This is a genomic window from Subtercola vilae (assembly GCF_004923255.1).
GTDB lineage: Bacteria > Actinomycetota > Actinomycetes > Actinomycetales > Microbacteriaceae > Subtercola > Subtercola vilae.
In genome coordinates this window covers 55,664-170,276 of record NZ_QYRT01000002.1, presented here as the reverse complement: position 1 = coordinate 170,276, position 114,613 = coordinate 55,664, and the positions used below count along the sequence as shown (strand labels likewise).

Here is a 114,613-nt window from a genome sequence, read left to right as displayed (position 1 = left end):
CCCAGGAATACGAGAAGGCTGCCCGTTTTCGCGACCAGCTGCACGCACTCGACGCCGTTCTCGAGAAGAGCGCCGTTGTGCTCGCCGACAGCGTCGACACCGATCTGTTCGGCATCGAACACGATGAACTCGCCGCCGCCGTGCAGCAGTTCATCGTGCGGGGCGGCCGCATTCGCGGTGTGCGGGCCTGGATGGTCGACAAAGAGCTCGACCTCACGACGGCCGAGCTTGTCGATTCGATTCTGCAGACGGCCTACGAAGGCCAGGTTCCGCCGCGCGAGATCATCGTGCCCGACCTGCCGGGCGACGCCCAGGAGCTCGAGCAGTGGCTCTCAGAGCGGCGGGGCACCTCGAAGGTGGCCCTGAAGACGGCCCAGCGCGGCGAGAAGGCGGCGCTCATGCAGACCGCCACGATGAACGCGAAAAACGCCCTGATGCTCTACAAAATGCGGCGCAGCACCGACTTCGTTGCACGAACAGAAGCCCTCACCGACATTCAGAACGGGCTCGGGATGCCCGACGCACCGCTGCGCATGGAATGTTTTGACGTGTCACACCTCGGCGGCACCAACGTGGTGGCGTCGATGGTGGTCTTCGAAGACGGGCTCGCCCGCAAAGACCAGTACCGGCGCTTCACGATTCCCGAGACCACCGACGACACCGACTCGATCTACCAGGTCATCTCCCGACGCCTCGCGTACCTCGACGAGGGCTCCGAGCGCGCGGAGTCTGATACCGCGACCAAGAAGTTCTCGTACCCGCCGAACCTGCTCATCGTCGACGGCGGGCAGCCGCAGGTACAGGCTGCCGCCCGGGCGCTGAAGGAGTCGGGCGTCACGGGTATCTTTCTCTGCGGCCTCGCGAAGCGGCTCGAAGAGATCTGGCTGCCCGACGACGACTACCCGGTCATTCTGCCGCGCGGCAGCGAGGCGCTCTTTCTGCTGCAGCGCATCCGCGACGAGGCCCACCGCTTCGCCATCACGCACCAGCGCGCCCGGCGCAAACGCGACATCACCAGCGTGCTCTCCGAGATCCCGGGCCTCGGCCCCACCCGCGTGAAGGTGCTGCTCAAAGAGTTCGGTTCGGTGGCGAAACTCAAACAGGCCACCGCGGCCGAGATCGGCGAGGTCAAGGGCATCGGCGAGCAGCTGGCCACCACCATCTTCCAGCAGCTGCGTTCGTAGGCCCGGGGTCTGTGCGGGCGAGCGACACGCAGAGGCCGATAGTCTTAGACGACACGCACCGACGAGGCGAAAGCACACGAAAACGATGACACTCGAAACTGCCCAGCAGCAGGAAGTGCTCATTGTGACCGGAATGTCGGGCGCCGGGCGATCGACGGTGGCGAACGCCCTCGAAGATCTCGGCTGGTACGTGGTCGACAACCTGCCGCCGCAGATGCTGCGCCCGCTGGTCGACCTGGCCGAGCACGCCGGCTCCACGCTGCCGCGCCTGGCCGCGGTGGTCGACGTTCGCGGCCGCGATTTCTTCTCAGATCTGCAGGAGATCATCCAGGCTCTCCGCAGCGGCATTCAGGTTCGCGTCGTGTTCCTCGAGGCCACTGATGCGGCGCTGGTCAGGCGTTTCGAGCAGGTCAGGCGACCGCATCCGCTGCAGGGCAACGGAACCCTGCTCGACGGCATCGGTGCAGAACGCGCCCGCATGACCGCCATTCGCGAGTCGAGCGACATCATCATCGACACCTCAGACCTGAACGTACATCAGCTTGCAACGGCGGTCGCAGACCGGTTCTCGGCCGTCGGCACAGCGGGAGTGCAAGTCACCATCATGAGTTTCGGCTTCAAGTACGGCGCGCCGTCCGACGCCGACGCCATGGCCGACTGCCGGTTCATTCCGAACCCATTCTGGATTCCCGAACTGCGAGACAAAACCGGCCTCGACGCCGAGGTCAGCGACTATGTTCTCGCCCAGGAAGGTGCTGAAGATTTCATTGAGAATTACGCCAAGGCGCTCTCACCTGTTTTGGCCGGCTATCAGCGTGAGAACAAACGCCACGCCACAATTGCCATAGGCTGCACGGGCGGCAAACACCGATCGGTTGCTGTCGCACGCAGACTCGCCGAGTTGATCAGCACGAATCCCGGCGTCGTCGTCAGCGTCAAACACCGCGACCTGGGTCGCGAATAACGGTAGTCGACCGGCCCTGTGACCCAGGAGCCGGCCAGACACCGCACGAAGGAGATGGAAGAGATTGGCTCTTACTGCCGATGTCAAAAACGAACTGACGGCTGTCGCTGTCACGAAGACGGCGGCCCGCGCGGCCGAAGTCGCCACCATTCTGCGCTTCGCCGGCGGCCTGCACCTGATTTCGGGCCGCATCGCCATCGAGGCTGAACTCGATACGCAAGAGCTCGTCAAACGCGTGCGCAAAGACCTGGCCGAACTCTACGGGGTTCGGGGTGACGTCTCGCTCGTGCCCGCCTCTGGCGTACGCCGCAGCAGCTACTATCTCGTTCGTGTGCTCGACGGCGGTGAGACCCTCGCCCGCCAGACTGGGCTTCTGGATGCTCGCCGCCGGCCCATCCGCGGCCTTCCGAACCGTCTCACCACGGGTTCAGCAGACGAACTGGCCGCCGTCTGGCGGGGGGCCTTCCTCGCCCAGGGCTCGCTCACCGATCCGGGTCGCTCTGCGGCCCTCGAAATCGTCTGCCCGGGCAATGAATCTGCTATGGCTCTCGTCGGTGCAGCGGCTCGGCTGCACGTCGGCTCGAAGGCACGTGAGGTGCGCGGAGTGCATCGCGTGGTCATCCGCGACGGCGAAGCCATTGCCTCGATGCTCAGCCTGATGGGCGCGAAAGAGTCGGTCAGCCGCTGGGAGGAGATGCGCCAGCGCCGGGAAGTTCGCGCCACCGCCAACCGGCTCGTCAACTTCGACGATGCCAACCTGCGCCGCTCGGCACAGGCCGCCGTTGCCGCGTGTTCACGGGTCGAACGAGCTCTCGAAATCATTGGCGACGAGGTTCCCGACCACCTGAAGTACGCGGGGGCGTTGCGGCTGAACTTTCGAGACGCAAGCCTCGACGAGCTCGGCCACCACGCCGACCCGCCCATGACGAAAGACGCGATCGCGGGCCGCATCCGGCGCCTTCTCGCCATGGCCGACAAAAAGGCCAGCGACCTCGGCATCCCCGGAACCGACGCGAATCTGCCCCCCGATCTCGACGACTGAAGTTCGGGAAGCATTCAGAAGCCGTGCGGCTTACATCAATAGACTGATCAGGTCGCACAATCGCAACACCAAGTACAAGGAGACACAATGGCTGAATACACACTTCCAGATCTTCCCTACGACTACGCCGCTCTCGAGCCGCACATCAGTGCGACCATCATGCAGCTGCACCACGACAAGCACCACGCGACCTATGTCGCCGGGGCGAACACGGCACTGGCCCAGCTCGCCGACGCTCGCGACTCCGAGAACCTCGCCGCGGTCAACAAGCTCGAGAAAGACCTGGCTTTCAACCTCGGCGGCCACGTCAACCACTCCATCTTCTGGACCAACCTCTCTCCCAAAGGCGGAGAGCCCACGGGTGAGCTTTCGAGCGCCATCGATGAGAACTTCGGTTCGTTCGACAAGTTCAAGGCTCACTTCACTGCAGTCGCGCTCGGCGTGCAGGGCTCCGGATGGTCGGTGCTGGCCTACGACGTCATCGGCAAGAAGATCAGCATCTTCCAGCTCTTCGATCAGCAGGGCAACGTTCCGTTCGGACTCGTTCCGCTGCTCATGCTCGATGTGTGGGAGCACGCCTACTACATCGACTACAAGAACGTTCGCGCCGACTACGTGAAGGCATTCTGGAACATCGTGAACTGGGAGAACGTCGCCGCCCGCTACGCCGCAGCCGCATCGAAGACCGACGGCCTGCTGGTACTCTGAAGCGATGCTTTTGCCGGGCCCCGCGAAGGGGCCCGGCACCATTTTGATGCACGGTAACCACCATCTTGCCCCTCGGGGCCCCAGTCACAGGAGCACTACGTGTCCGTAAAGATCGGTATCAACGGCTTTGGCCGTATCGGCCGCAACTACTTCCGAGCGGCCCTCGCCAAGGGCAGCGACATCGAGATCGTCGCAGTCAACGACCTCACCGACAACAAGGCGCTTGCGCACCTGCTCAAGTACGACACCATCGGTGGCCGTCTCGACGCCACGGTTGAGCTCGACGGCGACAATATCATCGTGAACGGCAAGCCCATCCTGGTGCTGGCCGAGCGTGACCCTGCCAACCTCCCGTGGGGCGAGCTGGGTGTCGACATCGTCATCGAGTCGACCGGCCGCTTCACCAAGGCCGAAGACGCTCGCAAGCACATCCAGGGCGGCGCCAAGAAGGTCATCGTGTCGGCTCCCGCAACGGGCGACGGCGTGGCAACTCTGGTTCTCGGCGTCAACGAGGGCACCTACGACCCGGCCATTCACGACATCATCTCGAACGCGTCGTGCACCACGAACTGCCTCGCGCCGCTCGCCAAGGTGTTCATGGACAACTTCGGCATCGAGCGTGGCCTCATGACCACGGTTCACGCCTACACCGCCGACCAAAACCTGCAAGACGGCCCGCACAGCGACCTGCGCCGCGCCCGTGCCGCCGCAGCGAACATCATCCCGACGTCGACCGGTGCCGCCAAGGCCCTTGGCCTCGTCATTCCCGAGCTCGTCGGCAAGCTCGACGGCTACGCACTACGCGTACCCGTGCCCACCGGTTCGATCACCGACCTCACGGTCGAGTCGTCGCGCATCGTGACGGTCGACGAGGTCAACGCGGCCTACAAGGCTGCTGCTGAGGGCCCCCTCAAAGGAATCCTGAAGTACACCGAAGACGAGATCGTGTCGAGCGACATCGTCGGAGACCCGCACTCCTCGATCTTCGACGCCGGCCTGACGAAGGTCATCGGCAACCAGGTCAAGGTTGCTTCGTGGTACGACAACGAGTGGGGCTACTCCAACCGTCTCGTCGACATCACCGAGTACGTCGCAGACAAGCTCTGAGCCTACGGTTTCGCCGGCCCGGCCGGCAGAACAAATACATCTGCGAGATAGGTAAGACGAGAAGTGACGATACGAACCCTTGAGTCCCTCGGGTCGCTGGCTGGCAAGACTGTTCTTGTTCGCTGCGACCTGAACGTGCCGTTGAAAGACGGCATCATCACCGACGACGGGCGAGTACGCGCGTCACTTCCCACACTGAAGGCGCTTGCCTCCCAGGGTGCCCGGGTGGTCATTGTGAGCCACCTCGGGCGCCCTGAGGGCACGCCCGAAGCGAAGTACAGCCTGGCACCGGTTGCGGCCCGGCTGGCTGAGCTCCTCGAAACACCCGTCGCCTTCGCAGGCGACACCGTCGGAGCCGAGGCGGCTGCGGCTGTCTCCGGTCTTTCCGACGGCGGTTACGCACTGCTCGAGAACCTGCGTTTCAACGCGGGGGAGACGAGTAAGTCGGCCGACGAACGACGTGCCTTCGCCGAAGAGCTGGTGAGTGCATCCGGAGCTGACGCGTTCGTGTCAGACGGCTTCGGGGTCGTGCACCGCAAGCAGGCGAGCGTGTTCGAGCTGGCAGAAATTCTTCCGAGCGCGGCGGGCCTGCTCATTCAGGCTGAGCTCGAGGTTCTCGACAAGCTCACCGAGACACCGACCCGACCGTACACGGTCGTTCTGGGTGGCTCGAAGGTGAGCGACAAGCTCGGCGTTATCGGGCACCTGCTGCCCAAGGTCGACTCGCTGCTCATCGGCGGCGGCATGCTCTTCACGTTCCTTGCGGCGCAGGGTTTTCAGGTGGGCGCGAGCCTGCTCGAGAAAGACCAGATCGAGACCGTGAAGGGCTACCTCGAGAAGGCGGCCGAGCTCGGTGTCAGCATCGTTCTGCCCACCGACGTGGTCGTGGCTTCGAAGTTCGGCGCCGACGCCGAACACACCGTGACGTCGGCCGAACGCATCGAAGAGACGCCGTTCGGTCAGAATGGGCTCGGTCTCGACATCGGGCCCGACACCGCCGCTACCTTCGCTAGCATCATCGCCGCGTCGCACACCGTGTTCTGGAACGGCCCGATGGGCGTCTTCGAACTCGCACCCTTCGCCGAAGGCACCCGCGTGGTTGCCGCGGCACTCACGACCGTTGACGGCCTCGCCGTCGTCGGTGGCGGTGACTCGGCGTCGGCCGTGCGCGCCCTCGGTTTCACAGATGACCAGTTCGGTCACATTTCTACGGGCGGCGGTGCCAGCCTCGAATTCTTGGAGGGCAAACGCCTCCCCGGCCTGGAGGTACTCGGATGGTAAGCAGCACTCAGCCCGGCGGTCGCATTCCGCTCATCGCCGGCAACTGGAAGATGAACCTCGACCACCTGCAGTCGATCGCGTTCGTACAGAAGCTCGCGTGGAACCTCAAAGACGCCAGCCACAGCTATTCCGACGTCGAGGTTGCCATCTTCCCGCCGTTCACCGACCTGCGTTCAGTGCAGACGCTCATCTCAGCCGACAAGCTCGAGCTCGCCTACGGTGGCCAAGACCTGTCGGCCGCTGACTCGGGTGCCTACACCGGCGAGATCTCAGGTCAATTCCTGGCCAAGCTCGATTGCGCCTACGTCATCATCGGGCACTCCGAGCGCCGCACCATGCACAACGAGACCGATGAGGTCGTCGCGGCCAAGGTGGCTGCAGCCCTCAAGCACGGCCTCGTTCCCGTGCTGTGTGTTGGCGAGACGGCTGAAGACCTTGAGAAGTTCGGCCCGAGTGCGGTTCCCGTCGCCCAGCTGAAGGCCGCCCTTGTCGGCGTGCCGTCGACCGCGAACATCGTCGTCGCCTACGAGCCCGTCTGGGCCATCGGCTCGGGCCAGGCGGCCACGCCTGAGCAGGCCGAAAACGTCTGTGCGGCACTCCGCACGGTTCTCGCCGAGACACTGAGCGACGAGGCCGCCGCGGCCACACGCATCCTGTACGGCGGTTCGGTGAAGTCGGGCAACATCGCCGGCTTCATGCGTGAGCCGAACGTCGATGGCGCACTGGTGGGCGGCGCGAGCCTCGACCTCGACGAGTTCAGCGCCATCGTGCGGTTCAAGAAGCACGTCGGCGTGTAACGCACGGTATACTTGCCCTTGGTCTGCGGGGGGCCACCGTCTCCCGTTTTGTGTGAAAGGTTATCTGTTGCAAATCCTCCAGGTTGTCTTGCAGGTTCTGCTCGGCATAACCAGTCTGTTGCTGACTCTGCTCATTCTGCTTCACCGCGGTCGCGGTGGAGGCCTGTCTGACATGTTCGGCGGCGGCGTCACATCCAACCTCGGTGCATCAGGCGTCGCAGAACGCAACCTGAACCGCATCACGGTGATTCTCGGGCTGGTGTGGGTTTCCTGCATCGTCGTGCTCGGTCTCATCACCAAGTTCGACACCGGAAACTAGGGGAAATTCCATGGCATCAGGCGGCAGCGCAATTAGAGGTTCACGTGTCGGCGCGGGCCCCATGGGGGAGCAAGACCGCGGCTACCACGCCGACCGCATCAAGGTCTCCTACTGGGACGCCTTGGGCAACGAGACCGTACGCTACTTCGCGGCGAATCTCCCCATAGACGAGATCCCCGAGACCATCGACTCTCCCCAGTCGGGTCTTCCTGCTGGTCGCGACCAGCTGAACCCGCCCTCGGTCGCAAAGCTCGAGCCCTACAAGACGCACCTCGCGTATGTCAAAGAGCGCCGCACCGAAGAAGAGGCCGCCCAGCTTCTCGAAGATGCCCTCGCGCAGCTTCGTGCCCGTCGCGGCACCGCGGCTCCGGTCGCCAAGTAGTTCTCAGCACTTAACGTAAGAAGCCGCCCGGTTCACGCCGGGCGGCTTCTTACGTTAGACGGGCACAGGGCACCGGCCGACGTCTGGCAATCAGTTGGTGTCGTGTTCTGTATCTGCCGACGCCGGGTCGCAACCGTCGTCACCCGAGTAGTCGGCTGTGACGACGTGTGTGCCACGCGTGCTGAAGATCCACGAAGCAAGCGCGTTGCCCGACGCATCGATGTTCGCCGAACCGATCAGCACGCCATTCTCATGAAACAACACGACGCCGGTGTGAGTGCCGGGTGACGCGCAGTAGACGTTCGCGGAGAACGTGACCGTGGCCCCTGCTCTTGATGTTCCCGGGTGGTTCACCACGTCGAGGTACGACGGGTTGGTCACCTTCACCGTGGCGGTGGCCGAGGTTCCCGAACACGAGGTGGTCGGCGAACTCGTCGCGGTTATCAGATGCGGTCCCGGCTGCAGACTGCTTGTTTCGAACACAGCCGTGCCCGACGCATCGAGCTTGAGCGTCGACAGGGGTGAACCTCGATCATCCAGCACCACCGTCGTGCCGAGCACGGGCGCCGCGCAGGTGAGATGCACAGAGAAATCGACGCGGTCGCCCTCGTGGGAATGCACTGGTGAGGAGCTCATCGAGAGAGACGCCGTGAATCGTTGCGCCGCAAGAACCAGGCCGCCGTCATCGTATGCCGTCACCAGTGTCGCCACATTGGTGGGGCCGAACCCCGGCACTGGCTTCGGGGTACCGATGATTGCCGTCGTAGGGCAGTCGGCCTGTTCACAGTAGACATCTGTGCCCCACGAGAGTACCGACCCGTCGCTCCGCAACGCCAGAGCGAAATCTTCGCCTAGCGAGACTGACACAATACCGCTGCCCGCGGCGAGTGGCGCCGGCATAGCGAGGGGGTTTGGATGAGTTGCATTGTCTGCCACGCCCGAACCGAACTGGCCGCAGGCATTCGACCCCCAGGCCCACAGAGAGCCGTCACTTCTCAGCGCCATTGAGGTCTCGTCGTCACCCCCGCGTGATTTGCACCCGGATCCAGCGATGCCCGACTTGTGGTTATAGTGATTCGTACCGTCAATCGAGACGACCCCGCTACCACTACCGAAGGCTGTCGTAACGGGCGCGAACCGATTGCTGATGGATCCGTCGCCCAGCTGCCCATTCTCGTTGTCTCCCCAGGCCCAGACCGACCCATCAGACTTCAGCGCGAGCGAATACTCCTGGGCAGCAACGATCTGCACCACTCCACTACCAGCACCGAACGGGAGCTGGACTGGAACGAGCACATTTCCTGATCCCGTACCAATTCCGACGTCACCGTAGTCGTTGTCACCCCAGCCCCACACAGACCCATCAGACTTCAACGCGAGAGCGTGGTTAGCCCCGGCGGAAATTGCGATGACGCCCGAACCGGCGCCAAGTGTGGGCACCTGGGTCGGCACCACGTGTATGACTCCAGATCCGTCACCTTGCTGCCCCTGGTCGGCTTGACCCCATGCCCACACAGAACCATCGCTCTTCAACGCGAGCGAGAACGACCCACCAGCCTTCACCGAGACCACACCACTTCCGGCGCTTAAGCCAACGACTGAAACAGGGCTCACAGACGGGGTCATGCCCCCGTCACCCAGTTCGCCCCAGTATCCATAGCCGGAAGCGAGCACCGATCCGTCACGCTTCAGCGCAAGGGTGTGATATCTCGAACTCGACACATCGAGAACGTCAGTGCCCCAGAGACTCAGTGCTTCTGGCGTGCCACGCTGCGCGTTGGTTCCATCGCCCATAACGCCAATGGTGGTTGGATGCGCGCCCCAGGAATTGCCGTTGTCACCCCACCCCCAAAAGCCTGAAACCCCCGGGGTCGTCGTCGCCAAGGCAGGTGACACTCCACCCGACAACAGCGCAACGGCCACAATGCCAACCAAACCCATGCTTCGAAACTTCATACCCACGCTCACTCACGCGACATCGAGCGTTCGCTTACACAATCGCTCGCGAGCGAAGACGTTCTCCACCCATATGAGAGAGTCGGGATGGGCCTGTCTATTACGCCGCTTTCGCCCGAACAGACTCAGTACGAAGGCGCGATGAGGCTTTCGGGCACCTCGGCGGCAGCGTCTTTGTCGACGAAGAAGACAGTGCGCTTGCGGCCCTGGGCACCGGCAGCTGGCACCTCTTCGATGGATGCACCGGCGAGGGCGAGCCCGAGAGGTGACGCCTTGTCGGCGCCGGCCATGACCAGCCAGATGCGGTCGGCCGACTGGATGACCGGGAGGGTGAGGCTGAGCCGCAGCGGCGGCGGCTTGGGGGAGTTCAGCACCGAGACGACGGTCTTCTCGGTCTCGCGAATTCCAGCGAGGCCGGGGAACAGCGACGCGATGTGACCGTCGGGGCCAACTCCGAGAAACATGATGTCGAAGCGCGGGTACCGTGCGCCATCCGGAGCCGCCTCGTCGAGCTGGCGGGCATAGTCGGCCGCTGCCTCGTCGATATCGGCGATCTGGTCGGTGGAGGCGAAGGCGTGAATCTTCGCCTCATCGACCGGGATGTGGTTCAGCAGAGCCTCGCGGGCCTGCAGGTCGTTGCGATCGGCGCTGGACGCCTCGACGAAACGCTCGTCGCCCCACCAGAAACTGATGCGATGCCAGTCGACGTTGTTTTGCGCCGGCGAGTTCTTGATGGCTGCCAGAACGGCGGTATTCACGCTACCGCCGCTCAGCACGACATGAGCTTCGTCGTACTCGTCAAGGATGTCGATGATCTTTGTGATGAACCGGGCGGCTACAGCCCCGGCCAAAGAGTCTTTATCGGGATGAACGAGAACACGACGGTCTGTTGTCATTGATTCCAGCCTTCACAGCTACTTAGGAACGGCTTTGGAAGCCTACTTCAGTCGATTCGAAGAGCTCAGCGAGCCCAACGGAGATCACTTCACCATACAGGTCGTCAGGGTCGAGCCTGCGCAGTTCTTCGGCCAGGCAGTCACGGAGGTTGCGACGTGGTAGGGCGAGGTCGTGTGTGGGCTGATTGGGCTGAATGAGCGTCGCCACGTTGGGAATCTCGCGCGTCAGGTCGATGGTGCCCGACTCGCGAACGAGCTTGACACTGTGAATGCCGCTCGACCCGTTCGCCCGCTGGGTGAGGCCGTACGTGACCGGCACCTTCAGCTGGTGACCGAGCCAGGCCGCGAGCAGCAGAGTGGAGGGAGAATCGGATGCTCCCTGAACCTCGACCGCGGTGACCGGCTCATACGGGGGCTGGTCGAGCACAGCTGCGAGCTGCGCCCTCCACAGGGTGAGGCGAGTCCACGCGAAGTCGGTGTCGCCGGGCGCATACGTCTCTGAGAGACGGATCAGCGACTCGACCGGGTTCGGGTGGTTCGACGCGTCGGTGATGCGGCGCTGGGCGATGCGGCCGAGGCTCGACGTCGACGCCTTCTCGGGGCTCTCGCCGGGCCACCAGACCACGACGGGTGCATCGGGCAGAAGCAGACCGGTGACGAGGCCTTCTTCGTCTGAGGCGGCTGCGCCGTAGGCCTTGAGTAACACGACCTCGCTGGCGCCTGCGTCGCCACCGACGCGGATCTGGGCATCCAGTCGCGCACCGCGACCACTGCGGGCACCGTCGGTCTCGCTGTCGGTCGACACGACGATGACGCGCATCGGATGCTCGCGCGAGGCGTCGTTGGCGGCCTCGATGGCCTCCTCTTCGTGCCCCAGGCTCGTGCGGATGACCAGCGTCAGAACACGCCCGAGGGCGACAGCGCCACCCTCTTCACGAATCTTGACGAGGGCTTTCGAGATCTTGCTGGTATTGGTGTCGGGAAAGTCGACGATCACGGGCGTCTCCAGGTTCTGCCGTCGCGGGAAAGAAGTTCATCGGCCGAGTCGGGGCCCCAAGTTCCGGGGCGGTACTGGTCGGGCTGGCCCTGCGTCGCCCAGTACTCCTCGATGGGGTCGAGGATCTTCCACGACAGCTCCACCTCCTGGTGGCGTGGGAAGAGGGGCGGGTCACCGAGCAGAACGTCGAGGATCAGGCGTTCGTAGGCCTCGGGGGAGGCCTCGGTGAACGCGTGGCCATAACCGAAGTCCATGGTCACGTCGCGCACCTGAACACCGGCACCGGGCACCTTCGAGCCGAACCGGATGGTCACACCCTCGTCGGGCTGAACCCTGATGACGAGGGCATTCGAGCCGAGCTCAGACGTCTGAGCCTCAGCGAAGAGGTGCTGGGGCGCACGCTTGAACACCACGGCGATCTCAGTGACGCGGCGGCCGAGGCGCTTGCCCGCACGCAGATAGAACGGCACGCCGTTCCAGCGACGGGTGGCGATGTCGAGGCGCACCGCGGCATAGGTCTCGGTGGTCGAGTCGGGGTTCATACCGTCTTCTTCGAGGAAGCCGGGCACGTACTCACCGCCCTGCCAGCCGCTCGAATACTGGCCTCGAGCCGTGGAATGGCTGAGGTCTTCGGGAAGCTTGACAGCCGCCAGCACCTTCTCCTTCTCGGCACGCAGGTCTGCGGCGTTGAACGAGATGGGCTCTTCCATTGCGGTGAGGGCCATGAGCTGAAGCAGGTGGTTCTGGATGACGTCGCGTGCCGCGCCGATGCCATCGTAGTAGCCGGCCCGGCCGCCAACGCCGATGTCTTCGGCCATCGTGATCTGCACGTGGTCGACGTAGTTTGCGTTCCAGATGGGCTCGTAGAGCTGGTTCGCGAAGCGCAGAGCGAGGATGTTCTGCACGGTCTCTTTGCCGAGATAGTGGTCGATGCGAAAGACGTCGTCAGGTGCGAACACCGATTCGACCACATCGTTCAGCTCACGAGCCGTCTTCAGGTCGCTGCCGAACGGCTTCTCGATGACCACGCGGCGCCACTGGCCGGGCTCCGGGTGAGCGAGGCCAGAACGTCGAAGCTGCTCGGTGACCAGCGGGAACGCCTTCGGGGGGATAGAGAGGTAGAACGCGTGGTTGCCCATGGTGCCCCGGTGGGCGTCCAGCTCGGCGATGGTCTCTTTCAGGTGCACGAACGCCTGGTCATCGTCGAATTCGCCCGAGACGAAACGGATACCCTCCGACAGCTGGCGCCACACGTCTTCATCGAAGGGCGTGCGCGCGTACTCTTTGACGGCGTCGTGAACGACGCGCTCGAAGTCTTGGTCTTCCCAGTCGCGGCGGGCGAACCCGACGAGCGAGAAGCCTGGAGGCAAGAGCCCCCGGCTGGCCAGATCGTAAACCGCTGGCATCAGTTTCTTGCGGGAGAGGTCGCCGGTCACACCGAAGATCACGAGGGCGCTGGGCCCCGCGATGCGGTTGAGTCGGCGGTCTTTCGCAAGTCTGAGCGGATTGTAATCCGGAGTGATTTCTACCGGGGGCATCTTGCTCCTTGTACTAGTACAGTGACGCTTCGGGTGAGCGCTGGATCGTTATTTGACGGCGTCGAACAACGTCGAGACGTTGACGGCGGGGTCGGTCAGGTTGAGCCGCAGAACCGGGCGGCCGTGCTGTTCGAGAACAGCCGCGTCACCCGCTGCCTGGGCCTTTATGAGCTGGCCGAAGGTGAACGGCCGCTCGGGAATGGTGAGATCGCTGGGCGCGTTCTCGGTGATCTGCAGGAACACGCCGACGGCGGGGCCGCCCTTGTGGAACTGACCGGTCGAGTGCAGAAACCGAGGGCCCCAGCCGAACGTCACTGGGCGAGCGATCTTCGACGCGAGGGCATCTCGCAGCTCAACGAGCTGGGGGAGCGAGAGCCGGTCGACATATGCCTGGATCGACACATACCCGTCGGTCGGCGTCTCGGCCAACAGGGCTGACACAGCGGCTGCGATGGAGTCGACACCGGAGACGACCGATGCGGTACCCCGAACCTCGATGCCGCCGGCTGTGAACGCCGGGGCTTCGGGCGCAGGCTGCGCGTCGAGCAGGCCGCGCGTGGCGACCTTAGCCGACTCCACGTCGGGCTGGTCGAACGGGTTGATGCCGAGCAGGCGCCCGGCGACAGCCACGGCGTACTCCCACGCGAGAATCATTCCGCCGAGCGAACCGCTCATGAGAATCTCGCCCTCGTGGCGGTTCTGCGGGAACAGGTGGAACTGGTCGGCATCTTTCACCAGGCGCACGATCTGCACGTCGTCGAGCTTCTCGGTGAGCTCGGGCGACGTCGTGTCGAGAACGACCGGCAGCAGACCGCGGCCGATCTTTCCCGTCGACTCGGCGATCAGCTGTTCGACCCAGTCACCGAAGCCCACGATGTGGGTTCCGTCGGCCACGATGCCCAGCTTGTTCTTCAGGGGAGAAGTGCCGGCGATGGCAGCCCCGAGGATGAGCCCGGGGTTGTCGGCGTCGTCAGTGGCCAGGTACAGCTCGATTGCCTCGGCTTCGTCGAGCAGCTCGCCTATGTCGGCACCTGCGAGCCCCGACGGCACGAGGCCGAACGCGGTCAGCGCGGAGAACCGGCCGCCCACGGTGGGGTCTGCGGTGAACACGCGGTAGCCGTCGGCACGAGCGGATGCCTCGAGAGGCGAACCGGGGTCGGTCACGACGATGATGCGCTCTTTCGGGTCGATTCCGATGTCTCGGAACGCCTTCTCGTACGAGCGCTTCTGGCTGTCGGTCTCGACGGTCGAACCCGACTTCGACGAGACCACGAGCACGGTCGTGGCGAGGCGGTCGGCGAGGGCCGCCTCGACCTGCGTGGGGGCTGTCGAATCGAGCACAGTCAGCTCGACGCCGGCCGTGCGGGTGATGACCTCGGGAGCGAGCGACGAACCACCCATCCCCGCGAGAACGATGTGGTTCACGCCTGTGGCGATCAGCTCAGCGCGAAGCGCCTCGATCTCGGCGACAAGCGGCCGCGAGATCGAGACCGCTTCGGTCCAGCCGAGACGCTGCGACGCCTCTGCCTCGGCCTCGGGGCCCCAGAGCGCCGGGTCGAGCCCGGTGATGCTCGAGGCCACGAGGTCACTGACCAGCTGCCCGACGTGTGTCTCGACAGCTACCGCAGCAGCGCCCGTGACATGGACGCGAACGCTCATGCGTTGTCGGCGCTCTTGGCGCCGTCGAGTGCCGTCTGAACGGTTTCGAGCAGTTCGTTCCACGACACGATGAACTTCTCGACGCCTTCCTTCTCGAGCAACTCGGTGACCTCGGCGTACGAGATGCCCTGCGCCGCGATGGCGTCGAGAACCTTGTTGGCCGTGGCGTAGCTGCCGGAGATGGTGTTGCCGGCGACGACGCCGTGATCGAACGTGGCGTCGAGGGTCTTCTCGGGCATGGTGTTGACAACCTCGGGCGCCGCGAGCTCGACCACGTAGGTCGTGTCGAGAACATCGGGGTCCTTCACACCGGTGGAGGCCCAGAGGGGGCGCTGCTTGTTGGCACCGGCAGCGAGGAGAACCTTCGCGCGCTCGGTGGTGAAGGTCTGCTCGTAGACCTCGTAGGCCAGCTGTGCGTTGGCGACGCCGGCCTTGCTCTTCAACGCGAGGGCGTCTTCGGTACCAATGGCGACGAGACGCTTGTCGATCTCGGTGTCGACGCGCGACACGAAGAACGAAGCGACCGAGTGGATCTTCGAGAGGTCGATGCCGGCGGCCTGGGCCTGCTCGAGGCCCGCCAGGTACGCATTGATGACGTCGCGGTACCGATCGAGGCTGAAGATCAGCGTCACGTTCACGCTGATGCCGGCCGCAATGGTGGCCGTGATGGCCTCGAGACCCTCGATCGTCGCAGGAATCTTGATGAGCACGTTCTCTTTGTTCACCTTGTCGAACAGCTCTTTGGCCTGCGTGATGGTGGCGGCGGCATCGTTGGCGAAGCCGGGCTCGACCTCGATCGACACACGGCCGTCGAAGCCGTTCGTGGCGTCGTAGATCGGGCGGAAGATGTCGCAACCCTGCGCCACATCGCTCGTGGTGATCTCGAATACAGCGTCGGTGACGGTGAAGTTCTTGGCGGCGAGCTCGCGAACCTGCTCGTCGTAGGCCTCACCCTTGGCCAGGGCCGAAGCGAAGATCGACGGGTTGGTGGTGACGCCCACGACGTTCTTCTCGGCGATGAGCTTCTGCAGGTTGTCGGTGCGCAGACGCTCGCGCGAGAGGTCGTCGAGCCAGATACTGACACCGACGGCTGACAGCTGAGCGGTGGGAGTGGTGGTTTCTGTATCAGTCATTTGTTTTTCTCCTTGAAATCGAAAATCAGAGTGAAAGGCCGGCGAGCGACGTCTTGGCGGCTTCGATGGCGGCGCCGGTGGTCATGCCGAATTCGCGGAACAGGGTCTTGTAGTCAGCGGATGCACCGAAGTGCTCGATCGAGACGCTCTTGCCGGCGTCACCGACGTATGAACGCCAGGTCAGTGACAGGCCGGCCTCGATAGAGACGCGGGCCTTGACGGCCTTCGGCAGAACGCTCTCTCTGTACTCCGCGCTCTGCTCCTCGAACCACTCCAGCGACGGAGCGGAAACAACGCGGGCGTTGATCCCGTCTGCCTTCAGCAGTTCGCGCGCTTCGACGGCGATCTGAACCTCGGAACCCGTCGCGATGAAGATCACGTCGGGCGTGCCGTTCGGCGCCTCGGCGAGCACATACGCACCCTTCGAGACGTTCTTCGCCGACGCGAAGGTCTCGCCTTCGGCGTCGCCCTCACCGCGTGCATAGACGGGGATGTTCTGGCGGGTCAGTGCGATGCCAGCGGGGCCTTTACGGCGTTCGAGGATCGTCTTCCATGCCCAGGCGACCTCATTCGCGTCACCGGGACGAACCACGTCGAGTCCCGGGATCGCACGAAGCGTCGAGAGCTGCTCGATGGGCTGGTGGGTGGGGCCGTCTTCACCGAGCGCGACGGAGTCATGCGTCCAGACGAAGATCGACGGTGCCTTCATGAGCGCAGCGAGGCGTACGGCGGGGCGCATGTAGTCAGAGAAGATCAGGAATGTGCCACCGAACGGGCGCGTGTTGCCGTGCAGCACGATACCGTTCAGGATCGACGCCATCGCGTGCTCACGAATACCGAAGTGCAGTACGCGACCGTACTTGTTGCCCGTCCACTCGTGGGTCGAGTGCTCGGCCGGTACGAACGAGGCGCCCGACTCGATGGTCGTGTTGTTCGACTCGGCGAGGTCGGCAGACCCACCCCAGAACTCGGGCATGATGCCCGCGATGGCGTTGATGACCTTGCCGGAGGCGGCTCGAGTCGAAACCTCTTTGCCGGCCTCGAACACGGGCAGAACGTCATCGAAGCCCTCGGGCAGATCGCCCGTGAGAACGCGGTCGAGAAGCACCTTCTTCTCGGGGTTCGCTGCGGCCCAGGCATCGAACCCGACCTGCCACTCCTCGTGGGCGGCGGTGCCGCGAGTCAGTGCCTCACGAGTGTGGCTGATGACCTCATCGGCCACCTCGAACGTTTCGTCGGGGTTGAAGCCGAGAACCTCCTTGAGGCCCTTGAGTTCGTCTGCGCCGAGAGCCGAACCGTGGATTTTACCCGTGTTCTGCTTCTTCGGGCTCGGCCAGCCGATGATGGTCTTCAAGATGATCAGGCTGGGCTTCGACGTCTCGGCCTTAGCCACCTCGATGGCGTCGAACAGCGCGGCGACGTCTTCGACGTACACGCCGGTCTTCTTCCAGTCGACGACCTGCACGTGCCAGTGCAGCGCCTCGAAGCGCGCGTGCACGTCTTCGGTGAACGCGATATTGGTGTCGTCTTCGATCGAGATCTGGTTCGAGTCGTAGAACGCAATCAGGTTGCCGAGCTGCTGGTGACCGGCGAGAGAAGACGACTCGTTGGTGACGCCCTCCTCCATGTCACCGTCGCCGGCGATCGTGTAGACGAAGTGATCGAACGGGCTCGTGCCGGGTGCGGCATCCGGGTCGAACAGGCCACGCTCGAAACGCGAGGCGTAGGCGAAACCCACGGCGGAGGCGAGCCCCTGGCCGAGCGGGCCGGTGGTGATCTCCACGCCGTCGGTGTGGCCATACTCGGGGTGACCCGGTGTGAGCGAGCCCCACGTGCGCAGCTTCTTCAGGTCGTCGAGCTCGAGGCCGTAGCCGCCGAGGTACAGCTGGATGTACTGGGTCAGCGAGCTGTGGCCCACCGAGAGAATGAAGCGGTCGCGGCCGATCCACTCATTGTCGCTGGGGTCGCGTCGCATGACCTTCTGGAAGAGCAGGTACGCGGCCGGAGCGAGGCTGATCGCCGTTCCGGGGTGACCGTTGCCCACCTTTTCAACCGCGTCAGCAGCCAGAACTTTCGCTGTGCTTACGGCCTTGTCGTCAATAGATTCCCACTGCAGTGATGCCACGAGGTGTTGAGCCCTTCTTCAATTGCGGACGAGGGGAAGGGAGCCCCGGGGCACCATTGAGCCGCAGGTGATTCCCACCCTTCATCCAGTATAGAGATTGCCGGGGTACCGAACCCTGACACTTGACATCGCTTCAACAAGCGTTCGCCTAGACTGCTAGAGGTATGTCAAACGCAGTTAGAGGAGCAATGGACGTAGCTGTAGAGGGTCGACTCGGGCGTCCGCGAATTTCTGCGGGGCAGAAAGTCAGGGCCTACATAGCGCTCACCAAGCCGCGGGTCATGGAACTGCTGCTCGTGACCACTGCTCCCGTCATGATTCTGGCCCAAGGGGGCATCCCGAACCTGTGGCTCGTTCTGGCGACGCTCATCGGTGGTGCGCTCAGCGCCGGCAGCGCCGGGGCGTTCAACTGCTACGTCGACCGCGACATCGACCGCGTCATGAACCGCACCCAGGGTCGCCCGCTCGTCACCGGTGAGCTCACCGACCGACAGGCACTGGTGTTCGCGTGGGTTCTGGCCGTGGTGTCGACGCTGTGGTTCGGGTTGCTCGTCAACTGGTTCGCCGCGCTGCTGTCGGTCATCGCAATCTTCTTGTACGCGGTCGTCTACACGATCATCCTGAAACGGCACACGGCGCAGAACATCATCTGGGGTGGCACCGCGGGCTGTATGCCGGTGCTCATCGGCTGGGCTGCCGTCACGAACTCGCTCGACTGGCCGGCCTGGATTCTGTTCGGCGTGATCTTTCTCTGGACCCCGCCGCACTACTGGCCGCTGTCGATGCGGTACCGCGACGACTACAAGTCGGTCGGCGTGCCCATGCTGGCCGTCATCCGTGGCCGCGCGGTCGTCGGGCTGCAGACCATTCTGTACGCGTGGGCGACGGTGGCGTGCTCGCTACTGCTCGTGCCGGTGGCGTCGATGGGCATCGTCTATTCGGTCGCGGCGGTGGCAGCTGGTGGCTGGTTCATCTACGAAACGCACCGGCTCTACAACACCGCGATTCACCACACCGAGGTTCGGCCGATGCGCGTGTTCCACGCGTCGATCACGTACCTGACCATCCTCTTTCTGGCCATCGCCATCGACCCGCTGCTGCGTATCTTCCCGTTCTCGTTCTGAGCAGCTTCTTCTTCTGAACACTTTCGCGCTCCCTTTTCCCGAGCGTGAGAGTCGGGTTTCCCCAGATCGTCGGTTCTGACACCTCGTAGCGACGTTGTTGGGAAAGTGGATGCTCGGGGAGCGCGTGCGCGCTGTGGATAGCTTTTTCGGGGTCGCGCCTCGCCTGGCTCGGGCTGCCGGGGTCGGCGTCGAGCGGTTACGCCGAGGTGACCTCGCGGCCCCGCACTACAGCGTTCGCGAGCGGCGCGTGCCTAATGAGGTGTCGGGCGCATCCGACGAAGTGCTTCATCGACATGCAGTGGGGGACTACTTCGCACACCAGCCCGTGTACGCCACCCGGGGCGAGGTGAGGCCCTACGCGACGCTCGAGGAGCTGGCCTCGCACGTGCAGACGTTTCGTGGCCGCGGCAAGAGCCGGGCATCCGGAGCCCCAGAGCACATCTGCACGGGGTCGGAGCCGAGATCGGTCGTGCCGACTTGGTCTACCGTCGATGGAAGGTCATCGTCGAGTACGACGGCGACCACCACCGAACCGACGACACTCAGTACGACAGGGACATGCTGAGGCTCGAGCGTTTTCACCTCGACGGCTGGAGTCTGCTGCGCTTTCGCAAACACGCACTCTTCGTCACACCGACTCTCACCGTCGCCCGCATCGAGCTCGCCCTCAGGCGTGCGGGCTGGACCCCCACTCCCGCGGGCCGACACACCCGCCCCCTGGCGCCCACGCAACCCATTTGACGCAGGTCGAGTTTGCCCAGAATGTCGGGCGGGGGAGGGTCAGGCGACGTTCTGGGGAAAGTCGATCGACTTTCCTGAGGTCGAGGCGAACGGGGCGGCCGAATCCGCGGAAGTAAAGGGGGCCGTGGCGCGGGAGCGTTGGGCGAGGAGGGTGGCGGTCATGGCGGCCACGAGGGTGGCAGCGAGGATCATGTGCGCCACGACGAGGGCAGGCGGCAGGCCGAGGCGCGACTGGGTGAGCCCCACGGCGATTTGCACGACCTCGATGATCAGCAGGGTGACAGGCCAGCGGCGGGGGAGCCGCAGGGCGAGGGCGACGATGACGAGAACGAGGGTGAGCGCGAAGGTGGCGTAGGCCGGGTAGCTGTGGATGTGTTCCATGACGTCGGTGTTGAGGCCGTTGCGCGGGGTGTTCGCGTCGCCAGCGTGCGGGCCTGACCCGGTCGTGAGGATGCCCATGATGACGGTGAGGCCCACGAAGACGGCCGTGACCTGCGAGATGCGCAGGTACCAGATGGGAACGACGAGGGAGAGACCTGCGCCTTCGGCAGCCACCGCTGTGCCAACACCAGTGCGGGAGGCCGAGGCACGGTCGCGGCCGGAAGGCAACAGCGACGCGACGAGCGCACTCGAACGCGCGTCGACGGCGCCGGCCTCGGCACGGGCGATGCCGAGTGCGCTGCGCGGGCCGAAGTAGACGCGGTAGACGAGCATGGTGGTGACGACGACGAGCCCGATCGAGATGACGAAGTGCACGCCCACGATGTACGGGTTCAGCCCGGTGAGAACGGTGATGCCACCGATGACCGCCTGCAGCGGGATCGAGAGGCCCTGCAGCAGAGTCAGAACGAACAGATCGCGACGTTCGCGGCGCATCCGGAGCACGGCGACGAAGACGAGAATCGCGATGATCACAATGACGAACGTCAGCAGTCGGTTGGTGAACTCGATGATTCCGTGCACACCCATCTCCGGTGTCGACACGAAGGAGCCCGCGGTGCACTGGGGCCAGGTGGGGCATCCGAGGCCGGAACCGGTCAGGCGAACCGCACCGCCCGTGCCCACCAGGATGATCTGCACCACGAGCGACGCCCACGCCAACAGACGAACACGACCGTCGATGCGGGCAGGGAGCACGGCGGCTAACCGGGAGAGCAAGCGGTTCACGACGGGTTGAGCCCTTCATTCTGATGCGATTGCATAACACATGGCCGCGAATTGCTGCGAAAGACCCGGGGTCTCTTCATCGCGGCCTCGGGTGCCGATAGAGTTGAGAGGTCGAGAATCCGCGCCACGAGGCGTAAGGGTTTCACACGAGGCGGCGACGAAGCTGCAGTTTCTCGGTTTCATTCTAAGTACAGAGCCTGCGAGTTCTACGCTTCGTGGAATTCCCGCACAACTCGACGTGTTGACAGAGTGAGAGGAAGGGAGAAGTCATGACAGACGTACTCATCGACCGGCCAGAACTGCAGAACCTGGGGGTGTACGAGTTCGGGTGGTCCGACTCCGATGCCGCGGGCGCTATCGCGAAACGCGGCATCTCGCCCGAAGTGGTCACCGGTATCTCAACGCTGAAGAGCGAACCTGAGTGGATGCTCAAGAACCGCCTGAAGGCATTGCAGATCTTCGAGCGGAAGCCCATGCCGACGTGGGGAGCTGACCTTTCCGGCATCGACTTCGACAACATCAAGTACTTCGTACGATCGACCGAGAAGCAAGCCCAGAGCTGGGAAGACCTGCCCGACGACATCAAGAACACGTACGAGAAGCTCGGCATCCCCGAGGCGGAGCGCCAGCGCCTCGTCTCCGGTGTCGCTGCACAGTACGAGTCCGAGGTGGTCTACCACACCATTCGTGAAGACCTCGAGGCCCAGGGCGTCATCTTCATGGACACCGACACGGCACTTCGCGAACACCCCGAGTTCTTCGACGAGTACTTCGGTACGGTCATCCCGAGCGGTGACAACAAGTTCGCAGCGCTCAACACGGCCGTCTGGTCGGGTGGATCATTCGTCTACGTTCCGAAGAACGTGCACGTCGAGATTCCGCTGCAGGCCTACTTCCGTATCAACACCGAGAACATGGGCCAGTTCGAGCGCACGTTGATCATCGCCGACGAAGGCTCGTACGTTCACTACATCGAGGGCTGCACCGCCCCCATCTACAAGAGCGACTCGCTGCACTCGGCCGTGGTCGAGATCATCGTGAAGAAGAACGCCCGCGTTCGGTACACGACGATCCAGAACTGGTCGAACAACGTCTACAACCTGGTCACCAAGCGCGCTATTGCGCACGAGGGCGCGACCATGGAGTGGATCGACGGCAACATCGGCTCGAAGGTCACCATGAAGTACCCGTCGATCTACCTGGTCGGCGAACACGCCAAGGGTGAGACCCTCTCGGTCGCGTTCGCGGGCCCCGGCCAGCACCAAGACGCCGGCGCGAAGATGATCCACATGGCACCGTACACGCAGTCGTCGATCGTCTCGAAGTCGATCGCCCGTGGCGGCGGTCGTGCGGGGTACCGCGGTGAAGTGAGGGTCGCTGAGAATGCGCACCACTCGGCGAACACGGTTCGCTGCGACGCGCTGTTGGTCGACACTCAATCTCGGTCTGACACGTACCCCGCCATCGACATCCGGGTGGATGATGTACAGCTCGGCCACGAGGCAACGGTCTCCCGGGTCAGTGAGGAGCAGCTCTTCTACCTGATGAGCCGCGGCCTGCCCGAAGACGAAGCCATGGCCATGATCGTGCGCGGGTTCATCGAACCCATCGCGCGCGAGCTGCCCATGGAGTATGCCCTCGAACTGAACAAGCTCATCGAAATGGGAATGGAAGGCAGCGTCGGATGACCTGTCTCGTTCCGCCGAAAGGACCTGTCGGCTAAATGTCTGCAGTCGCACCATCCAATACGACCGCGCCCGAAAGCGGAAGCGGAACCGAGCGCATCTCGACACCCGGTGGTCACCGCGGTGAACCGATGGGGTCGAAGTCGCACACCGACGGCGCCTGGTCGGAGAGGCCCGTTCAGACCCGTTCTGAGCGCTACACCTCGCCGAACGTGGTCGACTTCGACGAGCCAACGGGCCACGAGGTCGACTGGAAGCTCACCCCGATCAAGCGCATCACCGGCCTGATCTCGGGCGAGCTCGACGGCTCGCCGTTCGAGCCCGCGCTCGAGCAGCCCGTCGACGGCTTCGAGCTGCTGTGGATCGACCGCACCGACCCTCGCGTCGGCAGCGCGGGCCTGCCCGAAGACAAGGCCAGCGCAAACGCGTGGTCGGGCTTCGAGAAGGCTCTCGCCATCGAGGTCACCGGCGAAGAACCGACGGCCCCGTTCGTGCTCACCCGCGACGGTCTCGGTGAGACGGCACGCGCCGCGCACACGGTGATCACCGCTCGGCCGAACAGTCGCGGCCTGGTCATCCTGCAGAACAGCGGCGACGCCCAGCTCACCGAGAACGTCGAGATCGTGGTGAAGGAGGGCGCCCACCTCACGGTGGTGTCTGTGCAGCAGTGGAACGATTCCGCCCTGCACGTGGCAAGCCACTTCGCCCAGGTGGGTCGCGACGCGAGCCTGCGCCACATCGTGGTGTCACTGGGCGGGGCTGTGGTGCGGGTGAATCCGAGCATCCACCTGTCTGAACAGGGCAGCTCAACGGAGGCGTACGGGCTGTACTTCGCCGACGCCGGCCAACACCTCGAGCAGCGCGTGTACATCGACCACGAAGCCGAGAACTCGCGTTCGCGCGTCAAGTACAAGGGCGCGCTGCAGGGCGAGGGCGCGCACTCGGTCTGGGTCGGCGACGTGCTGATTCGCCAGAGCGCCAACGGCACCGACAGCTACGAGGAGAACCGCAACCTCGTGTTGAGCGAAGGCACCCGCGCCGACTCGATTCCGAACCTCGAGATCGAGACCGGCAACATCATCGGAGCTGGCCACGCCAGCTCGACCGGCCGCTTCGACGATGAGCAGCTGTTCTACCTGCAGTCGCGGGGCATCAGCGAAGAAGAGGCACGCAGGCTCGTTGTTCGCGGGTTCCTGGCCGAGATCATCCAGCAGATCGGCGCAGAGAGCGTCGAAGCACGCCTCAGCGCAGCCGTCGAAGCCGAACTGACTCTCACGGTCGGTGCCGTCTGATGGCCGCTGTGAAGATCTGTTCGGTCGACGAACTGAACATGAACGAGGCGCTCCGCGTTGAAATCGACGGCGTGGCCATCGCGCTCGTCAAAGACAGCTCGGGCCAGTGCTTCGCCATCGGCGACACCTGCACGCACGGCGACATCTCGCTGGCCGAAGGTTTCGTCGAGGGCGACACGCTCGAATGCTGGGCGCACGGCTCGAAATTCTCGCTCACCACGGGCAAGCCCCTCACTCTGCCGGCCTACGAGCCGGTACCCGTCTACGAACTCACCATCGTCGACGGAGACATCTACATCGACCCCTCAACTACCAAAGAAATCTCATAATGTCAGTACTAGAAATTCGCGACCTGCACGTCAGCGTCGAGACCGAACAGGGCCCCAAGCAGATTCTGCGCGGGGTGAACCTCACCATCAACCAGGGTGAGACACACGCCATCATGGGGCCGAATGGCTCGGGCAAGTCGACGCTCGCGTATGCGATCGCCGGGCATCCCAAGTACCAGATCACGAGCGGTTCGATTCTGCTCGACGGCGTCGAGATGACAACCCTGACCGTGGATGCTCGCGCGCGGGCCGGTCTTTTTCTGGCCATGCAGTACCCGGTGGAGATTCCCGGTGTCACGGTGACCAACTTCTTGCGCACCGCGAAGACCGCAATCGACGGCGTCGCCCCGCCCATCCGCACCTGGGTGAAAGACGTTCGGAGCTCGATGGAGGCGCTCCGCATGGATCGCACGTTCGCCGAGCGCAACGTGAACGAGGGCTTCTCGGGCGGCGAGAAGAAGCGCAACGAGATTCTGCAGCTCGAACTGCTGAAGCCGAAGTTCGCCGTTCTCGACGAGACCGACTCCGGCCTCGACGTCGACGCGCTGAAGATCGTCTCAGAGGGTGTGAACCGCGCGAAGGAGAACACCGATCTGGGTGTGCTGCTCATCACTCACTACAACCGCATCCTGAAGTACATCACCCCTGACTTCGTGCACGTGTTCGTCGCGGGCAAGGTTGTCGAGTCGGGCGGGCCTGAACTGGCCGTTCAGCTCGAGAACGAGGGCTACGACGTGTATGTTGCGGCCAACGCCGAAGCGATCGCGGCCTCAGCCGCCGTCGACGCCTAGAGTCGGCGTAGAATTTTCGTATGGTCACCACACTGGAACCCGCGAAGTTCGACCAGGTCGAAGAGGCGCTCAAAGACGTCATGGATCCGGAGCTCGGCATCAACGTTGTCGACCTCGGCCTCATCTACGACCTCGGCTGGGATGAGGAGAACACCGCTCTCGTCATCTCGATGACCCTGACGAGTGCCGGATGCCCGCTCACCGACGTGCTCGAAGAGCAGACCGCCGAGGCGCTCGACGGCGTCGTTGACGCATTTCGCATCAACTGGGTGTGGATGCCGCCGTGGGGCCCCGACAAGATCACTGACGACGGCCGCGACATGATGCGGGCGCTCGGGTTCAGTATTTAGGCTTCAGCCAGCTATTCAGACAACGAGAAAGCCCCCGCTACCGGATGACCGGGCGGGGGCTTTTTCGTGCGCTGGGCGCTGGGCGCCGGGCGCGCTACTTCTTGGCGAAGCGGGTGACGAACTTCCACGCGAGAGGAATGAGCGCCGCCGCGATGACGGCCTTGACGATGCCGCCCACAATGAAGGGGTACAGCCCGCCGTTCAGCGTCTGCTGCAGGTTGAGGCCGAGAACGGCTGCGAGCCAGGCCATGCCGATGGCGAAGGTGACGATGGTGCCGCCGGCGAAGGAGATGAAGGCCCCGACGAACTTGTGGTCCCACGCGCGCTGTGCCACCCAGCCGGTGAGGGCTGCGGCGGCGATGAAGCCGATGATGTACCCGCCGGTCGGCCCGGCGATGATGTGCACGCCCGAACTGCCCTCGCTGAACCACGGCACGCCGATGATGCCGATGACCGCGTAGACCACCATCGCGAGAGCGCCGCGCAGCATGCCGAGCGAACTGCCCACGAGCAGAACCGCGAGCGTCTGACCGGTGATCGGCACGGGCCAGAGCGGAATGGCGAGCTGAGCGAGGATACCGGTGAAGGCCGCCCCTCCGAGAACCAGTGCGGCGTCGGTGACGAGCGAACGCGGAATGACCCGGTCTGCCAGGGTGGGGCGGGTGTGGGCCAGTGTCGAATTCGACATGTGTCTCCTCTGTGAGATCCCGTACGAGCGGGGTGAGTGGGGCATCCGAAAGCCGTGAAAGGAATAAGAGACAGGGCTCACGTTTTATACTAGGGTGACATCCCCCCACCCCTGTCATAGAGATGTGACGAAAGAATTGGACTACTCCTGTGCTCAGTGTGCATGACCTTGAGCTACGTGTTGGCGCCCGGGTTCTGATGGAAGACGTGAATTTTCGCATTTCTGCCGGCGACAAGGTGGGGCTGGTGGGGCGAAACGGTGCCGGTAAGACCACTCTCACGAAGACCCTCGCGGGCGAGCTGAAGCCCGACGGCGGCCGCATCGAGATGACCGGCCAGATCGGCTATCTGCCGCAAGACCCCCGCTCGGGCAACCCCGAAGACCTCGCCCGCACGCGCATTCTGGATGCCCGCGACCTCGGCCAGATCGTGCTGCAGATGCAGCAGTCGCAGCTCGACATGGCCTCGAGCGACCCGGCGGTCGTTGCCAAGGCCATGAAGAAGTACGGCAGCCTCGACGACCGTTTCAACGCGCTCGGCGGGTACTCGGCCGAGGCCGAAGCCGCCTCCATCGCGTCGAACCTCAGCCTGCCCGACCATATCCTCGACCAGCCGCTCTCAACCCTCTCGGGTGGCCAGCGGCGCCGTATCGAGCTCGCTCGCATCCTCTTCTCGGGCGCAGACACGATGCTGCTCGACGAACCGACAAACCACCTCGACGCCGACTCGGTGGTGTGGCTGCGGGAGTTTCTGAAGAACTTCCAGGGCGGCCTCATCGTGATCAGCCACGACGTGGCACTCGTCGAAGAGACCGTCAACCGCGTGTTCTACCTAGATGCGAACCGCACGGTCATCGATATCTACAACATGAACTGGAAGAACTACCTGCGCCAGCGCGCCTCCGATGAGGAGCGCCGCAAGAAAGAGCGCGTCAACGTCGAAAAGAAGGCCGGCGTGCTGCAGATGCAGGCCGCCCGCTTCGGGGCCAAGGCCTCGAAGGCCGCCGCCGCCCACCAGATGGTGCGTCGCGCCGAGAAGATGCTGTCGGGGCTCGACGAGACCCGCGTGGTGGAGCGCGTTGCCAAACTGCGTTTTCCCGACCCGGTGGCCTGTGGGCGTACGCCCCTGATGGCCTCTGATCTGTCGAAGAGCTACGGTTCGCTCGAGATCTTCACGGCGGTCGACCTCGCGATCGACCGCGGGTCGAAGGTGGTCATCCTCGGCTTCAACGGTGCCGGCAAGACCACCATGCTGCGCATTCTCGCGGGCATCGACAAGCCCGACACAGGCAAGGTCGAGCCCGGGTTCGGCCTGCGCATCGGGTACTACGCGCAGGAGCACGAGACCATCGATGTGAAGCGCAGCGTGCTGCAGAACATGGTGTCGTCGTCGCCGAACCTCACCGAGATGGAGGCGCGGCGCGTGCTCGGCTCGTTCCTGTTCACCGGTGACGACTCGCACAAGCTCGCCGGCGTGCTCTCAGGCGGCGAGAAGACGCGGCTGGCCCTCGCCATGATCGTGGTCTCTGGCGCGAACGTGCTGCTGCTCGACGAGCCCACAAACAACCTCGACCCCGCGTCTCGTGAAGAGATTCTGGATGCCCTGGCCAACTACGCCGGAGCCGTGGTCTTGGTCTCGCACGACGAGGGCGCTGTCATGGCGCTGAACCCCGAGCGGGTGCTGATTCTGCCCGACGGCGTCGAAGACCACTGGAACAAGGAGTATCAGGATCTGATCGAGCTCGCGTAGCGGTTGCCCTGCTGCCCGGCTGACGGCCCGTTCTGTGCTTTGTGCGCAGAGCGGGCCGTTGTGCGGTGGCGGGGCGTCAGTTGACCGGGGTGTGTTCTACGCCGTCAGCCGTGGTGAACGACAGCGTCGGCGGGCCGGCGGGAATGGGCGCGTCCGTTGGTGCCGGGGTCGAGGTCGGGGCGGGCGCGGGCTTCGCGGTGATCGTGGTGCCGTCTACGACCGCGCCGTTGAGGGCGGCTGTTTCGTCTTCGGGCCACCAGGCCATCCAGCTGCCGTTCGCAACCGTGGCCTGAACGTCGTGTCCGGCGGCGAGGTGCAGTGTGACCGCGGTGACGCCGGGGTCGGCGGTGCCGAGGGCCGTGGAGATGCGTGTCCCGGGAACCACTCCGTCAACGCTCTCGTCCATGACGAGGGCGGCGGTCGGAGCATCCGGCGCAGGGGATGAGCCGGTTGGCGGGTCGATCGTGGGCATGGTTCCCAATTCTCGCGACCAGGTGACGGCACCCGCGGTGAGAACGCAGTACGCACGATCACCGTCTTTGTCGAGCAACAGCGACTCGAAACCGCCGCGTGTCTCAGCCAAGACGACGCTCGCCGAGCCCGTAGGCCAGCCTGCAGCCGATGCTGCGCAGGTGTTGACGTCAGCCGGGGTTGGTGTCAGCGCTGCAGCGCCGGCTGCCCAGCCCGGGAGTGCGCCGAGGGCGGGCGGGTTGTCGGTCAAGTTCGACGTACTATCGTCAGAGCCGGTGTCTGAGGCATTCGTGGAGACATGAGTGGTGCCGTCGATGAGGGTGTACGAAATAGAAATGCCGTCGGCGTAACCGCCCGCAGTCGGCCCCCAGGCACGAGACCCTTCGCCCACGGGCCACCACGCAGACCACACACCCTTCGCCAGGGCAGCTGTGACAGCGGCTCCGGTGTCGGGGTTGGTCACCGTGAGCGAAGTCACATTAGCACCGGCGCGACCGGAGACCACGTACATCCATTCGGCGCCCTGTGTGACGCTGATGCTCGCCGAGTTCGGGTCGGTCAGCGGGTGTGCTTTCAGACCCGCGAAGTTGACCGAGTTCTCGACGGTGCCACCCGAGAGCACGCAGTAGCCGTCTGAAGCGCCCTGCTCGATGAAGAGCGAGGTGAAGTCGCCGCGCTTCTCGCTGGTGAGGGCGGTTGCCGGATGCCCGGGGCTCGAGTCGAAGCCGAGCGCCGAGGCGCATGCCTGGACATCGGCCGGGTTCGCGTCGGTGTGTTGAGGCGATGAGGTCCAGCTCGCGAGCGAACCGTGCGCTGGGAGCGCGAACGAGGCGGCCGGAGGGTTCGTGGCGCCGGGCAGCGCCGTGATCGCGATGGCGGTGACGAGGGCGAGCGCGGCAGCGGCGCTGACCGCGGTGAAGATGGTGCGGCGGGGGTGGCGTGCCCAGCGGGGGCGGTCTGCGGTGGGAATGGACGAAGCGGTTTCGACGAGCGAGGCCAGAAGGGCGTCGCGGTGGCTGCGTTCGGCCGGGGTGAGGTCGAGCGTCTCACGAGCGGGGTCGAGAGCGCGGAGAAGCTCGGTGTGGGGGGTGGGAGAGTTCACGAGAGAGGGTCCTGACGGGAGAGCTGAAGTGTGGAATTCGGTGGGCGCACCGGTGGCGTCGGTGGCGCGGGTGCGAGCAGCGGAGCCGGGTTACCTCGAGGCGGCTCGAGCAACACCGCGAGACGGCGGCGGGCGCGGGTGAGGCGCCTCGCGTAGGAGGCGCGCGAGCATCCGAGCACCGCGGCGGCCGAGCGGGTATCGAGGTCTTCCCACACGTCGAGCGCCAGAACCTCTTGGTCAGCCACGCGCAACGTGCTGAACGCGGCCCGCACGTCGAGCCGACGTTCGAGGTGATCGACCTCGTCGAGGGGCGCGGCGGCGAACGAAGCCATGCGCACAGCGAGGGCGCGCTGCCGACCTGTGCCGCGGGCGGAGTTGAGCATCACGTTTCGGGCCGTCGTGTAGAGCCACGGCAGCGGCGTCGACGGCACGGATGCCCGGCGAACCCATGCGGCCGTGAACGTCTCGCTCACAATATCGTCGACGTTAAGTGGATGCGCACGCCGGCGCACGAACCGCAGCACGGCCCGGTAGTGCTCGAGGTAGATCTGCTCGAAGCGCGCTTCGACCGACGGATTCGGCGACGAACCCGTCTGCGTGTTCGTCGGCGGATGGACTGGCGGACTCATGACCCTCATTTCGTGAGCCCACCGTGGGCTCTACAAGGGAAATGTCCGGCAGTCGCCCACGTGCAACAGCATCACGCCGATATTATGACACTAATTCAGTATTACCGGCTGCGGGCGCCCGCTTCAGAGATCGAGCCGAGCGGCCCCACGGTGAGGGGGAAGTCGCGCGCTGCCAGAAACTCCCGCAGGAAATCGACGTGCTCGTCGCACGCCACCCACACTTTCACACGGTCAGAGCCGTGAATCTTGGGGTTTCGCCACCCGATACTCCACGAGGCGGCGGTGCGGCATCCGGCGCGGGAGCATTCGTGTACCGCGGGCGCACCACCCAGCGCGTCAAGCAGGCTCATGCGGGGAAGCACACGTCAGGCGACACCACCGCGGGCTGAACCCGCAGAGGCATCCTCACTCGGGCCGACCCCCGGTTTCGCGGCCGCCCGTGTAGAGCGGCGGCTGGCCGACGGGCACCATCTGGCCACCGGGCGCCTGCATTGTTCCCGGGGTGTTCGAGCCGGTGTTGGCGATGACCACCGCGAACCACGGCAACACCACCGCGGCCACGCCGAGCACCAACAGCCACCAGCCCTGCACGAACAGCAGCCCTGCGAGGCACAGTAGACGGATGCCCATGGCAAGCGAATACCTGATCATGCGCGCGTGGCGCTCTTGGTCTCGGTTCTGCGGAAGAGAGGTAATGGAATGCTGCTGTGAATCGTGCTTCATATGTGCCACCTTGGGTGAACGGATACCCCTCAGCCTACGCTTCCCTCCGCTCTCGTATGCTGGTACGCGGCTCAGGAATCGACTGGGTTGACAGGCTTTACGAAAGGCTTCGCATGACGACCCCCACCACGACACCCCGCACGGTTCTGATCACCGGCGGCAACCGCGGCATCGGCTTCTCGCTGGCAGAGGAGTTCATCGCCCAGGGGTACCGCGTGGCCGTGACAGCGCGCTCGGGCGAGGGGCCCGCCGGCGCACTCACGGTACGGGCCGACGTCACCGACAGCGCCTCGATCGACGCCGCGTTCACCGAGGTCGAAGCCGCCCTGGGCCCGGTCGAAGTCGTGGTCGCCAACGCGGGCATGACCCGCGACATGCTGCTGCTGCGCATGAGCGAAGACGACTTCACCGATGTGATCGACACGAACCTCACGGGGGCATTCCGGGTGGTGAAGCGAGCGTCGAAGGGCATGCTCAAGGCCCGCTTTGGCCGCGTTATCTTGATTTCGAGCGTTGTCGGGCTGTACGGCTCGGCCGGCCAGGTGAACTATTCGGCGTCGAAGGCCGGGCTCGTGGGCCTCGCCCGCTCCATCACGCGCGAGCTCGGGGCCCGCGGCATCACGGCGAACGTGGTCGCGCCCGGGTTCATCGAGACCGAGATGACAGCCGAGCTCCCGGATGCTCTGCAGGCCGAATACAAGAAGAGCATCCCCGCGGGTCGCTTCGCTTCGCCTACCGAGGTCGCTCGCGTGGTGGCCTGGCTGGCCTCCGACGATGCCGGGTACATCAGCGGCGCCGTCATCCCCGTCGACGGCGGACTCGGCATGGGGCACTAGCCCACCCCGTTCGACTTTCCCCACTCTGTCGGTCGGGCTGCTCAGCACCGACCGACGGGGGAAAGTCGACGGCGCTTCAGGCCGAGCCGAGTCAGCCGCGGAGGCCGAGGAGCGGCAGCAGCTGCGCGAGGTCGCGCGAGTCGATGGCCACGTGCGCGCGGGCCCGCACGACGGGGCGCGCGTTGAACGCCACCGAGAGGCCCGCGGTCTGCATCATGAGCAGGTCGTTGGCACCGTCACCCACGGCCACGGTCTGCGCCAGGGGTATGGATGCCCCCGCCGCCCACTCCCGCAACGCAGCGGCTTTCGCTTCGGCGTCGATCACCGGGCCGATCACGTTGCCCGTGAGGCGGCCGTCGACCACCTCGAGCCGGTTCGCACTCCAGAAGTCGAGACCGAGGTCGATCGCGACCTGGTCGACGAGCTCGTGGAACCCGCCCGACACCACCCCCACCAGACCGTCGGCGGCATGCAGGCCCGCGATCAGCTCAGGTACGCCCTGCGTGACACGGATGTCACGCGCCACCTCTGTGAAGCAGTCGATCGAGAGGCCGGCGAGCGTCGAGACGCGCGAACGGAGGCTCTGCTGAAAGTCGAGCTCGCCCGACATGGCGCGTTCGGTGATGTGCGCGACGAGGTCGAGGCTGCCGGCGCACTCGGCCAGCATCTCGATGACCTCGTTCTCGATGAGGGTCGAGTCGACGTCGAGCACGACGAGGAAGCGGGGTGCGGTGGCCGGGGCGTGAGCAGCGGGGGTACCGGAGTGCACGGCCCGGGGAGCCAGGAGAGTGTTCGTCTGCTGAAGGGGGAGCCGAGCATCCGGAAGCAGCAGGTGTTCACTCATGGTTCTACGCGTACTCCTTTGCCGACCACGGTGATGCCCGTGTCGGTGACGGTGAAACCGCGTTCGCGGTCGCGAGCGTGGTCGATGCCGATCATGGCCCCGGCGGCGACAACCACGTTCTTGTCCAGAATAGCGCGGCGCACGACTGCGTCGGGTTCGATGTGCACGCGGTCGAAGAGCACCGAGTCTTGAACGAGGGCACTCGACTCGATGGTCACCCAGGGGCCGAGCACGCTGCGCTCGATGCGGGCGCCCGAGATGAGGCAGCCGAGGGAGACGATCGACTCGATGGTTGTTCCGCTGTTGCCCTTCGCGTCGCGCACGAACTTCGCTGGGGGCGAGTTCAGCTGCTGCGTGTAGATGGGCCACGCGCTGTTGTACAGGTTGAACACCGGCAGGGCCGAGATGAGGTCTTGGTGAGCGTCGTAGAACGACTCGATGGTGCCCACGTCGCGCCAGTAGTAGCGGTCGCGGTCGGTCGCCCCGGGAACCTCGTTGTGAGACAGGTCATAGACGCCGGCCTGGCCGCGCGACACGAAGTCGGGAATGATGTCGCCGCCCATGTCATGGTTCGAGTCGGGCTTCTCACCGTCGCGGATGACGGCCTCGATGAGGGCGTCGGTGTTGAAGACGTAGTTGCCCATCGAGGCCAGAACCTCGTCGGGGGAGTCGGCGAGGCCCACTGCCGTCTTCGGCTTCTCGAGGAACTCCGAGATCTGCGCCGGGTTGTCGGGGTCGGTCTGGATGATGCCGAACTGGTCGCTGAGCTCCATCGGCTGGCGGATCGCCGCGACCGTCGCTGGCAGGCCCGAAGCGATGTGCGCCTGGATCATCTGGGCGAAGTCCATGCGGTACACGTGGTCTGCACCGACCACCACCACGATGTCGGGCATCTCGTCGCGAATCAGGTTGAGACTCTGCAGGATGGCATCGGCCGAGCCGCTGAACCACCTCTTGCCGAGGCGCTGTTGCGCGGGCACCGACGCCACGTAGGAGTCGAGCAGGCCCGACAGTCGCCACGTCTGCGAGATGTGCCTGTCGAGGCTGTGCGACTTGTACTGGGTCAGCACAACGATCTTCGTCAGCCCCGAATTGATGAGGTTCGAGAGTGCGAAGTCAATGAGGCGGTAGCCACCTCCGAACGGAACACCGGGCTTCGCTCGGTCTGCAGTCAGAGGCATGAGCCTCTTGCCTTCGCCACCAGCGAGAACGATGCCGAAAATCTTCTTTGATGCAGCCATACGACGACTATAGGTGGTTCGGCGGCGCACTCGCGGCACTCGACGCGCGGCGCGTAACGCGCTACGTTCGTGGTTGTGCGCGTCGATGTGATTACCAGGGAATATCCACCAGAGATTTACGGCGGGGCGGGGGTGCATGTCGCCGAACTCGTGAAAGCTCTGCGGGTCAACATCGACGTCGTAGTGCGGGCCTTCGGCCAGCCGCGCGACGAGAAAGACGTGTTCTCGTACCGGCCTCCGGCTGAGCTGCAGGGGGCGAATGCCACCCTCAGCACGCTCGGCGTCGACCTGCAGATCGCCAACGACCTCGGCGGTGCCGACGTGGTGCACTCGCACACCTGGTACGCGAACGCGGCCGGGCAGCTCGGCTCGATGTTGCACGGTATTCCGCACGTCGTCACGGCGCACTCGCTCGAACCGCTGCGCCCGTGGAAGGCCGAACAGCTCGGCGGCGGCTACCGTCTGTCGAGCTACATCGAGAAGAGCGCCTTCGAGAGCGCCGATTCGGTTATCGCGGTCTCGAACGGCATGCGCAACGACATTCTGCGCTCGTACCCGTCGATCTCCGAAGACCGCGTGAGCGTCGTCTACAACGGCATCGACCTCGAGAAGTGGAAGCCTGTTCGCGACGATGCCGTTCTGGCGCACTGGGGCATCGACACCTCACGCCCCTCTGTGGTCTTCGTGGGCCGCATCACGCGCCAGAAGGGCCTGCCGTACCTCCTCCGTGCAGCCGCCCAGCTGGCTCCGGATGTTCAACTGGTGTTGTGCGCCGGTGCCCCCGACACCCCCGAGATCATGGCAGAGGTCACGGCGCTGGTGCACGAGCTGCAGCAGACCCGCTCGGGTGTGATCTGGATCCCGGAGCTGCTCAGCCAGCACGACCTCTCAGCTGTGCTCACCAGCGGCACGGTGTTCGTCTGCCCGTCGGTCTACGAACCGCTCGGCATCGTGAACCTCGAGGCGATGGCCTGCGGGCTGCCTGTCGTCGGAACGGCGACCGGCGGCATTCCCGAGGTCGTCGACGAGGGCGTCACAGGGCGTCTGGTGCAGATCGACCAGGCCACCGATGGCACGGGCACTCCGGTCGACCCCGAGCGATTCGTGCGTGACCTCGCGGGCACGTTGACCGATGTGCTCGCCGACCCCGACGAGGCACGCCGGATGGGTGCAGCCGGCAGGTTGAGAGCCGAGAGCACGTTCAGTTGGAAGCAGATCGCCGAAGAAACCGAGCGCATCTACCGCAGTCTGATCTAGCGTGCCGAGCGGGCGTTTTCGGGCAGAAACGGGTGCCGCCGCCCGATAGGCTTGGGGTCATGCCCACAGTTCTTGACCTCGAAGACGTGTCGGTCGTCCGTAACGGTAACCGCATCCTGAACGACATCAACTGGAAGGTCGAGGCTGACCAGCGCTGGGTGATCCTCGGGCCGAACGGCGCCGGCAAGACAACGCTGCTTCAGCTGGCCTCGGCGATGGTGCATCCGTCATCCGGTACCGCGCAGATCCTCGACTCCCGCATGGGCCGTGTCGACGTGTTCGAGCTGCGCCCTCGGGTCGGTTTCGCGTCGTCGGCGATGGCGAAACGCTTCCCGGCCGACGAGACCGTGCTGAACGTCGTGTTGACCGCCGCCTACTCGGTGACCGGCCGCTGGAACGAGCAGTACGACGAGATCGACCTGCGCCGCGCCCAGCGCGTGCTCGCCGAGTGGCGCCTCGATCACCTCGAAGAACGCCGCTTCGGCTCACTCAGTGACGGCGAGCAGAAGCGCGTGCAGATCGCCCGCTCGGTGATGACCGACCCCGAACTGCTGCTGCTCGACGAGCCGGCCGCCTCACTCGACCTCGGCGCACGCGAAGAGCTGCTGCAACTGCTCGGTGGGTATGCCAGCGCGCCGTCAGCCCCCGCCATCGTCATGGTGACGCACCACGTCGAAGAGATTCCGCGCGGCTTCACCCACGTTCTGCTCATCTCGAAGGCGTCGGTCGTTGCGGCCGGCCCGCTTCAGGATGCGCTCACTGCTGAGAACCTCGAAGCGACGTTCGGCCTGCCCATCGTTCTCTCCGAGACCGATGGCCGTTATGCCGCACGGGCCGCCTCGGTCTGATAGACTCTTTAGCTGGCCCTCGAGCCATAAATTTTCATCACCGTTCTATTCAATTCCCACCGCATCACCAAGGAAGCCCTCATGAAGACCGAAACTCACCCCGACTACCTGCCCGTCGTGTTCCGCGACCTGGCCTCGGGCGCAACCTTCCTCACTCGTTCAACCGTGACGAGCCAGAAGACCATCGAGTGGCAAGACGGTAACACCTACCCCGTCATCGACGTCGAGATCTCGTCGGAGTCGCACCCGTTCTACACGGGCAAGCAGCGCATCCTCGACTCCGCCGGCCGCGTAGAGAAGTTCAACAGCCGCTACAAGGGTTTCGGCAAATAACCCCACTTTTCTAAGGAAGGGCGGGCAGCTTCGGCTGCTCGCCCTTCCTTTTTGCATGCCCGCCGTGTCAGTTTGCGCGCCCGGCGTGCGTCTCAGTTTGCGGGGGCCGCGGTGGCGTGGGCGGTCACCGTCTGGGGCGCGTGCAGGCGGCTGTCGATGTCGTGGGCCCAGGCGGTGATGCGGGCGAGGGTGTCGGTGCCACCGGAGGCCGAGCCGACGGTGACGAAAGCGTCGTCGCTCACGATGTTCACGGTGGCGGCGTAGCTCTCGGCGTCGGTCGTCGACGGGGTGGTACCCGTTGGAATCGGTTTGCCGACCACGGAGTAGATCGACTCCCGAGCGAAAGTGGACTTCGTGTAGGCGTCGGCGAAGTTCGCCTCGGCTGCGGGTCGGCCGCCTTCGGCTGCGGTCACGGCCGCGTCCACGAAGTAGACGTTCGTGGTCTGGTCGGCGCCGGTCTGGAAGATGCACTGGTAGGCATCGAACGGGCGGCTGAACCCTCCACTGCCGAACAGCACCGGCGCGCCGCCCGAGGATGCAGCCAGTTCGGGCAGGATCGTGTCGCCCATGATCTGGTCGCAGCTCTGCCGGGTCACCCACGCCAGCGCCGACGATGTTGCCGAAGTGTCGGTTGCTGCCGAAGTGTCGGTTGCTGCCGAAGTGTCGGTTGTTGCCGAAGTGTCGGTTGCTGCAGGAGATGCCGCCGCGACCGACGATGACGACCCTCCGGCGCTGGCACTCGTATCTGAAGGCGGAGTGGCAGCGGGAAGAGTCGAACATGCGAGAGCGACCAGAACCGTGGCAGCCGCCAGCATCAGGGCCTTGGTCTTACGAACAGCCGAGCGACTCGGCACCGGCGACGACGACGTCATGACGTCGTCAGCCGAGAGGCCAGAGAGTACGGGCGGTGAAGGTGGGGTCTTTGGTGCGGCGCATGTACTCCTGAAAGCTGGTGGCCTGGTCGGCGAACCACCCTGCCTGCGAGTGGTGCAGGTCGTGCTGGGAGACGTCGAGTTCGGCCCTGTAACGCAGCGCTAGTGCCTGGGCGACACGGCCGGCGGCGATGGCGTCGGCGCCGGCGTCGTGCGCGTCGAGCAGTTCGACCTCGTAGTGCAGGGCTGCGGCCTCGAGGGTGCGCTTTCCTTTGCGGTAGCGGTCGAGTGCCTTGTCGATGACCAGCGGGTCGACAACGGGGATGGGCTCCCGCAGGGGGGTGATGCCGTAGCGGCGGGCCTCGCGGTCGAGCAGGGTGAGGTCGTAGGGCGCGTTGTAGATCACGATGGAGAGGCCCTGGTCGAGGGCGTCGGTGAGGGCATCCACGATCTCGGCGATGACGTCTGCCGCGACCCGGCCCTCGGCGACGGCACGCTCGGTGCTGACACCGTGAACGGCCGAGGCACCGGCGGGAATGGGTACCCCCGGGTTGGCGAGCCAGTCGAAGCGCGACTCACTCGTGCCCGTGTGGTCGATGATGCTGACGTTTGCGGTGACGACACGGCTGGTCTCGACGTCGATGCCGGTGGTCTCGAGGTCGAATACCGCGAGCCGATGCGCCCACACGGGCCCGGCCGGAGCGGCCGACGCCAGAGAAACGACAGGAGCGGCATCGCCGTGCAGCGGAACCGACGGCGCCTCTGGCCGATCGGTGAGCACGTGCCTGCCGTGCGGCAGCACCTCCTGCGGCTCGAGATCGAACAGTGTCACCGGGGTTTGCCGTACAGAAGTATCCACACAGCAAACTCTACGGCGAACCTCTGACGCCGGCTCGGAGCCCGCGCGCACAGGGGCCGCATGAGACCCGCACGAGCCCTGCAGACCCTAGTAGACGTCTGCCCCCGCCTGCCCGATGTGCAGCCAGTAGAAGCTCTGCGTACCGAGCGTCAGCGTCACGCTGCCGTCGTCGCCGATGGTGGGGAATTCTGCCCCACCGAACAGGTCGTTGAGGCGGCGCCCGGCGAACTCGAGCAACGAGAGGGTGACCGAAACGGGGTTGTGGGCAAAACTGAAGACGCAGAGAATGCGCTCGGGCGCGTCGCCCCACTGGGTGGATGACCCGGCATACGACCGCACGAACGACAGCACCGACTCGTGGTTGGTGGGCACCACCGCGAGCGAGCCGAGCCCGAAGGCCGGGTGCGCCTTTCGCACGTGGATCACATTGCGCACCCAGTGCAGCATCGAGCGCGACTGCGCCAACTGCGACTCGACGTTGACCAGGGCGTAGTTGTAGACCAGCGACTGCACCACAGGCAGAAAGAGCTTGCCGGGGTCGGCGGTGGAGAATCCGGCGTTGCGGTCGGGGGTCCACTGCATGGGCGTGCGGGAGGAGTCGCGGTCGGGCAACCAGATGTTGTCGCCCATGCCGATCTCGTCGCCGTAGTACAGGAAGGGAGAGCCGGAGAGCGAGAAGAGCAGCGCGTGGGCGAGTTCGAGCTCGGCCCGCGAGTTGTCGAGCAGGGGAGCGAGGCGACGGCGAATACCAATGTTGGCGCGCATGCGCGGGTCGTAGGCGTACCAGCCGTACATGGCCTGTCTGTACTCCTCCGACACCATCTCTAGCGTCAGCTCGTCGTGGTTGCGAAGAAACACGCCCCAGCCGGCACCCTCGGGAATCTCGGTGACTTCGGAGAGCACCCGGATGAGCTCACCGGCTGTCTGCGAACGAAGCGAGTAGAAGATGCGGGGCATCACCGGGAAGTCGAACGCCATGTGGCACTCAGGCTCGTCTTCGCTGCCGAAGAACGCGGCGACCTCCCGCGGCCACTGGTTTGCTTCGGCGATCATGATGCGGCCGGGGTATTCGCGATCGACCATCTTGCGGAGCTTCGCCACGAACTCGTGCGTCTTCGGCTCGCCTTCTCCGTTGCCCTCCTCGCTCTCGTAGAGGTACGGGATGGCATCCAGCCTGAAACCGTCGACCCCGAGGTCGAGCCAGAATCGCACGATCTCGAACATGGCCTCGTGCACGGCCGGGTTCTCGTAGTTGAGGTCGGGCTGGTGCGAGAAGAAGCGGTGCCAGAAGAACTGGCGGCGAACGGGGTCGAACGACCAGTTCGACTCTTCGGTGTCGACGAAGATGATGCGAATGTCTTCGTACTTCTTGTCGGTGTCGCTCCACACGTAGAAGTCGCCGTAGGGCCCATCGGGGTCTGCCCGGGACTGCTGGAACCAGTCGTGGGCATCTGACGTGTGGTTCAGGGGCAGGTCGATGACGATGCGCATGTTGCGCTCGTGGGCCTTCGTGACGAGGTCGCGAAACTCGTCGATCGAGCCGAACTCGGGCAGAATCGCCCGGTAGTCGGAGATGTCGTAGCCGCCGTCGCGAAGGGGTGAGTCGAAGAACGGCGGCAGCCACAGCCCGTCGATTCCGAGCCATTGCAGATAGTCGAGTTTCGACACCAGCCCAGCGATGTCGCCCGACCCATCGCCGTTCGAATCGACGAACGACCTGATCATCACCTCATAGAACACCGAGCGGCGAAACCACTGGGGGTCGAGGGTGAGACCGGGCAGCTGGATGGGTGCAGTAAAGCTCACGGGAGGCCTTCCTGGTGGCGGGATGAGGGCCGACGAGACCCGCTTTCTACGCTAGTGCAGCCACCCGTGAGTTCAGTTGTGAAACACGACGGGTCAGTACCAGCAGGCTTCCGGATGTTCGACCTAAACTTGACCGCGATGCTTCCCCCCTCGCCCTACGCCGCCCAGCTCGCTCTGATTCCGCTCACCCAGCGGAGCATCGAGGTCGCCGGCGGCACCACCGCGCTCTGGATCTACGGCCCCGCCGACGCCCACACCACCATCGTCATGGTGCACGGTTTTCGGGGTGACCACCACGGGCTCGAGCCCATCGTGGCGCAGCTGCCCGGCTACCGCGTGGTGCTGCCCGATCTGCCGGGCTTCGGCATCTCGACGCCGCTCGGGGTGGCGCATGACATCGACGGCTACTCAGCGTGGCTGACCGAGCTGGTGACGACGCTCACCGAGCGTGCGGGGGAGGCAGAGCCCCCGGCACAGAAGCCCGCCGGCCATCTCGTGATCCTCGGCCATTCGTTCGGTTCGATCATCGTGTCGGCGGCGGCGGCGAAGGGGCTCTCGCCCGACGCGGTCGTACTCGTGAACCCGATAGCCGCGCCTGCGCTGTCGGGCCCCCGGGGCATCCTGACCCGGCTGGCGGTGTTCTACTACAAGATGGGCGCGTGGCTGCCGACGAAACCCGGTTTCGCGTGGCTGCGGCTCGGTGCGGTGACCCGCATTATGAGCGTGACCATGGCGAAGACGAGAGACAAGGGCCTTCGCCGCTGGATCCACAGCCAGCACGACCAGTTCTTCGGCGCATTCTCGAACCGCGATGTGGTGCTCGAGGCGTTCGAGGCCTCCGTGAGCAACGACGTGTCCGAGTACGCGAAGAAGAACACCCTGCCCACCCTGCTCGTGGCCGCCGACCGCGACGACATCACACCCGTGGCCGCCCAGGAGCGCCTCGTGACGCTGCTGCCGAACGCCGAACTCGTGGTGCTTCCGGGCGTGGGTCACCTCGTGCACTACGAGCGGCCGGCCGAGGCCGCCGCCGCCATCGAAGCGTTTCTGAAGAAGCAGGAGGCACTCCGGTGACCGCCGCTTCAGATTCGACCCCCAGAGGCTCAGGCACCCACGGCGCCCCCCTGAAGATCGTCTTCGACTGCCGCTACACCCGCATCGGCCGGCACGACGGCATCAGCCGGTACACCGCCGGCCTCGTCACCGCTCTCGCTGAGCTGCACCCCGTCACCATGTTGATCAGCGACGAGCGACAGCTCGAACTGCTGCCCGACCTGCCCTGGCAGCTCGCGAGCTCGCCGACGAGCCCGCTCGAGCTGTTCGTGGCGCGCCAGGTCAACCAGCTGAAGCCCGACGTGGTCTTCACCCCGATGCAGACCATGGGAACCTTCGGCCGCAAATACCCGCTCGCCCTCACCGTGCACGACCTCATCTACTACTCGAACCCCACGCCGCCGCGCGAGTTCGCCTGGCCGCTGCGCGCCCTCTGGCGGCTCTACCACCTCGCCTGGTGGCCCCAGCGGCTGCTGCTGAACCGGGCCGATGCCGTTGTCACCGTGTCGCACACCACCGAAGCGCTCGTCGCCGAGCACCACCTCACCTCGAAACCCGTCGTCGTCGTGAGCAACGCCGCCGACGTTCTCGACGCCGAGAGCCTGCCCACCGGCGCGAGCGGCGGCCCGGTCGCGCGCTCGAGCGCCAAATCGCTTGTCTACATGGGCTCGTTCATGCCCTACAAGAACGTCGAGACCCTCGTGCGGGCCCTGCCGCTGCTCGAGGGCTACGAGCTGCACCTCATGAGCTCCGTGCGTGATGACGACCGGGCTCGCCTTCAGGCGCTGGCTCCGGATGCCCGGCTCATCTTCCACGACGGCGCCTCCGACGCCGAGTACCTCGCCGCCCTCGACCACGCCACCGCCCTCGTCACGGCCTCCCTCGAAGAGGGCTTCGGCATTCCGCTCGTGGAGTCGATGGGGCGCGGCACCCCCGTCGTGGTGAGCGACATCGCGGTGTTCCGCGAGATCGGGGCCGACGCCGGGCTCTACTTCGACGCGAAGAACCCGGCTGCGCTGGCCGCGGCCGTCAGGCGCCTCGAAGACCCGCAGGAGTGGCTCTCGCGCTCGCTCGCCTCCCGGCGGCAGGCGAAGAAGTTCAGCTGGGCGGCGTCAGCGACGGCTCTTCTGGCGCTGCTCGAAGGGCTAGCTGGTTCACCGGCTCGCCGTTGAACTCGTCGAGCCTCAGCACGCCATCGATGTAACTGAAGTAGTGCACCGAACCGTTCGGAATGCGTTCGTCTTCGCGTGGGCGACCGCCGTCGGTGGCGTAGCGTACGAGGGAGCTGATGACGCCGCCGTGGCAGACGACGATGAGCTGCTGGCCCGGGCGGGCCTCTGCCGCCTCGATGAGCGCCACGTGAACCCGCTCCCGCACCTGGCGGTGGGTCTCGCGGCCGGGAACGTGCGACTGGCCGGGAAACCGTTCGTGCAGCTCTTCGAAGTCGAGCCCCTCTGCCTCGCCGTAACGCCGCTCGACGAGGCCGGCGACGGGCTGGGGTGACGGCAGGCTGAGTGACGTGGCAATGATCTGGGCCGTCTCACGGGCCCGGCCGAGCGGGCTCGTGAGTACAGCATCCCAGTCGCCGCCGGCAAGAAAACTCGCGGTGTCGAGGGCCTGCGCGCGGCCCGTGGCGTTCAACGGAATGTCGGTGCTGCCCTGGATGCGTTTCTGAAGGTTCCAGTCGGTCTGGCCGTGCCGAACGAGCGCGAGGTACGTCATGGTCGGTTCGGGCCCTTCACGTCAGACGATGAGCCGTGCGGCGAGGGCCGCGAGCGTCTCCGATGTTCCTGTATCGAGCTTAACAGTTGCGCGCGAATCGCCCTTGGTGATGCCCCGATTGATGATGATCACCGGCAAGCGTCGACGCCGAGCCTGCTCGAGCAGACGAATTCCCGAGTTGACCACCAACGACGACCCCGCAATGATCAGGGCACCGGATGCCCGAACCAGGTCGCTCGCCTCGCTGAAGCGCTCTTTCGGAATGAACTCACCGAAGAACACCACGTCGGGCTTCAACACGCCGCCGCACACTGAGCACTCGGGAACCACGAACTCCGCCCAGTTCAGAACCTCGGCGTCTCCGTCGGGGTTCACTGTCACGGCGTCAGGCTCTGTGATCCACGGATTCGCTTTGTCGATCTGCTCGGCAAGGGCGTCGCGGGCGAACATCTGGCCGCAACGCAGGCACCGCACCCTGTCCATCGAGCCGTGCAGGTCGACCACGCGGTTCGACCCGGCGCGCACGTGCAGGCCGTCGACGTTCTGCGTGATGACCCCGTTGATGACCCCGGCGGCCTCGAGTTCGGCCAGTGTCACATGGCCGCTGTTCGGCGATGCCGCGGCAAAGAGCTTGTAACCGAGGTGGCTGCCGGCCCAGTAGCGCTTTCGGTAGTCGGCACTCGAACTGAACTGGTCGAACGTCATCGGGTTGCGTTTGGGCGCACCTTCGCCGCGGTAGTCGGGGATACCCGAGTCTGTGCTTACCCCGGCACCGGTGAGCACAACCGTGCTTTTGCCGCGAAGAATATCGGCCACCTCGTCGATCGCCGTCAGGGAGAGAACGCTGTCAGACACGGCACACCTCCTCAGTCCCAATCGACACTTCTGACATTGAGTCTAGAAGGCCCAGTTTTCCGTTTTGTTTCGTCGCACTGGCAGAGTGGTGTTTTGTGCCCGTCATACCCCTCACCGATCTCGCCGATTCGCTTCTGGCCAGCCCCCTGCTCGCCGACTACCGAGGTCTGACCGATGTCGCCCTGCGGCGGGTCAGCGAACCCGAGGGTGGGCTCTACATCGCCGAGTCGGCGAAAGTCATCGAGCGGGCGCTCGGGGCGGGGCATCAGCCGCGATCGGTACTCTGCGAGGCGAAGTGGGTGGCGGGCATCCAGAGCCTGGTCGCGCCAGACGTGCCCATTTTCGTCGGTAGCTCTGAGCTGCTCGAGAGCCTCACGGGCTTCAACCTGCACCGCGGAGCCCTGGCCTCGATGCACCGGCCAGAGCTGCCCTCGGTCGAATCGCTGGTTCGGGATGCCCGACGGGTCGTGATTCTCGAAGACATCGTCGACCACACCAATGTCGGCGCCATCTTTCGTTCGGTGGCGGGGCTCGGGGCCGACGCGGTGCTCATCACGCCGAGGTGCGCCGACCCGCTGTACCGGCGCAGCGTTCGGGTCTCGATGGGAACCGTGCTGCAGGTGCCGTGGAGCAGGCTGCCCGAATGGAGCGAAGCCGCACCGCTTCTGCACGGGCTGGGGTTCACGATCGCGGCGCTGGCGCTCAGCGACGACGCGGTGACGCTCGACGCGTTCGCGGCCGACCCGCCCGAGCGCATCGCGCTGGTCATGGGCACCGAAGGCGACGGGCTGAGCAGGGCAGCGCTCGAGGTCGCCGACACGGTGGTGACGATCCCGATGCTGCACGGGGTCGACTCGCTGAACGTGGCGTCGGCGACCGCCGTGGCGCTCTGGTCACTGCGGGTCTGATCTGGCGCGTTCGACTGCCGCTGCGGGAAGCGGGCCCGGTCGAGCGCACCGCGACCCGGGCGCCGTCAGGTGAGGTCGGGGGAGTGCGCGCCGATCGGGATGGCGTCGGGCCGCTTCGGCGACACGCCGTCGCCCGATGACTGGTGACGCACGCGGCGGAGCACCCACGGCACGAAGAACTGGCGCGCCCAGACGAGGTCTTCGCTCCGGGCCTGGCGCCAGCTGGAGGCCGGAAGCGGTTCGGGCTTGTTCGGCTGCAGGTCGTTCGGCACATTCAGTGCGGCGAGCACGAGCCGCGCGACCTCGTGGTGGCCCAGCGCGTTCAAGTGAAGGCGGTCGGGGGCCCACATGCGGGCATCCTGAATCGCAGAGAGCCCCCACTGATCGGCCACGATGCAGTCGTGACGGGCGGCGATGGCGCGGATGTTCTCGTTGTAGATGGCCACTTTGCCGCGGATGCCGCGGAACACGGGGGAGAATCCCACGTCGGTTCCGGTGAACATGACGATGGTGGCGCCGTCGCGTTTCAGCTCGGCGATGCCGGCGTCGAACTGGGCGGCGATGACATCGGGGTCGGTGCCAGGGCGGATGACGTCGTTGCCGCCGGCCGAGATCGTGATGAGGTCGGGCTTCAGGGCGAGCGCCGGCTCGACCTGCTCGTCGAGGATCTGGCGAATGAGCCGCCCCCGAATGGCGAAGTTGGCATATGCGAAGTCGCCGTCGGCCTGGGCGCTCAACACCTCGGCGACACGGTCGGCCCAGCCGCGGTGTCCACCGGGGCTCGCGGGCTCTGGGTCGCCTATTCCCTCGGTGAACGAGTCACCGAGGGCGACATATCGACGCCACGGGTGAGATTCGGTCATGGCTGACGCTCCTTCGAAATCGCTTCCCTTTCAGCCTACTCACGGTCGCGCGGGGGTCAGCCCCTGCGTCCGTGGCACCCGTGGCCGCGGTCAGGTGCCTGCAGCGAGGCGCGCGACGGCCTCCCGCCAGAGGTGCATGCCGAAATAGCTGCGCCACGGGGCGACTCGCTCGGCGAACCGCACGAGCTCTCGACGTTCGCCCGGGAGCCCGAGCTCGGCCGCGCCCGCGCGGAGCGCGAGGTCGCCGTCGAGCAGCGCATCCGGCGCGCCGAGCACCCGCATCGCGACGTACCCGGCCGTCCACGGACCGATGCCGGGCATCGCCACGAGCCGCTCGGTCAGTTCGGTCTGAGTGAGCGTCGCGTCTGTTGAGCTTGCGTCAATGACAAGCCGCCCCTCGGCCAACGCCTCCGCCACCTCGAGAATCGTCTGCACCCGACGCGGTGGCCCCCGCAGTTCAGCGGCCCCGCCCGCCGCGAACTGTTCGGCCGTGGGGAAGAACCGCCACACCCCTGGCGCGAGCTGCCCCGCATCGACGCTGGGTTCGTCACCGACGCTGGGCGTACCACCGAGGGTGAGCTCGTCGCCGAGCGCCGCGGCGAGGCGACCCTGCACGGTTCGCGCCGCTGTGACCGAGACCTGCTGACCAATGAGGGTGCGAAAGAGAGTTTCATGGGCATCCACCGAGCCGGGCACTCGTATGCCCGGGGCAGCCGCAAGGGAGCCTCGAAGTTCTGCCACCCGACCGAGCACCCCATCGATGGCCTGAGCGTCGGCCTGCACGTCGAACAGCCCGGCGAGCCGCACCTCGGCTTCGGCCACGTCGGCACCGTGCTCGAGCCAGAGCGTGCACTCGATGCCGGCGGGACTCACGGGCCCGGCTGGCTCGGCGCTCGGCGAGGGCGCTGCCAGCCGAACGGCCACGACTGCGCGGCCCTGGGGGAGCCTCAGGGTGCGCCGGTACGTGCCCGCCGAGTAGGTTTCGACCCCTTTCACGGCGTGCACCGCCAGAAACCGCATCACGCCGGCGCCGTCGAACGGCTGGCGCGCCGGCAGCGTCAGGTCGACGCGGCTCCACGCCGCTGTATCGCTCATGCACCCATTCTGGTCGGCGCAGACGACACGGGTGGTGGGTACCCTGGACTTCGTCTTCACCATGGGCGCGCTGGTGTGCGCCTACCGGGCCCACGACTGCTGCTCGGCTGCCCGTCGTCGTTCTCAGACGTCGACGGCTCGGGGTCATCGAACCAGACGACCACAGAATCCCACTCGAACACGCTGGCTCCCGCGGCAGGCTCTTGGCCCACAACCGTCAGGTTCTTCTTCCACGCCAAAGCAGACACCGGCGGGCCATCGGCATCAGGCTGCGCCAACGCCACGCTCGCGCTGAACGCGACCAGCCGGGCATCCTCGAACGCCAGGCCGACGACATCCGGTACGACCACTCGAGGACCCCGCCGCGTAACCACACCTGAACCCTAGGTGATCAAGCTTCCTAGCCCGTGACCCGACGCTAACCGATCGGCCCGCGTTCCGCGACAGCCAGGCGCGAGCGACGTCTCTGGCGCACGTTCTGTCGTCATGCTGTTCAGAAAAACGGCCCTCGACGACGGCGGTGAGACCTGGCTGTGGCCCTCGGTGACGCCCCGGTAGCTCGAAGACCCGGCTGATCACACGCAAGCGCGCGCGGCTTGGGCGCGTCACGCGGCGAGCGGGTAAAGTCTTGGTCAGTGACTACTCTGCCTCTCTCCTCCGGACACCCTGTCGGAACCTCTGCGGCCGAGCACCTCTCTCCGTCGTTTCCCGAGCGCGCAGCGTGGGGTACCGCCGGAAAACTGCGTGCCTGGCAGTCAGAGGCCCTCACCGCCTACTTCGAACACGAGCCGCGCGACTTTCTCGCCGCCGCGACGCCGGGCGCCGGCAAGACCACGTTCGCACTGCGTCTTGCGGCCGAACTTCTCGCCCGCAAGACCATCGACCGCGTCACTGTCGTGGCGCCCACCGAGCACCTGAAGAAACAGTGGGCTGACGCGGCGCATCGGGCGGGCATCCGGCTCGACCCCATGTTCAAGAACGCGCACGGCACCCACGGTCGGCATTACCACGGCGCCGTCGTGACCTACGCACAGGTCGCCACGCGCGCCGAAGTGCACCGCGACCTCACGCTGAGCGGCCGCACGCTCGTCATTCTCGACGAGGTTCACCACGGCGGCGACGCGCTCAGCTGGGGGGATGCCATTCGCGAAGCTTTCGCGCCCGCCACGCGGCGCTTGTCGCTCACAGGCACGCCGTTTCGCTCTGACACCGCGCCCATTCCGTTTGTAAGCTACCTGCCCGACGAGCATGGCATCCGCACCTCGCAGACCGATTACAACTACGGCTACGGCCGCGCGCTGGCCGACGGCGTCGTGCGCCCGGTGCTCTTCATGGTCTACGCCGGGCAGATGCGCTGGCGCGACGGTGCGGGTGAAGAGATGGAAGCCCGCCTCGGCGAGGGCAACACCAAAGACATCACGTCGCAGGCCTGGCGCACGGCGCTCGACCCCAAGGGCGAGTGGATTCCTTCCGTTCTGAAGGCCGCCGACCGACGTCTCACCGAAGTGCGGCAGTCGGTTCCGGATGCGGGTGGCCTCGTCATCGCGACCGACCACTACACCGCGCGGGCGTACGCCGAGCTGCTCGAGACTCTGTCAGGCCAGCCCGTCACCGTTGTGCTCTCTGACGAGAAGGAGGCCAGCGACCGCATCGAAGAGTTCTCGAACTCGACCAGGCGCTGGATGGTCGCCGTGCGCATGGTGTCTGAAGGCGTCGACATTCCGCGCCTCTCGGTGGGCGTCTACGCCACCTCTGCCGCCACCCCGCTCTACTTCGCCCAGGCCATCGGCCGCTTCGTGCGCGCCCGTCGCCGCGGCGAACTCGCCTCCATCTTCCTGCCGAACGTGCCGTCGCTGATGGCGCTGGCCAGCGCGATGGAACTCGAACGAGACCATGCCCTCGACCGCCGTGAGACCGGCGACCCCGAGGTCGATATGTTCGCGCCAGAAGAAGACATGATGGACGCGGCGAACCGCCAGGAGAAGGCCTCCGAAGCGTTACAGCAGGAGTTCAGCTTCGAACCGCTCTCCTCCCACGCCACCTTCGACCGGGTCATGTTCGAGGGCGACGAGTTCGGCGAAGAGGCCATCGGCGGCAGCGACGAAGAGCTCGACTTCATCGGTATTCCCGGCCTGCTCGAACCCGACCAGGTACGGGAACTGCTGCAGCACCGGCAAGCCCGCCAGGCCAAACGCAAGATCGAGCCGGGCTACCAGGCGCCCGTCGTCGAGACTCCGGATGCCGCACCGGCCGCTCCGCTTTACCGAACCCTCAAGGAGCAGCGCTCCCTCTTGAACACCGTGGTGGGCATCTGGTCGAAGACAGCGGGTGAACCCCACGGGCTCATCCACGCCGAACTCCGCCGTGTCTGCGGGGGGCCTGCCGTCGCACAGGCCTCTGTCACCCAGCTGCAGGCCCGCATCGCCCTGGTACGCAAATGGATGGGCAGCCACTGATGCACGACTCACGAAAGGTCACACAATGAAGTACCTGAAACTCGGCTCAAGCGGTCTCGAGGTCTCGGCCATCACGCTCGGCTGCATGAGCTACGGCACCGCGGAGCGGGGCAACCACGACTGGACCCTCGATGAGGAGACCAGCCGCCCGTTCATCCGGAAGGCCCTCGAAATGGGTATCACCACGTTCGACACGGCGAACGTCTATTCTGACGGCACCAGTGAAGAGTTCGTGGGCCGCGCGCTGGCCGACTTCGCCTCGCGCGAAGACGTCGTCATCGCCACCAAGGTGCACGGCACGATGCGCCCCGGGCCGAATGGCGGCGGGCTCTCACGCGTGCACATCATGAACCAGATCGACGCGAGCCTGAAGCGCCTCGGCACCGACTATGTCGACCTCTACCAGATCCACCGGTGGGACGACACGGTGCCGATCGAGGAGACCATGGAGGCGCTGCACGACATCGTGAAGGCCGGCAAGGCGCGCTACATCGGTGCCTCGTCGATGTTCGCCTGGCAGTTCGCGAAGGCCCAGTACACCGCCGACCTCGGCGGCTTCACGCGTTTCGTGTCGATGCAAGACCACTACAACCTCATCCAGCGCGAAGAAGAACGCGAGATGCACCCGTTCTGCCTCGACCAGGGCGTGGGCGTTCTGCCGTGGAGCCCCCTGGCCCGCGGCCGCCTCACCCGCCCCTGGGGCGAGTCGAGCACGCGCGACGACACCGACAACGTGAGCGCACGCGTCTACGCCGGCACCGAAGACGTCGACCACCAGATCGCGGATGCCGTCGGTACCGTCGCCCTGAACCGCGGCATCTCCCGGGCCCAGGTGGCCTTGGCCTGGGTGCGGCAGCAGCCCGCCGTGACCTCGCCCATCGTCGGTGCCACCAAGCAGCAGCACCTCGACGACGCCGTGGCCTCGGTCGACCTCACCCTCAGCGCCGACGAACTCGCCGCTCTCGAGGCGCCCTACACCCCGCACGAGCCCACCGGCTTCTGAGCCGGCGGCGCCACTACAGGAGGCGCTCGGCCGTCTCACGCTCAGGGGAGAGCGGCACGTAGTGCTTCTGCACCGACGGGTTCTCGTCACGTGACGCCGCGGCTGACGGCGTTGCAACTGCCACCACCACCTCGAGGCGCTGCACCATCGGGGGAGCAGTGGGCGTCAGCTCGACGCGGCACTCGAGACTGCCGCTTCGGCCCCGGATGCTCCACGCGAGGTGGGCGGGCGACACGCTCCACAGCATCCGTTGCTCGAGCCCCTGCGTCTCGGCGTCGCCCGCCAGACCACCGATCTCGGCGATGCTCGCCGCAAGCCGCGCGTCGCGCACCTCAGACGGCACATCGCTCAGCAGGTTTCGGCTGAAGATCACCCCGGGCCCTGTTGCGGCATCGGCCATGCGGCCCGAGCCCCGAAGGGCGGCGTCGATGGCCGCGGCGGCGTGCAGGGTTTCGGGCCAAAGGGTGATCTGCTGCGCGGGAACGTCGAGAGACTCCAGAACGAAGCGCAGCATCGCGGCAGCCGCAGCCGACGGCTTCGCACCGTTCGCGTTGGCGAAGACGACGACCCCGAGGCCGGATTCTGTGTGCCAGCGCATGTTCGACGACCATCCGGGAAGCCCGCCCGAGTGCTGCGCAATCACGCCGAAACGCCGATCGTGCTCGATGTTCAGCCCCAGCCCGTACCCCGCGCCCTCGATGTGCTCGCCGTGCGGGCGGTCGACCGGGGCCGGGGTGGCGGTATGAGCGCGCTGCATGCGCCGACGCGACGCCCGCGAGAGAATGTTGTCACGATTCGTGAGAGCGCCCGGCGTGTCGAACGCGCTCGAGAGCCACGCGCTCCAGCGCGCGATGTCGCCGACGGTGCTGAACATGCTCGCCGCGCAGCCACCGATGCCCGTGCCGACCACGGGGCGCTCGTTCCAGGTGACGCCCTCGTCGAACGTCGAGTAGCCGTGGGCGAGAAAGGGGGCGTTCTCGCCTGAGGGATAGGCATCGGCGTCGTAGTGGGTGTCGTTCAGTCCGAGCGGGGTCAGCAGGGCATCCCGGGCGAACTCGGCGAACGGCTGGCCGGTGACGTTCTCGACGACCACCCCGAGCATCCAGAACCCGATGTTCGAATACTGGTACCCGTCACCCGGTACTCCCGCGAAGCGAAGCCCTTCGGCCACGATGGCGACGAAGTCATCGCGGCTGAGGGCGAGCTCGTCGTCGGCCCAGCCGTTGTCTTCGGGCAGGCCCGATGCGTTGCTGAGCAGCATCTCGAGGGTCACGGGCAGCGGCGCGCCGAACCGGTCGACGGGGTCGGCGAATTCGGGCAGATGGATGCCCACCCTGTCACTGAGGCTCAGCAGCCCCTGTTCTTCGAGTACCAGTATCGCCGCGGCCAGAAAGCTCTTCGACATCGACGCGATGCGGTACACCGTGTCGGCACCGGGCGCACGCCTATGCCCGTCTAGCTGGAACTCGCCCCGCCCGTGAGCGAACAGCACTCCCGAGCGGTCGAAGACCGCGTAGTTCACCGAAGGGGCGACCACGCTGCCGTCGTCGAACCACGTGGCGAGCCGACTCTGAACGGAACGGGGCAGCTCGCTCACGACACGCGGTCGATGATCACCACGGGAATGTCGCGGTCGGTCTTCACCTGGTACTCGGCGTAGTCGGGATAGATCTCGACCATCTTCTGCCACAGCGCCGGCTTCTCGTCGGCGGTCGCCGTGCGGGCGACACCGTGAAAACGTTCAGCCTTGACCTGCAGGTACACCTCGGGGTTCTCGACGAGATTGAGGTACCACACCGGATGCTTCGGAGCCCCACCGAGCGAGGCGACGATAATCTGGCGGCCGTCGTCTTCGCCATGGATGAGTGCCGTGCGGCGCCACACGCCCGATTTACGGCCCTTGGTGGTGAGCAGCAGCAGGGGAGCGCCGTTCGCGAAGACCGGCTTCTCGCCGTCGGTCGCGAGATATTCGACGATCTGTTCTCTCACCCACTCGGCGTCGTTGTCGAGGGGGTTCTCTGGGCTGGTGCCGGCTTCGTCTGTCATGACTCCAGCTTAAACAAAGAACCCCCCGGCGTTGCCGCCGAGGGGTTCTTCACTCAAAATATCTAATCCATGAAGCCCAACCGAGCTTCAAGAAGGATTAAAGCGAACGGATGTTCTCCGCCTGCGGGCCCTTCGGGCCCTGAGTCACGTCGAACTCCACGCGCTGGTTCTCGTCGAGCGACTTGTAGCCGTTCGAAGCGATAGCCGAGTAGTGCGCGAACACGTCGGGGCTGCCATCTTCGGGAGCGATGAAGCCGAAGCCTTTTTCAGCGTTAAACCATTTAACGGTACCAATTGCCATTTTAAAACTCCTCCAGGAGCGTTCTATTTAGCCCCGACTGCCGGGACCTGATAGCGCGGTGCCTGTCATCCATCATTCAAGCGCAATGGGCAACGGGGCTTGGCCGCGAGCGTTCAGAACTGCGAGGCACAGCAACTTCAGATAACACTGTACCCCAGCAATGGGCAAAAGAAGAACGGGACCCGGCATTCTCTGCCAGATCCCGTTCTTTTTTTCTGCTTTTGTTCTTTTCACTGTCTCAACCAGTGTGTCCGAAAGGGGACTTGAACCCCTACGCCCATAACAGGCACTAGCACCTCAAGCTAGCGCGTCTACCATTTCCGCCACCCGGACAGGTGTGAGCATCTCTGCACAACAAGGTAAGACGATAGCACGGAACCGAAGCCACCAAACGCACATGCCACGCTCGCGCTGCCGGTAGCGTGAAGGCATGACGTCGACGAGCGAAACTCCGCTAGACCGCACCGCCCACATCACCCGTGACCTGATTCGCTTCGACACCAGCAATTACGGCGATGGCAAGTCGAACGGCGAGACCATCGCGGCCGAATACGTTGAGGCAGAACTGCGGGCCCTCGGCCTCAGCCCGACCCTGTACGACGCGGCTCCCGGCCGCACGAGTGTGCTGGCGCGGGTCGAAGGCTCCAACCGTGACGCACCGGCCCTCGTCGTGCACGGCCACCTCGACGTGGTTCCCGCCATGGCCGACGACTGGTCGGTCGACCCGTTCGGTGGCGAGATCCGCGACGGGATGGTCTGGGGTCGAGGCGCCGTCGACATGAAGAACATGGATGCCATGATCCTCACCGCTCTCGGGGAGATCCTCGGCAGCGGCCGGCAGCCGGCGCGCGACCTCGTGGTGGCGTTCTTCGCCGACGAGGAGGCCGGGGGAGTGTTCGGGTCGCATTTCATGGTGCGCGAGCATCCAGACGTCTTCGAGGGCGCGACAGAGGCCATCAGCGAAGTGGGTGGGTACTCGATCGACCTCGGCGGGCAGCGCGCATACCTGGTGCAGACCGGCGAGAAAGCACTCATCTGGATCAAGCTCGTCGCCCGAGGCAGGGCCGGTCACGGTTCGCAGATCAACGACGAGAACGCCGTGACGCGCCTCGCCGGCGCTGTCGCCCGCATCGGCAGCCAGGAGTGGCCGGTCAAACTCACGAAGACCACCCGCCAGCTGCTCGACAGCGTGGCCGCCATTCTCGGCCACGATCCGAAGCAGGTGTCAGCCGAAGAGCTCGCCATCGCCACCGGAACAGCGTCGCGCTTCATCTCGGCGACGCTGCGGGCGACCACGAATCCCACGCTGCTGAGCGGCGGCTACAAGGTCAACGTCATTCCCGATCGCGCAGAGGCGCTCGTCGACGTGCGCGTGCTGCCCGGCGACGAGGTCGAGGTGATGGCGCGCATCCGCGAACTGGCCGGGCCCTACGTCGACGTGGAGGTCATGCACCAAGATGTGGGCCTCGAGACCGACTTCACCGGGCCGCTCGTCGACCAGATGATCGCCAGCCTGCAGAAGCTCGATCCTGGCGCAGAAGTGCTGCCCTATCTGCTCTCGGCGGGCACCGACAACAAGGCGCTCAGCATGCTCGGAATCAAGGGTTACGGCTTCGCACCCCTGCAGCTGCCGCCTGATCTCGACTTTCCGGCGCTCTTCCACGGGGTTGACGAGAGGGTGCCGCTGAACGCACTAGTGTTTGGCACAGATGTTCTGACCGACCTTCTGCTGCGGTACTGAAAGAGAGCAATGCAACTTCTCCAAGCGATCATTCTGGGTCTCGTTCAAGGCTTGACAGAATTTCTGCCCATCTCCTCGAGCGCGCACGTGAAGATCGTGGGCGAGCTCATCGGAGCCGGCGGCGACCCGGGCGCGGCCTTCACCGCGATCATCCAGCTGGGCACAGAGGCAGCCGTTCTGGTGTTCTTCTGGCGCGACGTGGTGCGCATCGTGTCGCGATGGGTGAAAGCCCTCTTCGGTCGCATTCCCCGCAGTGATCCGGATGCCCGCATGGGCTGGCTCATCATCATCGGGTCTCTGCCCATCGTCATTCTCGGGCTCATCTTTCAGAACGCCATCGAAACGACGCTGCGTTCGCTGTGGATCGTCGCGGTCACCCTCATCGTCTTCGGAATCCTGCTCGGCATCGCCGACGCCGTGGGTGCCAAGAAGCGTCGCCTGAAAGACCTCACCTACCCGCACGGCGTCGTCTACGGGCTTGCCCAGGCACTCGCCCTCATTCCGGGCGTCTCCCGCTCGGGTGGCACCATCACCGCCGGGCTGTTCATGGGCTACGAACGCAAGGCCGCCGCGCGGTACTCGTTTCTGCTCGCCATGCCGGCCGTGTTCGGCAGCGGGCTCTTCCAGCTCTACAAATCGGTGAAAGACCCCTGCACCAGCGCGCTGGCCGGATGCACGCCGGAGATCTTCAACGGAGCCGAAACCGCCGTGGCCACCGTCGTGGCCTTCGTGGTGGGGCTCGTGGTCATTGCGTTCTTCATGAACTACATCTCCCGGCACAGCTTTCTGCCGTTCGTCGTCTACCGCGTGGCCCTCGGTATCGTGCTGATGGTGCTGCTCGCGACGAACACGATCGCGGCGTAGCGAGCTCGGCAGAGCACCCCGCGGTTCGGCCGCCCGCCGCCGGGCCGTTAGAGTTTGAGAGTGCATTCCTGGCGCTCACCCGACGTTCCAGCGCTACCGGGCCCCGGCCCCGTTCCGCGCCTCTTCAACCAAGCGACGGGTACGGTCGAACCCGCTCCCGGTACCGACGGCACCGCTGGACTGTACGTCTGCGGCATCACGCCGTACGACGCCACGCACCTCGGCCACGCGTCGACGTACCTCGCCTTCGACACGCTGAACCGCCTCTGGCGTGACGCCGGTCTCACCGTGAACTACGCACAGAACGTCACCGACATCGATGACCCTCTGCTTGAGCGCGCGGCGGCCACGGGCGTCGACTGGCGTGAACTCGCCGCCTCGCAGACCGATCTGTTCCGCGGCGACATGGTGGCGCTTCGCGTCATCGCACCGCAGCACTACATCGCCGTCACCGAGGTCATCGACGAGGTCTCCGACGCAGCAGCAGCCCTGCTCGCCCAGGGTTTCGCCTACACGGTCGAGACCCCCGATGCACAGACGCCGGGCGACAGCGACCTCTACTTCGATTCCCGCCGGGCCGACCAGGCAACGAGTTGGTTTCTTGGCCTCGAGAGCCGCTACGACCGAGACACGATGCTCAGCCTCTTCGCCGAGCGCGGGGGAGACCCCCTGCGCCCCGGCAAACGCGACCCCCTCGACCCGCTGCTCTGGCGAGCCGCCCGCGAGGGCGAGCCGTCGTGGCCGTCGCTGCTGGGTGCGGGGCGTCCGGGCTGGCACATCGAGTGTTCGGTGATCGCGCTGCAGCACGTGGGCACGTCGTTCGCCGTGCAGGGCGGTGGCAGCGACCTCATCTTTCCGCACCACGAGTTCAGTGCCGCGCACGCGACGGCGTTGACGGGGCAGCCGTTCGCGAGCATCCACGCCCATTCGGGCATGGTGGCCTACGAGGGCGAGAAGATGAGCAAGTCGCTCGGCAACCTCGTGCTCGTGTCGAAGTTGCGGGCGGCGGGGGTGGATGCCCGCGCCATTCGCCTCGCACTGCTGGCTCACCACTATCGCAGTGACTGGGAGTACACCGACGCCGACCTCGAAGTCGCCTCAGGGCGCCTGGCCCGCTACACGGCGTGGCTCGACGGATCGGGTGACGCCAGCACGGCCGACTCCGACGCGGCGGCCCTCGTCGAGCGCCTCCGCGAACGCCTTTCGAACGACCTCGACACACCTGGCGCCCTCGCCGAACTCGATGCCTGGTTCGACACTGCGACGGCCGTGCCCGACCTGGTGGTCGACGCGATCGACGCCCTGCTGGGCATCCGGCTCACCGCGCCGTAACGCAACTCAGTCGCGGGAGCGCCAGGGCTCTGCGGTGCCGCCGGCGGGCCCATCGCCGCCGCGCTTGCGGAGGTAGCGCTCGAACTCCTGTGCGATGGCCTCGCCGCTCGCCTCTGGCGAATCGACGGTGTCGCGCGCCTGCTCGAGCTGCTGGATATAGCCGGCCATCTCTTCGTCTTCGCCGGCGAGGGCGTCGATGCCCGTCTCCCAGGCCGACGCCTCGTCGACCAGGTCGCCGCGCGGGATGGTCACGTTGATGAGTTCTTCGAGCCGGTCGATGAGGGCGAGGGTAGCCTTGGGCGACGGGGCGTTGTGCACGTAGTGCGGAACCGATGCCCACACGGTGACCGTCGGGATGCCGAGAGTCTCGGCGGCCTCGCCGATCACACTGAGGATGCCCACTGGCCCCTCGTATGTGCTGCGCTCGAGGTCGAGCTCGGTGCGAACGGCAGCGTTCTCGCTGGTCGAGAAGACACTGATGGGCCGGGTGTGCGGCACGTCAGCGAGCATGGCACCGAGAAAGACGATTCCGGTGACACCCGCGTCGACCGCGACCTGCATCACTTCGGTGGTGAACCGGCGCCAGTTGCGCGAGGGCTCTGTGCCGATCAGCAGGTACACGTTGCCGGTGTTGCCGCTCGACACGTCGAGGCCTGCATCGGCGGCGAGGTTCTCGTCACCCTCGTCTGCATCGGCAGGCCCGTACACCTCGGCCGTCGGCCACACCAGGATGCGTTGGCCGTCGTCGTCGAAACCCGCGGTCGGCCGGTTGAACTGGTAGTCGAAGAAGTCTTCGGAGTCGACCTCGGCGATGAGTGAGACGTCGAGCTGTTCTTTGAGCACGCGAACGGCCCCGGTAGCCGCCTCGCCCGCATCGTTCCAGCCCTCGAAGGCGACGACCATCAGTCGACCGCTCAGGAATTCTTTGGAGTCTGCCACCGTGTGAAGAACCTCTGACTTTGAGCCCGGCGAAACGGTTCCACCGGGGATCCCTCAAGGATAGGCCGTCAGGCTCCCGGCGCGGGTGGGAGTGCCCTGTAGGCTGGCTTGCCGTGACTGAACTGTATCCCGCCGCCGTTCTGTGGGACATGGACGGCACCCTCGTCGACACCGAGCCCTACTGGATGAGCGCGCAGAGCGACCTCATCGAATCGTACGGCGGCACCTGGAGCCATGACGAAGCCCTGCAGCTCGTCGGCTCCGGGCTCGGGCGCACCGCCCAGACCATGCAGGCGAAGGGCGTGACCCTCTCCGAAGACGCCGTGATCTCGCTGCTGACCGACCGCGTGATGGAGCAGATCACCGTGAGCGTGCCGTGGCGCCCGGGAGCCAGGGAGCTGCTGTCGGCCATCCGTGAGGCGGGCATCCCCACCGCCCTCGTCACCATGTCGATCGGCCGCATGGCCGAGCACGTGCGCTCGTTCATCGGGTTCGATGCGTTCGATCTGGTCGTCTCCGGTGAGAGCGTCACCCACGCGAAGCCACACCCCGAGGCCTACCTCATGGCCGCGGCCGCCCTCGGTGTCGACCCGATCGACTGCGTGGGAATCGAGGACTCCATCGCCGGTGTCACCTCGTCGGCCGCTGCCGGCATAACGACGATCGGCGTACCGCACTACCTCTCACTCGACACCAGCCCCGCCCACGTTCTCTGGCCCACCCTCGTCGGTCGCACGGTGGCCGACCTAGCAGAGGCGCACTCCCTGCAGCGCGCAGGCGACCGGATGCCCGCTGCACCCCTCACCGAAAGCCCCCACTCATGACAGCCCAGCTCAGCGGAGCCTTCCGTGCCGGTGACCGCGTTCAGCTCACCGGCCCCAAGGGCAAGCTCAACAGCATCACCCTCACCGTAGGAGCCACCTTCCACAGCCACCGCGGCTGGATCAACCACGACGACCTCATCGGCCTGCCCGATGGGTCTGTCGTCGAGAACTCGAGCGGTGTCGAGCATCTCGCCCTTCGCCCTCTGCTCACCGACTTCGTCATGTCGATGCCGCGGGGCGCCGCCATCATCTACCCGAAAGACGCCGCGCAGATCCTCGCCCAGGCCGATGTGTTCCCGGGCGCAACCGTGGTCGAGGCCGGTGTCGGCTCCGGAGCCCTCTCGCTCTGGTTGCTGCGCGCGCTCGGCCCCACCGGCCGGCTGTCGTCGTTCGAACGTCGCGACGAGTTCGCAGACATCGCCCGTGAGAATGTCGCCGCGTTCATGGGTTACGACCCCACCAACTGGAGCGTCACCGTCGGCGACCTCACCGACGCTCTGCCCGAGACCCACGAGCCCGCCACCGTCGACCGCGTCATTCTCGACATGCTGGCTCCCTGGGAGTGCATCGAGGTGGCCGCCGCCGCCCTCAAGCCGGGCGGTGTGGTGCTCTGCTACGTGGCCACCGTCACCCAGCTCTCGCGCGTGACTGAGACCATCCGCAGCACGGGCCTCTTCACAAACCCAGACCCCAGCGAGACCATGGTTCGCACCTGGCACGTCGAGGGCCTCGCCGTTCGCCCCGATCACCGGATGATCGGCCACACCGGCTTTCTCGTCACCGCCCGCAGGCTCGCCCCCGGCTCGGTTCTGCCCGAGTTGAAGCGCCGTGCCTCGAAATCCGATTATGACGACGCCGACGTCGAGGCGTGGACCCCCGGGGCCCTCGGCGAACGCGGCATCAGCCCGAAGAGCCTCCGCAAGCGCGTTCGCGAGGCGAGTGCCAGTGGTAACGCGGCCCGCGACCGTGAGGCGGCCGACCCCGCCGACTCGGTCGAAACAGACAAGTTAGAATAGGCGCGCTCCACTCGTGAGCCGAATACCCCGAAGTGAAATGAGGATCCGTGCGTAAGTCCGTCGCGCTCATCGTGGCCGCTGGCCTGCTTGCCACCCTTGCCGGGTGCAGCTCGTCTGGCAGCTCCGCCTCCGGATGCACACCCCAGCTCTCGGCGGGTGACGCGTCGAACACCATCGCCGCCGCCGGCGCCTTCGGCACGGCCCCCACGGTCACCGTGAACACTCCGCTGCACACCGCAGACAGCCAGTCGACCACGCTCATCACGGGTACGGGCCCGCGTGTCGAGACGGGTGACTACCTGCTGGGTGAGTACACCTTCGTCGACGGAGCCACCGGTGCCGTCGTTCAGAAGTCGGCGTACAACGGCTCCGACTCGGCCGGGTTCGTCGTGGGCAAGCTCGACACCCTTCCCGGTCTCGATTCCGCTGTGGTCTGCGCGACACAGGGCTCGCGCCTTGCCGTCGCCATGGCGCCCATTCAGAGCACGACCTCCGCCACCCCGTCGACCGACTCGATCGTCGCCGTCTTCGACATCACCACGGTCTTCCCGAGCCGCGCCGACGGCGCGGTACAGCCCGCACAGGCCGGCTTCCCGAGCGTGGCCCTCGGCCCCGACGGTCGCCCCGGAATCACCATTCCCTCGGGTTCGCTGCCCACCAGCCAGCAGGTCGCCGTTCTCAAGAAGGGCAGTGGGCAGACCGTGGCCGAGGGCGACCATGTCGTGTTCAAGTACACCGCCGTCGTGTGGGCCGACAAGTCTGTCGCCAAGACCACGTGGGATGACGGCGTTCCGGCCGCCGCCACTGCCTCGTCGAGCGCACCCCTGGCAACCAACATCGTGCCGGCACTCGTGGGCCAGACCGTGGGTTCGCAGTACATCGCGGTCGTGCCGCCGAGCGCCGGCTACGGCGACACGGCATCGACCACTCCCGTCATCCCGGCGAATTCGACTCTCGTGTACGTGGTCGATGTGCTGGGCATCCTGCCTGCCGCAGCCGCTCAGTAGCGGGCACAGCCTAAAATGGCAGAGTGACCGACAGCCAGGGGGCCGCTCCCGTTCCCGTTGAAGAGCGGCTCTTCAGCCTTGTGCTCGCGCTGCTCGCAAGCGAAGCCGGGCTGACGAAGAACGAGATTCTGTCGACCGTGCAGGGCTATCGCCAGCGTTACGCCTTCGCAGGCGACAATGCGAGCCTCGAGCGGCAGTTCGAGCGTGACAAAGACGACATTCGAGAACTCGGCGTGCCGCTCGAGACCATCGAGCCGCTCGATGAGCCGGGCAGCAATCACCACCTGCGCTACCGCATTCCCAAGGGCGCGTACGACCTGCCCGCCGACATCTCGTTCTCGCCCGAAGAGATAGCGCTGTTGAACCTGGCCGCCATGGCCTGGCGCGAGGGCTCTCTTTCGCGCGAGTCGCGCCACGCCCTCCTGAAGTTGCAGTCACTCGGCGTGGAGTCGGTCGAACCCGTTCTCGGCTACGCGCCCCGCATCAGAACCCGCGATGCCGCGTTCGATCCGCTCACCGATGCCCTGGCGCGACGCGTACTGGTGCGCTTCGCGTACCTGAAGCCCGGCGACCTGTCGCCTCGGGAACGAACGCTGGCACCGCTCGCCCTCGTGCAGCACCAGGGGAGATGGCACGTGACCGGCATCGACCAGGGCGTGGGCGAATCGCGTACCTTTCTCCTCTCGCGCATCGTGGGGCCGGTCACACGCACGCGCACCGGGTTCGTCAGCGACCAGACCGACGCAGCCGAACAGGCCCTCGCAGACCTCGACCTCATCTGGGCCGCCAATACGGCCATCGTGCGCGCGCAGGCCGACTCCGACGCCGAGACGAGGCTGCTGAAGCGCCGGGGCAGCGAACGGGGCGAGGGCGGCGAGCTCACGCTTCACTTCACTGACCTGCACCTGCTCGCCGACGACCTGGCCGGGTTCGGCCCCGAGGTGTACGTGGTGGCTCCGCCCGAGCTGCGGGCCGCGGTGCGACGACGACTCGAACTGACCGTGGCCACGCACGCGCAGCCGGCGAACGAGGCTCGCCGCTCGGGCGCCGACGAGACGAATGACAAGAGGGGAGCATCCGGTGCAGAAGAAACCGTCTGACCCCAATTCGTTCGTACTCGCGCAAGACAAGTTGGCCTTTCTGCTGGCGCTCGTGCCCTACCTTCTCGACCGCGACCGCGTTTCGGTCACCGAGGCAGCGGCGCACTTCGAGGTCTCGCCCGAGCAGGTGCGGGAAGCCGTGCGGCTGATTGCGGTGTCGGGCGTACCCGGCGAGACGACCCAGTACCAGCACGGTGACCTGTTCGACATCGCGTGGGACGACTTCGAAGACAGCGACGAGATTCAGATCACCCACCGGGTGGCGCTCGACGACTCGCCGCGGTTCTCGGCGCGGGAGGCCGCCGCCCTGCTCGCCGGGCTGCAGTACCTGCAGGCGCTGCCCGAGACGCTCGACAGCGCGGTGCACGCCTCGCTGATGGCGAAGCTGGCCCGCGGCGCGTCGGAGGCCCCCAGCCAGGTGTCGGTTGCGCGCTCGGAGGCGAGCGAGAGCCTCGTCACCATTCGCCGGGCCGTCGAAGCCGGTACGCAGGTCGAATTCGACTACGTGAGCTCGCGGGGCGACCGCGAACACCGTATCGTCGACCCGCTGCGCATCGATTCGAACAACGATGACTGGTACCTGCGCGGCTGGGATCACGGGCGCCAGGCCATCAGAACTTTTCGCCTCGACCGCATGGCCCAGCCGACCGTCACCGACACAGCCAACACCTACCGGCCGGGCGACCTGGCGCTGCCCGACACCCTGTTCGACGGCTCGGGCGACACGCAGGGCGTCGTGCTCGAGGTGAATCCGGCCGCGATCAGCCTGTTGGGGGAATACCTTGCCGAGGGCGAGCTGCCCGTGATCGACGGCGCCGTACTGCGGGTCACCGTGCGGGTTGCGCACATCCACGGTCTGAAACGGTTGGTCGCAAGTCTGCCCGGCGTCGTGCGCGTGGTGGCGCCCGCCTCGGCTCGTGACGCGGTCCGCACCTGGGCGGCAGCGGCACTCGACCCGTATGACGCTGACGAACAGGGCCGGGGCGGTAGTCTTCTCTGATGCAGTGGTGGGCGTGGGTGATCATCTGGGCGGGCCTCGGGCTCTGCCTCGTCGGCATGCTCGCGTTCTTCGCAGTACGCCTGTTTCGAAAGGCCATGCGAACCCTGGGCGAACTGACCGACCTCGGCGAGAAGGTTGCGAACATCTCCGCCACTGTCACCGAGCTGGAGCTTTCGGTCAGCGACAACGCTATTCTGTTGGGATACCCCGTGATGTCGCGTCGGCGCGAGGTAGTGAAGCGTCGCCGAGACGACAGAAAGCAACTTCGCAGGGAGAAAACGCTCGAGCGGGGTAAACTGCTCGTACGAACCGATTTTAGACAAAGGACGTGGCCTCATGCTCGGTAACCTTCAGGGATGGCACCTGATTGTCATTCTCGCCATTGTTCTGCTTCTTTTCGGCGCACCGAAGCTTCCGGGCCTCGCTCGCAGCGTGGGCCAGTCGATGCGCATCTTCAAGTCTGAAGTCAAGACCATGAAGACCGACGACCCCAAGAGTGCCGACGCCGAGACGGCTTCGAGCGTGGCAGACCCCGCACCGCTCGCGACTCCGGTCGAGGTTCGTGCGTCTGACATCCACGCTTCAGAAGCCAACCCAAAGTCCTAGCCTCCGGTGGCTATCGAGCCTAAAACCAAGCCGCCGAAGAAGAAGAGTGCGAGCCGCGACGGCAGAATGTCGCTCGGCGAGCACCTCGTCGAATTTCGCAAGCGTATTTTTCGAGCGGTGCTCGGCATCCTCATCGGCGGTGTGGTCGGGTGGCTGCTCTCCGACCAGATTCTGGTCGCTCTGAGTGCACCCGTCAGCGCCATCACCAACTCTCAGGGGCGCACGGCGTCTCTGAACTTCACCGACATCTCCGAAGCGTTCGACCTGCGCCTGCAGATTGCCATCACGGTCGGTGTCGTCATCTCCTCGCCGATCTGGCTCTACCAGATCTGGGCGTTCCTGGTTCCCGGCCTCACCCGCCGGGAGAAGCAGTACGCGGTCGGCTTCGTGCTCACCGCTGTACCCCTCTTTCTCGCGGGCTGCGCGGCTGGCTGGTACGTGCTGCCGCACATGGTCGCCCTTCTCACGGCGTTCGCGCCCAGCGACACGACCGCCATCATCAGCGCACAGACCTACTACTCGTTCGTTTTGAAGCTCGTGATAGCCATCGGTATCGCGTTCGTGCTGCCGGTACTGCTGGTACTGCTGAACTTCGCCGGCATTCTGAGTTCCAAGTCGATTCTGAAGTCGTGGCGCATCGCCATTCTCGTGATCATTCTCTTCACGGCCATCGCCACCCCCGCTGCTGACGTCTTCTCGATGTTCCTGCTCGCGATCCCGATGATCGTGCTGTTCTACAGCGCGGCCTTCATCGCCTGGCTCCACGATCGTCGCAAAGCAAAGAAGCAGGAGAAGTTCGACTCCGAACTGGTTGTGCCGTAATGGTCACCCCGCCGCCCGTCGGCGCCGCGAGTCTGTCGGCTGCCGAGCGGTACGCCCTCAGCAAGACACGCAGTGCGAACCCCGTGGTCGATGAGTTTCGGCAGGGGCTGAAGTTCGATCTCGACCCGTTTCAGGTCGAAGCCTGCCGACTCGTCGAAGCCGGGAACAGTGTTCTGGTCGCCGCCCCCACGGGCGCCGGCAAGACCATTGTGGCCGAGTTCGCCGTCTTCATGGCCATGCAGCAGCGTTCGGCCAAGGTGTTCTACACCGCACCCATCAAGGCGCTCAGCAACCAGAAGTTTCAGGAGTTCGTGGCCGAGTACGGCCCCGACGAGGTGGGCCTGCTGACCGGTGACACCAATGTGAACCCGACCGCGCGCATCGTGGTCATGACGACCGAAGTGCTGCGCAACATGCTCTACGCCGAGTCTGACCTGCTCGCGAACCTCGCGTTCGTCGTGATGGACGAGGTGCACTACCTCGCAGACCGGTTCAGGGGCGCGGTGTGGGAAGAGGTGATCATCCACCTGCCCACCTCAGTGAGACTGGTCTCGCTGAGCGCAACGGTCTCGAACGCAGAAGAGTTCGGCGACTGGCTGCAGGCGGTTCGTGGTGACACCGAGGTCATCGTCTCTGAGGAGCGACCCGTACCCCTCGATCAGCACATGCTCGTGCGCCACAAGCTGCTCGACCTCTTCGATGCGACCGGCCAGGCCGCAAGCAGCCGGGTGAACCCCGAGCTGATGCGCATTGCGCGATCGACCGGTGCGCCCCAGACGCGCGGCAGGGGCGACCGTCGTGGTCGTGATGCCAATACGAAGCACCGCCCGCACCACACCCAGGCACCCCGCATGGACAGGGGCGAGGTGGCAGCCCTGCTCGACGAGCACAACCTGCTGCCGGCCATCTTCTTCATCTTCAGCCGGGTGGGCTGCGACCAGGCCGTGAAGCAGGTACTGCGGGCCGGGGTTCGTCTCACCACGACCGAAGAGCGCGAGGAGATTCGCTACATCGTCGACCAGCGCTGTCGCACCCTGCTCGATGAAGACCTCGCCGTGCTGGGCTACTGGGAGTGGCTCGACGGTCTCGAGCGCGGTGTCGCGGCCCACCACGCCGGGCTGTTGCCGGCGTTCAAAGAGGTTGTCGAAGAACTCTTTCAGAAGAAGCTCGTGCGCGTCGTCTTCGCCACCGAGACGCTTGCCCTCGGAATCAACATGCCAGCCCGCACCGTGGTGCTCGAGAGCCTCGAGAAGTTCAACGGCGAGGCCCGGGTGCCCATCACGCCGGGGGAGTACACCCAGCTCACCGGGCGGGCGGGGCGACGAGGTATCGACGTCGAAGGTCACTCGGTCATCCAGTGGCGCGATGGTGTCGACCCTCAGGCCGTGGCCTCTCTCGCCTCCCGCCGCACGTACCCGCTGAACTCGAGCTTTCGGCCCACGTACAACATGGCGGTCAACCTCATCGACCAGTTCGGCCGCTCGCGCACGCGCGACTCGCTCGAGCTGTCGTTCGCACAGTTTCAGGCCGACCGGGCCGTCGTCGACCTCGCCCGCAAGGTGCGCCAGCAAGAAGAGACCCTCGCGGGCTACGAGAAGGCCATGACCTGCCACCTCGGCGACTTCACCGAGTATGCGGCCCTTCGCCGCGATCTCAGCGATGTCGAACGCTCGGGCGCCGGCCGTGCTGACTCGCAGAGCCGCGCCGAGCGCGACAGCCGCCAGAAGAAGATCACCGATCTGCGCCGCCAGATGAAGGCGCACCCGGTGTCGAACTGCCCCGACCGCGAGAACCACGCCCGCTGGGCTGAGCGCTGGTATCGGTTGAAGCGCGAGACCGACCAGCTGGTCGCACAGATCAACACCCGCACAGGCGCCATCGCGAAGGTGTTCGACCGCATCAGCGAGGTACTGCTGCAACTCGAATACCTGCAGCAGGATGACCAGGGCGAACTCGCTCTCACCCCCACCGGCAAGACTCTCAAGCGCATCTACGGAGAGCGTGACCTGCTGGTGGCGGAGTGCATCCGGCGCGGTGTCTGGGCAAGCCTTGACCCGGCCGGGCTGGCCGCCATGGCCTGCGCACTGGTCTACGAACCTCGGCGCGATGAGAGCGACATGCCCGAGCGTTTTCTGCCGCGCGGGCCGTTCAGGGGAGCGCTGGAGAAGACGCAGGAGCTCTGGAGCGACCTCCAAGAACTCGAGACACGGCACAGACTGCCCGGCACCTCGCCCATCTCGGTGGGGCTCTCGAAGCCGATGCACGAGTGGGCGCGGGGCGCGAGCCTTGACACCGTTCTCTACGACGCCGATCTCGCGGCCGGCGACTTCGTGCGCTGGACCAAGCAGACCATCGACCTGCTCGACCAGCTGCAGAACCTCTCTGATGTGAAGGTCGCGACGACAGCGCGCCTGGCACTCGATCTCGTCAAGCGCGGCATCGTCGCGTACTCGTCAGTAGCGTAAGGCACTCCGGATGACCGCTTCACTGCTCAATCGACCCACGAACCCGGGGGCACCCGCGCCCCGCGCACGCCTGGCCGCGGCCCTCGCCGAGCCGGTGCGCCCACTGTTTCCGCTCTGGCTCGCGTGCCTGACCGCCCTCGGCGCCGGAATCGCACTGAAGAGCGGTTTTCCCGGCCAAGACGTGTGGCCGTTGACCCTTCTGGGTGTCGCACTCATGCTCATCAGCCTCATCGGTCGCACCTGGAGGAGCGCGGTTCTCGTGGGGCTCGTCGGCGGACTGACATTCTGGTGCGCCCACATCTCGTGGCTGACGCTCTACCTCGGCCCGGTTCCGTGGCTGGCGCTGGCCATCGTCGAGGGTGTCTTCTTCGCCATCGGCGCCGTCGCCATCGCCGTCGTCTACCGGTACGCCGACGCCATCTGGCCGACCCGGCTGGGGCGCCTCGGTGTGCTGCCCGTGGTCATCTCGGGGTTGTGGGTGGCGCGAGAGGCCATCACCGCCGTTGCCCCCGAGGGCGGCTTCTCGTGGGGCCGCGTGGCGTTCTCGCAGTCGACGAGCCCGTTCGCGTCACTCGTCGCGTGGGTGGGCATCTCAGGTCTGAGCTTTCTGCTGGTCTGGCTGGTCGCCTTTGTCATCCAGCTGGTGCGCGAAGGGCGCGCCGCCGTAGTGGGCCGCGCGACACTAGCCGTCGCCGCCGCCGCCCTGTTGCTCGTCATACCCGCGTGGGCCGCGCCCACGTCGGGAACGACGCGCATCGCGGCGGTTCAGGGCAACACCAAGTCGGGCCTACTCGACCGGGTCGTGCAGGGCGACAACCTGAACGCTCATATCACCGAGACCCTCAAGCTCGAGGGCCAGCAGGTCGACATGGTGGTGTGGCCCGAGAACGCCAGCGACATCGACCCAGAAGCGTCTCCCGTTGCGGCCGAAGACCTCGACTTCATCAGCTCGATCATGAAGGCCCCGCTCGTGGTGGGAACCATCGCCGAGCGCGATGGAAAGTACTACAACACGTCACTGCTGTGGGAGAACGGCTCGGTCGCCGACTACTACGACAAGCGGCATCCGGTGCCCTTCGCCGAGTACATGCCCGCACGGCCCCTGTTCTACGCTCTCGCGCCCGCCCTGGTGAGCATGGTCACGCGCGACTACACCCCGGGCACGACCAGCACGGTCATGAACGTGAACGGGGTGCCAGCGGGTATCTCCATCTGCTTCGACATCACCGACGACCAGGCCGTGCAGTCGATGGTCGACGAGGGCGCGCAGGTCATACTCGCGCAGACGAACAATGCCGACTTCGGCCAGACCGATGAGAACCTGCAGCAGCTCGCCATCGCGCGCCTGCGGGCCATCGAGACGGGCCGCAGCGTGGTGAACATCTCGACCGTGGGCCACAGCGCGATCATCGCTCCCGACGGTTCGACCATCGATTCGCTGACACCCTACGAACCGGGCGCCATGGTCGACAACGTTCCGCTCTCGACCACCGTGACCCCGGCCAGCCTGTTCGGAAAAGGCGTCGAGCTGCTGGTGTCGGGCCTCGGCGTGGCCGGGCTCGTCTTCGCCCTCGTCGCGGCAGCGCGACGGCGCCGACGCGCGCGCTGAGCACTGCTGCACAACCGTACAGCCGCACTGCTCAGCAGACGACTGCCGTTAAAGAACAAGCGCGCCCCCCATAGCTGCGATCTATGAGAGGCGCGTAAGTCAGGTACGGGGCCGCTACGCTCCGATTTTCTGCTGGCCGCGACGGGCCCGCAGATAGTCGAGTCGCTCTTGAAGAAGATCTTCAAGCTCGGCCCGGGTTCGACGTTCGAGAAGCATGTCCCAGTGCGACCGAGGAACTTTGGCCTCAGCGCGGTCGAGAACGACGACGTCAGAACCGATCATCAAGATCGCCTCGTTGCTGTCGAACTTGCATTCCCAGGTGTCAGGTGCCTCGGCGTCAGCCGAGAACACCATTTCGGTCTCTTTGCCACAGGTGCTGCAAAGATATGTGTGTGTCATGCGCGGGGAGAATACGACTCCCTCTTCACTCTGGAGGCTTTGGCCCCCGAGTCTCATTCCGCGCAAGCTGCGATCTGCCATTGTGTGGTCTCCTCCCGCTTCGCTTACCTCTGTATAAACCCCGGGGCTGGGAGCTACATTCGCCCTCTGAGCTATTAACAGAACACTCCCAGATAGGTTCTCGGGGTATTAGGCCTTGACTTCACAGCCGTCGTTCTACCGCAAGTCGAAGTGCGATGTCGGCGCGATCGGTCACCAGTCCGTCGACACCGAGTTCGAGCAGCGAGGTCATCACGGCCGGGTCGTTGATGGTCCAGACGTGCATCTCGACGCCGGCGGCATGAATCGACGCAATGACCCTCGGCGCTGTGACGGTCAGCCCGAGCGCCTTCTGCGGCACCTGCACAGCATCGACGCCCCGCAGCACAAAGCGCACGACCGGTCGGAGCCCCAGCATGGCGGCGATCAGAGCGGTGGCGAAAAGACGCGCCGAGGCGGAGGTCGCCACGCCCGGCAGCTGCCGCACGGCGGCCCTTCGCCGTTTCTCTGAGAACGAGGTCAGCAGCACTCGGTCGACGGCACCGGCCCGCCGGATGGCTTCGACCGTGGGTGTCACGGCGTCGGCGGCCTTCAGATCGATGTTGAAACGAGTGCCGGGAAACGCCTGCAGGACATCCTGAAGCCGGGAGAAACCGCGCCCGGCGCCGAGGTCGAGCGCTTCGAGCGACGCGAAGGGCGAACCGGCGATGGTGTCGGTGCTGCCGAGCAGGCGGCCGAGGCTCGGGTCGTGCGCCACAACGGCGACACCGTCGAGCGAGGCGTGAACGTCGAGTTCGACGTACACCGCCCCGGCCTCGACAGCGGCCCGAAACGAGTCGAGCGTGTTCTCGGGAAAATCGAGCGCAAGGCCCCGGTGCGCGAAGATACGGGGCCGCTCGGGGGCGAAGAACGCCCCCGGCTGCCTACTCGTCGCTGGTCTTGTTCGAACTGCGGTCACCGAAGGCCTGACCTATGCCTTTCAGCGCCTCTGTCAGCTCGCTCGGAATGACCCAGAGCTTGTTGGCGCTGCCCTCGGCCAGCTTCGGCAGGGTCTGCAGATACTGGTAGGCGAGCAGCAGCTGGTCGGGCTTGCCACGGTGGATGGCCTCGAACACGGTGGTGATGGCCTGCGCCTCACCCTCGGCGCGGAGAACTGCCGCCTTCGCGTCACCCTCGGCTGAGAGGATGGCCGACTGGCGGTGACCCTCGGCCGACAGGATGGCCGACTGCTTGGTGCCCTCGGCGGTGAGAATCACGGCGCGGCGCTCCCGCTCGGCGCGCATCTGCTTCTCCATCGAGTCTTGAATCGACAGGGGCGGGTCGATGGCCTTGAGCTCGACCCGGCCGACCCGGATGCCCCACTTGCCGGTCGCTTCATCGAGCACGATGCGCAGTTTGCTGTTGATCTCGTCGCGGCTGGTGAGAGCCTGCTCGAGGTTCAACCCGCCGACCACGTTACGGAGGGTGGTGGTCGCGAGCTGTTCGACGGCCCCGAGGTAGTTGGCGATCTCGTAGGTGGCCGCCCGGGCATCCGTCACCTGGAAGAAGACGACGGTGTCGATGGAGACCACCAGGTTGTCTTCGGTGATGACGGGCTGCGGGGGGAACGAGACGACCTGCTCGCGCAGGTCGATGAGCGGGCGCAACCGGTCGATGAACGGAACCAGCAGGTTCAGGCCGGGCATGAGGGTCTTGTGGTACTTGCCGAGCCGCTCGACGACCCCAGCATTGGCCTGCGGAATGATGCGAATGGCCTTGGCGAGGGTGACGATGACGAATATGACAATGATCACCACCACGATGATGGCGACGACGGAGCCGATGTCGGAATTGCTCACAGTTGCACTTTCTCTTCGGGAGCGACCAGTGCGGTCGCCCCATCGATTGCTTTCACGTAGACGAGCGAGCCGGGCAGCAGTTCGAGGGCACTGGCGTTCGGGAAGACCCGTGCGGTCCAGGTGTCGCCGTTGCTCAGTTTGACACTGCCCGATTCGGTGGTGACGGCCGCGAGAACGCGGGCCTCGAGACCCAGCAATGCTTCGACGTTGCTCTTGGTCGGGTCGCTGCCGTGCCGGAGGCGCCGCAGTAGTGGGGGCCGGATGCTGAAGATCAGCAGCAGCGCTATGACGCCGGCAATGGGGATCTGCAACAGAAACGGGGCACCCAGAAAGTGCGAGACGAGGCCGCCGACGCTGCCGATGGCCAGCATGAGAAAGATGAGGTCGAGCGTGAGTGTTTCGACGACGAGAAAGATGAGGATGAGCGCCAGCCAGATCACCCATGCGTACGAGGCCATGAATTCGGCCATCACGTGCTCCTTTGCTTGTCGATCTTCATACGAAACTACCAGTTGGCCCCCGGCGGATACGAAGTTCACAGCCACTGCCTTGGTAGTCTCGATGCGGTGCACGCGCGTGACGCACCACTGTTTACAATTCACTCGATTCAAGGAGCACGACGTGTCAAACCCTCTCTCCCCCCAGTCGCTCGAGGGCAAACGGGTTCTCGTCACCGGCTCGTCGCGTGGTGTCGGTGCCGACACCGTGGCGTACTTCGCAGAGGCCGGCGCGAGCGTTGTCATCAACTTCCGAAACAAAGAGGCGCGGGCCGTGAAGCTCGCCGACACGCTGCGGGCCGGGGGAGCGAAGGCCATCACGGTGGGGGCCGACCTGACCGACGCCGGGTCGGTTGCCGTGCTCTTCGAGACGATCCGCCGCGAGCTCGGCGGGCTCGACGTACTCGTACTGAACGCCTCGGGCGGAATGGAGAGCGGTATGGCTGCCGACTACGCCCTCACGCTCAACCGTGACGCGCAGGTCGACCTGCTGACCGCTGCTCTGCCGCTCATGCAGCCGGGCTCCCGCGTGGTGTTCGTGACGAGCCACCAGGCGCACTTCATCCGCACCACCGAGACGATGCCCGAGTACGAGCCCGTCGCCCTCAGCAAGCGTGCCGGCGAAGATGCCCTTCGCGACATGATTCCCCGGCTCGACGAAGCGGGCATCTCGTTCGTCGTGGTCTCGGGCGACATGATCGAGGGCACGATCACGGCAACTTTGCTCGAGCGTGCGAACCCCGGCGCCATAAGCGCACGCAAGGAGTCGGCGGGTCGGCTGTACAACGTGGCCGAATTCGCTGCGGAGGTGGCTTCGGCCGCCGTCGACCCCATCCCCGAAGACCACACGCGTTACGTGGGCGACACCAGTGACTTCGCCCGCGCCTGACGCCGAGCCGGGGCACGGGGCTGGTCACTACGACTTCACCAAGTCGCGGGTGCTCGTCTTCGACGCCGACGACCGCGTACTGCTGTTTCTGACGAAGCCGCCGGTCGACACCAACCCCATCCGTTGGGTGACTCCGGGCGGGCACGTCGAGCCGGGCGAGACGCATCCCGAAGCCGCGGTGCGCGAACTCTTCGAGGAGACCGGCCTCGTGGTGAGCGAAGCCGAGCTGGGCGAGGCGATCTGGTCGCGCGAATTCAGCGACGAGCGTGCGCCCGGGGTCTTCAAGACGAACTACGAGCAGTGGTTCGTGGTTCGCACGAAGCAGTTCACTCCGTCGAGCACGAACTGGACCCCGGAGGAGCACGTCGACATGGTGGCGAGCCGCTGGTTCTCGGCCGCAGAACTCGACGCTCTGGCCGAGGTCGGCGAGCCGTATGAGCCCGACGAACTGCCGGAGATCATCCGGGCAGAGGTGCAGTCGTAGTCTGGATGCCCGGGGCGACATTCGCTGATTTATACTCAGCTTCGTACTAGAGTTGGCGGGTCAGAACTCGTACCGAGGCCGAGAGGAGGTCGCGCATGGGCACCCTTCCCCCGAAACCGCCGACCGAGTAGGCGACCGTCGCCGGGCGCCGGCACCTGCCGGGCGTCGGGTATCTGCCGGGCGTCGGGTATCTGCCAGGCATTGTCAGGCCGCCGGCCACGGCTCGCCGGCGTGGGCGCGAAAGTGTTCCTCGTCGGGTGGGGGAGAGTCGCTGGCGGTGGCATCAGTCACCACGGGTGCATTGCCGATGAAGCGATGTGCCTCGTCGCCGATGAGCACCCGCGGCGGCGGCGTTTCAGCCGAGAGAGATCCGGTCGAGACCGCGAAGCCGAGCGGGCTGTCACTCGCGAAGAGCACGACGTTGCCGATCTCGGTGTTCGACGTCATATCGTGGCGCACAACCACCGCGACATTTGTGAACAGCGCGGCGAGCGTCGCCGCCTGGCCGCGGGAGTACACGAAGCCGGGCCCGTCGAGGAGGTTGACGGCCAGAAGTGCGCCCGGGGCCATACGTCGGGTGACGAGGACGTAGAACTCGAGGCTGGCCACCCGCGCCGAGATGACGGCCCCAGCCCACAGATCGACGACGGTGACGTCGGCGCAGACATCAACATCGAGGTCGGCCCGCGCGGCGAGGTCGCGGGCATCTCCGTAGAGCAGACAGATGTCGTGGCCCGCCGGCAGCGGTAGCACCGCGAGCATGGCCCGCGACAATTCTTCGTCGCGCTCGACGACCCATTGCACCGAGCCGGGCCTGGTCGCCGCGACATAGCGAGGCAGGGTCAGGGCGCCACCGCCCAGGTGCGCCACGCTGAGCGGCACACCCGGTGCCGCCCACGCGTCGATGGCTCGGGCGATGACGCGAACGTAGTCGAACTCCAGCACGGTGGGGTCGGTGAGCGACACCTGCGACTGCAGAACCCCGTCGACGGTGAGTAACCAGGTGCCGGTTGCGGCGTCGACGAGGGTCAGTTCGGTTGGGGGCTGGGCGGGCATCCACCCAGCCTACAAAGTCAACGTGAGGTTTTGGCGACTTTCACGGGGCGGCCGAGAGTGAACGCCGACATGCCCTGAAAGACGCCCAGGATGATGAGCGTGTACGCAGCGAAGACGGTGAGTACGGCGAGCGACCACAGCGGCACGAAGATGAACACAATGCCGGCGATGAGCGACAGCACGCCGCTCAGGGTGCCGAACCAGCGCGACGAGTCGTTGACGGTCTGGGTGAGGGCGATGATGCCCTCGGTGATCCACGAGATACCGATGAGCAGCGCGAGCACAACCAGAGACGAGAGCGGGTTCTTCAGCGCGAAGACACCGGCCACCAACAGAAACACGCCGAGAATGACACTCAGTACACGCACACCCGACGAGAGCGACCCGTTCACGATGCCCACGACAACGCGCACGAGACCCACCACGAAGAAGTAGAGCCCGAAAAGGAACGCCACGACCTCGAGCGTCGAACCCGGCCATACCAGTACCACGATGCCGATGATCACCGAGAGAACGGCGCCCACCCACAGCGCCGTCTTGAACCACCGGATGGCGCTCGGCGGAATGTCTTCGGTGTGAAACGAGAATCGAAACAGACTCGGCTGCGGTACTGACACGGTAACCCCCTGGTGGTGCTGATGTGATGGTGCTGATCTGACGAGCAGATCTCAGAGATCTCTCTGACTCCACAACTTACCCGAACGGGGGAGGGCCCAGGAAAGCGCGCCCGTGCGGCGATCAACCTTCGCCGATGTCTTCGTTCCAGAGCACCGGATGCCCGGCGATGAACTCCCGCATCTCTCCGATCAGCGTGGCATCGTTCAACACGCTCACCTCCACGCCGTTCTCCGCCAGCCACTCCTGCCCGCCGAGAAAGTTCTGATCGTCACCCACGACGACCCGCCCGATGCCGAACTGGCGCACCAGCCCCGAGCAGTACCAGCACGGTGAAAGCGTGGTGACCATGACGGTGTCGCGGTAGCTCCTCTGTCGGCCGGCGTTTCGAAAGGCGTTCGTCTCGGCGTGCATCGCCGCGTCGTCGTCTTGCACGCGGCGGTTGTGTCCACTGCCGAGAAGGGTGCCGTCGGCGGCGAAGAGCGCGGCGCCGATCGGGATGCCGCCCTCGGCCGCACCACGGCGGGCCTCGGCTGCCGCGACGGCGAGCTTCTGGGCATCCGTCGCGTAGATGTCGCCGACACTCATGCGACAGTCTGTGCGTCGTCGCCCGCGGCCAGAGGTGCACCGAGCTGGGGTTTGACGGCCGCGAACAGCACGGCGTACAGCACCGCGGCGAGCACGAAGCCGACTACGGCCGTGAGGTCTCCGACGCCGGGAGCGGCAGCGGGAACCACCCCGATGAAGAACGACTGGTTGGAGAACAGCCAGATCGAGACCACCAGGCTCACCACGAACGCGATGATGCCGGCCGGATTGCGGTACCTGGCCGTGTCGCCGACGATCGAGGCGATCTCGGTGCCGCGCCTCAGAAACCGGTCGACGAAGACCACGCCGAGCCACGGGGCTATCCAGTAGGCGATGACGAGCAGGAAGTTCTCGTACTTCTCACCCGCATCGGCCAACGCGCTCCACGCGATGAAGAAGCCGATGACTCCGAACCCGAGCGCCACGAGCGCGCGCCTCAAGGCGAACGGTATCGAGATGCCCGCCGCAAGGAACGACATGGCTCCCGAGTAGATGTTCAGCGAGTTCGCGGCGATCGCGCCCACCGCGATGGCGACGAGCGTGAGGTCGCGGATGACCGTGGGCATGCTCGACGTGAAGGAGGTTGTGGGGTTGGTGGGGTCGAACCCCGCGATGGTGGCAGCCGCGGCTCCGGCCGCCATGAGCACCGCGCACGACACGAAGTTGCCGAGGCCGGCGGCCCACGCGATGGTGCGCCTTCTCGTCGCCGTGGGCAGGTAGCGGCTGTAGTCGGCCGCGTACGGGTTCCAGCCGGCTGCGTAACCGAAGGCGGCCCCGGCGGCGAGCGTGAAGCCGCCGAACGAGAAGCCGCTGCCCCCGGCCACGAAGCCCAGGTCAGCGTGCACGAAGATGGTCACGGTCGCGGTGATGAAGATCGCACCGAGCACGTAGCTCGCGTAGCGCTCGAACAGCTGTACAAGGTCGTGCCCGACGAATGCGACGGCCACCTCGACAACCACAACGATGAGCAGCGCCAGAACGGTGGGCATGCCGGTGAGGGTCGACAGCGCGAACGCCCCGCTGACCGAGTTCACGGCGAACCAGCCGAGCCCGGCCATGACGGTGTTGATGGCCGCGGGCAGAATGTTTCCCCGGTAACCGAACGCGGTGCGGCTGAGCACCATCTGCGCGAGGCCTTCGCGTGGCCCCCAGGTCGACAGGATGCCCTGGGTCAGCGCTCCCGCGGCACAGCCGAGCACGATCGCGGCCATGGCCTGCCAGAAGCCGAGCCCGAAGAACGCAATCGCGATGACGCCCACGAAGACGGTGGCGAACTCGAGGTTCGGTGCGCTCCACGTGGCGAACAGCTGCCAGGGCGATCCGTGACGGCGTGCGGCAGGGATCGCCTCGATTCCGCCGGGTTCGATCCGCGTTGGCGAAGCTTCGGCGGATGCACGAGTGAGCGTGTGGTCGGTCATGCAGAAATACTAGGCGCAGCGTCGGCCGGTGTCTCTGCCCTGGCGCTTTTGTGCTGCGGCGTCTACGAGACGGGTGCCGCCGCGACGCCGGATGACCCGAGCAGCGTGTCTGCAGCGATCTCGATGACTACGCGGCGCGGGTTCACGCCCGGTTGCCGGTAACGGGCCGCGTACAGCTGTACGGCGTGGGCCACGGCGGCCGGGTCACGATCGATGCGGGCGGGGCCCGACAGCGACAGCCAGCGCGCGCCTTCGACCTGGGCCACGGTCGCGTGGCCGGCACGCTCGACGTTTCGCACCTTCTGCGTCTCGTCTGAGGTGATGATGCGCACGAGCCCGTTCTCGAACGTGAAACCGACGGGAACCGAGTGGATGCCCCCACTGCGGCCGAGCGTCGACAGGATGGCGAGGTGGCGCTGAACGACGAAGTCGAGCCCATCGGGCGAAAGCAGAACGGTCATAGTGTGCTCAATACTGCACCAGTGTCGGCGGAGCGGGCTACGGTCGAAGCGTGAAGATCTTGCATACCTCCGACTGGCACATCGGGCGGAGCTTTCACGGCCACGCCACGCAGCCGTTCGTGCGTGAGGTGTTCGCGGCCATGGTCGAGCTCGTTGAGCAGCGCGGCATCGACGTCGTGGTCGTCTCGGGAGACGTGTTCGACTCGGCCACTCCGGCAGCCGAGAACTACGAGGTGCTCACCGAGACGCTCGGGGCGCTTCGGCAGGCCGGCGCCATCGTGGTGATGACGAGCGGCAACCACGACTCGGCGACGCGCCTCGGTTTTCAGTCGGGGTTCGCGTCGCTTGGCGGCGTGCACGTCATCACCCGGCACGAGCAGCTCGACACGCCCGTCACCATCGACGACGACCACGGGCCGGTGCACTTCTACGGCATCCCGTACCTCGAGCCGGCGCTGGTTCGCCACCACTACCCCGACACGCCCCTGCGCAGCCACGAAGAGGTGCTCGGCCACGCGATGAGCCGCATCAGAGACGATCTGGCTCATCGCGGTGGCCGCAGCGTCGTTCTCGCCCACGCGTTCATCGCCGACGTGCCCGCGAGCGATGTCGAGCGCGACATCAGCGCCGGCGGGCTCGACCTGGTTCCGCTCTCGGTCTTCGATGGCCCCGACTATGTGGCGCTCGGCCACATCCACGGCCGGGCGACGCTTCGAGACGGCGTGCGGTACTCGGGTGCCCCGCTGCACTACTCGTTCAGCGAGGCGGGCAAGCCGCGGGGTGGATGGCTGGTCGAACTCGATTCGGCGGGGCTCCATACGGTCGAGTGGGCCGAACTACCGGTTCCTCGTCGGCTGAGCGTGCTGACGGGGGAGATCGACGAGCTGCTGGGCGGCGAGCAGTACGGCGAGAACGAGAACGACTGGGTGTCGGCCATCCTCACCGACCGGGTGCGCCCGCTCGACGCCATGCGCCGGCTGCAGGTGCGGTTTCCCTACGCGGCTCACCTCGAACACCGGCCGGCGGTGACGGCCGAGCGATCTGCGGCGACCTACGCCGAGCGGGTTCGCGGGGCGAGCGACACCGAGGTCGTGGCCGGGTTTCTCGAGCACGTGCGCAACGGCGTGGGGCCGAACGCGGGGGAGCAGAGGTTGATCGCCGACGCACTCGGTGCCGGGGGCGACCGCCCGGGTACCCGTTCAGCGCCAACCGAGCGATCAGCGCCAACCGAGCGGTCAGCGACGATCGAGGGTGCCTCGTGAAGATCAGGCAACTGCGACTCGCCGGCTTCGGGCCGTACCTCGGCGAACAGCACGTCGACTTCGATGCCTTCGCCGACGACGGAATTTTTCTCATCACGGGCAAGACGGGAGCAGGGAAGTCGACCATTCTCGACGCCATCTGCTACGCCCTGTTCAACGGGGTGCCGCGCTACGACGGCACCCAGCAGAAGCTGCGGAGCGACCACGCGGGCCCTGCGAACCCCACCTGGGTCGAGCTCGAGTTCACCGCAGGGGGCGTCGACTACCGGGTCAGGCGCAGCCCCGAATACGACAAACCGAAGCTCCGCGGAACCGGGCTCACGAACGCCGCGGCCACCGCCGAACTGTACCGGCGTGAGGGCGACACCTGGCAGGGCATCGCGGCCAAGCCGGTCGATGTGGGCCGCCAGCTCGACCAGATCGTGGGCCTCACAAAAGACCAGTTTCTGCGCGTGATGCTGCTCGCGCAGAACCGTTTTCACCACTTTCTGCAGTCGACCAACGACGACAGGCAGGCGGTTCTGCGTACGCTGTTCGGCACCGACCGTTTTCGGCAGGTTGAAGAGGTTCTGCTCGAAGAGCGCCGCACGCTCGAGCAGGCGTTGGCCGGCACCTCGGCCCGGGTCGAGCAGCGCGCCGGCCAGGCTGCCGAGCTGCTTCGTGTCGACGCGCCGGCGGCCGCCACTCCCGGCTGGTTCGCCGAGTCGCTCGCTGCTCTTCAGACGCGGGTTCAGGATGCCCGGGCGACGGCCGCGCGAGCCGACACCGCACACACCCTCGCCGCCGCCGAGTACCGCCGGCTCGAAACCGTTCGGGCCCTGCAGCTGCGGCGCGCGGCGGCCACCGCGGCGCTCGAAACCCTCGGCGAGACGCAGCCGCAGATCGATGAGCTGCGGCTGGCCGTGAAGGCCGCAGGGCGCGCCCGGGCCGTGTGGCCTCACATCACCGCGGTTCGGGGCGCCGAGGAGGGCCTTCGCACGGCCGATGTGCTCGAGCGGGTCGCGCGGGTCGATTACGTGGGGGCTGCTGGCGGCGCCGCTGGCGATCCTGGCGATCCCAGCGATCACAGCGATCACAGCGAGGCGGTGACAGCCGCGGGCCTGCTGGTCGAGGTCGACGAGACCACACGCCAGCTGGGGTCGCTCGCCGACGTGCTGGCTGACGAGAAGACACTGCCTGAGCTCGAACGGCGGGAGCACCGCGCGCGCGACGCCGTGGCAGCGGCCGAGAGCGCCCTCGCCAACGCGACCACCGAGGCCGAGCAGGTGCCGGCTGCACTCGACGAGCTCACCGCGGCACTGGCAGAGGCGCGGCTCATTGCCGGGGGAGCACCCGATGCAGTCGACGCCGCCGCACGCGCCTCGGCCGCACTGGCTGCGGCCGAACGCGTCACTCAACTCGACACACAGCTCGGGGAGGCACGGGACGCCCACCGCACGGCCAGCGCGGCACACCTTGCCGCCGCAGCGAAGCACCACGCCCTCGTCGAACAGCGGCTCACCGGCCACGCATTCGAGCTGGCCTCCGCGCTGGTGCCGGGCGAACCGTGCGCTGTCTGCGGATCACGCGCCCACCCGGCGCCCGCCACGAGCGATGCCCCGCCGGTGACGGCCACCGACGTCGACGCGGCCCGCGACACCCTCGAGCGGTGTACGACGGCGATGGATGCCGCGAAACTCACCGTCGACGACCTCGCCGTCGCTCGCGCCGAGGCCCAGGCCCACGCGGGGCAGAAGCCGGTCACCGAGCTCGAAGAGCAGCGGGCGGCAGCGCTCGAGCGCGTGCAGCAGGCGGCTGCGGCCAGGGGGCGGGCGGGCATCCTCGAGGCCGACGTCGCGCGCCTCGCCGACACGGCCGCGGCGCTGCGCGAGCGGTTGGGCGCGCTGGCGACCCGCCGAGACGAAGCGAGCAGCGCCCTCACCGAGACGCGCACGGTGCGCACCTCGGTCGCCGCCCGCGCCGAAGCCAACCGGGGCGAGTTCGAAACGGTCAGCGCGCGGTACGACCGGTTGTCGGCCCAGCTGGCACGCGCCCAGCTGCTCGCCACGGCGATCGAGGCCGTGACCGCCCGGCGGCACGATCTCGACCGAGCCCACGATGCCCTCGTGGCGCAACTCGACGAACACGACTTCGCCGATGCGGCGGCGGTCGAGCAGGCACTACTGGCACCCTCTGCTGCGGCTGACGCCGAGAGCACGCTGCGGGGCCACGACGAAGCGCGGGCCGCTGCAGCCGCCATTCTGGCCGACGCCGAACTCAGCGATCTGCCAGCCGAACCCGTCGACGTCGACGACACCGCGCTGCGTGCCGCTCAGGAGACCCGCGATGAAGCGCTGGCCGAGTCGAGCACCCTCGCCGACCGGCTGGGTTCGCTGCAGACGGTCGTTGCCGCCGCGAATGCCGTTTTCGCCGAGTCTGCCGCCCTGCTGGAGCAGTTCGATGCGGTCGACGAGCTCGCCCGGGTGGTGCACGGAGACGACCCGAACACCATGCGCATGAAACTCGAGACCTACGTGCTCGCGGCACAGCTCGAGGAGATCGTCGCCGCGGCCAACGCACGGCTGAGGGTCATGAGCGCCGGCCGGTACTCCCTCGAACACGACGACTCGGTTCAGTATCGCCGGGCTCAGTCGGGGCTCGGCCTGAGCATCCTCGACGAGCACACCGGCAGGTCGCGGCCGACCCACTCGCTTTCGGGAGGTGAGACTTTTCTGGCCTCGCTCGCCCTCGCGCTCGGACTCGCCGAGGTGGTGACCCAGCAGGCCGGCGGCCTGAGCCTTGACACGCTCTTCATCGACGAAGGCTTCGGCTCGCTCGACGCCGACACCCTCGACATCGCCATGAGCACCCTCGACAGCCTGCGCGCCGGCGGTCGCACCATCGGGCTGATCAGCCATGTCGGGTCGATGGGGGAGCAGATCCACGCCACCCTGCGCGTGGCAGCCGATACCCAGGGGCACAGCACCATCTCGCAGTCGCTCGATTAGCGTGCGGAGCCGCTGACCGTAGTGACCGCCCCTGGGAGGCGGCTGCACCCGAGGCAGGAATATGCTGGAGAGATGAGTGGCAGACAACTCCTCGCTAACCCCGTTCGGCGCACCCCCGACGGCCTCCGCCTCACATCGAAGACGTGCCCGTTCGCCTCGAACTGCTCCTGCGTCTTCGCCGGGCCCTCGTCGGCCCATGCCACCAAGCCGCTGGCGTCGGCGCCCTTCAGCGAAACCACCCGTGCAGAGATCGCCGAGTGGCAGCTGCGCGGCTTCGTGGTCGTCTCGACCGACGCCCACGAGGTCGTTCTCGAGCGCACCCGCCCGACCTCGTTCTGCGTGAACGTGCTGCTGGTCATGCTGACCGCCTCGCTCTGGGCATTCGTCTGGGCGAGGCGCGCCCGCCACCCGCGCATCGAGCGCCACACCGTCACAATTCTGGGCTGAGTCCTGAATGTGACGTTGTGTAACGTCGCGGTATCACAACGCGCCGCGTTTCGCAGAAAATGTGTACATGGCCCGTCAGATTCGTTTTAATGCTTTCGACATGAACTGTGTCGCCCACCAGTCGTCAGGAATGTGGCGTCACCCCGAAGACCAGTCGTGGCGCTACAAAGACCTCTCGTACTGGACCGACCTCGCGAAGCTGCTCGAACGCGGCCGTTTCGACGGTATCTTCATCGCTGACGTACTCGGTACGTATGACGTGTACGGCGGATCGAACGAGGCGGCCATTCGCCACGGCGCCCAGGTGCCGGTGAACGACCCCATTCTGCTCGTGTCGGCGATGGCTGCTGTGACCGACCACCTCGGGTTCGGCATCACGGCTGGCACGGCGTACGAGCATCCGTACCCGTTCGCCCGCCGCATGTCGACGCTCGACCACCTCACGAAGGGCCGGGTGGGCTGGAACGTCGTCACCGGCTATCTTCCGAGCGCCGCGCGCAACATGGGCCACGAAGACCAGCTCGAGCACGACGATCGCTACGACGTGGCCGACGAGTACCTCGAGGTGCTCTACAAGCTGTGGGAGGGCTCGTGGGAAGACGACGCCGTCATCCGCAACCGCGAGACGGGTGTCTTCACCGACCCGAGCAAGGTGCACGAGATCGGGCATTCGGGCAAGAACTTCCAGGTTCCGGGCATCCACCTGTCTGAGCCGTCGCTGCAGCGCACGCCCGTCATCTACCAGGCGGGGGCGTCACCCCGCGGCATCCAGTTCGCCGCCGGCAATGCCGAAGCCATCTTCGTCGCCGCGTCGACGAAGGCCGGGCTGAAAGAGACCGTCAGCAAGATTCGGGATGCCCTCGAAGAGGCCGGTCGTGACCGGTACTCCGCCAAGATCTACACTCTGCTCACGATCATCACCGACGAGACCAGCGAGAAGGCCCACGCCAAGCACGCCGATTACCTGCAGTACGCGAGCGAAGAGGGCGCCCTCGTCTTCATGTCGGGCTGGATGGGCATCGACCTGTCGACGTACGACCTCGACGAGCCCATCGGCAACGTGAAGAGCAACGCCATTCAGTCGACGGTCGCGAACTTTCAGGCCGCGAACGAAGACGGCAGCGAGTGGAAGGTGCGCGACATCGCGAAGCTCGGCGCCATCGGCGGCCTCGGCCCGTTCATCGTGGGCTCGCCCTCTGAAGTGGCCGACCATCTCGAGGAGTGGGTCGCCGAAACCGACGTCGACGGGTTCAACCTCGCGTACGCCATCACGCCCGGAACCTTCGAAGACGTCGTGACGTTCATCATTCCCGAGCTGCAGCGGCGCGGCTCGTACCCCGAGGAGTACGTCGAAGGGGCACTTCGCAACAAGCTCCTCGGCCGCGGTGACCGCCTGCCCGACGAGCACCGCGGTGCCGGTTACCGTTACGCCCTGCCCGCGCGCACATGATCACCGTAGAGAAGCTCACGAAGGTCTACGGCAATGGCGACAGTGCCGTGACCGTGCTCGACAACCTCGACTTCAGCGTGCAGCAGGCTGAGATCTTCGCTGTCGTCGGGCCGAGCGGCGCCGGCAAGAGCACCCTGGCGCAGTGCGTCAACCTGCTCGAGCGGCCCACTTCGGGTTCGGTCATCGTGAACGGCGAGAACCTGTCGCAGCTCACCGAGGCGCAGCTGCGGGCCGCCCGGCGCCGCATCGGCACGGTGTTCCAGTCTGACGGACTCTTCAGCCGTCGAACCGCCGCCGAGAACATCTCGCTGCCGCTCGACTACCTGGGCGTCACCCGCGCCGATGCGAAGAAGCGCGTCGGCGAGCTGCTCGAGCGCGTCGGGCTGTCGTCGCACGCCAAACACTACCCGCACCAGCTCTCGGGCGGCCAGCGCCAGCGCGTCGGCATCGCCCGCGCCCTGGCGCTCAAGCCGACCGTGCTGCTGGCCGACGAGGCGACCTCGGGGCTCGACCCCGCGTCGACCGCGTCGATCACCGCGCTGCTCAAAGAGCTCCGCACCGACCTCGGTCTCTCGATTCTGTTCATCACGCACGAGATGGAGACGGTGCTGCAGGTGGCCGACTCCGTAGCGCGCCTCGACAACGGGCACATCGTGGAGTCGGGCCGCGTCGTCGACCTGCTGCGCGACGCCTCCTCACCGCTCGGGCGCGACCTGAACCCTGCCAAGCCGGCCCTTCCTGCCGCGCCCGACGAGACCACCTGGTTCGTCAGCTACACCTCTGCCCACGTGCCCTCTGACTGGGTCACCCGGCTCGGCGAGGCACTGTCGAGCCCGGTTTCGCTGCTCGGCGCCTCGATCGAGACCATCGAGGGTGCCGTCGTCGGCCACGCCCAGGTGGGCCTACGTGCGGCGAATGCTGAAGCGGTCATCCGGCAGGCCCAGAAGCTGGGGCTGGATGCCCGGCCCGCCGCCGCGCACGACCTCGCCTCGACGACAGTGGCCGCGCCTGCCGGCCAGAAGGAGCCCGTCGCATGAGCGCCCTGCACGCGAACGTCAACGATATTCCGCTGGCCGGCATCCCCGCCCTCGTGCTTCCTGCGCTCGGCGAGACGCTGATCATGGTGGGCATCGTGATGGCGATCGTAGTGCTGGTGGGCGTGCCGCTCGGCGCGATCATCCACAACCTCGCCCGCGACGGGCTGTTCCCGAACCCGGCGCTGCACTCGACCCTCAGCTGGATCGTCAGCGTGGGGCGTTCTCTTCCGTTCCTCATCTTGATGGTGGCGATCATTCCGTTCACCCGACTGATCACTGGCACGAACATCGGAATCGCGGCCGCGGTCGTACCGATGTCGGTGGCGGGAATCGCATTCTTCACCCGCATCGTGGAGAACTCGCTGCGCAGCGTGCCGCCGTCTCTCGTGAAGGTGGCGAAGGCATCCGGTGGCTCGTCATTCCAGATCATCTGTACGGCGCAACTCGGCGAGGCCATACCTTCGCTCATCGGTGGGCTCACGATCAACACGATTGCCATGATCGAGTACTCGGCCATCGCCGGAACAATCGGAGCCGGCGGAATCGGCTATGTGGCCGTCACCTACGGCTACCAGCGATTCGATAACCAGGTCATGCTCGCCACAATCATCATTCTTGTCGCCCTGGTGGCAGCGGTGCAGGTGATCGGTGACGCGCTGGTGCGGCTTACGACGCCACACAGCGCCGCACGGGTCAGCCGCCGGTCTGTTCGGCGCCCGGTGCTGGTGCCCTAGCCGAAACCCCCTCTTCTCCTCTTCGTTCTTCCTCGTTTCTCCTCACCTTCCGCAGCCGCCTGAAAGGCACTACAGCCATGTCTGAAAACACCCCTGAAACCCCCGAGAACGGCCACGGCTTCGAGCTGAAGAAGCGCCGTCGTTGGCCCTTCATCGTGGGCGGCGCGGTGGTCGTCGTCGGAATCGCAGCCGGCATCACGATTCCGCTGCTGAACCCCACCGCCTCGGCCAACACTCAGGCGGGGGCCGTGCTCTACGTGGCCACCGCCGAGGGCAATGCGTCTGAAGAGGCCCTTGTCAACTACGTTGCCACGAACATCGCACCGAAGTACGGCATCACGGTCGAGTTCAAGGGGCTCGCCGACAGCAACACGATCAACCGCGCGGTGAGCGACGGCGAGGTGGCCGCGACGGTCTACCAGCACAAGCTCTGGCTCGGGCAGGTGCTGCAGGCCAACCCCGACTTCAAAGAGGAGGCCGCCACACCCGTCTTCCGTTGGGGCTTCGGTCTCTGGTCAGACAAGTACACCGATGTGAGCCAGATTCCGGATGGCGGCACCATCTCGCTGTACTCCGACCCGGCCAACGAAGCCCAGGGTCTCTGGATCCTCGACAGCGCCGGCCTCATCACCCTGAAGCCGGGAACCAGCAAGGGCACCGCGACGCAAGACGACATCGCGTCGAACCCCAAGCACCTGAAGTTCACCCTTCTCGACTTCGCCGCGCAGTCACGCGCCCTGCCCGACCTCGACGCGGCCGTGGGCTACACCGAGTACTACCTGGCAGCGAACATCCCGATCGCGAAGCAGATCTTCGCACCTCAGGCCCCCGACGAGTTCGCCGGCCAACTCACCATCGGCTCGAACTTCGCCGACACCGACAACATCAAGAAGCTCGTTCAGGCGTTTCAAGACCCCGCCGTGCAGACCTTTCTGGCAACCGACCCGTCGGTGAAGAACATTCTGCTGCCGCTTCAGAAGTAACCATGCCTGCCGGCGCCCTCAGGGTGCCGGCAGGTTTCTGCGGGCCACGAGCGGTGATCGAGATACGAGTCGGCTGACGGCGATCGAGCCGGCAATTGCGAGCATGGCGGGCACCAGCAGCGCGGGGCCCTGGCCCGTGAACTCGATGAGCAGAACCAGCGCAGTGAACGGTGCTCGCATCGACGAGGCCAGAAACGCAGCCACTGCGACGAATGCGAAACCGGCGATCGGGCTGCCGGGCCACCACAGACTCCACAGACCGCCGAGCGCACCACCGAGTGCGGCGCCCACGGCAAGCGACGGCGTCAGCGTACCGCCGGCAGCTCCCGCTCCGATGGTGGCGGTCGTCGCAACCACCTTCGTCACGGCCAGAACCGCCAGCAGGCCGATGGATGCTGCGCCGGCGAAGGCAACCTCACCGAGTGCCTTGCCGTTTCCGAGCACCGCCGGAAACGGGATGGCCAGCAGCCCCACGCCCGCGAAGACCACGGGCATGATGCAGACGATCAGCCAGGTACGCGGCCGAAGCCTCGCCGCACCCCGCACCAGCCAGACAAAGCCCATCGCCGCCAGACCCATCAGTGGGCCTGCGAGCAGCGACCAGACAAACAGGGTTTCACTCAGCTGCATCGGGGGGAGCGAGTAGAGCGGGGCATCCGGTACCACCAGTCGGGCGACGATCGTCGCCACAGCGGCCGTGATGAGGGCAGGCACGGCGACGGCGAAACTGATCTCGGCCAGCAGAACCTCGATGGTGAAGATGGCGCCGCTCAGCGGAACGTTGTAGACGGCCGCGAGGCCAGCGCCTGCTCCGCACGCCACGAGAATTCTGCGCTCCCGGGCAGAGATATGCGCCCGGTCGCTCAGCCAGCCCGCGACCAGCGCGCCGAGTTCGCGTGGTGCGACCTCACGGCCGATCGAAGCCCCGAGGCCGACAACCACGATCTGCAGGGCCGCGTTGAGCAAGGTCGGCAGCCCGGGCATCCGGCCGCCCGCCACGCTGGCCTCGACCGAGACCACCGCGCGCCCGAAGCGCCGAAGCGCCCACCAGCCCGCACCCCCGACGAGCCCTGCTACCGCCAGTGCGGCCACCCGCCGCCACGGGTCGGCTCCCAGCACACCGTCAAGAAATGAGCCCTGAGAGTAGCCGTAGGCGACGTGTTCGATGGCGGTGAGACTCATGCTGACCAGCAGCCCGGCAACACCCCCGCCGACGCCCACCAGCACGGTCACAACGGCCAGCCGAATCAGCCAGGCCGGGGCGGCCCTGCCACGGCGGTTGGCATCCATACGCCGATTCTCGCACGTGCCGGGCCCGCGGCTCTGCTGGCGTGCGTTCGAGCCGAACGCTGGCGTGCTTCACGGAATGAGCCCCCGTTGGCGCGCCGTGATGACCGCCTCGTACCGATTGTTCGCGTCGAGCTTTCGCATCGCTGACGAAAGGTAGCTCTTCACGGTGCTCTCGGCGAGGTCGAGCTGGTCGGCGATGTGGCCGTTGCGCTTGCCGAGGGCCACCTGTGAGAGAACATCGAGCTCTCGGGGTGACAGCTGTTCGCGATGGTCTCGTTGCTCGGCCGTCGGTTCTGAGTGCGCGCCAGCCCTCGGCACCAGGGTTCGGCCGAAAGCATCGAGGCGCTCAGCCAGCAGTGGGTCTGCGACAACCCGGGAGAGCGAGCGCAGTTCGGCGTAGAGGTCGCGTAGCTCGGCCCTCTGCTTGGCCGCCAGGGCCCGGATGTGCGCGGCGCCGCCTTCGGTCTCGAGCAGGGCCACTCGGCGTTCGACTTCATCGTGCACCGAATACTCCCATGCCAGACCGGTGGCCAGAGCCAGCGAAGTGCGAAGAACCGGGTCACCGAGCTGAATGGCGCTGCGGTGCGCCCCATAGATCACCGCTCTGACGGCGCCACTGACGACAACCGGAACGGCGACAAGGCAGACAATGTGTTCGGCCAGAACTTCGCGGTCGTAGCGATGAGTGATAGACGTCGAGCCGCGATACTGAATCGCTGTGACGGGCCGTCGTTCGGAGATGGCCCGGCCACCAAGGCCCTCGGTCGGCTCGATGAGAAGGCCGTTCAGCGTCTGCCCGCGCGTGCCGACGAACGCGGTCAGGGGCGCGCCCACCCGCGTGACGAGCCCGCCGAAGGCGAGAGGGAACTCGGCTTTGACGGTGAGCGCGCTGAGCGTCTTCTGAAGCAATTCGAGATCATGCGTGGCTGTGCTGATACTCATGCTGCTACCTCCTTCAGGCGGTAGTTGAGCACATCGGCGTGCTCGTAGCCTGCACTGTAGCAGCCGATACGACGAACTGCTTGCCCAGTGTCGAGATCGATCGACTGGTCATTTCAAAGGAGAAATGCGATGAGCGTTACGGAGCACCTGCAGGCACCTGCGGGCACTACGCCCGGCGAGGTGACCCTGCCGGGCGCGTTCGCGGCGGTCGCCGAGCGCGCGACCAGTGATCCCGAAGGCTTTTGGCTCGATGCCGCCCAGGCCATCGACTGGGATGTCTATCCGACGTCTGCGCTCGATGATTCGGCCGCACCCCTCTATCGCTGGTTTCCGGATGCCCGGCTGAACACCTCGTACAACGCACTCGATCGGCACGTTCTCGCGGGCCGCGGCGAAACGACCGCCCTGATCTACGATTCACCGGTCGTGGCGAAGTCGAAGCGGTACTCGTACAGCCAGCTCCTGCAGAAGGTGGAGCTGTGCGCCGGCATGCTCGCCGAGGCCGGTGTGGTCGCCGGCGATCGTGTCGTCATCTACCTGCCGATGATTCCCCAGGCCGTCGTCGCCATGTTGGCGTGCGCCAGGCTCGGCGCGGTTCACTCCGTCGTATTCGGTGGCTTCGCAGCGAAAGAGCTCGCCGCTCGGCTCGATGACGCCGGAGCCAAGGTCATCATCACTGCATCGGGCGGAATCGAGCCGAGCCGGGTTGTCGAGTATCTGCCCACCATCGTTGAGGCTCTGGCGCTCAGCTCCCACACGGTGACCACGGTCGTTGTCAAAGACCGGCCCGAGGTCGCCGGGTCAGCCGCCGAGTACTCATCGCCCGGCACTGAATGGCTCGACTGGCACGAACGGATGCTCGCCGCAGAGCCGCACGCACCCGTTTCGGTCGCGGCGACCGACCCGCTGTACATTCTGTACACGTCAGGCACAACAGGCTCTCCGAAGGGTGTCGTGCGTGACAATGGCGGTCATGCCGTCGCGATGACCTGGTCGATGAAGAACATCTACGGCGTGCATGCGGGCGAGGTGATGTGGACAGCGAGCGACGTGGGCTGGGTCGTCGGGCACTCCTACATCGTCTACGGGCCTCTCTTGGCCGGCGCCACGACGGTTCTCTACGAGGGCAAGCCGGTGGGAACACCGGACGCCGGTGCGTTCTGGCGGGTGGTGTCTGACTACCGGGTGAAAACGTTGTTCACCTCACCGACTGCGCTGCGATCGATTCGCAAGGCAGACCCGCACGCGCACCTCGCGAAGAAATACGACCTCACGTGTCTTGACGCGCTCTTTCTGGCCGGCGAGCGGCTCGACCCTGACACGTGGACGTGGGCCACGGCGCTGCTCGAGAAGCCGGTCATCGATCACTGGTGGCAGACCGAAACGGGGTGGGCCATCGCGGCCAGCCCCTACGGAATAGAACGCCTGCCGCTGCGTGCAGGGTCGCCGTCGTTTCCGTCTCCTGGGTACAACGTCGAGATCGTCGACGACGCCGGCCGACGAATGAATGCGATGCAGGAAGGCCACATCGTGATTCGGTTGCCGCTGCCACCCGGCACGCTTTCGACACTCTGGCGGGGCGATCAGCGTTATATCGACGGCTATCTCAGTGCCTTTCCCGGTTTCTACCTGACGGGCGATTCGGGATTCTTCGACCGTGACGGCTACCTCTTCGTGATGGGCCGCACCGACGACATCATCAACGTCGCAGGGCACCGCCTCTCGACGGGGTCGATGGAGCAAGTGCTGGCTCAGCATCCGTCAGTCGCCGAGTGCGCGGTGATCGGGCTGCACGACGCCATCAAAGGCCAGAAGCCGGCTGGCTATGTGGTACTCAAAAGCGGCGCCGACATCGAAGAGAGGGTTCTGGCACTCGAACTGGTGGCAATGGTGCGCAACCAGATCGGCGCGGTCGCCGCGTTCAAGGAGGTCACAGTGGTCGCTTCGCTGCCCAAAACGAGGTCGGGCAAGATTCTGCGCAAAACCATGCGACAGATCATCAACGGTGAAGAGTACGTGGTTCCGCCGACGATAGACAACGTCGAGGCCATCGCCGTGATCGTAGCGACTCTGGCCACGAACTGACTTCTCAGCTCGTCAATTTCTCACAAGATCGCAAGAAAACAACACAAAGGAGTGTCACACAATGAGTATCACGGCCGAAAAACCTGCGGTATCTGCGCTTCCCCTGAACGTCGTTCGACCCGCCGCGCTCGGGCGGCCCGATATCGCTGACCCCGGCGCGCTGGGGCTCGGCGCTTTCGCCTTGACGACCTTTCTGCTGAGCCTCGCCAACTCCGGTCTGATGCCCGCTGCCGGTGCAGCTGTGCTCGGTATCGCCCTGTTCTACGGCGGAATCGCGCAGATCGCCGCCGGGCTCTGGGAGTTCGCCAAGGGCAATACGTTCGGTGCCACCGCGTTCGTCTCCTACGGCGCGTTCTGGCTCGCCTTCTGGTGGCTCGAGACGAACCCCGATGTCGCAAAGTCGGCCGGAGCAGTGGGAGTCGGCGCATTCCTCTTGGCGTGGGCGATCTTCACCGCGTTCATGACCATCGCCTCGGTCAAGACCAACGGAGTGCTGCTCGCGGTCTTCATCGTTCTGACCCTCACGTTCGCCGCGCTCACCATCGGAGAGTTCAGTGGCCAAGCGGCCTTCACTCACATCGGTGGGTGGCTCGGGTTGCTCACCGCGGTACTCGCCTGGTACGGGTCGTTCGCGGTCGTCATCAACGCCACCTGGAAGCGCACCGTGCTTTCGGTGTGGCCGAGCAAGTAAGGGCAGGCAGGGCCGTGTCGATCAGCACGACGCCGGTGCAGCATCCGGCAGCCTTCGAAAACCTGTCTCGCGAAGACCGCAGATTCGCGCCGACGGAGGAATTCGCAGAAGCAGCGAACGTCACAGCTGCGGCCTACGCCGAGGCGTCGGCCGACAACCTGGCGTTCTGGGCGAAGCAGGCAGAACGGCTCACGTGGGCCGAACCCTTCACCCAGACGCTCGACTGGAGCACCGCGCCGTTCGCCAAGTGGTTCGTCGGCGGCACCCTGAACGTGGCGGTCAACTGCCTCGACCGCCATGTTGCGGCGGGGCTCGGCGACCGGGTCGCGTACTACTTCGAGGGCGAGCCCGGTGACACACGGGTCATCACCTACAGCCAACTCACCGACTCGGTCTGCCAGGCTGCGAACGTGCTGACGAGCCTCGGTGTGAAGGCTGGCGACCGGGTGGCAATCTATATGCCGATGATTCCCGAGACGGTGATTGCCATGCTCGCCTGTGCCAGACTCGGGGCGATTCACACGGTGGTCTTCGGTGGTTTCAGTGCAGATGCGTTGAAGACTCGCATTCTCGATTGTGACGCGACGGTGGTCATCACGGCCGACGGCGGTTTTCGCAAAGGGTCGGTGTCGCCCATGAAGCCCACCGTCGATGCGGCCCTTCTTGGGTGCCCCGCAGTTCGCTCGGTGCTGGTCGTCAATCGGGCGGGCAACGACGTCGACTGGATGCCCGGCCGGGACGTGTGGTGGCACGAATCTGTCGAGGCGGCGAGCCCGGTGCACGCGGCCGAGGCTTTCGACTCCGAGCATCCGCTCTATGTCATGTACACGTCGGGAACAACCGGCAACCCGAAGGGCATTCTGCACACATCGGGCGGCTACCTCACAGGGTGTTCGTTCACGCAGTGGGAGGTCTTCGACCTCAAACCCGAGACAGATGTCTACTGGACTGCGGCCGACATCGGCTGGGTCACCGGCCACAGCTACATCGTCTACGGCCCCCTGTCGAACGCGACCACGTCGGTGCTCTATGAGGGAACCCCCGACTCACCGCATCAGGGGCGCTGGTGGGAGATCGTCGACAAGTACCAGGTCACCACCTTGTACTGCGCCCCGACGGCGATTCGCGCGTTCATGAAGTGGGGCCACGAGACGCTCGCGAACTATTCACTCGAGAGCCTTCGTCTCATCGGCTCGGTCGGCGAACCCATCAACCCCGAGGCGTACATGTGGTACCGGGAGCACGTCGGGCACAACCGCGTGCCCGTCGTCGACACGTGGTGGCAGACCGAGACCGGGTCGATCATGATCAGCCCGCTGCCCGGCGTCACACACGGCAAGCCCGGTGCGGCCATGAAAGCTCTGCCCGGAATCGTCGCTGACGTTGTCGACGACGACGGCGTCTCGGTACCGAACGGAACCGGTGGGTACCTTGTCATCACAGAGCCCTGGCCGTCGATGCTCCGCACGATCTGGGGAGATGACCAACGGTACGTCGAAACGTATTGGTCGAAGTTTCCCGGCACGTATTTCGCCGGCGACGGTGCGAAGAGAGACGATGACGGCGATATCTGGCTGCTGGGCCGCGTCGACGATGTCATGAACGTGTCGGGGCACCGACTCTCGACCACCGAGATCGAGTCGGCTCTCGTCTCGAACCCCAAGGTGGCCGAAGCGGCCGTCGTCGGGGCCGCAGACGCGCTGACAGGTCAGGCGGTCGTCGCGTTCGTGATTCTGCGAAGTGAAGCCGGCGACGGCGGCCCGCACGTTGTGCACGAGCTGCGGATGCACGTGGCCAACCAGATCGGCAAGATCGCCCAGCCCCGGCAGATCATGATCGTGGCCGAGCTGCCCAAAACCCGTTCGGGCAAAATCATGCGGCGTCTTCTTCGAGATGTGGCCGAGAACCGGCCCGTGGGCGATGTGACCACCCTCGCCGACACCTCTGTCATGACGACCATCGCCGCCGGCATATCGACAGGAATGCACGATGACTGATTTCGTTACACCGCTGCGTCTGCCGGTCACGCCCCGACGTATTCTCTTGATGGGGCCGCCGGGCGTGGGTAAGGGAACCCAGGCGCGCCTGCTCGCCGAGAGCCTGAGCGTGCCGGCCATCTCGACGGGCGACGTTCTTCGGCACCACGTCAAGGCGAAGACTCCGCTCGGTCTTCGGGTCTCAGCTCTGCTCTCGTCAGGAAGCTACGTACCCGACGACGTCGTCGACAAGGTGGTCGCCGACCGCCTCAGCGAACCAGATGCCTGCAATGGTTTCATTCTCGACGGCTACCCCCGCACGGTCGAACAAGCCGTCTCGCTCGACGAGTCGCTCTCAGCCGTCGGGCACCTCGTTGAAGCAGTACTGCTGCTCAGCGTCGGCGAGGCTCAGATCAGGGAACGCCTCGCCGCTCGGGCCGTCACCGAGGGCAGAAAAGACGACACTCCCGACGTCATCAGGGTGCGGCTTGAGCAGTACGCCCGCCAGACCGCCCCCCTTGCTGAGGCTTACGAACAGCGAGGAATTCTGCGGCGCATCTTCGGCGAAGGAACCACCGCCGAGGTCTGCGGCCGCATCAGTCGAAACCTGAGCCTGTCACCGCAGTTGTCATGGCCTGGTCAGTCGTCATGGCCTGGCATCTAGATCTCCACGGCCCCGACTCTGCATACTCCGGGCTCGGCGTCTCGTTCAGTCGTCTGGAGATTCTGCGTATTGTGCTCGCGAGAACAGAAGTCAGCTCCAGTACGGTCATGGCAGAGATGGGAATGACGCGTAACGGCGTGACTCGGCACCTCGAAGCGCTCAGAAACGCGGGTCTCATCTCCGAGCGCCGCACGACACACCCGAGGGGGAGTGGGCCGATCACCTATTGGCGAGCTGACCGCGGCGATGTCTGGGACGCCGTGGACGAGCTCGGTCAGTATCTGCTCGGGCCACGCTGACGCTGCGCGCTTGCTGCGGCTCGTTGCTCTGACCCGGTCAGCCTCACGCGCTGCGTGCGAAGTCACTCGTTGGCTCTTCGACGAGAAAGAGTCCGCCGCCACCATTCGCTGATCTGGTCAGAGCATCGATCCAGGCCCGATTGATCGGATCAGGTCTGCCGTGCGGATAGTCGAATTGCAGCGGGATCGCACAATCCAGCCAGAGTGAAGTGCTGGGGCGGCCGGGAACATCTCTCTGCGTCCACGAGAGAAAGAAGCTCTCCTTGCGGCGCAACTTCGCACCGATGACGACCTGCAGGTGCAAGAGTGCACGGGCATCGAAGGCGGTGACGGTGTTGTCATTGCCGTAGACCAGCGTGGCCAGCTGGACGTCAGCCCCGGTTGTCATTGGCTGGCGGTGTGCATGACGAGAACCGGGCAGTGGGCATGCTCGGCGCAGGCGGTGCTCACCGACCCGAGGAGCAGGCCGGTGAAACCGCCATGACCGCGGCTGCCGACAACGAGCATCTCGGCGCCCTTGCTCTCTTCGATCAGAACCTGGGCGGGGTAGCCTTCCCGAGCGGTTTCGTTCAACCACTCTGGTGGGTTCTGGTCGAATACTGCTTCTGTGGCAGCTGCGAGGATGTGCCGCGCATCGGCCTCTGCAGACCAGTCGCTGAATCCGAAGGTGCCCACGCTCGTGGGGTTGTGCCACGCGACGACGGTCTGCACGGTTGCATTCAGCCCGCCGGCGAGGCGCACGGCCCGGCGGAAAGCCTCGATCGATGCTTCCGACCCGTCGATGCCGACGACGATGCGGGTTGTGCGCGGCCGATGTGCAGACGCTTCGGATACAACAGAGGTGACCGTCGAGCGATCGTACTCGGCGACAGCGACACCCGTACCGTCGACTCCGAAATCGACAACGCGGTTGTCGATCACGGCGACCGAGGGGGCCTCGCGAGTGGCTGAGGATACGTTCCGTGTGTTGATCATGAGTCGATGATTCCACCGGTGAAGACCCCGCAGGCAGGGCCTTTAGTCACCAATGTGAGCCTGCGGAACGAGCCGGAGCTGCCGTTCGAACAGGCGGCCACGAATGTCGACGGGCATGATGCGTACGTAGATGAATTCGGCTGTGGGAACCCACTGGGGTAGCCGCAGGTCTACATCTCGGGCGACTGGCGCGTCAGCGCCTTGAACTTCGGCTCTGCCTTTAACGGTCACACTCCATGCCCCATTTTCGAGTTGCGCGTCGGCTTCGAACACCACAGAACTGTTCGCGATCAGATCGCGAAGCTTGGCACCTCTGGCTGTTCTGAACACGATGGATGCGCCGTCAGCGACGTAGTTGACGGGAAAGATCTCCGGTTGGTTGTCGACGCTGACGCCCAGGTGTCCGAACGTCGAGCCGTCGAGCAACTTCCAGCAGTGCTCCACAGACAGCTCGGTGACCGGGCCCTGCGGCGACCACTCGTCGATGTCTTCTGCCGTCATGACCATTTTCGTTTCCTTCTGTCTCTGTGTGCGGTGTTGTCAGAACTGAAAGACGAGTCGTGCCGGTACCGTGCTGGAAAGCACTTCGGCCATGGCCGTGTTGACCTGCTCGAGGGTGCGGGTTTCGGCGATCACCTTCGTCTTGCCTGCCAGATGCAGCGCGAAAACCTCGGCAACATCCTGCCGAGTGCCGACGATCGAGCCGATGATCGAGATGCCTTTGAGTACCGTCTCGAAGATCGGGATACTCATGGTGCCTTCGGCCGGAAGTGCGACACAGATCAGTCGCCCACCGCGCTTGAGTGAGGCGAACGCTTGTTCGAACACCTTCGGCGAAGCCGCGAGCACGAGAGCGACGTCTGCGCCGCCGAGCTCGGCGATCGCGTCGACGGGGTCGAGTTTCGCGGCATTCACCGTGAACTCGGCACCCAGCTCGCGTGCAAGGTCGAGTTTCTCATCTTCGATGTCGACGCCGATCACCGTTGCGCCCATGATGCGGGCGTACTGCACGGCGAGGTGTCCGAGACCGCCGATGCCGAAGACAGCGACGTTCTCGGTGGGTACGATATTCGCTACCCTCAGCGCCTTGTAGGTGGTCACACCAGCACACGTGAGCGGCGCGGCATCCAGTGCACTGATGCCCGCTGGCACGGGTATGACGAACCGGGCGCTGGCGACGGCGTACTCAGCGAATGCTCCGTTGACGGAGTAGCCGCTGTTCTGCTGTTGTTCGCAGAGCGTCTCACGCCCATCGATACAGTAGCGGCATTCACCGCAGGCGAACCCGAGCCACGGAATGGCAACTCGCTCGCCGATCACACGGTCGGTGACGTTCGGGCCGAGGGCTTCAACGATGCCGACACCTTCGTGGCCGGGAATGAAAGGGAGAGTGGGTTTCACGGGCCAGTCGCCGTGCGCAGCATGAATATCGGTGTGGCAGAGCCCGCAGGTCTCCAGTCTGATGAGAACCTCACCGACACCCGGCGTGGGTATGTCGATCTCCTCGATCTCGAGCGGTGCGTTGAATTCGGTGACGACGGCGGCTTTCATGGTCGAGCCTTTCTGATGGCGTGCGGCGGGAGTGCATCATCAGCTTCGCGGCAGCCGCCACGGGGTGCCAGTGCCGAAGGTCCCGCGCGGCACGGGCATTCACGCAGGACCTTCGGCACTGGTTCGCTTTTTCGCGAAAGAGCAGTCTCAGCAGTATGAAGAAACAGATCACGATCGGCGTTGTCAGAGAGACGGCGGCCGGCGAACGACGGGTCGCTCTTGACCCTGAGACGGTTGCACGCCTGACGGCGGCAGACCACGACGTGCTGATCGAGTTCGGCGCCGGAGAGGAAGCCCGTTTTCCTGACAGCGCCTATCAACAGGCCAGCGCGTCTCTAGCCACGCGCAGCGAGATCATCGATCAGTGCGATGTACTCGCCGTTGTTCATGCCCCCGGCGCCGACACCATTGCTCTGCTGAGGGCGGGCCAGTTTCTGATCGGCCTCCTCGACCCTCTGAACGACCCTGTGCTGGTCGCGGCGCTCACCCAGACTGGTGTGACGGCGGCCGCGTTCGAGTTGTTACCCCGAACCCTCAGCCGCGCTCAGTCGATGGATGCGCTCAGCTCGCAAGCGAGCGCTGCCGGCTACAAAGCGGCCGTCGTGGCGGCCGACAGCTTCGGCAGGTACCTACCGATGATGATCACCGCCTCGGGCACCGCTCGACCGGCGAACCTGATCGTCATCGGCACCGGCGTCGCGGGCCTTCAGGCAATCGCTACGTCCAGGCGCCTTGGCGCTGTCGTCACGGGATACGACGTCAGACCCGCCTCCCGCGGTGAGGTCGAGTCGCTCGGGGCCCGCTTCCTGACCTCGAGTATCGCCGAGGGCGCCGCTGCCGGTGGCTACGCACGGGCGCTCTCGCCCGAGGAACACGAACTGCAGCAAACAGAACTCGCTCGCGAATTGGTCACATTCGACATCATCATCACCACAGCGAAAGTGCCCGGTCGCACACCGCCGCTCCTTGTGTCGGCAGAAACCCTCACGGCCCTGAAACCCGGCTCGGTCTGCGTCGACCTGGCCGCAAGCGATCTCGGCGGCAACGTCTCTGGGTCAGTCGATCGAAAAACGGTTGTCACTGCCGGGGGAGTGAGCATCATCGGCGCCGGTGATCTGGCAGCAGAGCTGCCCACTTCTGCATCGGCAATGTACGCCCGCAACATCCACGCCCTGCTCGAATCGTTCACCACCGACAACCAGCTGCAGGTCGACCTCACCAATGACATCCATACCGCCGTGCTGATCTGCCACAACGGCGAGGTCGTCAACGCACAGCTTCACGCCCGTCGACTCGAGGAGAGCCTGAACGCATGACCGAGACCCTGTTCAGCAATCTGGCCATCTTCGTACTCAGCCTGCTCGTCGGGTTCGAAGTGATCAGCAAGATTCCTTCGACTCTGCACACACCGATGATGTCGGGTGCGAATGCCATTCACGGCGTCGTGATCGCCGGAGCGGTCGCTGTCGCGGCGGCGGCCGACACCCCGGCCGGGTACATCCTCACCTTCATCGCGGCACTTTTCGCTTCGGCGAACGTCTTCGGTGGGTACGTCGTCACCGACCGCATGCTTCGCATGTTCACTCCCGCTGCCGCACGGCCATCGACACCAGTGGCAGCAACCACACCTGCAACAACGATGTCTGGGAAGACCTCATGACTCTGCTCGCTTTCATCATCGGCGTGGTCTTCCTGGCAGCCGCGGTGTTCTTCGTCGTCGGGCTGCATCTCATGCGCACCCCTCGAACAGCCCGGCGCGGCAACCTCATTTCGGCCGGCGGCATGATCACGGCGGTCGGCGCGACCCTCGTGTACGCCATCACGCTCTCTCACTCGCACTCTCTGGGCTGGATCGCCTTGACATCAGGCGTGATCGTGGGCGGCACGTTCGGCGTCGTGCGCTCCCGGTCGGTGAAGATGACCGACATTCCGCAACTCGTCAGCCTCTTCAATGCCGTGGGCGGCGGGGCCGCAGCGGCGATCGCGTTCGCCGACTTCCTCGGCCGAGACGTGTCGGCCGGCCTCACACCCAGCACGAGCGTTCCGGTGGTGCTCGATGTCATCATCGGCTCTGTCAGTCTCTCTGGCTCACTGATCGCTGCCGGTAAACTGCAGGGCGTCATCCCGGGCCAGCCGATCCAATTTCCCGGCGCCCGCGTTGTGAATGTCGTAGTTGTGCTCGTCGCACTGGGCGCCGGGGGAGCGATGATCGCGCAGCCGACGTCGTGGCCGATGCTTCTCGTCGTTCTCGTCGCGTCGCTTCTGTTCGGCGTGTTGATGGTGCTGCCGATCGGTGGCGCGGATGCTCCTGTTGTCGTTTCGCTCCTGAACGCTTTCACCGGCCTCGCTGTGGCGATGGCGGGTTTTGTGATCGACAACCAGTCGATGATCATTGCCGGTGCGCTGGTGGGAGCTGCGGGCACGATTCTCACCCTCCAGATGGCCAAAGCGATGAACCGATCGGTGCTCACCATCATGCTCGGCGGCTTTGGAACCGGCGACAGCGGTTCGGTGGCGCTGGGCGCCACCGTCACGGCCAACGTTCGTGAAGTGACGGCAGACGACGTCGGGTTGCAGCTGGCCTACGCCCGCCACGTGATCATTGTTCCCGGCTTCGGGCTCGCAGCGTCCCAGGCCCAACACGAGGTCGCCGGACTCGCAAAACTACTGACTGACCACGGCATCGATGTCAAGTACGCCATTCACCCTGTTGCTGGCCGGATGCCCGGGCACATGAATGTGCTCCTTGCCGAGGCGAACGTACCGTACAGCCAGATGCTGCAGCTCGAAGAGGCCAACCCGGCCTTCGACACCTGCGATGTGGCGCTCGTCGTCGGCGCGAACGACGTCACCAATCCGGCCGCTCGCCGCCCCGGCAACGCTGTCTCAGGGATGCCGATTCTCGACGTCGACCACGCCACCTCGGTGGTCGTCGTCAAACGGTCGATGAGTCCCGGCTACGCCGGCATCCCGAATGAACTGTTCTCAGCACCGCAGACCGGAATGCTGTTCGACGACGCCAAGAAGGCGCTGGGCGACATCACCCTCGCGGTGAAGCAGTACGTCACCACCTGACTGTGCCGCCGCGACCTGCGGCCGCGCCGCCGCACTCGAACCCGAACCAGAAAAAGAAAGAAGAGAACCATGACACTCGTCGCAGAACCGAACACGAGCAGTACAGAATCCGACAACCGTCAGCTCGGCAAAATCGGCACGACGTACACCCGGCCGGGCAGCGCTGGCAGCATTGTGCCGCTGAAGAGCAGGTACGAGAATTTCATCGGCGGCGACTGGGTCAAGCCGATCTCTGGCGAGTACGCCGAAGATCTCGCCCCGGCGACAGGATTGCCGATCGCCGAGTACACACATTCGGGTCACGCTGACGTCGACCTCGCCGTCTGGTCTGCCCAGCGCGCGTTCAGCACCTGGTCGGTTACGACCACGGCCGAACGCGCAGCCGTGCTGAACGCGATCGCCGACCGGCTCGAGCAGCATCTCGAAGATATCGCCGTAATGGAATCGTGGGAGAACGGCAAACCGGTCAGAGAGACCCTCGCCGCCGACATCCCGCTCGCCATCGATCATTTTCGATATTTCGCAGCCGCCATCCGCACGCAGGAGGGCACCATCAAGAAGCTCTCGAACAACCTCGTCTCGTACCATTTCTACGAGCCGATCGGCGTCGTGGCCCAGATCATCCCCTGGAACTTTCCCATTCTGATGGCCGCATGGAAACTCGCCCCTGCCCTCGCGGCCGGCAACACCGTTGTTCTGAAGCCTGCGAGCGCCACGCCGATCTCGATTCTGTACGTGATGGAGTTGATTCAGGATCTGCTGCCCCCGGGCACCATCAATGTCGTGAACGGCAGCGGTTCACTTCTCGGCCAGCACCTCGTCGAACACGAAGGTGTGGGCAAGGTCGCATTCACGGGATCGACCGAGACGGGCCGGCAGATCATGCAGTACGCGATCAAGAACATCATCCCGTCGACAATGGAGCTCGGTGGAAAATCCCCCAACCTGTTCTTCAACGACGTTGCTCGCGAGCACGACGACTACTACCGCAAAGCCATTGAAGGTTTTACGATGTTCGCGCTGAACAAGGGCGAGATCTGCTCCTGCCCGTCGCGTGCGCTGCTGCAGGAAGACCTCATGACGAACGGATTCCTCGACAATGCGGTCTCGCGAGTGAAGAGAATCAAGGTGGGCAACCCGCTCGACACCGAAACCGAGATGGGCCCGCAGAACAGCGCTGATCAACTTCAGAAGATCTCGGGCTACCTCGCCCTCGGGCCGCAGGAGGGCTGCAGAGTGCTCGCCGGGGGAGCTCGGGCTGAACTCGGCGGCGACCTGGCCGGCGGCTACTTCGTCGAACCGACCGTCTTTCAGGGCTCGAACGGCATGCGTGTCTTTCAGGAGGAGATCTTCGGCCCTGTCGTCACGGTGGCTCCGTTCGCCGACTACGACGACGCGATCCAGATCGCCAACGACACCATCTACGGGCTCGGCTCCGGGGTGTGGAGCCGAGACACCGACATCACGTTCAAGGCCAGCCAGGACATCCGCGCCGGTCGTGTGTGGGTGAATACGTACCACCAGTACCCCGCGGGTGCCGGTTTCGGCGGGTACAAGCAGTCAGGGTACGGGCGGGAAACCGACCAGCAGACCCTGCGCAACTATCAAGAGGTGAAGAACGTGCTCGACAACCACGACCCCGAACCCCTCGGCTTCTTCGTTTGAGTCGCAGAAGACGGCTTCAGGTCGACTCGAACCGAGTGTCGAGCGCCTGGAGCAGCTTCGAGCATGCCCGCTCGACTCGGGCGCAGGATGCGATCCAGAAGAGATGACCGGCGCCCGGCCGATGCGCGTTCAGACCCGCCCAGACGCAGGTCTCTACTACGCTTCGGCACCCTGTGACGATCGCACGGGTGACGTCAGGATACGCGCCGGTGAAGTGCTGAAGAGACGTAGCAACCGCATCGCAGATTGCCATGCAGTCCAAGGTGAGCAGAAAGACACTCCTGGAACCAGCGTCGCAATCGAACCGTACACACTCATCTGCACAGTCTGTTGCAGCTTCAGAAGCAATGGCGCATGCGTCGATGCACTCTGACAACTGTGCCCAGAGCGCCTCCCGCGCATTCACGATCTCCACTGACAAAACGATAGACAGGAGCGATTCCACATTCACCCGGTTGACATTTGCGGCAGAGTAGCTTTTTTCCACTCCCACTCGCGGCCTGTTGTCAGCTGAATTCGGCTGCACCGGCCGAACGTACGTCGTGCATGATGAGCACAGGGCAGTGAGCGCGCAGGGCGCAGGCCGCACTGACCGAGCCGAGGGGGAGGTCTGCGAGAGCGCCGTGGCCGTGATGACCGACAACGAGCATCTGCGATCCGACGCTTTCTGCGACCAATACGTGGGCCGCCACCCCCTCGAGCACCGACTGCGTGAACCACTCCGGGGTTCGGGCGCCGAAGACGGCGGTTGTCACGTGCCTCAGTGAATTCGTGGCGTCGGTCTCGGGTGAGGTTTCGTAGTTGGCGAGGCCACCGAAAGAGACGGGGGCACGCCACGTGATCACAGCATGCACCGGCGCGTCTAGCGAACCAGCCAAACGAACGGCTCGGCGCAGCGCATCGATGCTCTGCTCCGACCCGTCGATTCCCACCAGAATACGTGCCGCAGTGCGGGTACTCGGTGCCGGTGTCGCTGTATTTTCGAGTGTCTTCGTCATGTCTTGAGTTTTGTCGGTGTGCGGCGTCATCGGTAGGGCACAAGGTCACCTGCACGATCTGCGTGCGACCGACGCACGAAGCCGCGCGCGAAGCGGCGCGCGCGAAAGTGCAGGACCAACGACCCTGCCGCAGACGTACCCGGCTTTGTCAGTATGGCTTCGCCGGCAGAAATCTTGCACGCCTGATCCGGTGCATTGACCTCTTATGCCACCTGAATGCGAGACCGAGAGTGAGTACCATGACAACCGCAACACATCTCCGCCCGACCCGCGAGACCAGGCTGCGTAAAGCGAGCTTCCTCCCGCACCCTGCCGACACGTTCCCTGCCCTGTTTGCGTTGGACGAAAACGCAGAGGAGCTGTGGCGGCACAGTTCTGCCTCCCATCTCGCGGCGACCTTTTGTCGAGTCGCCGAGCTGTTGCACACGAATCCCGACGGCGAGATGGCGGCCGGCCAGTTTCAGAGCTTCGTGCACAGCTTCACCGAAGTCGGCGACAGCAGCACCGCGGTCATCCTCGGCCAGCAGGTTGTGAGCACACCGCGACCGATCGGTACCGCCCTGATTGTGAGCGCACCGTCGTGCGACCCTCAGACGGTGGCCGAAAATGTGGCGGCGGCACTGGCCGCCCGCAACTGCGTCGAGCTCGCACTGTTCGAACAGCCCCACCCCAGCCTCATCGCCATGATCGCGGCGCTGCACGGAGTGTTGCCGAACGGCGTCTTCACCGTCTTGAGTGAGCAGACCGGATGGGGCGGGCGGGGCCCCGAGACAGCGATTGTGATTCTCACCCCCGAGAATGCGTTCATGAACGACCGGCCGTGGGTGAGATCGGGCGCCACCAGCAATCGAAGAGCGCTGATGTCGTTCTACAGCCGCTTAGAGAACGAACCTGTAGAGGTCTGATCGGCTGTCTCGAGAGAGTCAGGGGCAGCCCCGCAGGCTGTGATTCAGGCGTCGCGGGTGCGTGCCTGCAGGTCGAAGATCGCCGCCTGGGTGCGCCGTTGCAGCCCGAGTTTGCTGAGCAGGCCAGACACATAGTTCTTGACCGTCTTCTCTGCCAATGACAGCTCGACGCCGATCTCACGGTTGGTCAACCCGTCAGCAATGAGGGTCAGTACCTGACGTTCGCGAGGGTTCAGGGAGCCGAGCCTCGGATCAGCTTCTGCCGTCGATTGCAGCCGTTGCACAACGCGTTTCGTCACTGTTCGGCTGAGAAGCACCCGGCCCGCGGCAACCGCCCGAATCGAGTCGATCAGCCCGCTGCCCCGGATGTCTTTCAGCACGTAGCCTGCCGCGCCGGCCAGAACGGCTGCCGAGATTGCGTCATCGTCGTCGAACGCCGTCAGCATCAGGCACCCCAGCTCGGGATGCTGCGATCGGAGATCGCGGCACAGATCGATGCCGTTGCCATCGGGCAGTTGAACGTCAAGAACTGCGATGTCGGGCAGGGTCGCAGCGATACGCGTGCGGGCCTGCGCCGTGGTTGCGGCTTCGCCGACAACTTCGATATCAGGCTCGGCACTGAGAAGCGCGGCAATACCGCGTCGCACCAACTCATGATCGTCTAACAGAAATACTCGAATCACGGTTCAGCCTTCTACCTCGGGGAGGGGTACGCGCCACAAGAGGGCGGTTTCGCCCGGCGCTGACGTGACAGTGAAAGAACCCCCGCGGTCGGTTGCCCGCCTTCGGAGATTTCTCAGCCCGCTCTGGCGGCCGGCAGCTGGAATGCCGACCCCGTTGTCACGCACCACCAGCTCCACCTCGTCACCCAAGACGTGCAGCGTCATACTGGACTTCGTCGCTGACGCGTGCTTGGCAATGTTCGTCAGCGCTTCGCGGCACACGGCAACGACGTCGTCGGCCAACTCGTCGGTGATGATCAGATCGACCGGGCCAGCAAAAGTGACCTGCGGGGTGTCGATGAAACCGGCACCGAGTTCATTGATGAGGTCGAGCATCCGGTGCCGCATTGTCTGCTCAGAACTGGCCGGGCGCCCAGAAAGCGCGAAGATGATGGTGCGAATCTGGGCGATACTCGAATCGAGGTTGGCCACCGACTGAACGATGCGATCGGAGTCGGAGCGAGAACGAAGGCCACCCGCAACACTTTGCAGTTCGAGGCCCGTCGCGAAGATCTGTTGAATCACGTGATCGTGCAGGTCACGTGCAATGCGCGCCCGGTCTTCGAGCAGGGCCGAACGTTGACGGTCTGCGCGAGCCCGGGCCAGCTCCATCGCCAAGCTCGCCTGGCCGGCGAAATCCGCCGCCAATTCGAGGTCGCTCGAGATGAACGGGAGCCTCTCGGTGGTACGGACGACAACCATGAGGCCGCTGGCGACACCGTCGGAGAACAGCGGGATCGTCATCGCCGGGCCAGCGTGCAGGTCTGCCGAAAATCTCAGTTTCAACTCACCAGAGCCGAACAACCGAGGTTGGCCGCCCTCGAGCACGCCGCCGAGAGGCGATGTCGAGATCTGGTGTGTCTGGCCGGCGTGGACCAGCGGGTCGGTACCTGCAACCGTTTCGACAATCAGGGTATCCGGCCTGTCGCTCTGTACGAGCACGAAGACGAGGTCTGCTTCGGCCAGCGGAAGAACGCGGCTTGCCACCACAGAAATCAGATCGGTGTCATCAGAAGACAGCAGCGCCGACGTGATCTCAGCCGATGCTGCCGACCAGCGCTGGCGACGCCGCGTTTCGGCGAACAGGCGTGCGTTCTCGATCGCCACTCCCGCTGTTGCTGCCAACGCCGTAACGAGTTGCTCATCTTCGGCGCTGAACGAACCGGATGCCTGGTTCGAGAGGTACAGATTGCCGTACACCTCTGAGCGCACCCGTATCGGCACACCCAGAAAACTACCCATCGGCGGGTGGCCCACCGGAAAGCCAGAGGAGCGAGAATCAGCAGACAGCTGCTCCAACCGAATGGGTCGAGGATCATCGATCAACGCGCCCAACAGCCCATGGCCTTCGGGTAGGTGGCCGATGACACGAATGTCTTCTGGTGTCATTCCCACATTGATGAACTGTTCGAGACCGCCCTGCGGTGACAGCACCCCGAGAGCACCATACTGTGCTCCCACCAGTTCGACAGCGGCCGCGACAATACGCTCGAGCACCACCGGAAGGTCGAGCTGTTCGACGACGGCCTGATTCGCTCGGAGCAGAGCGCGAAGTCTGCCCTGGGTGGAGAGCACGTCTCGGGCTTTGCCAACGAGATCGGTGATGGCTTGGTCGAGTTGCCCGCGCTGCGCGTCGGGAAAGGAGAGAAACTCTTCACCAGTCATGCAGATACCGCCTCGGATAGCTGACGCCCCCGCGGTTCGTTGCCCACGACCAACCCCGGTACCCCGAGTGTAGCGCGGCCGGGGCAGCGACCGGCAGCAATGTCAGGACCAAAGCCTCTGCACTCGGCGACTGACAGCGGTCACGCTGGAAGGTACCAGAACCGCAACCACGCGTGCGTGAAAGAAGAAAGTAACCATGAGCGGCAACATCATCGTCGGTATCAACGAATCCGCACCCAGTCGGGCTGCAACGTCGTGGGCGCTCGACCACAGTGGCGTCGACAACGCCGAAGTCGTGCTCACCCACGTGATGACGGTCACCGACTCGCATGACGCACATATCGTTTCGGTTGCATCGGCACGCTTGGCCGACCATGCCCACACAGCACGCCTCGCGGCTCCACACGTCACAGTGTCATCTGAACTGCGCGTCGGAGACACCCTCAACGAATTGATCGAAGCGACCTCGGGCGGCGCAGCCGCGATCGTGATCGGTACCCACAAGACGGGCTTCGTGCAGGGTCGCGTTTACGGCTCGCGGTTCATTCAGCTCGCCGCGGCGGCCCACTGCCCGGTCGTGTTCGTACCCTCCAGTTCGGGTAGAAGCTCGCACACCGGCGTCGTTGTGGGCGTCAAAGGCGTTGAGCTCGACCGGACGGCACTGGCCTTCGCTGCCCGAGAAGCAGCATCGACGGGGAGCAGGCTGAGCATCGTTCACTGTTGGACTCTGCCCGACGTCGCCGACGAGACGTTCACGGCTCACACGAATCGGTCGATGCTTCAAGCGCTTCGTGCCGACAAAACGCTGGCCGCGGCCGAAGCCATCGCGCGCGCCGTCGAACCCGCCCTCACCATCAGAACGCGAAGCATCCGTCGCCCAACGGCGGAAGGACTGATCGAAACATCTGCGTCAGCGCTGCTGCTGGTTCTCGGGCAGAGCCAGCACGAAGGATCAGCGGGTCGAGTACTTGGCCACACCGTGCACGACGTGCTGATGAACCTCGCTGTGCCCACCGCGATCATGGCTGTCGATGCCCCCGCATACGCTACGGCCACCTGATGAACTCCCACGCCCGCCATCGCTTTTCGAGGAGCCAGAGCATGAATCCCTCCGCACAGTCCACCCCGTCGGCGTCGCAGCTCCCTGCGGCAGCCTCTCGGGCCGCCGACCGTAGCGCCGTTCTCTGCATCGGCGAATATGGCGCCGACGATGCCGCTGCCGCGTGGGCCGTCGAATACGCGAGTGCGCACGACCAGACGCTGACGCTGGTGCACGTCATCGACCCGCAGACGAACGACGACGCTCACCCTGCCACCCAAGCCGAAGTCGGTGCCGCCACCGAACTTCTCGAAACGACCGCAGACCATATTCGATTCACGAACCGAGCGCTTGACATCGTCGTGCATGTCTCGAACGGAAACGTGCACGACGAGATTCTGCGCCTCAGCGCGCCCGAAACTTTGCTCGTCTTCGGTGCGCCGGCCGGGCCAGGAGGATCGCGCGCCCGCAATTCGCTGGGCATCACTCTGGCGAGCACCGCGTACGGCCCAGTGGCTGTCATTCCAGCTCCAGACGCTCAAGCCCGGCAGGGTGTCATGGCTGCCGTCGATGGAACTGAGACAGCGATGACCGCAGCACTGTTTGCTGCGTCGGAGGCGGCGCTTCTCGGGCTCGAGCTACGCGTCATCAGCGTCTGGCGTGAACCTCCGATCTGGCAGGAGACATTCATCGACTCGCGCACCCGCAATGAACTGGAACGGGGTAACCGCGCTGTTCTGAACGCTGCCGTCGACCGGCTTCGTCTGGCGTTTCCGTCGCTGGCGGTGACCGGCCTGTTGTGCCACGCAGACACGGTAGAAGCGTTGGTGAGCGAGGCCCAGTCAGCGTCGCTGCTTGTCGTCGGTAGCCGCCAGAACCACGGCCTTCGCCGGCTGCTTCTCGGTTCGACAAGTCACGGCATTCTCACCAGCCTCCCGGCACCGACGATTGTGGTCGGAAATGTCACGTGAGCGAAGTGGCGACGTCGGCGCGATCACGACTCGGCGCTGCGGCAGCGATCGAACCGCATGAGGCCTGCGCCCTTGTCAGCTCCACACGAGATGGGCTCACTGCCGTGGAGGCCGAGGCCAGGCTGCGGTCGGACGGACCAAATGCTTTGCGAAGTCACCGCGCTCACCCATGGAGGGTGCTCGGGCGCCAACTGAAGAGCCCTATCCTCTTGCTGCTCTTCGTCGCAGCGGGGGTATCCGTTTTTGTTGGCGAGGGTACGAATTCCCTCATCATCGGTGTCATTCTGGTGGCCAGCATCGGTTTGGGGTTCGTGAACGAGTTTCGTGCAGAACGTGCTGCGGATGCCCTGCACGATCAGGTGCGGCACACGGCGGTCACCCTCCGCGACGGGCACGCAGTCGAGATCGACGTCACCCGGCTGGTGCCCGGAGACGTCGTAGAACTGTCGATCGGCGCCGTGGTGCCCGCCGACATCCGACTCCTCGATTCGCGCAATCTGTCGTGCGACGAGGGCATTCTGACCGGTGAGTCGCTGCCGGTCGAAAAGGCCCCGGCTCCATGCCCGCCGGGTGTCGGGGTGGGCGAACTCAGTTCGTGCGTGCTGATGGGCACGATCATCCAGTCAGGAACCGCGACGGGTATCGTCATCACCACCGGGCCGGCGACCGAGTTCGGACAGATCGTGGTGGGGCTCGGCACCCAGCAGCCCCAGACCGAGTTTCAGCGCGGGCTCGGCACATTCTCGGTGCTTCTGCTCGAGGTGGCGGTCATCTTGACGACCCTCATCTTCGCAGCGAACTTGCTTCTTCACCGCTCTGTGATCGACTCCCTGCTGTTCTCGCTGGCCATAGCGGTGGGCATCACCCCTCAACTGCTGCCCGCCGTGGTCAGCGCCAGCCTGGCAACAGGTTCTCGGGCTCTGGCTAAACGCAAGGTGCTGGTGAAGCGTCTGGTGTGCATCGAAGACCTCGGCGACATGGACATGCTCGTCACCGACAAGACAGGCACGCTCACCGAAGGGCGGATCAGTTTCACCGCCGCGCTAGCTGTGAACGAGAAGGCGATCTCCATCGAGCGAGTGCTCGAGCTCGGTCTCCTGGCTACCGAGACCGATTTCACCGCCCTGCCCGTCTCTACGATCGGTTTGAATCCGTTGGATGCGGCGCTGTGGAATTCACCACTGTCTGCGGCAGTGCATCCCGAGACCTACCGTCGAATCGACTCGCTGCCCTTCGACCACGAACGACGCATGACCACCGCCCTCGTCGAGTGCCCGGAACCCTGGCAGCGGCTCATCGTCACGAAGGGATCACCCGAAGACGTTCTTCGAATCTGCACTGATGTTCCCGCATCGGCTCAAGCGCTGCTGAGCAGCCAATACTCAGCTGGCGCGCGTGTTGTTGCGGTTGCGGTGAAAGCTGCGGGGGAGGTGCGGCACCTGAGCGCCACCGATGAGATCGGCCTTACCCTGGCCGGGTTTCTGGTCTTTCTCGACAAGCCCAAACCTGATGCTCGCGACTCGCTCGAGAGGCTTCGACAGCTGGGCGTGAGCGTGAAAATTGCTACCGGAGACAACGCTCTCGTAGCAGAGAAGGTGCTCGAAGACATCGGACTCAGCTCAGGGGGCACTCTCACGGGCAGCGATATCGACGCGATGACCGACGCCGACCTGAAGATCGCGGCGGCGGCTGCGACAATATTCGCGCGGGTGTCACCAGAACAGAAAGCCCGTGTGATCACAGCGTTGCGGCACACTGGGCGGGCAGTCGCGTTTCTCGGAGACGGAGTGAACGACGCGCTGGCCCTGCACCAGGCCGACATCGGTATCTCGGTTGAGACCGCGGCAGACGTCGCCAAAGACGCCGCCGACGTGCTCCTTCTCGACAAAGACCTCGGCGTTCTCGCCGATGGTGTCATCGAGGGGCGCCGAATCTTTGCCAACACCATCAAATATGTGCTGATGGGCAGCTCGAGCAATTTCGGCAACATGTTCAGCGCCTCAGTCGCCTCAGTCGTACTCCCGTTTCTGCCCATGCTTCCGGGGCAGATCCTGCTGAACAATCTGCTCTACGATTCGGGCCAGCTCGCTATCCCCACCGACACGGTGGATGCAGAACAACTACAGGCTCCCGCTCACTGGAACATCGGCTACATCAGACGCTTCATGTTGCTGTTCGGGCCCATCAGTTCCTTGTTCGACTTCGCGACGTTCGCGCTGATGATCTTCGTCTTCCACGCTCAGCAGAGCGAATTCCAGGCCGGCTGGTTCATCGAGTCGATCGCCACACAGACCCTGATCATCTTCGCGATCAGAACCCGACGAGTGCCCTTCTTCCGAAGCCGGCCATCCGTCGCCCTGACCCTCGCGTCGCTCGGCGTGGTGGTCGTCGGCGTCTGGCTTCCGTATTCGCCCGTATCGGGTCTGCTCGGCTTTCTGCCACTGCCCGTTCCATTCTTTCTCGCCCTGGTGGGGATGGTGCTGGCCTATCTGGTGCTGGTCGAGGGCGCGAAGCACTGGTTCTTCTCCCGCCCAGCCCAGGCGCTCACCGCTGCCCCGAACCGGCGTGTTCGCGGCTACCGGCACCGCATCGATCGCAGGTCTGCTCGTTTCACCCCGAAGAGCACTGCTGGGACCTTCGGCCCTAGTGGCGCCAGCACTGCTGCGAGACAGTGGGGGCACGGTACCAACACCAGTTCGCAGGCGGGCACACCGCAGCGCACCTCGACAGAGAGAGTCTGACCTCATGGACGCCCTTGACATCGCTCGCTGGCAATTCGGCATCACAACCGTCTACCACTTCTTGCTCGTGCCACTGACGCTGGGCCTCGGCCCGACGCTCGTCATCATGCAGACCATGTGGGTGCGCACCGGCAACGAGCGGTACCTCCGCATGGTGAAGTTCTGGGGCAAGCTCTACCTGATCAACTTCATTCTCGGCGTCGCTACGGGGCTCGTTCAGGAGTTTCAGTTCGGCATGGCGTGGAGCGAATACTCCCGATTCGTCGGCGACGTGTTCGGCGCGCCGCTCGCCATGGAGGGACTTCTGGCGTTCTTCTTCGAGTCGACCTTCCTCGGCCTGTGGATCTTCGGCTGGAACCGGCTGCCCAAGCGCATCCATCTCGCCTGCCTCTGGATCGCGGTAGCCGGCTCCTGGGTCTCAGCGTTCTTCATCATCGTCGCCAACTCGTGGATGCAGCATCCTGTCGGCGTAGCGCTGCAGAACGGCCGCCCGGTCATGAACGATATCTGGGCTGTGCTCACCAACAACACGGCCCTGCTGGCATATTCGCACACGATCTTCGGCTCACTCGCCGTCGCCGGCGGCTTTCTCCTCGGCATCGCCTGGTACCACCTCTGGCAGAGACGCAGAGACGGTATCGACACTGTCGACGCCGACAAACGCGTCATCGTCGGTGAGGCGCGCGAGATCGTCGGACGAGACAAGGCCGACCACAGGGTCTGGATCACGTCGTTGCGAATCGGAGCGGTCGTGGCCATCGTCGGGTTCGCGGCCGTTGCTGTCACGGGTGACATGCAGGCGAAACTCATGTTCGAGCAGCAGCCGATGAAGATGGCGGCGGCCGAAGCAGCGTGTCAAACCGGAACCAGCTTCAGCGTCTTGACGATCGGAGACGTTGGGGCGACTCAGAACTGCGACAACGTGGTCGGTGTGATCGAGATTCCCGGGCTGCTCTCATTTCTGGCCACGGGAACGTTCGACACCCAGGTGAAGGGCGTCAATGATCTGCTGCCCGAGTATCAGGCGAAATACGGCACAACCATTCCCGACAGTCCTGTCTATGGCGCACAGGCGGGGCAGAGCATTCAGTACGTACCCGTCATGCAAGTGACGTACTGGGGATTCAGGCTGATGATCGGCTTCGGAATCCTTGCCGCATTCGCAGCTCTGGTCGCGCTGTGGCTGACCCGAAAGGGCACCGTGCCCGAATCGAAGTGGCTGATGCGGCTCGCTGTGTTCGGTATCCTCGCGCCGTTCGCCGCGAACGCCGCCGGCTGGGTCTTCACAGAAATGGGCCGGCAGCCGTTCGTCGTCGCACCAAACCCCACCGGCATCGACGGTGTCTTCATGTTCACCCAGGCGGCCGTCTCTCCCGGAGTCTCACTGGGGGAGCTGCTGTTCTCTGTGATCACTCTGACCGTGGTGTACGCCGCACTGCTCGTGGTCGAAGTGCGTCTGCTCTTCAAATATGCCCGCGCTGGTGTCGCCGCAGCTGCCCCCGAGCTCTTCGAACACGATCACGACGGCGACCCGGGTGCGGGCCCAGGCCATGACGCCGACGGTGACCGCTCCGGCGACGTACTCGCATTCGCCTACTAGACAGAAAAGACGAGACACCGCTATGGATGCCCTACCCACCATCTGGTTCATCGCGATCGCCGCGCTCTGGATCGGCTACCTGCTGCTCGAAGGATTCGACCTCGGAGTCGGCATGCACATGCTGTTCACCGCTCGAACCGACACCGAGCGCCGCGTCATGCTGAACTCAATCGGCCCCGTATGGGACGGCAACGAGGTCTGGTTGATCACGGCTGGCGCTGCGACGTTCGCCGCGTTCCCGCTCTGGTACGCCTCACTGTTTTCCTCGCTGTACCTTCCGTTGACCATCGTGCTCGTCGGGTTGATCTTTCGCGCGGTCGCCATCGAATACCGCGGCAAAGGCACCAGCGTTCGGTGGACAGGGGCCTGGGATCGCTCGATCGGCGTCGGATCGCTCATCGTGGCGTTCGGCATCGGTGCCGCCCTCGCCCTCACCACAACGGGTCTGCCCATCAATGCGAACGGTGACCGCGTCGGCGGCGCATTCGCCTGGTTCACTGGCTACGCGGTACTCGGTGGCTTCGCCGTGGTGGGGTTCTGTCTCGTGCACGGTGCCGTGTTCCTGGCTCTGAAAACCGATGGCACGGTCAGGCAGAAGGCCAACCGTTTCGTCACGCGGTGGGCTCCGATCGCGTTGCTCCCCATTGTCGGATGGGTTCTCGCGGTGCAGTTCACCAGCGGAAGGCTCTCTTGTCTGCTTCTCATCGCGGGTGCCGTCGTTGCCGTGAGCTGGGCGTGGATCAGTGCTCGCCGCGGAAGCGAAGGCAAGGCGTTCCTCGGCCTGTCGATCTTTCTGGTGCTCGGCGCGGCATCGATCTTCGCGAACGTCTTTCCCGTTCTCCTGCCGTCGACCATCGACTCCGCATTCTCACTGACGACGAGCAACGCGGCCAGCGGAAGCTACACGCTGTCGGTGATGACGGTGGTCACCGCAATCGGGCTGCCTCTGGTGCTCGTCTACCAGGGCTGGACATATTGGGTCTTTCGTAAGCGCATCAGCGACACGAACATTCCCGCAGCGCACACCGTGGTGGATGCCGTGCGCACATGACGGTGGCAGAGACCAAGCCCAACGCCGAGGCGCACATCGTGTACCTGCTCGGCCTGATCAGTGCGGTCAGGGCACTCTCGCTCGTCATGATTGCCGGTGCTCTGGCCGCGGGCCTGGGCGGCCTCGCGACGGGCGCGGCCGACCTGCCGTCTGCGGCCCTCTGGGGCGCTGGCGGTGCGGTGCTGCGTGCTGTGTCCAGCTGGGCCAGCACCATCGCCGCATCCCGCGCCGCAGTCGGCGAAAAGGAGCGACTGCGACAGGGCATCGCCCGCACCGCCCTCGATGATCCGAGTATCAGCGTGGGCTCAGCCGCAGTTCTGGCCACCCGCGGGCTCGACCACGTCGACGCTTACTATTCGACCGTGCTGCCGGCGGTCACGAACGCCGCCGTCATTCCTCTGCTGATCGGCGCACGCATCCTGTTCGCCGACTGGCTCAGCGCACTGATCGTGGTGGTCACGCTTCCACTCGTCCCCATTTTCATGGCGCTGATCGGGATGCATACCCGCGACAGGGTCGACGCCGCATCTCGCGCTCTGGGCCGGCTCTCTGATCATCTCGTCGAGCTCGCACGCGGGCTGCCTGTTCTCGTGGGCCTCGGCCGCGCCGATGAACAGCGCGACGCCTTGCACGCCGTGTCCGACTCGTATCGCGTCGCCACTGTTCGCACGCTGCGCACGGCATTCATATCGTCGCTGGCACTGGAACTCATCTCGACGATCTCGGTGGCTCTGGTCGCCGTCACTATCGGATTCAGGCTGATGGGCGGCACTCTCACCCTCGAAATCGGCCTGCTCGTGCTCATACTGGCTCCCGAGTGCTTTGCTCCGTTTCGTGAAATGGGCGCGGCCTTCCATGCCGCACAAGAGGGCCGTTCCTCCCTTCGATCGGCCCGAGACCTCATCGCCCGACGCCCCCGGCTGAGCATCAGTCGACCCGGACCCGATCTGCGACTCGAAGAAGTGAGCGTGCATTTCGCGGGGCGCGACTACGCGACCCTCGACCGACTGACCCTCGCAATCGCGAAGAACACGACAACTCTTCTCACCGGCCGAAGCGGCAGCGGCAAATCGACTGTTCTCGCGGTGCTGGCCGGCCAGCTGGGCGCGGGAGCACCTGAGTACGAGCTCACCGGATGCGTCATGGGCGTCGACGCCGACCGCATTGCGTGGATGTCGCAGCATCCGCACACCGTTCTGCCGACGGTACGTCACGAGCTCGAACTCTATGGCGGTACCGCCGCAATCGAGCGACCCGAGCGCGTCGCCGAGGTGCTGGAATCTCTCGACCTCACAGGGTTCTCCGATGTCGACCCCGCCCAGTTGAGCCCGGGGGAGCTCCGCCGGGTTGCCTTCGCCCGTGTTCTGCTGCGGGTCGATGACGGTGCCGACCTCGTACTGCTCGACGAACCCACTGCCCATCTCGATGAAACGAATGCCGAGCGAATCGAGCGGCTCATCGCCGGTCTCAGCGGTCGGGTGACCATTGTGATGGCCAGTCATGAGGCTGGCGTCGCGCGCATCGCCGACACGGTCATCCATCTGGGCTCACCGAGCGGGTTGCGTGATACACCGCACAGCGGCGGCACAGACGGTGCGGGCGAGAACGGTCACCACGATTCAGCCGTGAGCAGCCCGGGGCAGCTCGCCCTCTCAGATCAGCACGCGGTAGCCATGCAGGCCGACCAGCCGTCGCGCCGCCCGCTCGTGACGGCAACTCTCGGGGAACTCTGGAGGTTCTTGCGCCCCGCACGTGGCCACTACGTCGCCTCCATTCTTCTCGGCACCCTCTCGACCCTCTTCGCCGTCTCGCTCACCGCTGTGTCGGGCTGGCTGATCGTGCGAGCCAGCCAGGAACCCGAAGTGATGTACCTGCTCGTCGCCATCATCGGCGTACGGTTTTTCGGTATCGGTCGCTCGGCTCTGCGCTACTGCGAGAGGCTTGTCGGTCACGACGCGATTTTTCGGTCTGCCACCGACCTGCGCGTGCGCCTCTGGAGTGCACTGGCCGAAAACGGCGCGCGTTCCCGCAGCCTGTTTCGGGGCAGCACGGCTCTTGACCTCCTGGTCAGTGCTACCGACGACATCCGCGACCTCAGCTACAGAGCAGTGATGCCTCTGGCAGTCGGCACGATGACCGCCGTCGCCGTTCTCGTCGCCGTCGGTCTGCTTCGGTGGCAGTTTTTGCCCGTCATTATGGCGCTGTTCGTTGTGTGCCTCGTACTGATTCCCTGCGCCGTCCTCGTCGCCGATCGAAACGTGACCGAGCGTCAGCGGCACCGACAGCGCGACATGCTGCGCCGCTTCACGTCGATGCTCGGCGCCGCAACCGACCTGACAACGAACTCGGTCGACACGACCGTACGAGCCGACCTGGAGCGGCTCGATGCCGAGGTGACAAAGGATGCCCGGCGAATCGCCTGGGTATCGGGATTCGGTCACGCTCTGACAGTTCTCGCGTGCAGCGCCACCTCGATCGTGATGCTGGCGGCGGTCTGGCAGAGCGTGACGGCACGCACCCTGCCACTCGAAGTCGCCGCCGTTCTGGTACTGCTCCCACTCGCACTTGTCGAGCCATTGGCGGCTGTCGTCGACGCGGTACTCCAGTGGCCATCGCTCGCGTCTGCACTTGCCAGAACCTCCGATTTCTGTAGCGGCGGAGAACCGCGTGTGGTCGAGAACCCGCATCCGCTCGGCCGGGTGCAGCGGCTCGAAGTTCGTGAGCTCGCCGCCAGCTGGCCCGGGCATCCGCAACCCGTCTTCGAGAGTGTCTCGTTCACGGCGCGCACGGGGGAGTGGGTGGTCGTTGAAGGGTGCTCGGGTTCAGGGAAGTCAACGCTGTTGAGCATTCTGCTCGGCGATCTTCTGCCACACGCAGGCAGCTACCTGATCGGGGGAGCCGACGTTTCGACGGTCGAAAGCGACGACCTGCACCGCCACATCACCTGGTGCCCTCAGCAGGGTCATCTGTTCGACTCGACCCTGCGGGCCAACCTGCTGCTGGCGCGGGAGCGCAGCGACGCACCGAGCGATGCCGAGATGCTGACCGTTCTGCGGCGAATCGGGCTCGATTC

General features: G+C 65.3%; 110 protein-coding genes and 1 tRNA gene (2 of these 111 cut by a window edge). 64 read left to right on the top strand and 47 right to left on the bottom strand.

Going from position 1 to position 114,613, the window contains the following annotated elements; all coding sequences use genetic code 11:
- From uvrC to D4765_RS01750, 9 genes are all read left to right on the top strand, one after another.
- Positions 1-1,184: the 3' portion of an excinuclease ABC subunit UvrC gene (gene uvrC, locus D4765_RS01790; protein ID WP_136640507.1), read on the top strand. Its footprint begins 670 nt before the window's first position; only the last 1,184 of its 1,854 coding nucleotides appear in the window; its start codon lies off the left edge, out of view; its stop codon occupies positions 1,182-1,184.
- An 85-nt stretch (positions 1,185-1,269) separates the two neighbouring features.
- On the top strand, positions 1,270-2,148 hold the full coding sequence (gene rapZ, locus D4765_RS01785) for an RNase adapter RapZ (RefSeq protein ID WP_136640506.1): 879 nt from the start codon (positions 1,270-1,272) through the stop codon (positions 2,146-2,148).
- A gap of 64 nt (positions 2,149-2,212) precedes the next feature.
- On the top strand, positions 2,213-3,190 hold the full coding sequence (gene whiA, locus D4765_RS01780) for a DNA-binding protein WhiA (RefSeq protein WP_136640505.1): 978 nt from the start codon (positions 2,213-2,215) through the stop codon (positions 3,188-3,190).
- An 87-nt stretch (positions 3,191-3,277) separates the two neighbouring features.
- Positions 3,278-3,898 (top strand): superoxide dismutase, encoded by a 621-nt coding sequence (locus D4765_RS01775; protein ID WP_136640504.1) that lies wholly within the window; start codon positions 3,278-3,280, stop codon positions 3,896-3,898.
- Between the two features lie 99 nt (positions 3,899-3,997).
- The gene (gap, locus tag D4765_RS01770) at positions 3,998-5,005 is read left to right on the top strand and encodes a type I glyceraldehyde-3-phosphate dehydrogenase (RefSeq protein WP_136640503.1); all 1,008 of its coding nucleotides are present in this window, start codon (positions 3,998-4,000) and stop codon (positions 5,003-5,005) included.
- Positions 5,006-5,068: 63 nt separating this feature from the next.
- A complete protein-coding gene (locus D4765_RS01765) occupies positions 5,069-6,286 on the top strand; it encodes a phosphoglycerate kinase (protein WP_136640502.1) in 1,218 nt (405 codons plus the stop codon).
- The gene (tpiA, locus tag D4765_RS01760) at positions 6,280-7,083 is read left to right on the top strand and encodes a triose-phosphate isomerase (RefSeq protein WP_136640501.1); all 804 of its coding nucleotides are present in this window, start codon (positions 6,280-6,282) and stop codon (positions 7,081-7,083) included. Before D4765_RS01765 ends, tpiA begins: the two co-directional genes overlap by 7 nt.
- Before the next feature lie 67 nt (positions 7,084-7,150).
- A complete protein-coding gene (gene secG, locus D4765_RS01755; RefSeq protein WP_136640500.1) occupies positions 7,151-7,402 on the top strand; it encodes a preprotein translocase subunit SecG in 252 nt (83 codons plus the stop codon).
- Positions 7,403-7,412: 10 nt separating this feature from the next.
- Positions 7,413-7,784 carry an RNA polymerase-binding protein RbpA gene (locus tag D4765_RS01750; protein WP_136640499.1) on the top strand — a complete coding sequence of 124 codons (372 nt, stop codon included), beginning with the start codon at positions 7,413-7,415 and terminating at the stop codon, positions 7,782-7,784.
- 90 nt (positions 7,785-7,874) lie between these two features.
- Here the strand turns inward: D4765_RS01750 and D4765_RS01745 are convergent, their stop codons facing one another.
- The 7 genes from D4765_RS01745 to tkt form a co-directional block, all read right to left on the bottom strand.
- Positions 7,875-9,725 (bottom strand): RCC1 domain-containing protein, encoded by a 1,851-nt coding sequence (locus D4765_RS01745; protein ID WP_476718327.1) that lies wholly within the window; start codon positions 9,723-9,725, stop codon positions 7,875-7,877.
- Between the two features lie 140 nt (positions 9,726-9,865).
- Positions 9,866-10,636 carry a 6-phosphogluconolactonase gene (gene pgl / locus D4765_RS01740; protein WP_136640497.1) on the bottom strand — a complete coding sequence of 257 codons (771 nt, stop codon included), beginning with the start codon at positions 10,634-10,636 and terminating at the stop codon, positions 9,866-9,868.
- A gap of 22 nt (positions 10,637-10,658) precedes the next feature.
- A complete protein-coding gene (locus tag D4765_RS01735) occupies positions 10,659-11,633 on the bottom strand; it encodes a glucose-6-phosphate dehydrogenase assembly protein OpcA (protein WP_136640496.1) in 975 nt (324 codons plus the stop codon).
- Positions 11,630-13,171: a glucose-6-phosphate dehydrogenase gene (zwf, locus tag D4765_RS01730; protein WP_136640495.1), complete on the bottom strand. Its 1,542-nt coding sequence runs from the start codon at positions 13,169-13,171 to the stop codon at positions 11,630-11,632. Before zwf ends, D4765_RS01735 begins: the two co-directional genes overlap by 4 nt.
- A 48-nt stretch (positions 13,172-13,219) precedes the next feature.
- Positions 13,220-14,830: a glucose-6-phosphate isomerase gene (locus tag D4765_RS01725; protein ID WP_136640494.1), complete on the bottom strand. Its 1,611-nt coding sequence runs from the start codon at positions 14,828-14,830 to the stop codon at positions 13,220-13,222.
- Entirely contained in the window at positions 14,827-15,963 is a 1,137-nt protein-coding gene (gene tal / locus D4765_RS01720; RefSeq protein WP_136640493.1) for a transaldolase, read from the bottom strand. Before tal ends, D4765_RS01725 begins: the two co-directional genes overlap by 4 nt.
- Before the next feature lie 25 nt (positions 15,964-15,988).
- Positions 15,989-18,088 (bottom strand): transketolase, encoded by a 2,100-nt coding sequence (gene tkt, locus D4765_RS01715; RefSeq protein ID WP_136640492.1) that lies wholly within the window; start codon positions 18,086-18,088, stop codon positions 15,989-15,991.
- Positions 18,089-18,276: 188 nt separating this feature from the next.
- Between tkt and D4765_RS01710 the strand changes: the two genes are divergently transcribed.
- Together D4765_RS01710 and D4765_RS19405 are read left to right on the top strand one after the other, a co-directional pair.
- A complete protein-coding gene (locus D4765_RS01710; RefSeq protein WP_136640491.1) occupies positions 18,277-19,212 on the top strand; it encodes a heme o synthase in 936 nt (311 codons plus the stop codon).
- Positions 19,213-19,689: 477 nt separating this feature from the next.
- Positions 19,690-19,953, top strand: a complete 264-nt coding sequence (locus D4765_RS19405) for a DUF559 domain-containing protein (protein ID WP_201799199.1) — start codon at positions 19,690-19,692, stop codon at positions 19,951-19,953.
- 39 nt (positions 19,954-19,992) lie between these two features.
- Here the strand turns inward: D4765_RS19405 and D4765_RS01700 are convergent, their stop codons facing one another.
- Positions 19,993-21,120 carry a COX15/CtaA family protein gene (locus D4765_RS01700; protein WP_136640489.1) on the bottom strand — a complete coding sequence of 376 codons (1,128 nt, stop codon included), beginning with the start codon at positions 21,118-21,120 and terminating at the stop codon, positions 19,993-19,995.
- 269 nt (positions 21,121-21,389) lie between these two features.
- Here D4765_RS01700 and sufB point away from each other — a divergent pair, with 269 nt between their 5' ends.
- The 5 genes from sufB to D4765_RS01675 all read left to right on the top strand — a co-directional run bounded on the left by sufB (position 21,390) and on the right by D4765_RS01675 (position 25,567).
- A complete protein-coding gene (sufB, locus tag D4765_RS01695; RefSeq protein WP_136640488.1) occupies positions 21,390-22,808 on the top strand; it encodes a Fe-S cluster assembly protein SufB in 1,419 nt (472 codons plus the stop codon).
- Positions 22,809-22,936: 128 nt separating this feature from the next.
- Entirely contained in the window at positions 22,937-24,097 is a 1,161-nt protein-coding gene (sufD, locus tag D4765_RS01690) for a Fe-S cluster assembly protein SufD (protein ID WP_136640531.1), read from the top strand.
- The gene (locus D4765_RS01685; RefSeq protein ID WP_136640487.1) at positions 24,097-24,426 is read left to right on the top strand and encodes a non-heme iron oxygenase ferredoxin subunit; all 330 of its coding nucleotides are present in this window, start codon (positions 24,097-24,099) and stop codon (positions 24,424-24,426) included. Before sufD ends, D4765_RS01685 begins: the two co-directional genes overlap by 1 nt.
- Positions 24,426-25,217 carry a Fe-S cluster assembly ATPase SufC gene (gene sufC, locus D4765_RS01680; protein WP_136640486.1) on the top strand — a complete coding sequence of 264 codons (792 nt, stop codon included), beginning with the start codon at positions 24,426-24,428 and terminating at the stop codon, positions 25,215-25,217. Before D4765_RS01685 ends, sufC begins: the two co-directional genes overlap by 1 nt.
- A 20-nt stretch (positions 25,218-25,237) precedes the next feature.
- Positions 25,238-25,567 carry a metal-sulfur cluster assembly factor gene (locus D4765_RS01675; protein ID WP_136640485.1) on the top strand — a complete coding sequence of 110 codons (330 nt, stop codon included), beginning with the start codon at positions 25,238-25,240 and terminating at the stop codon, positions 25,565-25,567.
- A gap of 94 nt (positions 25,568-25,661) precedes the next feature.
- Here D4765_RS01675 and D4765_RS01670 read toward each other — a convergent pair whose 3' ends face one another.
- Positions 25,662-26,255, bottom strand: a complete 594-nt coding sequence (locus tag D4765_RS01670; protein WP_136640484.1) for a biotin transporter BioY — start codon at positions 26,253-26,255, stop codon at positions 25,662-25,664.
- Between the two features lie 149 nt (positions 26,256-26,404).
- Here D4765_RS01670 and D4765_RS01665 point away from each other — a divergent pair, with 149 nt between their 5' ends.
- A complete protein-coding gene (locus D4765_RS01665) occupies positions 26,405-28,003 on the top strand; it encodes an ABC-F family ATP-binding cassette domain-containing protein (RefSeq protein ID WP_136640483.1) in 1,599 nt (532 codons plus the stop codon).
- Between the two features lie 76 nt (positions 28,004-28,079).
- Here D4765_RS01665 and D4765_RS01660 read toward each other — a convergent pair whose 3' ends face one another.
- The 4 genes from D4765_RS01660 to D4765_RS01645 all read right to left on the bottom strand — a co-directional run bounded on the left by D4765_RS01660 (position 28,080) and on the right by D4765_RS01645 (position 30,928).
- Complete coding sequence (locus D4765_RS01660; RefSeq protein ID WP_136640482.1) at positions 28,080-29,576, bottom strand: hypothetical protein; 1,497 nt, start codon at positions 29,574-29,576, stop codon at positions 28,080-28,082.
- Positions 29,573-30,205, bottom strand: coding sequence for an RNA polymerase sigma factor (locus D4765_RS01655; RefSeq protein WP_136640481.1), 633 nt, complete (start codon positions 30,203-30,205; stop codon positions 29,573-29,575). The genes D4765_RS01660 and D4765_RS01655 overlap by 4 nt, the downstream gene beginning before the upstream one ends.
- A 101-nt stretch (positions 30,206-30,306) precedes the next feature.
- Positions 30,307-30,555 (bottom strand): hypothetical protein, encoded by a 249-nt coding sequence (locus D4765_RS01650; RefSeq protein ID WP_136640480.1) that lies wholly within the window; start codon positions 30,553-30,555, stop codon positions 30,307-30,309.
- 55 nt (positions 30,556-30,610) lie between these two features.
- Positions 30,611-30,928 carry a DUF3099 domain-containing protein gene (locus tag D4765_RS01645; protein WP_136640479.1) on the bottom strand — a complete coding sequence of 106 codons (318 nt, stop codon included), beginning with the start codon at positions 30,926-30,928 and terminating at the stop codon, positions 30,611-30,613.
- Positions 30,929-31,041: 113 nt separating this feature from the next.
- Here D4765_RS01645 and fabG point away from each other — a divergent pair, with 113 nt between their 5' ends.
- Positions 31,042-31,764, top strand: a complete 723-nt coding sequence (gene fabG, locus D4765_RS01640) for a 3-oxoacyl-ACP reductase FabG (protein WP_136640478.1) — start codon at positions 31,042-31,044, stop codon at positions 31,762-31,764.
- 91 nt (positions 31,765-31,855) lie between these two features.
- Here the strand turns inward: fabG and serB are convergent, their stop codons facing one another.
- Entirely contained in the window at positions 31,856-32,608 is a 753-nt protein-coding gene (gene serB, locus D4765_RS01635) for a phosphoserine phosphatase SerB (protein ID WP_136640477.1), read from the bottom strand.
- On the bottom strand, positions 32,605-33,849 hold the full coding sequence (locus tag D4765_RS01630; RefSeq protein ID WP_136640476.1) for a glucose-1-phosphate adenylyltransferase: 1,245 nt from the start codon (positions 33,847-33,849) through the stop codon (positions 32,605-32,607). Before D4765_RS01630 ends, serB begins: the two co-directional genes overlap by 4 nt.
- Before the next feature lie 75 nt (positions 33,850-33,924).
- On the opposite strand from D4765_RS01630, the gene glgA reads away from it, so the two are divergent.
- The 3 genes from glgA (at position 33,925) to D4765_RS01615 (ending at position 36,287) form a co-directional block, all read left to right on the top strand.
- Entirely contained in the window at positions 33,925-35,106 is a 1,182-nt protein-coding gene (gene glgA, locus D4765_RS01625; RefSeq protein WP_136640475.1) for a glycogen synthase, read from the top strand.
- A 59-nt stretch (positions 35,107-35,165) separates the two neighbouring features.
- Positions 35,166-35,954: an ABC transporter ATP-binding protein gene (locus D4765_RS01620; protein ID WP_136640474.1), complete on the top strand. Its 789-nt coding sequence runs from the start codon at positions 35,166-35,168 to the stop codon at positions 35,952-35,954.
- 81 nt (positions 35,955-36,035) lie between these two features.
- Positions 36,036-36,287: a type B 50S ribosomal protein L31 gene (locus D4765_RS01615; RefSeq protein WP_136640473.1), complete on the top strand. Its 252-nt coding sequence runs from the start codon at positions 36,036-36,038 to the stop codon at positions 36,285-36,287.
- 92 nt (positions 36,288-36,379) lie between these two features.
- Here D4765_RS01615 and D4765_RS01610 read toward each other — a convergent pair whose 3' ends face one another.
- The 3 genes from D4765_RS01610 to treS all read right to left on the bottom strand — a co-directional run bounded on the left by D4765_RS01610 (position 36,380) and on the right by treS (position 39,824).
- The gene (locus tag D4765_RS01610; RefSeq protein WP_136640472.1) at positions 36,380-37,159 is read right to left on the bottom strand and encodes a hypothetical protein; all 780 of its coding nucleotides are present in this window, start codon (positions 37,157-37,159) and stop codon (positions 36,380-36,382) included.
- Positions 37,160-37,166: 7 nt separating this feature from the next.
- Positions 37,167-38,018 (bottom strand): exonuclease domain-containing protein, encoded by an 852-nt coding sequence (locus D4765_RS01605; protein ID WP_338054611.1) that lies wholly within the window; start codon positions 38,016-38,018, stop codon positions 37,167-37,169.
- Positions 38,019-38,105: 87 nt separating this feature from the next.
- A complete protein-coding gene (treS, locus tag D4765_RS01600; RefSeq protein ID WP_136640471.1) occupies positions 38,106-39,824 on the bottom strand; it encodes a maltose alpha-D-glucosyltransferase in 1,719 nt (572 codons plus the stop codon).
- A gap of 138 nt (positions 39,825-39,962) precedes the next feature.
- On the opposite strand from treS, the gene D4765_RS01595 reads away from it, so the two are divergent.
- Entirely contained in the window at positions 39,963-40,898 is a 936-nt protein-coding gene (locus tag D4765_RS01595) for an alpha/beta fold hydrolase (protein WP_136640529.1), read from the top strand.
- Positions 40,899-40,948: 50 nt separating this feature from the next.
- Positions 40,949-42,049 (top strand): glycosyltransferase family 4 protein, encoded by a 1,101-nt coding sequence (locus tag D4765_RS01590; protein ID WP_136640528.1) that lies wholly within the window; start codon positions 40,949-40,951, stop codon positions 42,047-42,049.
- On the opposite strand, the gene D4765_RS01585 is transcribed toward D4765_RS01590, so the two are convergent.
- Both D4765_RS01585 and D4765_RS01580 read right to left on the bottom strand, forming a co-directional pair.
- Positions 41,976-42,599, bottom strand: a complete 624-nt coding sequence (locus D4765_RS01585; protein ID WP_136640470.1) for a histidine phosphatase family protein — start codon at positions 42,597-42,599, stop codon at positions 41,976-41,978. The genes D4765_RS01590 and D4765_RS01585 overlap by 74 nt on opposite strands.
- A 21-nt stretch (positions 42,600-42,620) precedes the next feature.
- Positions 42,621-43,454, bottom strand: coding sequence for a Sir2 family NAD-dependent protein deacetylase (locus tag D4765_RS01580; RefSeq protein ID WP_136640469.1), 834 nt, complete (start codon positions 43,452-43,454; stop codon positions 42,621-42,623).
- A 95-nt stretch (positions 43,455-43,549) separates the two neighbouring features.
- Between D4765_RS01580 and D4765_RS01575 the strand changes: the two genes are divergently transcribed.
- A complete protein-coding gene (locus tag D4765_RS01575; protein WP_136640468.1) occupies positions 43,550-44,362 on the top strand; it encodes a TrmH family RNA methyltransferase in 813 nt (270 codons plus the stop codon).
- A 65-nt stretch (positions 44,363-44,427) separates the two neighbouring features.
- Here the strand turns inward: D4765_RS01575 and D4765_RS01570 are convergent, their stop codons facing one another.
- The 3 genes from D4765_RS01570 to D4765_RS01560 all read right to left on the bottom strand — a co-directional run bounded on the left by D4765_RS01570 (position 44,428) and on the right by D4765_RS01560 (position 46,670).
- Complete coding sequence (locus D4765_RS01570) at positions 44,428-45,225, bottom strand: SGNH/GDSL hydrolase family protein (RefSeq protein WP_136640467.1); 798 nt, start codon at positions 45,223-45,225, stop codon at positions 44,428-44,430.
- Positions 45,226-45,315: 90 nt separating this feature from the next.
- Positions 45,316-46,320: a DNA-3-methyladenine glycosylase family protein gene (locus D4765_RS01565; protein ID WP_161580314.1), complete on the bottom strand. Its 1,005-nt coding sequence runs from the start codon at positions 46,318-46,320 to the stop codon at positions 45,316-45,318.
- A 56-nt stretch (positions 46,321-46,376) separates the two neighbouring features.
- Positions 46,377-46,670 (bottom strand): hypothetical protein, encoded by a 294-nt coding sequence (locus D4765_RS01560; RefSeq protein ID WP_136640465.1) that lies wholly within the window; start codon positions 46,668-46,670, stop codon positions 46,377-46,379.
- A 285-nt stretch (positions 46,671-46,955) separates the two neighbouring features.
- Here D4765_RS01560 and D4765_RS01555 point away from each other — a divergent pair, with 285 nt between their 5' ends.
- Complete coding sequence (locus D4765_RS01555; protein ID WP_136640464.1) at positions 46,956-48,776, top strand: DEAD/DEAH box helicase; 1,821 nt, start codon at positions 46,956-46,958, stop codon at positions 48,774-48,776.
- 25 nt (positions 48,777-48,801) lie between these two features.
- Complete coding sequence (locus D4765_RS01550; protein ID WP_136640463.1) at positions 48,802-49,779, top strand: aldo/keto reductase; 978 nt, start codon at positions 48,802-48,804, stop codon at positions 49,777-49,779.
- Positions 49,780-49,792: 13 nt separating this feature from the next.
- Here the strand turns inward: D4765_RS01550 and D4765_RS01545 are convergent, their stop codons facing one another.
- The 4 genes from D4765_RS01545 to D4765_RS01530 all read right to left on the bottom strand — a co-directional run bounded on the left by D4765_RS01545 (position 49,793) and on the right by D4765_RS01530 (position 52,459).
- Positions 49,793-51,376 carry a serine hydrolase domain-containing protein gene (locus tag D4765_RS01545; protein WP_161580313.1) on the bottom strand — a complete coding sequence of 528 codons (1,584 nt, stop codon included), beginning with the start codon at positions 51,374-51,376 and terminating at the stop codon, positions 49,793-49,795.
- Complete coding sequence (locus D4765_RS01540) at positions 51,373-51,825, bottom strand: nitroreductase family deazaflavin-dependent oxidoreductase (RefSeq protein WP_136640461.1); 453 nt, start codon at positions 51,823-51,825, stop codon at positions 51,373-51,375. The genes D4765_RS01545 and D4765_RS01540 overlap by 4 nt, the downstream gene beginning before the upstream one ends.
- Before the next feature lie 97 nt (positions 51,826-51,922).
- Complete coding sequence (locus D4765_RS01535) at positions 51,923-52,126, bottom strand: cold-shock protein (RefSeq protein ID WP_104243768.1); 204 nt, start codon at positions 52,124-52,126, stop codon at positions 51,923-51,925.
- Positions 52,127-52,374: 248 nt separating this feature from the next.
- A tRNA-Leu gene (locus D4765_RS01530) sits at positions 52,375-52,459 on the bottom strand.
- 97 nt (positions 52,460-52,556) lie between these two features.
- Here D4765_RS01530 and D4765_RS01525 point away from each other — a divergent pair.
- Genes D4765_RS01525 through mshC form a run of 3 tightly spaced genes read left to right on the top strand, consistent with a single transcriptional unit; the run spans position 52,557 to position 56,063 of the window.
- Positions 52,557-53,867 carry a M20/M25/M40 family metallo-hydrolase gene (locus tag D4765_RS01525; RefSeq protein WP_136640460.1) on the top strand — a complete coding sequence of 437 codons (1,311 nt, stop codon included), beginning with the start codon at positions 52,557-52,559 and terminating at the stop codon, positions 53,865-53,867.
- Between the two features lie 9 nt (positions 53,868-53,876).
- Positions 53,877-54,731, top strand: coding sequence for an undecaprenyl-diphosphate phosphatase (locus tag D4765_RS01520; RefSeq protein ID WP_136640459.1), 855 nt, complete (start codon positions 53,877-53,879; stop codon positions 54,729-54,731).
- A 60-nt stretch (positions 54,732-54,791) separates the two neighbouring features.
- Positions 54,792-56,063, top strand: coding sequence for a cysteine--1-D-myo-inosityl 2-amino-2-deoxy-alpha-D-glucopyranoside ligase (gene mshC / locus D4765_RS01515; protein ID WP_136640458.1), 1,272 nt, complete (start codon positions 54,792-54,794; stop codon positions 56,061-56,063).
- Positions 56,064-56,069: 6 nt separating this feature from the next.
- Here the strand turns inward: mshC and D4765_RS01510 are convergent, their stop codons facing one another.
- Positions 56,070-57,002 (bottom strand): proteasome assembly chaperone family protein, encoded by a 933-nt coding sequence (locus D4765_RS01510; RefSeq protein WP_237280205.1) that lies wholly within the window; start codon positions 57,000-57,002, stop codon positions 56,070-56,072.
- A 113-nt stretch (positions 57,003-57,115) separates the two neighbouring features.
- Here D4765_RS01510 and D4765_RS01505 point away from each other — a divergent pair, with 113 nt between their 5' ends.
- From D4765_RS01505 to lnt, 10 genes are read left to right on the top strand one after another with little or no spacing between them, the layout of a single operon-like run.
- Complete coding sequence (locus D4765_RS01505; RefSeq protein ID WP_237280204.1) at positions 57,116-57,826, top strand: HAD family hydrolase; 711 nt, start codon at positions 57,116-57,118, stop codon at positions 57,824-57,826.
- On the top strand, positions 57,823-58,842 hold the full coding sequence (locus D4765_RS01500; RefSeq protein ID WP_136640457.1) for a tRNA (adenine-N1)-methyltransferase: 1,020 nt from the start codon (positions 57,823-57,825) through the stop codon (positions 58,840-58,842). Before D4765_RS01505 ends, D4765_RS01500 begins: the two co-directional genes overlap by 4 nt.
- Before the next feature lie 47 nt (positions 58,843-58,889).
- Positions 58,890-59,849, top strand: a complete 960-nt coding sequence (locus D4765_RS01495; protein WP_136640456.1) for an FKBP-type peptidyl-prolyl cis-trans isomerase — start codon at positions 58,890-58,892, stop codon at positions 59,847-59,849.
- A gap of 23 nt (positions 59,850-59,872) precedes the next feature.
- Entirely contained in the window at positions 59,873-60,949 is a 1,077-nt protein-coding gene (locus D4765_RS01490; protein WP_136640455.1) for a helix-turn-helix transcriptional regulator, read from the top strand.
- Complete coding sequence (locus tag D4765_RS01485) at positions 60,930-61,949, top strand: helix-turn-helix transcriptional regulator (protein ID WP_237280203.1); 1,020 nt, start codon at positions 60,930-60,932, stop codon at positions 61,947-61,949. Before D4765_RS01490 ends, D4765_RS01485 begins: the two co-directional genes overlap by 20 nt.
- Positions 61,949-62,296 carry a hypothetical protein gene (locus tag D4765_RS01480; protein WP_136640453.1) on the top strand — a complete coding sequence of 116 codons (348 nt, stop codon included), beginning with the start codon at positions 61,949-61,951 and terminating at the stop codon, positions 62,294-62,296. The genes D4765_RS01485 and D4765_RS01480 overlap by 1 nt, the downstream gene beginning before the upstream one ends.
- Positions 62,286-62,555, top strand: a complete 270-nt coding sequence (gene tatA, locus D4765_RS01475) for a Sec-independent protein translocase subunit TatA (RefSeq protein WP_136640452.1) — start codon at positions 62,286-62,288, stop codon at positions 62,553-62,555. Before D4765_RS01480 ends, tatA begins: the two co-directional genes overlap by 11 nt.
- A 6-nt stretch (positions 62,556-62,561) precedes the next feature.
- Complete coding sequence (gene tatC, locus D4765_RS01470; RefSeq protein ID WP_323511159.1) at positions 62,562-63,377, top strand: twin-arginine translocase subunit TatC; 816 nt, start codon at positions 62,562-62,564, stop codon at positions 63,375-63,377.
- Positions 63,377-65,842 (top strand): DEAD/DEAH box helicase, encoded by a 2,466-nt coding sequence (locus D4765_RS01465; RefSeq protein ID WP_136640451.1) that lies wholly within the window; start codon positions 63,377-63,379, stop codon positions 65,840-65,842. The genes tatC and D4765_RS01465 overlap by 1 nt, the downstream gene beginning before the upstream one ends.
- Positions 65,843-65,852: 10 nt before the next feature.
- Positions 65,853-67,451: an apolipoprotein N-acyltransferase gene (gene lnt / locus D4765_RS01460; protein ID WP_136640450.1), complete on the top strand. Its 1,599-nt coding sequence runs from the start codon at positions 65,853-65,855 to the stop codon at positions 67,449-67,451.
- Positions 67,452-67,565: 114 nt separating this feature from the next.
- Here the strand turns inward: lnt and D4765_RS01455 are convergent, their stop codons facing one another.
- The 4 genes from D4765_RS01455 to D4765_RS01440 form a co-directional block, all read right to left on the bottom strand.
- Positions 67,566-67,931, bottom strand: a complete 366-nt coding sequence (locus D4765_RS01455; protein WP_136640449.1) for an RNA polymerase-binding protein RbpA — start codon at positions 67,929-67,931, stop codon at positions 67,566-67,568.
- A gap of 121 nt (positions 67,932-68,052) precedes the next feature.
- A complete protein-coding gene (locus D4765_RS01450; RefSeq protein WP_136640448.1) occupies positions 68,053-68,847 on the bottom strand; it encodes a glycerophosphodiester phosphodiesterase family protein in 795 nt (264 codons plus the stop codon).
- Complete coding sequence (locus tag D4765_RS01445) at positions 68,813-69,727, bottom strand: SPFH domain-containing protein (RefSeq protein WP_136640447.1); 915 nt, start codon at positions 69,725-69,727, stop codon at positions 68,813-68,815. Before D4765_RS01445 ends, D4765_RS01450 begins: the two co-directional genes overlap by 35 nt.
- Entirely contained in the window at positions 69,724-70,197 is a 474-nt protein-coding gene (locus tag D4765_RS01440) for an NfeD family protein (protein ID WP_136640446.1), read from the bottom strand. Before D4765_RS01440 ends, D4765_RS01445 begins: the two co-directional genes overlap by 4 nt.
- Positions 70,198-70,348: 151 nt before the next feature.
- Between D4765_RS01440 and D4765_RS01435 the strand changes: the two genes are divergently transcribed.
- Both D4765_RS01435 and D4765_RS01430 read left to right on the top strand, forming a co-directional pair.
- Positions 70,349-71,113, top strand: a complete 765-nt coding sequence (locus D4765_RS01435) for an SDR family oxidoreductase (RefSeq protein ID WP_136640445.1) — start codon at positions 70,349-70,351, stop codon at positions 71,111-71,113.
- Complete coding sequence (locus D4765_RS01430) at positions 71,094-71,597, top strand: NUDIX hydrolase (RefSeq protein ID WP_161580312.1); 504 nt, start codon at positions 71,094-71,096, stop codon at positions 71,595-71,597. The genes D4765_RS01435 and D4765_RS01430 overlap by 20 nt, the downstream gene beginning before the upstream one ends.
- Positions 71,598-71,801: 204 nt before the next feature.
- On the opposite strand, the gene D4765_RS01425 is transcribed toward D4765_RS01430, so the two are convergent.
- From D4765_RS01425 to D4765_RS01405, 5 genes are all read right to left on the bottom strand, one after another.
- Complete coding sequence (locus D4765_RS01425; protein ID WP_136640443.1) at positions 71,802-72,653, bottom strand: spermidine synthase; 852 nt, start codon at positions 72,651-72,653, stop codon at positions 71,802-71,804.
- 17 nt (positions 72,654-72,670) lie between these two features.
- The gene (locus D4765_RS01420; protein ID WP_161580311.1) at positions 72,671-73,270 is read right to left on the bottom strand and encodes an HdeD family acid-resistance protein; all 600 of its coding nucleotides are present in this window, start codon (positions 73,268-73,270) and stop codon (positions 72,671-72,673) included.
- 121 nt (positions 73,271-73,391) lie between these two features.
- A complete protein-coding gene (locus D4765_RS01415; RefSeq protein WP_136640441.1) occupies positions 73,392-73,856 on the bottom strand; it encodes a nucleoside deaminase in 465 nt (154 codons plus the stop codon).
- Positions 73,853-75,274 carry a purine-cytosine permease family protein gene (locus D4765_RS01410; protein ID WP_136640440.1) on the bottom strand — a complete coding sequence of 474 codons (1,422 nt, stop codon included), beginning with the start codon at positions 75,272-75,274 and terminating at the stop codon, positions 73,853-73,855. The genes D4765_RS01415 and D4765_RS01410 overlap by 4 nt, the downstream gene beginning before the upstream one ends.
- A gap of 62 nt (positions 75,275-75,336) precedes the next feature.
- Positions 75,337-75,735 carry a pyridoxamine 5'-phosphate oxidase family protein gene (locus D4765_RS01405; protein WP_136640439.1) on the bottom strand — a complete coding sequence of 133 codons (399 nt, stop codon included), beginning with the start codon at positions 75,733-75,735 and terminating at the stop codon, positions 75,337-75,339.
- 50 nt (positions 75,736-75,785) lie between these two features.
- Between D4765_RS01405 and D4765_RS01400 the strand changes: the two genes are divergently transcribed.
- From D4765_RS01400 to D4765_RS01370, 7 genes are all read left to right on the top strand, one after another.
- Positions 75,786-76,997: an exonuclease SbcCD subunit D gene (locus D4765_RS01400; protein WP_136640438.1), complete on the top strand. Its 1,212-nt coding sequence runs from the start codon at positions 75,786-75,788 to the stop codon at positions 76,995-76,997.
- Positions 76,994-79,984, top strand: a complete 2,991-nt coding sequence (locus D4765_RS01395) for an AAA family ATPase (protein ID WP_161580310.1) — start codon at positions 76,994-76,996, stop codon at positions 79,982-79,984. The genes D4765_RS01400 and D4765_RS01395 overlap by 4 nt, the downstream gene beginning before the upstream one ends.
- Positions 79,985-80,056: 72 nt before the next feature.
- The gene (locus D4765_RS01390) at positions 80,057-80,431 is read left to right on the top strand and encodes a hypothetical protein (protein ID WP_136640436.1); all 375 of its coding nucleotides are present in this window, start codon (positions 80,057-80,059) and stop codon (positions 80,429-80,431) included.
- A gap of 67 nt (positions 80,432-80,498) precedes the next feature.
- Positions 80,499-81,881, top strand: a complete 1,383-nt coding sequence (locus D4765_RS01385; RefSeq protein ID WP_136640435.1) for an LLM class flavin-dependent oxidoreductase — start codon at positions 80,499-80,501, stop codon at positions 81,879-81,881.
- On the top strand, positions 81,878-82,918 hold the full coding sequence (locus D4765_RS01380) for a methionine ABC transporter ATP-binding protein (RefSeq protein ID WP_136640434.1): 1,041 nt from the start codon (positions 81,878-81,880) through the stop codon (positions 82,916-82,918). Before D4765_RS01385 ends, D4765_RS01380 begins: the two co-directional genes overlap by 4 nt.
- Positions 82,915-83,652 (top strand): methionine ABC transporter permease, encoded by a 738-nt coding sequence (locus D4765_RS01375; protein ID WP_136640433.1) that lies wholly within the window; start codon positions 82,915-82,917, stop codon positions 83,650-83,652. Before D4765_RS01380 ends, D4765_RS01375 begins: the two co-directional genes overlap by 4 nt.
- Before the next feature lie 77 nt (positions 83,653-83,729).
- Complete coding sequence (locus tag D4765_RS01370; RefSeq protein WP_136640432.1) at positions 83,730-84,635, top strand: MetQ/NlpA family ABC transporter substrate-binding protein; 906 nt, start codon at positions 83,730-83,732, stop codon at positions 84,633-84,635.
- Positions 84,636-84,653: 18 nt separating this feature from the next.
- Here D4765_RS01370 and D4765_RS01365 read toward each other — a convergent pair whose 3' ends face one another.
- Positions 84,654-85,925 carry a chloride channel protein gene (locus tag D4765_RS01365; protein ID WP_162849194.1) on the bottom strand — a complete coding sequence of 424 codons (1,272 nt, stop codon included), beginning with the start codon at positions 85,923-85,925 and terminating at the stop codon, positions 84,654-84,656.
- A 69-nt stretch (positions 85,926-85,994) separates the two neighbouring features.
- Positions 85,995-86,867, bottom strand: a complete 873-nt coding sequence (locus tag D4765_RS01360) for a helix-turn-helix transcriptional regulator (RefSeq protein ID WP_136640431.1) — start codon at positions 86,865-86,867, stop codon at positions 85,995-85,997.
- Positions 86,868-86,996: 129 nt separating this feature from the next.
- Between D4765_RS01360 and D4765_RS01355 the strand changes: the two genes are divergently transcribed.
- From D4765_RS01355 to D4765_RS01335, 5 genes are all read left to right on the top strand, one after another.
- Positions 86,997-88,952 carry an AMP-binding protein gene (locus D4765_RS01355; protein ID WP_136640430.1) on the top strand — a complete coding sequence of 652 codons (1,956 nt, stop codon included), beginning with the start codon at positions 86,997-86,999 and terminating at the stop codon, positions 88,950-88,952.
- Between the two features lie 61 nt (positions 88,953-89,013).
- Entirely contained in the window at positions 89,014-89,643 is a 630-nt protein-coding gene (locus D4765_RS01350; RefSeq protein WP_136640429.1) for an acetate uptake transporter, read from the top strand.
- Positions 89,644-89,657: 14 nt separating this feature from the next.
- Positions 89,658-91,640 carry an acetate--CoA ligase gene (gene acs, locus D4765_RS01345; RefSeq protein WP_201799197.1) on the top strand — a complete coding sequence of 661 codons (1,983 nt, stop codon included), beginning with the start codon at positions 89,658-89,660 and terminating at the stop codon, positions 91,638-91,640.
- Complete coding sequence (locus tag D4765_RS01340) at positions 91,633-92,283, top strand: adenylate kinase (protein WP_136640428.1); 651 nt, start codon at positions 91,633-91,635, stop codon at positions 92,281-92,283. Before acs ends, D4765_RS01340 begins: the two co-directional genes overlap by 8 nt.
- Positions 92,268-92,582 (top strand): ArsR/SmtB family transcription factor, encoded by a 315-nt coding sequence (locus D4765_RS01335; RefSeq protein ID WP_161580309.1) that lies wholly within the window; start codon positions 92,268-92,270, stop codon positions 92,580-92,582. Before D4765_RS01340 ends, D4765_RS01335 begins: the two co-directional genes overlap by 16 nt.
- Before the next feature lie 43 nt (positions 92,583-92,625).
- On the opposite strand, the gene D4765_RS01330 is transcribed toward D4765_RS01335, so the two are convergent.
- From D4765_RS01330 to D4765_RS01315, 4 genes are read right to left on the bottom strand one after another with little or no spacing between them, the layout of a single operon-like run.
- Positions 92,626-92,970, bottom strand: coding sequence for a DUF7882 family protein (locus D4765_RS01330; protein WP_136640426.1), 345 nt, complete (start codon positions 92,968-92,970; stop codon positions 92,626-92,628).
- Positions 92,967-93,557, bottom strand: a complete 591-nt coding sequence (locus D4765_RS01325) for a universal stress protein (RefSeq protein ID WP_136640425.1) — start codon at positions 93,555-93,557, stop codon at positions 92,967-92,969. The genes D4765_RS01330 and D4765_RS01325 overlap by 4 nt, the downstream gene beginning before the upstream one ends.
- Positions 93,558-93,599: 42 nt before the next feature.
- Positions 93,600-94,064, bottom strand: coding sequence for a pyridoxamine 5'-phosphate oxidase family protein (locus D4765_RS01320; protein WP_201799196.1), 465 nt, complete (start codon positions 94,062-94,064; stop codon positions 93,600-93,602).
- A gap of 33 nt (positions 94,065-94,097) precedes the next feature.
- Positions 94,098-95,108 (bottom strand): zinc-dependent alcohol dehydrogenase, encoded by a 1,011-nt coding sequence (locus D4765_RS01315; RefSeq protein WP_136640424.1) that lies wholly within the window; start codon positions 95,106-95,108, stop codon positions 94,098-94,100.
- A gap of 155 nt (positions 95,109-95,263) precedes the next feature.
- Between D4765_RS01315 and D4765_RS01310 the strand changes: the two genes are divergently transcribed.
- The 4 genes from D4765_RS01310 to D4765_RS01295 all read left to right on the top strand — a co-directional run bounded on the left by D4765_RS01310 (position 95,264) and on the right by D4765_RS01295 (position 99,848).
- Complete coding sequence (locus tag D4765_RS01310) at positions 95,264-96,424, top strand: NAD(P) transhydrogenase subunit alpha (protein ID WP_136640423.1); 1,161 nt, start codon at positions 95,264-95,266, stop codon at positions 96,422-96,424.
- On the top strand, positions 96,421-96,768 hold the full coding sequence (locus tag D4765_RS01305) for an NAD(P) transhydrogenase subunit alpha part 2 (protein WP_136640422.1): 348 nt from the start codon (positions 96,421-96,423) through the stop codon (positions 96,766-96,768). The genes D4765_RS01310 and D4765_RS01305 overlap by 4 nt, the downstream gene beginning before the upstream one ends.
- Positions 96,765-98,183, top strand: a complete 1,419-nt coding sequence (locus tag D4765_RS01300; RefSeq protein ID WP_136640421.1) for an NAD(P)(+) transhydrogenase (Re/Si-specific) subunit beta — start codon at positions 96,765-96,767, stop codon at positions 98,181-98,183. Before D4765_RS01305 ends, D4765_RS01300 begins: the two co-directional genes overlap by 4 nt.
- Before the next feature lie 69 nt (positions 98,184-98,252).
- Positions 98,253-99,848 (top strand): aldehyde dehydrogenase family protein, encoded by a 1,596-nt coding sequence (locus tag D4765_RS01295; RefSeq protein ID WP_136640420.1) that lies wholly within the window; start codon positions 98,253-98,255, stop codon positions 99,846-99,848.
- Between the two features lie 16 nt (positions 99,849-99,864).
- Here D4765_RS01295 and D4765_RS20255 read toward each other — a convergent pair whose 3' ends face one another.
- A complete protein-coding gene (locus D4765_RS20255) occupies positions 99,865-100,254 on the bottom strand; it encodes a four-helix bundle copper-binding protein (protein WP_476718326.1) in 390 nt (129 codons plus the stop codon).
- A gap of 100 nt (positions 100,255-100,354) precedes the next feature.
- A complete protein-coding gene (locus tag D4765_RS01285) occupies positions 100,355-100,846 on the bottom strand; it encodes a universal stress protein (RefSeq protein ID WP_161580308.1) in 492 nt (163 codons plus the stop codon).
- 239 nt (positions 100,847-101,085) lie between these two features.
- Between D4765_RS01285 and D4765_RS01280 the strand changes: the two genes are divergently transcribed.
- Complete coding sequence (locus tag D4765_RS01280) at positions 101,086-101,751, top strand: hypothetical protein (protein ID WP_136640417.1); 666 nt, start codon at positions 101,086-101,088, stop codon at positions 101,749-101,751.
- 44 nt (positions 101,752-101,795) lie between these two features.
- On the opposite strand, the gene D4765_RS01275 is transcribed toward D4765_RS01280, so the two are convergent.
- Entirely contained in the window at positions 101,796-102,434 is a 639-nt protein-coding gene (locus tag D4765_RS01275) for a response regulator (RefSeq protein WP_136640416.1), read from the bottom strand.
- A 3-nt stretch (positions 102,435-102,437) separates the two neighbouring features.
- On the bottom strand, positions 102,438-104,138 hold the full coding sequence (locus D4765_RS01270; protein WP_136640415.1) for a sensor histidine kinase: 1,701 nt from the start codon (positions 104,136-104,138) through the stop codon (positions 102,438-102,440).
- A 196-nt stretch (positions 104,139-104,334) separates the two neighbouring features.
- Here D4765_RS01270 and D4765_RS01265 point away from each other — a divergent pair, with 196 nt between their 5' ends.
- The 6 genes in view from D4765_RS01265 to cydC are tightly spaced (at most 41 nt apart) and all read left to right on the top strand, a layout consistent with a single transcriptional unit that may run on beyond the window.
- Positions 104,335-105,198 carry a universal stress protein gene (locus D4765_RS01265; protein ID WP_136640414.1) on the top strand — a complete coding sequence of 288 codons (864 nt, stop codon included), beginning with the start codon at positions 104,335-104,337 and terminating at the stop codon, positions 105,196-105,198.
- A gap of 41 nt (positions 105,199-105,239) precedes the next feature.
- Positions 105,240-106,148: a universal stress protein gene (locus D4765_RS01260; RefSeq protein WP_161580307.1), complete on the top strand. Its 909-nt coding sequence runs from the start codon at positions 105,240-105,242 to the stop codon at positions 106,146-106,148.
- Positions 106,145-108,889, top strand: coding sequence for a magnesium-translocating P-type ATPase (gene mgtA, locus D4765_RS01255; RefSeq protein ID WP_136640412.1), 2,745 nt, complete (start codon positions 106,145-106,147; stop codon positions 108,887-108,889). Before D4765_RS01260 ends, mgtA begins: the two co-directional genes overlap by 4 nt.
- 4 nt (positions 108,890-108,893) lie before the next feature.
- Entirely contained in the window at positions 108,894-110,489 is a 1,596-nt protein-coding gene (locus tag D4765_RS01250; protein WP_136640411.1) for a cytochrome ubiquinol oxidase subunit I, read from the top strand.
- A 22-nt stretch (positions 110,490-110,511) separates the two neighbouring features.
- On the top strand, positions 110,512-111,540 hold the full coding sequence (cydB, locus tag D4765_RS01245; protein WP_136640410.1) for a cytochrome d ubiquinol oxidase subunit II: 1,029 nt from the start codon (positions 110,512-110,514) through the stop codon (positions 111,538-111,540).
- On the top strand, positions 111,537-114,613 hold the 5' portion of the coding sequence (gene cydC, locus D4765_RS01240; protein ID WP_136640409.1) for a thiol reductant ABC exporter subunit CydC. 316 nt of this gene lie beyond the right edge of the window; 3,077 of the gene's 3,393 nt are visible here — the first part of the coding sequence; it begins with the start codon at positions 111,537-111,539; the stop codon falls past the right edge of the window. The genes cydB and cydC overlap by 4 nt, the downstream gene beginning before the upstream one ends.

Excerpts from the sequence above, each read along its gene's own strand:
- sufB (WP_136640488.1), top strand. The coding sequence starts at position 21,390 with ATGACAGACGTACTCATCGACCGGCCAGAACTGCAGAACCTGGGGGTG.
- D4765_RS01425 (WP_136640443.1), bottom strand. The coding sequence starts at position 72,653 with ATGCCCGCCCAGCCCCCAACCGAACTGACCCTCGTCGACGCCGCAACC.
- pgl (WP_136640497.1), bottom strand. The coding sequence starts at position 10,636 with ATGACAACAGACCGTCGTGTTCTCGTTCATCCCGATAAAGACTCTTTG.
- D4765_RS01745 (WP_476718327.1), bottom strand. The coding sequence starts at position 9,725 with ATGGGTTTGGTTGGCATTGTGGCCGTTGCGCTGTTGTCGGGTGGAGTG.
- D4765_RS01330 (WP_136640426.1), bottom strand. The coding sequence starts at position 92,970 with ATGACAACCGGGGCTGACGTCCAGCTGGCCACGCTGGTCTACGGCAAT.
- D4765_RS01610 (WP_136640472.1), bottom strand. The coding sequence starts at position 37,159 with ATGACGTCGTCGTCGCCGGTGCCGAGTCGCTCGGCTGTTCGTAAGACC.
- rapZ (WP_136640506.1), top strand. The coding sequence starts at position 1,270 with ATGACACTCGAAACTGCCCAGCAGCAGGAAGTGCTCATTGTGACCGGA.
- D4765_RS01595 (WP_136640529.1), top strand. The coding sequence starts at position 39,963 with ATGCTTCCCCCCTCGCCCTACGCCGCCCAGCTCGCTCTGATTCCGCTC.
- D4765_RS01375 (WP_136640433.1), top strand. The coding sequence starts at position 82,915 with ATGAGCGCCCTGCACGCGAACGTCAACGATATTCCGCTGGCCGGCATC.
- D4765_RS01370 (WP_136640432.1), top strand. The coding sequence starts at position 83,730 with ATGTCTGAAAACACCCCTGAAACCCCCGAGAACGGCCACGGCTTCGAG.
- D4765_RS01685 (WP_136640487.1), top strand. The coding sequence starts at position 24,097 with ATGGCCGCTGTGAAGATCTGTTCGGTCGACGAACTGAACATGAACGAG.
- D4765_RS01340 (WP_136640428.1), top strand. The coding sequence starts at position 91,633 with ATGACTGATTTCGTTACACCGCTGCGTCTGCCGGTCACGCCCCGACGT.
- D4765_RS01655 (WP_136640481.1), bottom strand. The coding sequence starts at position 30,205 with ATGAGTCCGCCAGTCCATCCGCCGACGAACACGCAGACGGGTTCGTCG.
- cydB (WP_136640410.1), top strand. The coding sequence starts at position 110,512 with ATGGATGCCCTACCCACCATCTGGTTCATCGCGATCGCCGCGCTCTGG.
- D4765_RS01535 (WP_104243768.1), bottom strand. The coding sequence starts at position 52,126 with ATGGCAATTGGTACCGTTAAATGGTTTAACGCTGAAAAAGGCTTCGGC.
- D4765_RS01500 (WP_136640457.1), top strand. The coding sequence starts at position 57,823 with ATGACAGCCCAGCTCAGCGGAGCCTTCCGTGCCGGTGACCGCGTTCAG.
- D4765_RS01320 (WP_201799196.1), bottom strand. The coding sequence starts at position 94,064 with ATGGTCATGACGGCAGAAGACATCGACGAGTGGTCGCCGCAGGGCCCG.
- D4765_RS01300 (WP_136640421.1), top strand. The coding sequence starts at position 96,765 with ATGACTCTGCTCGCTTTCATCATCGGCGTGGTCTTCCTGGCAGCCGCG.
- D4765_RS01630 (WP_136640476.1), bottom strand. The coding sequence starts at position 33,849 with ATGGCTGCATCAAAGAAGATTTTCGGCATCGTTCTCGCTGGTGGCGAA.
- D4765_RS01675 (WP_136640485.1), top strand. The coding sequence starts at position 25,238 with ATGGTCACCACACTGGAACCCGCGAAGTTCGACCAGGTCGAAGAGGCG.
- D4765_RS01650 (WP_136640480.1), bottom strand. The coding sequence starts at position 30,555 with ATGAGCCTGCTTGACGCGCTGGGTGGTGCGCCCGCGGTACACGAATGC.
- D4765_RS01775 (WP_136640504.1), top strand. The coding sequence starts at position 3,278 with ATGGCTGAATACACACTTCCAGATCTTCCCTACGACTACGCCGCTCTC.
- D4765_RS01525 (WP_136640460.1), top strand. The coding sequence starts at position 52,557 with ATGACGTCGACGAGCGAAACTCCGCTAGACCGCACCGCCCACATCACC.
- D4765_RS01360 (WP_136640431.1), bottom strand. The coding sequence starts at position 86,867 with ATGAGTATCAGCACAGCCACGCATGATCTCGAATTGCTTCAGAAGACG.
- D4765_RS01380 (WP_136640434.1), top strand. The coding sequence starts at position 81,878 with ATGATCACCGTAGAGAAGCTCACGAAGGTCTACGGCAATGGCGACAGT.
- D4765_RS01365 (WP_162849194.1), bottom strand. The coding sequence starts at position 85,925 with ATGGATGCCAACCGCCGTGGCAGGGCCGCCCCGGCCTGGCTGATTCGG.
- D4765_RS01480 (WP_136640453.1), top strand. The coding sequence starts at position 61,949 with ATGCAGTGGTGGGCGTGGGTGATCATCTGGGCGGGCCTCGGGCTCTGC.
- zwf (WP_136640495.1), bottom strand. The coding sequence starts at position 13,171 with ATGCCCCCGGTAGAAATCACTCCGGATTACAATCCGCTCAGACTTGCG.
- D4765_RS01410 (WP_136640440.1), bottom strand. The coding sequence starts at position 75,274 with ATGACCGACCACACGCTCACTCGTGCATCCGCCGAAGCTTCGCCAACG.
- D4765_RS01390 (WP_136640436.1), top strand. The coding sequence starts at position 80,057 with ATGAGTGGCAGACAACTCCTCGCTAACCCCGTTCGGCGCACCCCCGAC.
- D4765_RS01335 (WP_161580309.1), top strand. The coding sequence starts at position 92,268 with ATGGCCTGGCATCTAGATCTCCACGGCCCCGACTCTGCATACTCCGGG.
- tpiA (WP_136640501.1), top strand. The coding sequence starts at position 6,280 with ATGGTAAGCAGCACTCAGCCCGGCGGTCGCATTCCGCTCATCGCCGGC.
- D4765_RS01405 (WP_136640439.1), bottom strand. The coding sequence starts at position 75,735 with ATGACCGTTCTGCTTTCGCCCGATGGGCTCGACTTCGTCGTTCAGCGC.
- D4765_RS01550 (WP_136640463.1), top strand. The coding sequence starts at position 48,802 with ATGAAGTACCTGAAACTCGGCTCAAGCGGTCTCGAGGTCTCGGCCATC.
- D4765_RS01620 (WP_136640474.1), top strand. The coding sequence starts at position 35,166 with ATGCCCACAGTTCTTGACCTCGAAGACGTGTCGGTCGTCCGTAACGGT.
- D4765_RS01570 (WP_136640467.1), bottom strand. The coding sequence starts at position 45,225 with ATGACCGAATCTCACCCGTGGCGTCGATATGTCGCCCTCGGTGACTCG.
- D4765_RS01725 (WP_136640494.1), bottom strand. The coding sequence starts at position 14,830 with ATGAGCGTTCGCGTCCATGTCACGGGCGCTGCTGCGGTAGCTGTCGAG.
- D4765_RS01355 (WP_136640430.1), top strand. The coding sequence starts at position 86,997 with ATGAGCGTTACGGAGCACCTGCAGGCACCTGCGGGCACTACGCCCGGC.
- D4765_RS01455 (WP_136640449.1), bottom strand. The coding sequence starts at position 67,931 with ATGGCAGATCGCAGCTTGCGCGGAATGAGACTCGGGGGCCAAAGCCTC.
- D4765_RS01260 (WP_161580307.1), top strand. The coding sequence starts at position 105,240 with ATGAATCCCTCCGCACAGTCCACCCCGTCGGCGTCGCAGCTCCCTGCG.
- D4765_RS01465 (WP_136640451.1), top strand. The coding sequence starts at position 63,377 with ATGGTCACCCCGCCGCCCGTCGGCGCCGCGAGTCTGTCGGCTGCCGAG.
- D4765_RS01295 (WP_136640420.1), top strand. The coding sequence starts at position 98,253 with ATGACACTCGTCGCAGAACCGAACACGAGCAGTACAGAATCCGACAAC.
- D4765_RS01385 (WP_136640435.1), top strand. The coding sequence starts at position 80,499 with ATGGCCCGTCAGATTCGTTTTAATGCTTTCGACATGAACTGTGTCGCC.
- D4765_RS01310 (WP_136640423.1), top strand. The coding sequence starts at position 95,264 with ATGAAGAAACAGATCACGATCGGCGTTGTCAGAGAGACGGCGGCCGGC.
- D4765_RS01265 (WP_136640414.1), top strand. The coding sequence starts at position 104,335 with ATGAGCGGCAACATCATCGTCGGTATCAACGAATCCGCACCCAGTCGG.
- D4765_RS01520 (WP_136640459.1), top strand. The coding sequence starts at position 53,877 with ATGCAACTTCTCCAAGCGATCATTCTGGGTCTCGTTCAAGGCTTGACA.
- D4765_RS01285 (WP_161580308.1), bottom strand. The coding sequence starts at position 100,846 with ATGACGAAGACACTCGAAAATACAGCGACACCGGCACCGAGTACCCGC.
- serB (WP_136640477.1), bottom strand. The coding sequence starts at position 32,608 with ATGAGTGAACACCTGCTGCTTCCGGATGCTCGGCTCCCCCTTCAGCAG.
- sufC (WP_136640486.1), top strand. The coding sequence starts at position 24,426 with ATGTCAGTACTAGAAATTCGCGACCTGCACGTCAGCGTCGAGACCGAA.
- D4765_RS01645 (WP_136640479.1), bottom strand. The coding sequence starts at position 30,928 with ATGAAGCACGATTCACAGCAGCATTCCATTACCTCTCTTCCGCAGAAC.
- D4765_RS01250 (WP_136640411.1), top strand. The coding sequence starts at position 108,894 with ATGGACGCCCTTGACATCGCTCGCTGGCAATTCGGCATCACAACCGTC.
- D4765_RS01540 (WP_136640461.1), bottom strand. The coding sequence starts at position 51,825 with ATGACAGACGAAGCCGGCACCAGCCCAGAGAACCCCCTCGACAACGAC.
- D4765_RS01325 (WP_136640425.1), bottom strand. The coding sequence starts at position 93,557 with ATGATCAACACACGGAACGTATCCTCAGCCACTCGCGAGGCCCCCTCG.
- tatA (WP_136640452.1), top strand. The coding sequence starts at position 62,286 with ATGCTCGGTAACCTTCAGGGATGGCACCTGATTGTCATTCTCGCCATT.
- sufD (WP_136640531.1), top strand. The coding sequence starts at position 22,937 with ATGGGGTCGAAGTCGCACACCGACGGCGCCTGGTCGGAGAGGCCCGTT.
- D4765_RS01270 (WP_136640415.1), bottom strand. The coding sequence starts at position 104,138 with ATGACTGGTGAAGAGTTTCTCTCCTTTCCCGACGCGCAGCGCGGGCAA.
- D4765_RS01280 (WP_136640417.1), top strand. The coding sequence starts at position 101,086 with ATGACAACCGCAACACATCTCCGCCCGACCCGCGAGACCAGGCTGCGT.
- D4765_RS01750 (WP_136640499.1), top strand. The coding sequence starts at position 7,413 with ATGGCATCAGGCGGCAGCGCAATTAGAGGTTCACGTGTCGGCGCGGGC.
- tal (WP_136640493.1), bottom strand. The coding sequence starts at position 15,963 with ATGACTGATACAGAAACCACCACTCCCACCGCTCAGCTGTCAGCCGTC.
- lnt (WP_136640450.1), top strand. The coding sequence starts at position 65,853 with ATGACCGCTTCACTGCTCAATCGACCCACGAACCCGGGGGCACCCGCG.
- fabG (WP_136640478.1), top strand. The coding sequence starts at position 31,042 with ATGACGACCCCCACCACGACACCCCGCACGGTTCTGATCACCGGCGGC.
- D4765_RS01585 (WP_136640470.1), bottom strand. The coding sequence starts at position 42,599 with ATGACGTACCTCGCGCTCGTTCGGCACGGCCAGACCGACTGGAACCTT.
- D4765_RS01350 (WP_136640429.1), top strand. The coding sequence starts at position 89,014 with ATGAGTATCACGGCCGAAAAACCTGCGGTATCTGCGCTTCCCCTGAAC.
- D4765_RS01305 (WP_136640422.1), top strand. The coding sequence starts at position 96,421 with ATGACCGAGACCCTGTTCAGCAATCTGGCCATCTTCGTACTCAGCCTG.
- D4765_RS01315 (WP_136640424.1), bottom strand. The coding sequence starts at position 95,108 with ATGAAAGCCGCCGTCGTCACCGAATTCAACGCACCGCTCGAGATCGAG.
- D4765_RS01670 (WP_136640484.1), bottom strand. The coding sequence starts at position 26,255 with ATGTCGAATTCGACACTGGCCCACACCCGCCCCACCCTGGCAGACCGG.
- D4765_RS01440 (WP_136640446.1), bottom strand. The coding sequence starts at position 70,197 with ATGGCCGAATTCATGGCCTCGTACGCATGGGTGATCTGGCTGGCGCTC.
- D4765_RS01615 (WP_136640473.1), top strand. The coding sequence starts at position 36,036 with ATGAAGACCGAAACTCACCCCGACTACCTGCCCGTCGTGTTCCGCGAC.
- D4765_RS01415 (WP_136640441.1), bottom strand. The coding sequence starts at position 73,856 with ATGAGTGTCGGCGACATCTACGCGACGGATGCCCAGAAGCTCGCCGTC.
- D4765_RS01565 (WP_161580314.1), bottom strand. The coding sequence starts at position 46,320 with ATGAGCGATACAGCGGCGTGGAGCCGCGTCGACCTGACGCTGCCGGCG.
- D4765_RS01710 (WP_136640491.1), top strand. The coding sequence starts at position 18,277 with ATGGACGTAGCTGTAGAGGGTCGACTCGGGCGTCCGCGAATTTCTGCG.